At 66.3% G+C, this 111,304-nt stretch carries 110 protein-coding genes (2 of these 110 only partly in view); 53 read left to right on the top strand and 57 right to left on the bottom strand.

Annotated elements, in window-relative coordinates; translation table 11 throughout:
• Positions 1–33: the 3' portion of a hypothetical protein gene (locus ACF3ND_RS01045; protein ID WP_394063419.1), read on the top strand. 297 nt of this gene lie to the left of the window's left edge; 33 of the gene's 330 nt are visible here — the last part of the coding sequence; its start codon lies beyond the left edge, outside the window; the stop codon is at positions 31–33.
• 210 nt (positions 34–243) lie between these two features.
• Here ACF3ND_RS01045 and lipA read toward each other — a convergent pair whose 3' ends face one another.
• The gene (gene lipA, locus ACF3ND_RS01040; protein WP_394063417.1) at positions 244–1,248 is read right to left on the bottom strand and encodes a lipoyl synthase; all 1,005 of its coding nucleotides are present in this window, start codon (positions 1,246–1,248) and stop codon (positions 244–246) included.
• Between the two features lie 200 nt (positions 1,249–1,448).
• Here lipA and ACF3ND_RS01035 point away from each other — a divergent pair, with 200 nt between their 5' ends.
• On the top strand, positions 1,449–2,240 hold the full coding sequence (locus tag ACF3ND_RS01035) for an enoyl-CoA hydratase (protein ID WP_394063415.1): 792 nt from the start codon (positions 1,449–1,451) through the stop codon (positions 2,238–2,240).
• Here ACF3ND_RS01035 and lipB read toward each other — a convergent pair whose 3' ends face one another.
• The 5 genes from lipB to ACF3ND_RS01010 all read right to left on the bottom strand — a co-directional run bounded on the left by lipB (position 2,241) and on the right by ACF3ND_RS01010 (position 6,090).
• Positions 2,241–2,903, bottom strand: a complete 663-nt coding sequence (gene lipB / locus ACF3ND_RS01030; RefSeq protein WP_394063413.1) for a lipoyl(octanoyl) transferase LipB — start codon at positions 2,901–2,903, stop codon at positions 2,241–2,243.
• 17 nt (positions 2,904–2,920) lie between these two features.
• Positions 2,921–3,193, bottom strand: coding sequence for a DUF493 family protein (locus ACF3ND_RS01025; RefSeq protein WP_394063411.1), 273 nt, complete (start codon positions 3,191–3,193; stop codon positions 2,921–2,923).
• A complete protein-coding gene (locus ACF3ND_RS01020; protein ID WP_394063409.1) occupies positions 3,190–4,062 on the bottom strand; it encodes a D-amino acid aminotransferase in 873 nt (290 codons plus the stop codon). The genes ACF3ND_RS01025 and ACF3ND_RS01020 overlap by 4 nt, the downstream gene beginning before the upstream one ends.
• A gap of 24 nt (positions 4,063–4,086) precedes the next feature.
• Entirely contained in the window at positions 4,087–5,310 is a 1,224-nt protein-coding gene (locus ACF3ND_RS01015) for a D-alanyl-D-alanine carboxypeptidase family protein (RefSeq protein WP_394063407.1), read from the bottom strand.
• A 129-nt stretch (positions 5,311–5,439) separates the two neighbouring features.
• Positions 5,440–6,090, bottom strand: coding sequence for an alpha/beta hydrolase (locus ACF3ND_RS01010; RefSeq protein ID WP_394063405.1), 651 nt, complete (start codon positions 6,088–6,090; stop codon positions 5,440–5,442).
• 57 nt (positions 6,091–6,147) lie between these two features.
• On the opposite strand from ACF3ND_RS01010, the gene ACF3ND_RS01005 reads away from it, so the two are divergent.
• The 5 genes from ACF3ND_RS01005 (at position 6,148) to ACF3ND_RS00985 (ending at position 9,583) form a co-directional block, all read left to right on the top strand.
• Entirely contained in the window at positions 6,148–7,017 is an 870-nt protein-coding gene (locus tag ACF3ND_RS01005) for a biotin--[acetyl-CoA-carboxylase] ligase (RefSeq protein ID WP_394063403.1), read from the top strand.
• A 39-nt stretch (positions 7,018–7,056) separates the two neighbouring features.
• Complete coding sequence (locus tag ACF3ND_RS01000) at positions 7,057–7,896, top strand: type III pantothenate kinase (protein ID WP_394063401.1); 840 nt, start codon at positions 7,057–7,059, stop codon at positions 7,894–7,896.
• A gap of 197 nt (positions 7,897–8,093) precedes the next feature.
• The gene (locus tag ACF3ND_RS00995; RefSeq protein WP_394063399.1) at positions 8,094–8,270 is read left to right on the top strand and encodes a hypothetical protein; all 177 of its coding nucleotides are present in this window, start codon (positions 8,094–8,096) and stop codon (positions 8,268–8,270) included.
• Between the two features lie 18 nt (positions 8,271–8,288).
• Positions 8,289–9,119 (top strand): UTP--glucose-1-phosphate uridylyltransferase GalU, encoded by an 831-nt coding sequence (gene galU / locus ACF3ND_RS00990; RefSeq protein ID WP_394063397.1) that lies wholly within the window; start codon positions 8,289–8,291, stop codon positions 9,117–9,119.
• Positions 9,120–9,373: 254 nt separating this feature from the next.
• Positions 9,374–9,583, top strand: a complete 210-nt coding sequence (locus ACF3ND_RS00985) for a cold-shock protein (protein WP_026483779.1) — start codon at positions 9,374–9,376, stop codon at positions 9,581–9,583.
• Positions 9,584–9,715: 132 nt separating this feature from the next.
• On the opposite strand, the gene ACF3ND_RS00980 is transcribed toward ACF3ND_RS00985, so the two are convergent.
• Complete coding sequence (locus ACF3ND_RS00980; RefSeq protein WP_394063394.1) at positions 9,716–11,059, bottom strand: 3-deoxy-D-manno-octulosonic acid transferase; 1,344 nt, start codon at positions 11,057–11,059, stop codon at positions 9,716–9,718.
• A 134-nt stretch (positions 11,060–11,193) separates the two neighbouring features.
• Complete coding sequence (waaC, locus tag ACF3ND_RS00975; protein WP_394063392.1) at positions 11,194–12,198, bottom strand: lipopolysaccharide heptosyltransferase I; 1,005 nt, start codon at positions 12,196–12,198, stop codon at positions 11,194–11,196.
• A 122-nt stretch (positions 12,199–12,320) separates the two neighbouring features.
• Between waaC and ACF3ND_RS00970 the strand changes: the two genes are divergently transcribed.
• The 8 genes from ACF3ND_RS00970 (at position 12,321) to ACF3ND_RS00935 (ending at position 20,481) form a co-directional block, all read left to right on the top strand.
• The gene (locus tag ACF3ND_RS00970; protein WP_394063390.1) at positions 12,321–13,220 is read left to right on the top strand and encodes a LysR family transcriptional regulator; all 900 of its coding nucleotides are present in this window, start codon (positions 12,321–12,323) and stop codon (positions 13,218–13,220) included.
• A gap of 98 nt (positions 13,221–13,318) precedes the next feature.
• Positions 13,319–14,122, top strand: a complete 804-nt coding sequence (locus ACF3ND_RS00965; protein ID WP_394063388.1) for a putative hydro-lyase — start codon at positions 13,319–13,321, stop codon at positions 14,120–14,122.
• 113 nt (positions 14,123–14,235) lie between these two features.
• Positions 14,236–15,294: a TRAP transporter substrate-binding protein DctP gene (gene dctP / locus ACF3ND_RS00960; protein WP_394063386.1), complete on the top strand. Its 1,059-nt coding sequence runs from the start codon at positions 14,236–14,238 to the stop codon at positions 15,292–15,294.
• A 100-nt stretch (positions 15,295–15,394) separates the two neighbouring features.
• On the top strand, positions 15,395–16,015 hold the full coding sequence (locus ACF3ND_RS00955; protein WP_394063384.1) for a TRAP transporter small permease subunit: 621 nt from the start codon (positions 15,395–15,397) through the stop codon (positions 16,013–16,015).
• Positions 16,012–17,295 carry a TRAP transporter large permease gene (locus ACF3ND_RS00950; protein ID WP_394063382.1) on the top strand — a complete coding sequence of 428 codons (1,284 nt, stop codon included), beginning with the start codon at positions 16,012–16,014 and terminating at the stop codon, positions 17,293–17,295. The genes ACF3ND_RS00955 and ACF3ND_RS00950 overlap by 4 nt, the downstream gene beginning before the upstream one ends.
• A 34-nt stretch (positions 17,296–17,329) precedes the next feature.
• Positions 17,330–18,013 carry a DUF2848 domain-containing protein gene (locus ACF3ND_RS00945; RefSeq protein WP_394063380.1) on the top strand — a complete coding sequence of 228 codons (684 nt, stop codon included), beginning with the start codon at positions 17,330–17,332 and terminating at the stop codon, positions 18,011–18,013.
• Positions 18,014–18,118: 105 nt separating this feature from the next.
• The gene (locus tag ACF3ND_RS00940) at positions 18,119–19,474 is read left to right on the top strand and encodes an amidase (protein ID WP_394063378.1); all 1,356 of its coding nucleotides are present in this window, start codon (positions 18,119–18,121) and stop codon (positions 19,472–19,474) included.
• Positions 19,475–19,542: 68 nt separating this feature from the next.
• Positions 19,543–20,481 carry a DMT family transporter gene (locus ACF3ND_RS00935; protein ID WP_394063376.1) on the top strand — a complete coding sequence of 313 codons (939 nt, stop codon included), beginning with the start codon at positions 19,543–19,545 and terminating at the stop codon, positions 20,479–20,481.
• A gap of 4 nt (positions 20,482–20,485) precedes the next feature.
• Here the strand turns inward: ACF3ND_RS00935 and fmt are convergent, their stop codons facing one another.
• Positions 20,486–21,433: a methionyl-tRNA formyltransferase gene (fmt, locus tag ACF3ND_RS00930; protein WP_394063374.1), complete on the bottom strand. Its 948-nt coding sequence runs from the start codon at positions 21,431–21,433 to the stop codon at positions 20,486–20,488.
• Between the two features lie 6 nt (positions 21,434–21,439).
• The gene (gene def / locus ACF3ND_RS00925; protein ID WP_394063372.1) at positions 21,440–21,958 is read right to left on the bottom strand and encodes a peptide deformylase; all 519 of its coding nucleotides are present in this window, start codon (positions 21,956–21,958) and stop codon (positions 21,440–21,442) included.
• 165 nt (positions 21,959–22,123) lie between these two features.
• On the opposite strand from def, the gene dprA reads away from it, so the two are divergent.
• The 3 genes from dprA to ACF3ND_RS00910 all read left to right on the top strand — a co-directional run bounded on the left by dprA (position 22,124) and on the right by ACF3ND_RS00910 (position 24,722).
• The gene (gene dprA, locus ACF3ND_RS00920) at positions 22,124–23,263 is read left to right on the top strand and encodes a DNA-processing protein DprA (RefSeq protein ID WP_394063369.1); all 1,140 of its coding nucleotides are present in this window, start codon (positions 22,124–22,126) and stop codon (positions 23,261–23,263) included.
• A 74-nt stretch (positions 23,264–23,337) separates the two neighbouring features.
• Positions 23,338–24,255, top strand: a complete 918-nt coding sequence (locus ACF3ND_RS00915; protein ID WP_394063367.1) for a hydroxymethylglutaryl-CoA lyase — start codon at positions 23,338–23,340, stop codon at positions 24,253–24,255.
• Positions 24,255–24,722, top strand: a complete 468-nt coding sequence (locus ACF3ND_RS00910) for a hypothetical protein (RefSeq protein ID WP_394063365.1) — start codon at positions 24,255–24,257, stop codon at positions 24,720–24,722. Before ACF3ND_RS00915 ends, ACF3ND_RS00910 begins: the two co-directional genes overlap by 1 nt.
• A 120-nt stretch (positions 24,723–24,842) precedes the next feature.
• Here the strand turns inward: ACF3ND_RS00910 and ACF3ND_RS00905 are convergent, their stop codons facing one another.
• The 8 genes from ACF3ND_RS00905 to ACF3ND_RS00870 all read right to left on the bottom strand — a co-directional run bounded on the left by ACF3ND_RS00905 (position 24,843) and on the right by ACF3ND_RS00870 (position 34,333).
• Positions 24,843–25,859: an amino acid ABC transporter substrate-binding protein gene (locus ACF3ND_RS00905; RefSeq protein ID WP_394063363.1), complete on the bottom strand. Its 1,017-nt coding sequence runs from the start codon at positions 25,857–25,859 to the stop codon at positions 24,843–24,845.
• Positions 25,860–25,949: 90 nt separating this feature from the next.
• Positions 25,950–27,230 (bottom strand): phenylacetate--CoA ligase family protein, encoded by a 1,281-nt coding sequence (locus ACF3ND_RS00900; RefSeq protein ID WP_394063361.1) that lies wholly within the window; start codon positions 27,228–27,230, stop codon positions 25,950–25,952.
• A gap of 31 nt (positions 27,231–27,261) precedes the next feature.
• Positions 27,262–28,095, bottom strand: a complete 834-nt coding sequence (locus ACF3ND_RS00895) for an ABC transporter ATP-binding protein (RefSeq protein WP_394063359.1) — start codon at positions 28,093–28,095, stop codon at positions 27,262–27,264.
• A 49-nt stretch (positions 28,096–28,144) separates the two neighbouring features.
• A complete protein-coding gene (locus ACF3ND_RS00890) occupies positions 28,145–29,413 on the bottom strand; it encodes an ABC transporter substrate-binding protein (protein WP_394065874.1) in 1,269 nt (422 codons plus the stop codon).
• A gap of 133 nt (positions 29,414–29,546) precedes the next feature.
• The gene (locus ACF3ND_RS00885) at positions 29,547–30,611 is read right to left on the bottom strand and encodes a branched-chain amino acid ABC transporter permease (protein WP_394063357.1); all 1,065 of its coding nucleotides are present in this window, start codon (positions 30,609–30,611) and stop codon (positions 29,547–29,549) included.
• Between the two features lie 12 nt (positions 30,612–30,623).
• Positions 30,624–31,553 carry a branched-chain amino acid ABC transporter permease gene (locus ACF3ND_RS00880; RefSeq protein WP_394063355.1) on the bottom strand — a complete coding sequence of 310 codons (930 nt, stop codon included), beginning with the start codon at positions 31,551–31,553 and terminating at the stop codon, positions 30,624–30,626.
• A 12-nt stretch (positions 31,554–31,565) separates the two neighbouring features.
• Positions 31,566–32,366, bottom strand: coding sequence for an ABC transporter ATP-binding protein (locus ACF3ND_RS00875; RefSeq protein ID WP_394063353.1), 801 nt, complete (start codon positions 32,364–32,366; stop codon positions 31,566–31,568).
• Complete coding sequence (locus ACF3ND_RS00870; protein WP_394063351.1) at positions 32,366–34,333, bottom strand: AMP-dependent synthetase/ligase; 1,968 nt, start codon at positions 34,331–34,333, stop codon at positions 32,366–32,368. Before ACF3ND_RS00870 ends, ACF3ND_RS00875 begins: the two co-directional genes overlap by 1 nt.
• A gap of 175 nt (positions 34,334–34,508) precedes the next feature.
• On the opposite strand from ACF3ND_RS00870, the gene ACF3ND_RS00865 reads away from it, so the two are divergent.
• Positions 34,509–35,195 carry a Crp/Fnr family transcriptional regulator gene (locus tag ACF3ND_RS00865; protein ID WP_394063349.1) on the top strand — a complete coding sequence of 229 codons (687 nt, stop codon included), beginning with the start codon at positions 34,509–34,511 and terminating at the stop codon, positions 35,193–35,195.
• A 16-nt stretch (positions 35,196–35,211) separates the two neighbouring features.
• On the opposite strand, the gene ACF3ND_RS00860 is transcribed toward ACF3ND_RS00865, so the two are convergent.
• The gene (locus ACF3ND_RS00860; RefSeq protein WP_394063347.1) at positions 35,212–36,180 is read right to left on the bottom strand and encodes a Bug family tripartite tricarboxylate transporter substrate binding protein; all 969 of its coding nucleotides are present in this window, start codon (positions 36,178–36,180) and stop codon (positions 35,212–35,214) included.
• Positions 36,181–36,323: 143 nt separating this feature from the next.
• Complete coding sequence (locus ACF3ND_RS00855) at positions 36,324–37,028, bottom strand: YggS family pyridoxal phosphate-dependent enzyme (RefSeq protein WP_394063345.1); 705 nt, start codon at positions 37,026–37,028, stop codon at positions 36,324–36,326.
• 184 nt (positions 37,029–37,212) lie between these two features.
• Between ACF3ND_RS00855 and ACF3ND_RS00850 the strand changes: the two genes are divergently transcribed.
• From ACF3ND_RS00850 to ACF3ND_RS00825, 6 genes are all read left to right on the top strand, one after another.
• Positions 37,213–38,502 carry a Glu/Leu/Phe/Val dehydrogenase gene (locus tag ACF3ND_RS00850; RefSeq protein WP_394063343.1) on the top strand — a complete coding sequence of 430 codons (1,290 nt, stop codon included), beginning with the start codon at positions 37,213–37,215 and terminating at the stop codon, positions 38,500–38,502.
• Positions 38,503–38,655: 153 nt separating this feature from the next.
• Complete coding sequence (locus tag ACF3ND_RS00845; protein WP_394063341.1) at positions 38,656–39,435, top strand: ABC transporter ATP-binding protein; 780 nt, start codon at positions 38,656–38,658, stop codon at positions 39,433–39,435.
• A 91-nt stretch (positions 39,436–39,526) separates the two neighbouring features.
• A complete protein-coding gene (locus tag ACF3ND_RS00840) occupies positions 39,527–40,336 on the top strand; it encodes a transporter substrate-binding domain-containing protein (protein WP_394063339.1) in 810 nt (269 codons plus the stop codon).
• An 18-nt stretch (positions 40,337–40,354) separates the two neighbouring features.
• Positions 40,355–41,068 carry an ABC transporter permease gene (locus ACF3ND_RS00835; RefSeq protein ID WP_394063337.1) on the top strand — a complete coding sequence of 238 codons (714 nt, stop codon included), beginning with the start codon at positions 40,355–40,357 and terminating at the stop codon, positions 41,066–41,068.
• Complete coding sequence (locus ACF3ND_RS00830) at positions 41,065–41,748, top strand: ABC transporter permease (protein ID WP_394063335.1); 684 nt, start codon at positions 41,065–41,067, stop codon at positions 41,746–41,748. Before ACF3ND_RS00835 ends, ACF3ND_RS00830 begins: the two co-directional genes overlap by 4 nt.
• A 2-nt stretch (positions 41,749–41,750) precedes the next feature.
• A complete protein-coding gene (locus tag ACF3ND_RS00825; protein ID WP_394063333.1) occupies positions 41,751–42,755 on the top strand; it encodes an asparaginase in 1,005 nt (334 codons plus the stop codon).
• Here ACF3ND_RS00825 and ACF3ND_RS00820 read toward each other — a convergent pair.
• The 5 genes from ACF3ND_RS00820 to ACF3ND_RS00800 all read right to left on the bottom strand — a co-directional run bounded on the left by ACF3ND_RS00820 (position 42,752) and on the right by ACF3ND_RS00800 (position 49,107).
• Positions 42,752–43,720 (bottom strand): pseudouridine synthase, encoded by a 969-nt coding sequence (locus ACF3ND_RS00820; RefSeq protein WP_394063331.1) that lies wholly within the window; start codon positions 43,718–43,720, stop codon positions 42,752–42,754. The two genes, ACF3ND_RS00825 and ACF3ND_RS00820, sit on opposite strands and share 4 nt — an antisense overlap.
• Before the next feature lie 104 nt (positions 43,721–43,824).
• Positions 43,825–46,479, bottom strand: a complete 2,655-nt coding sequence (locus ACF3ND_RS00815; RefSeq protein WP_394063329.1) for a TRAP transporter permease — start codon at positions 46,477–46,479, stop codon at positions 43,825–43,827.
• 170 nt (positions 46,480–46,649) lie between these two features.
• On the bottom strand, positions 46,650–47,648 hold the full coding sequence (locus ACF3ND_RS00810; RefSeq protein ID WP_394063327.1) for a TAXI family TRAP transporter solute-binding subunit: 999 nt from the start codon (positions 47,646–47,648) through the stop codon (positions 46,650–46,652).
• 149 nt (positions 47,649–47,797) lie between these two features.
• On the bottom strand, positions 47,798–48,676 hold the full coding sequence (locus ACF3ND_RS00805; protein ID WP_394065873.1) for a MurR/RpiR family transcriptional regulator: 879 nt from the start codon (positions 48,674–48,676) through the stop codon (positions 47,798–47,800).
• A 155-nt stretch (positions 48,677–48,831) separates the two neighbouring features.
• Positions 48,832–49,107, bottom strand: coding sequence for an acylphosphatase (locus ACF3ND_RS00800; RefSeq protein ID WP_394063325.1), 276 nt, complete (start codon positions 49,105–49,107; stop codon positions 48,832–48,834).
• 89 nt (positions 49,108–49,196) lie between these two features.
• Between ACF3ND_RS00800 and ACF3ND_RS00795 the strand changes: the two genes are divergently transcribed.
• From ACF3ND_RS00795 to ACF3ND_RS00785, 3 genes are all read left to right on the top strand, one after another.
• The gene (locus tag ACF3ND_RS00795; protein WP_394063323.1) at positions 49,197–51,854 is read left to right on the top strand and encodes an EAL domain-containing protein; all 2,658 of its coding nucleotides are present in this window, start codon (positions 49,197–49,199) and stop codon (positions 51,852–51,854) included.
• Between the two features lie 506 nt (positions 51,855–52,360).
• Entirely contained in the window at positions 52,361–52,657 is a 297-nt protein-coding gene (locus ACF3ND_RS00790) for a type II toxin-antitoxin system RelE/ParE family toxin (RefSeq protein WP_394063321.1), read from the top strand.
• 9 nt (positions 52,658–52,666) lie between these two features.
• Positions 52,667–52,951 (top strand): HigA family addiction module antitoxin, encoded by a 285-nt coding sequence (locus ACF3ND_RS00785; protein ID WP_394063319.1) that lies wholly within the window; start codon positions 52,667–52,669, stop codon positions 52,949–52,951.
• 115 nt (positions 52,952–53,066) lie between these two features.
• On the opposite strand, the gene rmuC is transcribed toward ACF3ND_RS00785, so the two are convergent.
• On the bottom strand, positions 53,067–54,431 hold the full coding sequence (rmuC, locus tag ACF3ND_RS00780) for a DNA recombination protein RmuC (RefSeq protein WP_394063317.1): 1,365 nt from the start codon (positions 54,429–54,431) through the stop codon (positions 53,067–53,069).
• 188 nt (positions 54,432–54,619) lie between these two features.
• On the opposite strand from rmuC, the gene ACF3ND_RS00775 reads away from it, so the two are divergent.
• The 3 genes from ACF3ND_RS00775 (at position 54,620) to ACF3ND_RS00765 (ending at position 57,770) form a co-directional block, all read left to right on the top strand.
• On the top strand, positions 54,620–55,600 hold the full coding sequence (locus ACF3ND_RS00775; RefSeq protein WP_394063315.1) for a Bug family tripartite tricarboxylate transporter substrate binding protein: 981 nt from the start codon (positions 54,620–54,622) through the stop codon (positions 55,598–55,600).
• Between the two features lie 236 nt (positions 55,601–55,836).
• On the top strand, positions 55,837–56,640 hold the full coding sequence (gene dkgB / locus ACF3ND_RS00770) for a 2,5-didehydrogluconate reductase DkgB (RefSeq protein WP_394063313.1): 804 nt from the start codon (positions 55,837–55,839) through the stop codon (positions 56,638–56,640).
• Between the two features lie 119 nt (positions 56,641–56,759).
• Positions 56,760–57,770 (top strand): acyltransferase, encoded by a 1,011-nt coding sequence (locus tag ACF3ND_RS00765; RefSeq protein ID WP_394063312.1) that lies wholly within the window; start codon positions 56,760–56,762, stop codon positions 57,768–57,770.
• A gap of 12 nt (positions 57,771–57,782) precedes the next feature.
• Here ACF3ND_RS00765 and ACF3ND_RS00760 read toward each other — a convergent pair whose 3' ends face one another.
• Positions 57,783–59,030 (bottom strand): D-amino acid dehydrogenase, encoded by a 1,248-nt coding sequence (locus tag ACF3ND_RS00760; RefSeq protein WP_394063310.1) that lies wholly within the window; start codon positions 59,028–59,030, stop codon positions 57,783–57,785.
• Between the two features lie 98 nt (positions 59,031–59,128).
• Positions 59,129–60,022 (bottom strand): LysR family transcriptional regulator, encoded by an 894-nt coding sequence (locus tag ACF3ND_RS00755; protein ID WP_394065872.1) that lies wholly within the window; start codon positions 60,020–60,022, stop codon positions 59,129–59,131.
• 162 nt (positions 60,023–60,184) lie between these two features.
• On the opposite strand from ACF3ND_RS00755, the gene ACF3ND_RS00750 reads away from it, so the two are divergent.
• Both ACF3ND_RS00750 and ACF3ND_RS00745 read left to right on the top strand, forming a co-directional pair.
• Complete coding sequence (locus ACF3ND_RS00750; protein ID WP_394063308.1) at positions 60,185–60,853, top strand: GntR family transcriptional regulator; 669 nt, start codon at positions 60,185–60,187, stop codon at positions 60,851–60,853.
• Positions 60,854–61,010: 157 nt separating this feature from the next.
• Entirely contained in the window at positions 61,011–62,750 is a 1,740-nt protein-coding gene (locus ACF3ND_RS00745; RefSeq protein WP_394063306.1) for a methyl-accepting chemotaxis protein, read from the top strand.
• A gap of 138 nt (positions 62,751–62,888) precedes the next feature.
• Here the strand turns inward: ACF3ND_RS00745 and ACF3ND_RS00740 are convergent, their stop codons facing one another.
• The gene (locus tag ACF3ND_RS00740; RefSeq protein WP_394063304.1) at positions 62,889–63,845 is read right to left on the bottom strand and encodes a Bug family tripartite tricarboxylate transporter substrate binding protein; all 957 of its coding nucleotides are present in this window, start codon (positions 63,843–63,845) and stop codon (positions 62,889–62,891) included.
• 310 nt (positions 63,846–64,155) lie between these two features.
• Here ACF3ND_RS00740 and ACF3ND_RS00735 point away from each other — a divergent pair, with 310 nt between their 5' ends.
• Genes ACF3ND_RS00735 through ACF3ND_RS00725 form a run of 3 tightly spaced genes read left to right on the top strand, consistent with a single transcriptional unit; the run spans position 64,156 to position 67,258 of the window.
• Positions 64,156–65,775: an ATP-dependent acyl-CoA ligase gene (locus ACF3ND_RS00735; RefSeq protein WP_394063302.1), complete on the top strand. Its 1,620-nt coding sequence runs from the start codon at positions 64,156–64,158 to the stop codon at positions 65,773–65,775.
• Between the two features lie 14 nt (positions 65,776–65,789).
• Positions 65,790–66,953 carry a thiolase family protein gene (locus ACF3ND_RS00730; protein WP_394063300.1) on the top strand — a complete coding sequence of 388 codons (1,164 nt, stop codon included), beginning with the start codon at positions 65,790–65,792 and terminating at the stop codon, positions 66,951–66,953.
• The gene (locus tag ACF3ND_RS00725; protein ID WP_394063298.1) at positions 66,950–67,258 is read left to right on the top strand and encodes a zinc ribbon domain-containing protein; all 309 of its coding nucleotides are present in this window, start codon (positions 66,950–66,952) and stop codon (positions 67,256–67,258) included. Before ACF3ND_RS00730 ends, ACF3ND_RS00725 begins: the two co-directional genes overlap by 4 nt.
• Positions 67,259–67,617: 359 nt before the next feature.
• Here the strand turns inward: ACF3ND_RS00725 and ACF3ND_RS00720 are convergent, their stop codons facing one another.
• The 4 genes from ACF3ND_RS00720 to ACF3ND_RS00705 form a co-directional block, all read right to left on the bottom strand.
• A complete protein-coding gene (locus tag ACF3ND_RS00720; RefSeq protein WP_394063296.1) occupies positions 67,618–68,940 on the bottom strand; it encodes a TRAP transporter large permease subunit in 1,323 nt (440 codons plus the stop codon).
• A gap of 2 nt (positions 68,941–68,942) precedes the next feature.
• A complete protein-coding gene (locus tag ACF3ND_RS00715; protein WP_394063294.1) occupies positions 68,943–69,467 on the bottom strand; it encodes a TRAP transporter small permease in 525 nt (174 codons plus the stop codon).
• A gap of 126 nt (positions 69,468–69,593) precedes the next feature.
• Entirely contained in the window at positions 69,594–70,568 is a 975-nt protein-coding gene (dctP, locus tag ACF3ND_RS00710; protein ID WP_394063292.1) for a TRAP transporter substrate-binding protein DctP, read from the bottom strand.
• A gap of 71 nt (positions 70,569–70,639) precedes the next feature.
• Positions 70,640–70,780, bottom strand: a complete 141-nt coding sequence (locus tag ACF3ND_RS00705) for a hypothetical protein (protein WP_394063290.1) — start codon at positions 70,778–70,780, stop codon at positions 70,640–70,642.
• Here ACF3ND_RS00705 and ACF3ND_RS00700 point away from each other — a divergent pair.
• Entirely contained in the window at positions 70,779–71,462 is a 684-nt protein-coding gene (locus ACF3ND_RS00700; RefSeq protein WP_394063288.1) for an HAD family hydrolase, read from the top strand. The genes ACF3ND_RS00705 and ACF3ND_RS00700 overlap by 2 nt on opposite strands.
• A 27-nt stretch (positions 71,463–71,489) precedes the next feature.
• On the opposite strand, the gene ACF3ND_RS00695 is transcribed toward ACF3ND_RS00700, so the two are convergent.
• From ACF3ND_RS00695 to thpR, 12 genes are all read right to left on the bottom strand, one after another.
• A complete protein-coding gene (locus ACF3ND_RS00695; RefSeq protein WP_394063286.1) occupies positions 71,490–71,831 on the bottom strand; it encodes a hypothetical protein in 342 nt (113 codons plus the stop codon).
• 4 nt (positions 71,832–71,835) lie between these two features.
• A complete protein-coding gene (locus ACF3ND_RS00690; protein ID WP_394063284.1) occupies positions 71,836–72,471 on the bottom strand; it encodes an ABC-type transport auxiliary lipoprotein family protein in 636 nt (211 codons plus the stop codon).
• The gene (locus ACF3ND_RS00685) at positions 72,468–73,385 is read right to left on the bottom strand and encodes an MlaD family protein (protein ID WP_394063283.1); all 918 of its coding nucleotides are present in this window, start codon (positions 73,383–73,385) and stop codon (positions 72,468–72,470) included. The genes ACF3ND_RS00690 and ACF3ND_RS00685 overlap by 4 nt, the downstream gene beginning before the upstream one ends.
• A complete protein-coding gene (locus tag ACF3ND_RS00680; protein WP_394063281.1) occupies positions 73,385–74,182 on the bottom strand; it encodes an ABC transporter ATP-binding protein in 798 nt (265 codons plus the stop codon). The genes ACF3ND_RS00685 and ACF3ND_RS00680 overlap by 1 nt, the downstream gene beginning before the upstream one ends.
• Positions 74,176–75,297: an MlaE family lipid ABC transporter permease subunit gene (locus ACF3ND_RS00675; protein WP_394063279.1), complete on the bottom strand. Its 1,122-nt coding sequence runs from the start codon at positions 75,295–75,297 to the stop codon at positions 74,176–74,178. The genes ACF3ND_RS00680 and ACF3ND_RS00675 overlap by 7 nt, the downstream gene beginning before the upstream one ends.
• Positions 75,298–75,369: 72 nt before the next feature.
• Positions 75,370–76,194, bottom strand: coding sequence for a peptidylglycine monooxygenase (locus tag ACF3ND_RS00670; RefSeq protein WP_394063277.1), 825 nt, complete (start codon positions 76,192–76,194; stop codon positions 75,370–75,372).
• A 9-nt stretch (positions 76,195–76,203) separates the two neighbouring features.
• A complete protein-coding gene (locus tag ACF3ND_RS00665) occupies positions 76,204–77,499 on the bottom strand; it encodes a TRAP transporter large permease (RefSeq protein WP_394063275.1) in 1,296 nt (431 codons plus the stop codon).
• The gene (locus ACF3ND_RS00660) at positions 77,492–77,983 is read right to left on the bottom strand and encodes a TRAP transporter small permease (RefSeq protein WP_394063273.1); all 492 of its coding nucleotides are present in this window, start codon (positions 77,981–77,983) and stop codon (positions 77,492–77,494) included. Before ACF3ND_RS00660 ends, ACF3ND_RS00665 begins: the two co-directional genes overlap by 8 nt.
• Before the next feature lie 12 nt (positions 77,984–77,995).
• The gene (locus ACF3ND_RS00655; RefSeq protein ID WP_394063271.1) at positions 77,996–78,964 is read right to left on the bottom strand and encodes a TRAP transporter substrate-binding protein; all 969 of its coding nucleotides are present in this window, start codon (positions 78,962–78,964) and stop codon (positions 77,996–77,998) included.
• 38 nt (positions 78,965–79,002) lie between these two features.
• Positions 79,003–79,677 (bottom strand): hypothetical protein, encoded by a 675-nt coding sequence (locus ACF3ND_RS00650; RefSeq protein ID WP_394063269.1) that lies wholly within the window; start codon positions 79,675–79,677, stop codon positions 79,003–79,005.
• A gap of 212 nt (positions 79,678–79,889) precedes the next feature.
• Positions 79,890–80,828: a LysR family transcriptional regulator gene (locus ACF3ND_RS00645; protein ID WP_394063267.1), complete on the bottom strand. Its 939-nt coding sequence runs from the start codon at positions 80,826–80,828 to the stop codon at positions 79,890–79,892.
• Between the two features lie 46 nt (positions 80,829–80,874).
• A complete protein-coding gene (gene thpR / locus ACF3ND_RS00640; protein WP_394063265.1) occupies positions 80,875–81,474 on the bottom strand; it encodes an RNA 2',3'-cyclic phosphodiesterase in 600 nt (199 codons plus the stop codon).
• A 163-nt stretch (positions 81,475–81,637) separates the two neighbouring features.
• Here thpR and ACF3ND_RS00635 point away from each other — a divergent pair, with 163 nt between their 5' ends.
• Positions 81,638–81,886 carry a GlsB/YeaQ/YmgE family stress response membrane protein gene (locus ACF3ND_RS00635; protein WP_394063263.1) on the top strand — a complete coding sequence of 83 codons (249 nt, stop codon included), beginning with the start codon at positions 81,638–81,640 and terminating at the stop codon, positions 81,884–81,886.
• 75 nt (positions 81,887–81,961) lie between these two features.
• Here the strand turns inward: ACF3ND_RS00635 and ACF3ND_RS00630 are convergent, their stop codons facing one another.
• From ACF3ND_RS00630 to ACF3ND_RS00610, 5 genes are read right to left on the bottom strand one after another with little or no spacing between them, the layout of a single operon-like run.
• A complete protein-coding gene (locus ACF3ND_RS00630; RefSeq protein ID WP_394063261.1) occupies positions 81,962–83,398 on the bottom strand; it encodes a DUF3482 domain-containing protein in 1,437 nt (478 codons plus the stop codon).
• A complete protein-coding gene (locus tag ACF3ND_RS00625) occupies positions 83,395–84,801 on the bottom strand; it encodes a DUF2868 domain-containing protein (protein ID WP_394063259.1) in 1,407 nt (468 codons plus the stop codon). The genes ACF3ND_RS00630 and ACF3ND_RS00625 overlap by 4 nt, the downstream gene beginning before the upstream one ends.
• Before the next feature lie 15 nt (positions 84,802–84,816).
• Positions 84,817–85,314, bottom strand: coding sequence for a TPM domain-containing protein (locus ACF3ND_RS00620; protein WP_394063257.1), 498 nt, complete (start codon positions 85,312–85,314; stop codon positions 84,817–84,819).
• Between the two features lie 17 nt (positions 85,315–85,331).
• Positions 85,332–86,264, bottom strand: a complete 933-nt coding sequence (locus ACF3ND_RS00615; RefSeq protein ID WP_394063255.1) for a TPM domain-containing protein — start codon at positions 86,262–86,264, stop codon at positions 85,332–85,334.
• 20 nt (positions 86,265–86,284) lie between these two features.
• A complete protein-coding gene (locus ACF3ND_RS00610; protein WP_394063253.1) occupies positions 86,285–86,905 on the bottom strand; it encodes a LemA family protein in 621 nt (206 codons plus the stop codon).
• A 430-nt stretch (positions 86,906–87,335) separates the two neighbouring features.
• On the opposite strand from ACF3ND_RS00610, the gene ACF3ND_RS00605 reads away from it, so the two are divergent.
• The 4 genes from ACF3ND_RS00605 to ACF3ND_RS00590 all read left to right on the top strand — a co-directional run bounded on the left by ACF3ND_RS00605 (position 87,336) and on the right by ACF3ND_RS00590 (position 91,918).
• Positions 87,336–88,769, top strand: coding sequence for a DEAD/DEAH box helicase (locus ACF3ND_RS00605; protein WP_394063251.1), 1,434 nt, complete (start codon positions 87,336–87,338; stop codon positions 88,767–88,769).
• A gap of 65 nt (positions 88,770–88,834) precedes the next feature.
• Positions 88,835–89,461 carry a LysE family transporter gene (locus ACF3ND_RS00600; RefSeq protein WP_394063249.1) on the top strand — a complete coding sequence of 209 codons (627 nt, stop codon included), beginning with the start codon at positions 88,835–88,837 and terminating at the stop codon, positions 89,459–89,461.
• 105 nt (positions 89,462–89,566) lie between these two features.
• Positions 89,567–91,183: a peptide chain release factor 3 gene (locus ACF3ND_RS00595; RefSeq protein WP_394063247.1), complete on the top strand. Its 1,617-nt coding sequence runs from the start codon at positions 89,567–89,569 to the stop codon at positions 91,181–91,183.
• Between the two features lie 108 nt (positions 91,184–91,291).
• Complete coding sequence (locus ACF3ND_RS00590) at positions 91,292–91,918, top strand: hypothetical protein (protein WP_394063245.1); 627 nt, start codon at positions 91,292–91,294, stop codon at positions 91,916–91,918.
• Positions 91,919–91,981: 63 nt separating this feature from the next.
• On the opposite strand, the gene bfr is transcribed toward ACF3ND_RS00590, so the two are convergent.
• The 3 genes from bfr to rpoN form a co-directional block, all read right to left on the bottom strand.
• On the bottom strand, positions 91,982–92,461 hold the full coding sequence (gene bfr, locus ACF3ND_RS00585) for a bacterioferritin (protein ID WP_394063243.1): 480 nt from the start codon (positions 92,459–92,461) through the stop codon (positions 91,982–91,984).
• A gap of 279 nt (positions 92,462–92,740) precedes the next feature.
• The gene (locus ACF3ND_RS00580) at positions 92,741–93,028 is read right to left on the bottom strand and encodes a (2Fe-2S)-binding protein (RefSeq protein WP_394063241.1); all 288 of its coding nucleotides are present in this window, start codon (positions 93,026–93,028) and stop codon (positions 92,741–92,743) included.
• Positions 93,029–93,202: 174 nt separating this feature from the next.
• Entirely contained in the window at positions 93,203–94,585 is a 1,383-nt protein-coding gene (gene rpoN / locus ACF3ND_RS00575; protein ID WP_394063239.1) for an RNA polymerase factor sigma-54, read from the bottom strand.
• A 16-nt stretch (positions 94,586–94,601) separates the two neighbouring features.
• Between rpoN and ACF3ND_RS00570 the strand changes: the two genes are divergently transcribed.
• The 4 genes from ACF3ND_RS00570 to ACF3ND_RS00555 all read left to right on the top strand — a co-directional run bounded on the left by ACF3ND_RS00570 (position 94,602) and on the right by ACF3ND_RS00555 (position 98,574).
• A complete protein-coding gene (locus tag ACF3ND_RS00570; protein WP_394063237.1) occupies positions 94,602–95,156 on the top strand; it encodes a hypothetical protein in 555 nt (184 codons plus the stop codon).
• Positions 95,157–95,208: 52 nt separating this feature from the next.
• Positions 95,209–95,358, top strand: a complete 150-nt coding sequence (locus ACF3ND_RS00565; RefSeq protein ID WP_394063235.1) for a hypothetical protein — start codon at positions 95,209–95,211, stop codon at positions 95,356–95,358.
• 136 nt (positions 95,359–95,494) lie between these two features.
• Positions 95,495–97,189 (top strand): 2-isopropylmalate synthase, encoded by a 1,695-nt coding sequence (leuA, locus tag ACF3ND_RS00560; RefSeq protein WP_394065871.1) that lies wholly within the window; start codon positions 95,495–95,497, stop codon positions 97,187–97,189.
• Positions 97,190–97,455: 266 nt separating this feature from the next.
• Positions 97,456–98,574 carry a porin gene (locus tag ACF3ND_RS00555; RefSeq protein ID WP_394063233.1) on the top strand — a complete coding sequence of 373 codons (1,119 nt, stop codon included), beginning with the start codon at positions 97,456–97,458 and terminating at the stop codon, positions 98,572–98,574.
• Between the two features lie 50 nt (positions 98,575–98,624).
• On the opposite strand, the gene ACF3ND_RS00550 is transcribed toward ACF3ND_RS00555, so the two are convergent.
• A complete protein-coding gene (locus ACF3ND_RS00550) occupies positions 98,625–98,942 on the bottom strand; it encodes a hypothetical protein (protein ID WP_394063231.1) in 318 nt (105 codons plus the stop codon).
• An 85-nt stretch (positions 98,943–99,027) separates the two neighbouring features.
• A complete protein-coding gene (locus ACF3ND_RS00545; protein WP_394063229.1) occupies positions 99,028–99,375 on the bottom strand; it encodes a DUF1840 domain-containing protein in 348 nt (115 codons plus the stop codon).
• 97 nt (positions 99,376–99,472) lie between these two features.
• Here ACF3ND_RS00545 and ACF3ND_RS00540 point away from each other — a divergent pair, with 97 nt between their 5' ends.
• The 4 genes from ACF3ND_RS00540 to ACF3ND_RS00525 all read left to right on the top strand — a co-directional run bounded on the left by ACF3ND_RS00540 (position 99,473) and on the right by ACF3ND_RS00525 (position 106,140).
• Positions 99,473–103,006: a phospholipase effector Tle1 domain-containing protein gene (locus ACF3ND_RS00540; protein ID WP_394063227.1), complete on the top strand. Its 3,534-nt coding sequence runs from the start codon at positions 99,473–99,475 to the stop codon at positions 103,004–103,006.
• Between the two features lie 122 nt (positions 103,007–103,128).
• The gene (gene argS, locus ACF3ND_RS00535; protein ID WP_394063225.1) at positions 103,129–104,814 is read left to right on the top strand and encodes an arginine--tRNA ligase; all 1,686 of its coding nucleotides are present in this window, start codon (positions 103,129–103,131) and stop codon (positions 104,812–104,814) included.
• Between the two features lie 16 nt (positions 104,815–104,830).
• Positions 104,831–105,406, top strand: a complete 576-nt coding sequence (locus tag ACF3ND_RS00530) for an SPOR domain-containing protein (protein ID WP_394063223.1) — start codon at positions 104,831–104,833, stop codon at positions 105,404–105,406.
• A 92-nt stretch (positions 105,407–105,498) separates the two neighbouring features.
• Positions 105,499–106,140, top strand: a complete 642-nt coding sequence (locus ACF3ND_RS00525) for a thiol:disulfide interchange protein DsbA/DsbL (RefSeq protein ID WP_394063221.1) — start codon at positions 105,499–105,501, stop codon at positions 106,138–106,140.
• Positions 106,141–106,226: 86 nt separating this feature from the next.
• Here ACF3ND_RS00525 and metC read toward each other — a convergent pair whose 3' ends face one another.
• Both metC and ACF3ND_RS00515 read right to left on the bottom strand, forming a co-directional pair.
• Positions 106,227–107,423 carry a cystathionine beta-lyase gene (gene metC / locus ACF3ND_RS00520; RefSeq protein WP_394063219.1) on the bottom strand — a complete coding sequence of 399 codons (1,197 nt, stop codon included), beginning with the start codon at positions 107,421–107,423 and terminating at the stop codon, positions 106,227–106,229.
• A 96-nt stretch (positions 107,424–107,519) separates the two neighbouring features.
• Entirely contained in the window at positions 107,520–108,593 is a 1,074-nt protein-coding gene (locus ACF3ND_RS00515) for an MBL fold metallo-hydrolase (RefSeq protein ID WP_394063217.1), read from the bottom strand.
• A 317-nt stretch (positions 108,594–108,910) separates the two neighbouring features.
• Between ACF3ND_RS00515 and ACF3ND_RS00510 the strand changes: the two genes are divergently transcribed.
• The 3 genes from ACF3ND_RS00510 to aceK form a co-directional block, all read left to right on the top strand.
• A complete protein-coding gene (locus tag ACF3ND_RS00510; RefSeq protein WP_394063215.1) occupies positions 108,911–109,303 on the top strand; it encodes a MerR family DNA-binding transcriptional regulator in 393 nt (130 codons plus the stop codon).
• An 82-nt stretch (positions 109,304–109,385) separates the two neighbouring features.
• On the top strand, positions 109,386–110,564 hold the full coding sequence (locus tag ACF3ND_RS00505; RefSeq protein WP_394063213.1) for an isovaleryl-CoA dehydrogenase: 1,179 nt from the start codon (positions 109,386–109,388) through the stop codon (positions 110,562–110,564).
• Between the two features lie 7 nt (positions 110,565–110,571).
• Positions 110,572–111,304 carry the beginning of a bifunctional isocitrate dehydrogenase kinase/phosphatase gene (gene aceK / locus ACF3ND_RS00500; protein ID WP_394063211.1) on the top strand. It continues 1,142 nt past the right edge of the window, so the window shows 733 of its 1,875 coding nt (coding positions 1–733); its start codon is at positions 110,572–110,574; its stop codon lies beyond the right edge, outside the window.

The raw sequence follows: 111,304 nt of genomic DNA, 5'->3' as shown, positions 1-111,304 counted from the left end.
CTGTCGGCGCGCTGCCTGGCTGCCGGGAGCTGACGGCAGCCGGGGTCCGTCAAGCAAGCAGGCCCAACACTGCCTTGCCCTCTGCCCCATGCGCGGGCGCCTGAGAGCAGCGACGTTCCCGGTGGATGGCCCGCGGAGCCGACGGCCCAGCCTGCACAGCGGAACGGCCCCAAAAAAAAACCCGGCACATGAGCCGGGTTTTTTATGCGCCTTCCTGCGAGAAGGCCTATGCAGGAACAGGCATCAGGACTGCACGCCCGCGGCATGGGCCTGCTGGTCCGCATGGTAGGAGGACCGGACCATGGCGCCCACGGCGGCGTGGGTGAAGCCCATGGCGTAGGCTTCGCGTTCGAACATGGCGAACTCTTCCGGCGTGACGTAACGCATGACGGGCAGGTGGTGTCCCGAAGGCTGAAGATACTGGCCGATGGTCAGCATGTCCACATTGTGGGCGCGCATGTCGCGCATGACGTCCAGGATTTCCTCGTTGGTTTCGCCCAGGCCCACCATCAGGCCCGATTTGGTGGGCACTTCCGGATGCAGCTTCTTGAATTCCTGCAGCAGCTTGAGCGAGTGATGGTAATCCGAACCGGGACGGGCCTGCTTGTACAAGCGGGGCACGGTTTCCAGGTTGTGGTTCATGACGTCCGGGGGGCAGGCGTCCAGGATGCCCAGGGCGCGCTCCAGGCGGGCGCGGAAATCCGGCACCAGGACTTCGATGGTGGTCTTGGGCGAATGCTCGCGCACCTGGCGGATGCACTCCACGAAGTGGGCGGCGCCGCCGTCGCGCAGATCGTCCCGGTCCACGGAGGTGATCACCACGTAGGACAGCTTCATGGCGCCGATGGCCTTGGCCAGGTTGACCGGCTCGTCCTTGTCCAGGGGATCGGGACGGCCGTGGCCCACGTCGCAGAACGGGCAGCGGCGCGTGCACTTGTCGCCCATGATCATGAAGGTGGCCGTGCCCTTGCCGAAGCATTCGCCGATGTTGGGACAGGAAGCTTCTTCGCAGACCGAGAACAGCTTGTGCTCGCGCAGCGTTTCCTTGATCTCGTAGAAGCGGGAATTGGGGGCCGCCGCCTTGACGCGGATCCAGTCCGGCTTCTTCAGACGCTCCGCCTGGACGACCTTGATCGGAATGCGCGAGGTCTTGGCCTCGGCCTTCTGCTTCTGCGTCGCGTCGTACTCGACTGTGCGCGGACGGACGGTGGGTTTGTGTTCGACGGGGGTGTCTACAGGGGTGGTCATAGGCGTAAGGGTAGTAAACAGCGTGCTGCGCCGCGGTTGTGCCGCGAAGCGGTCATCGGTCGATTGTAGCCCCAAGCTTTACAAGCGCCTAGAAGCGGGGCCATAGTTTGCTCATAAGCCTCTTCAATATAAAGCTTGGCGCGTCAAAGCAGCAACGCTGCCGGGTAGAACCTGCGCATACTACAAGTACGGAGACTCGCATGCCCCATGAACAAAACACGGCCCCGGTGCATCTGCATCAGCAAGACGGGCTGGCCCGCATCACGCTGAACCGCCCCGCGCAGTACAACGCGCTGTCCGAAGAGGTGCTGGACGCCTTGCAGGACATCCTGAACACGCTGGCGCAGGACCGCGAGCTGCAATGCGTGATCCTGCAGGCCGAAGGCAAGGCGTTCTGCGCCGGTCATGACCTGAAGCAGATGCGCGCCCATCCTGATCACGACTACTACCTGGACCTGTTCCAGCGCTGCAGCCGCGTCATGCAGGGCGTGCTGAAGCTGCCGGTGCCGGTGATCGCCCGCGTGCAAGGCCTGGCGACCGCCGCCGGCTGCCAGCTCGTGGCAAGCTGCGACCTGGCCGTGGCCGCGCAGTCTGCGCGCTTCGCGGTCTCCGGCATCAATGTGGGCCTGTTCTGCTCAACGCCGGCCGTGGCGCTGTCGCGCTGCGTGCCGCCCAAGGCGGCCATGGAAATGCTGATGACCGGGGACTTCATCAGCGCACAGCGCGCCCAGGAACTGGGCCTGATCAATCATGCCGTGCCCGACGGTCAGCTGGACCAGGCCGTGCAGGACCTGGCGCAGCGCATCCTGGCCAAGAGCCCGGTGGCCGTGCGCGCCGGCAAGGCCATGTTCTACAAGCAGCGCAGCCTGCCCCTGGAACAGGCCTACGATTACGCCGGCCAGGTCATGGCCGGCAATATGATGAGCGAGGATGCCTGCGAAGGCATAGACGCCTTCATCGAAAAGCGGGCCGCCGTATTCACGGGCCGCTGATCAGGCCGCCATGGCGTGGATTCGCTGCGCCATGGCCTGCGACAGGTGCGCACAGAGGAACTGCGCCGCCTGCTCCAGCGTGATGTCCACCCCTTCCGAGCGCATGTCGGTGGTCTGCAGACCTTCGTAGCCGCAGGGATTGATGCCACCGAACGGCGCCAGGTCCATGGCAACGTTCAGGGCCAGGCCATGGTAGGAGCGGCCGTTGCGGATCTTGATGCCCAGCGCCGAGATCTTGGCCAGGCCCTCGCCCCCCTGGCGCAGCGGCACATAGACCCCCGGCGCGCCTGGCTTGCGGCAGGCGCCCGCCACGCCGAAATGCGTCAGGCAGGCAATGACGGCCTCTTCGAGCAGGTTCACGTATTCCTTGACGTACAGGCCGACGCGGCGCAAATCGAACAGGCAATACACCAGCAGTTGCCCGGGACCGTGGTACGTGACCTGTCCGCCCCGGTCCGTCTGCACCACGGGAATGCCGCCAGGGTTGAGCAGGTGCTCGGGCTTGCCCGCCTGCCCTTGCGTATAGACAGGCCTGTGCTCCACCAGCCAGATTTCATCGGGAGTATGGGGCTGGCGCTGTTCGGTGAAATCGCGCATGGCCTGCCAGACCGGACCGTAGTCGGCCGGGCTGGCAAGCCATTTGACCTGGGGAAAGTCGGACATGCTGGGCGCAGCTCCGCTTACAGGACGACGCGCACCAGATGATGCGCATGCAGGGCCCGGTACAGATTGTCCAGTTGTTCGCGCGAAGTGGCGCGCACGGTGAAGGTCAGGCCGGTGTAGTTGCCGGCCTTGCTGGGGCGCTGCTCGACGGTCGAGGCGTCGAAGTCGGGATCGAATTCCCGCACGATGGCCAGCAGCTCGTCCAGCAAGGTGTCGTGGGTCTGGCCCATGACCTTGATGGGAAAGTCGCTGGGGTATTCGATCAGGGATTCTTCAGGGGAAATAGTCATGCTTGCTCCACTGCCTGGATGGCCTTGTCGTAGCCTTCGCGCAGCTTGGCAAAGACCGGGCCGGGCCGTCCGTCTCCGACGGGACGGCCGTTGAACATAACGATGGGCAGCACCTCCTTGGTGGCCGCCGTCATCAGGATCTCGTCGGCGCCGTCGACTTCCTCGCGGGAAATCCGGCGCGCCTGGAACGGAATGCCGGCCTGCGCGGCCAGCTCTTCCATCAGGCCATAGCGTACACCTTCCAGGATCAGGTTGTTGCGCATGGGCGCCAGCAAGGTGCCCTCGCGCACGATCCAGATGTTGCAGGAGGCGCCTTCGGTCAGGAAGCCGTCGCGGAACTGGATGACTTCGTCCACGCCGGCCTGCACGGCCTGCTGCTTGGCCAGCACATTGCCCAGCAGCGACACCGACTTGATGTCGCAGTGCAGCCAGCGCACGTCCTCGATGGCAATGGCGGTCAGGCCGTTCTCGCGCTCGGCCTGCACGCGCTGGAAAGGCGAGACCATGATGAACACGCTGGGGGCCGCATCCTTGGGAAAGGCATGGTCGCGCTTGGCCACGCCGCGCGTGACCTGGATGTAGACCATGCAGTCGCCGCCGCGGCCCGATCGGGCCAGCATGTCCAGCACCAGCTTTTCCCATTCGCGGCGCGTGAAGGGATTGGCGATGCCGACCTTGGCCAGGCTGCGCTCCAGGCGATTCAGGTGCCCGTCCATACGGAAGGGCTTGCCATGGTAGGCCGGCACGACGTCGTAGATGCCGTCGCCATAGATGAAGCCGCGGTCCAGCACGGAGATCTTCGCCTCGCCCAGGCGCACGAAATCGCCGTTCAGGTAGACGATGCTGTCGGGATCAATACCAGGAATCATGGGTTCGGTCTCGCACGGGAAAACTTATTCGAACATCAGCAGCACTTTGTCGACCATGCGGCCGAAAAAGCCCGCCTCGGGCACGTCCTCGAGCACCACCAGCGGCTGCTCGGACAGGGTCTTGCCATCCAGGGACAGGGTCAGGGTGCCGACCTTGGCCCCCTTGCTCAGGGGCGCGACCAGCGGCTGGGTGTACTGGGCGACGGGCTTGATGTCGGCCGACTTGCCGCGCGGCACCGTCAGCCACAGCGGCTCGGCCGTACCCAGGCCCACGTTCTCCACCGCGCCTTCCCAGACGCGGGCGTTCACGGCAGGGTTGCCGGCGTCATAGAGCTTGACCGTCTCGAAGTTCTGGAAGCTCCAGTTCAGCAGCTTCAGGCTGTTCTCGGTACGGGCGGCGTCGCTGGCCGTGCCGACCACCACGGACACCACGCGGCGGCCGTCGCGCAAGGCGGTGGACACCAGGCAATAGCCGGCGGATTGGGTATGGCCGGTCTTCAGGCCGTCCACCGTGGTGTCCAGCCACAGCAGGCGGTTGCGGTTGGGCTGCTTGATGTTGTTGTAGGTGAATTCCTTCTGGCTGTAGTAGTGCAGGTACTGCGGAAAGCGCGACACCAGCGCGGCAGCCAGCGTGGCCAGGTCGCGCACCGAAGTCAGGTGCTCGGGATCGGGCAGGCCGGTGGAATTGACGAAGTGCGTGGCCTTCAGGCCCAGCTTGGCGGCCTGTTCGTTCATCAGCGCGGCAAAGGCCGATTCGCTGCCGGCCACGGCTTCGGCCAGGGCCACGGAGGCGTCGTTGCCCGACTGCACGATCACGCCCTGCAGCAGCTCGTCCACCGGCACCTGGGTGTTGACCTTGACGAACATGCGCGAGCCTTCGGTACGCCAGGCCTTTTCCGAGATGTTCACCGGCTGGTCCAGCTTCAGGCGGCCGGACTCCAGCGCGTCGAACACCAGGTAGGCGGTCATGAGCTTGGTCAGCGAGGCGGGCTCCACGCGCTCGTCTATGCCCTCGGCGGCGATCACCTGGCCGCTGTTCACATCCATGGAAAGCCAGGCGCGCGCCGTCAGGCCGGGGGCCGGCACGATGGACAGGTCGCCCGGCAGGGCAGCCGCACCGGCCGTCGCCGCGGCCGGCGCGACGGGTTGGGCCGCAGTCTGGGCCTGGGCCAGCAGGGGCAGCGACAGGGCGAGCGCCACCACGCAACGAGAGAGAATCGGAGAGACAAGTTTTTTTGCAGAGGTCATGGCTGGGAGAGATTGGAAGCCGCGAATGGGGCGGAAAGGGCCCATTATGGCAGAGCCCTACGGGGCTGTGAGCGCGCCCGGCCGCCTATCCGCAAAGGAAAACGCAACGATTTGAAAACAAAAGGCGGCTTAAGTTCCAAGCGAGGCAAGATGGCGATTGACCACGTCACGCAACTGGATGAGCTTGCCGTGGAAGAAATGCCCCGCTTCTGGGAGCACCACCATGGGCAACTGGTGCTCGCGGGCGAACTCCATGCCCTCGGCCAGGGGCACCACATCGTCCAGCTCGCCATGCACCAGCAAGGTGTCGGCCGCAGGCTGCACCTGGCGGAAACGGAAACGATTGACGGCGGTGCCGGTCAGCACCAGGGCCTGGGGCAGCGGCGCACCCGCTTCACGCAGGCTCGCATGCACTTGCGCGGCCACGGCGGTGCCGAAGGAAAAGCCCGCCAGCAGCCAGGGACCGTCCGTCCACTGGGGAAACCGGGCGCCGAACTGCTCGATCAATTGCAGCATGTCGGCGGTCTCGCCGCGACTCCGGTCGAATTCGCCGGCCGACAGCCCCACGCCGCGGAAATTGGGGCGCACCGCCAGCAGCCCCTGCTGGGTGGCGCAGCGCGACAAGGTAGTGACCACTTTATTGTCCCGCGCCCCGCCATGCAGGGGATGGGGATGCAGGATCAGTGCCCAGCCGCGCGGCTCGGCGGCAGGCCAGTCCAGAGCACAGTCGATGACCCCGGCAGCGCCGGAAAATTGAATCGTATCCACGCGTTCAGACATGTTCGGACCAAATATCAAATAAGATTATGCCAAGCCCATCCAGTGTACCGGATTGTCATGAACACCTCTTCTCAATTCGCCCTGCCCAGTCCCCGGGACATGATCGCCGAGCTGCGCGTCCGACTGCCGCATTTCAACCAGATCCGCTGGCTGGACTCCACCGAGTCCACCAACGCCGACCTGCTGAACCTGGCGCGCCAGGAGACCGGCCCGCGCGTGCGGCCCTGGCTGCTGGGCGCCCACTTGCAAAGCCGCGGTCGCGGCCGCGCCGGGCGCACCTGGCAGAACCGCGTCGGCGCCAATCTGATGTTTTCCTGCGCCTTCGACATCTTCCTGCCGGCGCGCCAGCTGCCCACGCTCTCGCCGCTGGCGGGCATGGCCGCCTGCGAGGCGCTGCGCCTGTGTCTGGAGCCGTCCCTGCGGCGCCGCCTGACCATGAAGTGGCCCAACGACGTGCTGTGGGACCAGGCCAAGCTGGCCGGCATTTTGGTCGAGGCCACGCGCGCCAGCGCCGCGCCCAGCTCCAGCGACCATCACGTCGTCATCATCGGCATCGGCATCAATCTGCAGGACGCCGTCGATCTCAGCCAGCGCACGCAACGCGCCGTAGCCGACTGGAGCGGCATCTCCGAGCACTCCGCGCAGGCCGCGCTGACCCGCTGCTCGGACATCGTCGCCAAGGTCGCCCAGTCCTGCTACCTGAGCCTGAACCACGTCACCGCCCAGGGCTTCGCCGACCTCCCCGACCGCTACGCCCAGGTGGACGCGCTGGCGGGACAGCACGTGCACATCATGGACAACGGCCAGATCCTGCACACCGGCATCGTCACCGGCATCAATGAATCGGGCCAGCTGCTGCTGCGCCATCCCGACAGGACGGAACGCGCCATCACCGTGGGCGAGGTTTCCGTGCGTCCCCAGCGCTGATCGCTATACTGGCGCTTTTCCCCAACCGACTGGCCCGGCATGACTTTGCTGATCGACTCCGGCAACACCCGCATCAAGCTGGGCTGGCGCCACCCTCTTAGCGGCGCGCGCGAAGCGGCGCCGGTTTCCCTGCACGCCGACCAGCTGGACCAACTGGCCGCCTGGCTGCAGGCAGGCCATGCGCCCTTGCAGGACATGCGCGGACACGGCGGCGGGGCGATCGGCGTCAATGTGGCGGGCCCGCTCGTGCAGGCCCAGATCGACGCCGCCGTGCAAAGCCTGGGCCTGGGCGCCGTGCGCTGGCTGCGCAGCGAAGCGCGCGCCTTCGGACTGTCCAACGGCTACGAGCAGCCCGGCCAGCTCGGCGCGGACCGCTGGGCGGCCCTGCTCGGACTGTGCGACCTGCTGAACGGCCAGGCCAGTCCGGCGCAGGCCGCCTTGCTGGTCAGCTTCGGCACGGCCACCACCGTCGATCTGCTCAGCCCCGTCCAGGACGGCGAGCGCCGCTTCCTGGGCGGCTCCATCCTGCCCGGCCCGAGCCTGATGCTGGCTTCGCTCAAGCAGAACACCGCCCAATTGCCCGAAGCCCACGGCCGCGTGGCCTCCTTTCCCACCAACACCATGGCCGCCATCAGCACCGGCATGGCCGCCGCCCAGGCCGGCGCCGTGCTGCGCCAGTGGGAACAGGGGCGCCGCCGCTTCGGAACGCCCCCGCTGGTCTTTCTGGCCGGCGGCGGCCGGGCCCTGATCCAGCACGAGCTGCATGACCAACTGCAAGACCACTGCCGGCTGCTGGGCGTGCGCACGCCTCCCATCCAGGAACTGGACACGCCCACACTGCACGGGCTGGCCCTGTATGCGGGCTTGCCCAGGGCATGACCCGGCTTGGCGGCCCGCAGGGGCCACCATGGGCCCGGACTCATCTCCAAGGGGACGGTTCTTGCCTTGGACGCTCCGGCGGCAAAAAAAAGCCATGGATTCCCACATCCGGATACGTAAAGCCTGATTAAACGGATGAACTTCCCGGCGCGACCCCTTACAATCGTCCGCTGAACTGTTTCTTTCCGGTGTCGGGGATGCGACTGCTTTTCATACTGATCCTGCTGGCGAATGTGGCCGTCCTGGCCTTTGGACAGGGCTTTTTTGGCACGCCTCCCAGCGAGCAGGGCCGAGAGCCCCGGCAATTCTCCCAACGCAACCAGGACGCGGTGAAACTGGGCGCGCCGCAGCATCCCGCCGTCCCCCGTTCCTGAACCACGATTGTCGAACCCATGAAACCTATTCGCAAAGCTGTCTTCCCTGTCGCCGGTCTGGGCACCCGCTTCCTTCCCGCCACCAAGGCCATGCCCAAGGAAATGCTGCCCATCGTCGACAAGCCGCTGATTCAATACGCCGTCGAAGAAGCCGTGGCGGCCGGGGTCACCGAACTGATCTTCGTGACGGGCCGCAACAAGCGCGCCATCGAAGACCACTTCGACAGCGCTCCCGAACTGGAGAAAGAACTGGAAGCCAAGAACAAGCTGGACATGCTGGAACAAGTGCGCCACGTCATCCCCAGCCACGTCAACTGCATCTACACCCGCCAGTCGCGCGCCCTGGGCCTGGGCCACGCCGTGCTGTGCGCCGCGCCCATCGTTGGCAACGAGCCCTTCCTGGTGCTGCTGGCCGACGACCTGATCGACGCCGCCACGCCCGTCTCGCGCCAGTTGGTCGAGGCCGCCCATCAGTACAATGGCAGCATCGTGGCCACGCAGAATGTGGCCCCCAGCGAAACGAACAAGTACGGCATCGTGGCCGGCGAAGCGCTCGATGCCAGCGCCACCCGCTTGAGCCGCATCGTGGAGAAACCCGCGCCTGAAGCGGCGCCCTCCACCCAGGCCGTCGTGGGCCGCTATGTGCTCGAACCGGAAATTTTCGACCACCTGCGCCGCACCCAGGCGGGCGTGGGCGGTGAAATTCAATTGACGGACGGAATCGCCAGCCTTTTGGAAAGTCGCGCTGTATATGCGTATCAATATGAAGGCACTCGTTACGACTGCGGTAGCAAGGCCGGTTTCTTTCATGCTACGCTTGAATTTGGTCGTAAATACCACGGACTTTAACGAGGGGCGCAGAGGGGTCCGTACCAATAACAAACCTTGTTCGTAATTGTTTATCCCTTGCTTGTGACAAACTGTGCAAAGGGCGATTTAGCTTGACTTACAGGCCATTTCACCCCTACGATTAGCGGTGCAGGATTTCAAGTTCGTCGAAGTTTGTTCAATACGGTATTGTTTCTAATACTCATTGCCCTGATTTTTACATCTTGACAATCTTTTTTGAGCAGATTGCTCGTCATTTTTAGGGAATGCAGGAAATGCAAACAGAAACCGGTATCGTAAAATGGTTCAATAACGAAAAAGGCTACGGCTTTATCTCCCCCGACAACGGTGGCAAAGATCTTTTCGTTCACCATTCCGACATCCTGGGCACGGGCTTCAAATCTCTGGAAGAAAACCAGCGCGTATCCTACGTGTCTGCCGAAGGCCAGAAAGGTCCCCAAGCCAAGAGCATCCAGAAGCTGTAATCCATACGGATTCTGATCTCAAGAAAGCCCGCGAAAGCGGGCTTTTCTTTTGGCCATGCAGCGCCCAGGAAAGGATTTATGTCGGATAACTGCGACAGATTGCCCTGTTCCTACGATAAATTGCTTATTTGCTTATGAGTCCGAGAGACGCGCAGCGCGGATCCCGGCCAGGCCCGAGAGCACGCGCACGACGGCGCCCTCGTGCATCTGCACCCAATGCAGGCCCGCATCCGACATCTTGTGGTGGCGCGCCGGCGCATCCACCAGCTCCACCGCCTGCTGCAAGGCTGCCGACGGCGTGGCGGCGCGCAGCGCAGCGCCCGCATGCAGGGCGTCCTGCACCGCCTGTTCGAAATTGCGCGTATGCGGCCCGACGATGACGGGCACCCCGATGGCGCTGGCCTCGATGAAATTCTGCCCTCCCAGCGGCTGGAAGCTGCCGGCCACGATGGCCACCCTGGCCAGCGCGTAATACCAGTACATCTCGCCCAGGGTGTCGCCCAGCAGCACGTCCACATCGCGGCAGGCCTGCACGGCCGAGGAGCTGGAGTCTCCCTGCATGAGCAAGGCGCTGCGGCGCACATGGCGCAGGCCCAGCTTGTCCAGATAGGCGGCCGCGTCGTCGAAACGTTGCGGGTGGCGCGGGATCAAGGCGAACAAGATGGGGCTGTGCAATTCATTGCCATGCTCGCGTTCGCGGCGCAGGTAATGCGCGATGGCATCGGCGAAGTCCATGTCCTCGGTCTCGCGCGTGCTGGCGATGACCACGATGCGCCGGCTCAGGTCGCTGGCAAAGCGCCGGCCTCGGGCAATCTTGTCCTGCGGCAGGTCCACATCGAACTTCAAGTTGCCCGAGACCCTGACGCCCTGTGCGCCCGCCTGCTCCAGACGCTGGGCGTCGGCCAGGCTCTGGGCGTACACCAGCCTGAAGGAACGGTAGGCCTCGCGCATCACCGAACCGGCGCGCAGGCTGGCGGCCAGCGCGTGCTCGGAAAAACGGGCGCTGGCCAGCATCATGGGCACGCCCTGGCGGCGCGCCGCGGCCAGCAGGTTGGGCCAGACCTCGCGCTCGATGATCACGCCGGCGCAGGGCCTGTAGTGAGCCAGGAAACGTCGCACGGAGCCGGGAAAGTCGTAAGGCAGCCATTGCTGGATGAGCCGTCCCTGCTCGATCTCGGCGGCGAAGGCCTTGGCGCCTTCCTCGCGGCCCGTGACGGTCATGTGGGTCAGCAGCACGGTTTCGCCCTGGTCCAGCAAGGCCCGGACCAGGGGATGGGCGGCGCGCGTTTCGCCCAGGCTGACGGCGTGCACCCAGACAGGCGCGCGCGGCGGCGCGGCCTGGTCCTTGTAATACCCGAAACGGGCGCCGGAGAGCACCTGCCAGTCTCCGCCGGCGCGGCGAGCGCGCAGGCCCATCCAGGCCATCAGGGCGGGGGCCAGCATGCGTATGGAAGCGGTATAGAAGAAGCGGTTCACCAGCCTAGCCTCAGCGCAGGATCAACGCACATTGTACGCATAAAGCCGCGGAGCAAAAACGCGAACTGCCGGGCAAGGCCGGCTGCGGGCCGTTCCGGCTCGAACGCGAACTGCCTGGATGGTGCCGGCAGGCGCTAGAGCGCCGGCGCGATCAGGGCCGGCGCATCATCGCCGACGCCCTGGCTGCCGAGCGCCTGGTCGATGGCGCACAACACGGTCTGCGCCGAAGGCTCATGGCCGCGCTCGCCCAGGCTGGCCGTATAGGCCGAGCCTTCCAGAGGCGTGCGCACCGGCGTGGAGGCCTTGTAGATGCCTATGGTGGGCCGTCCAAGGCCGGCGGACAGGTGCGTCAGCCCGCTGTCCAGCCCCACCATGATGCGGGCGCCCGCCAGTTGCAGGGCGACGGGCGTCAGGCCCATGCGCGGCAGCACGCAGGCATGCTCGCGCCCGGCGATCAGGTCCTGGGCCCGTTCAGTCTCCGCTGGACTGCCGGCCAGCAGGCGCAGCTCCAGACCTTCTCCCTGAAGCCGGTCGAAGACCTGCAGCCAGTTGGCCGGCGCCCAGAGTTTGTCGTCCCGGCTGGCCGAAGGCATGATGATGGCGTAGGGGGATTGCCCGGCCGGAGCCTGCTCGGCCAGGGCCTGCAGGCCGAAATCCGGCGCGCCCTCGAACTGATAGCCGAAGGCGGCCGCCGCCAGGCTGCGCTGGCGAAACACGGCCGGCTGCCAGAAGCCGACGCGATGGCGCACGTCGTAGAACAAAGAGGCCAGCGGCTCGCGCGCCGACTTCCAGTCCAGGCCGTGGCGGCGCCCATGCGTCTGGCGCACCAGCCAGATGGATTTCATCAGGGCCTGCATGTCCAGCACCACGTCGTAGCGGCGCGCGTCCAGGTGCGCGCGCAATGCCGCGCGTTCCTGGCGCGTCTGGGCGGACCACCACTGCTTGCGCCAGCGCCGGTGCGCCACGGGGATGGCCTCGTGCACGGCGCGGTGCCAGCGGGGGATCTCGGCGAAGCTTTCTTCGACCAGCCAGTCGATCTGTGCGCCTGGCACATGGCGTGCGATGTCCGAGATCGCTGGCAGCATATGGACCAGGTCTCCCAGGGAGGACGTACGCACAATGAGTATCTTGCAAGTCATGGCGGAATTATAGTGGCGGCGCATGAAAATCAAGCAGAAGCAGACAAATTTTTGCACTCCTTCCCAAAAGGGAGGCAGGTCCCTTAAGGCATAATAGAGAGAACCTCTCCTGGACCGAAAACATGATTGATTTCAAACAGATCGAAGCCTTCGTATGGGTTGCCGAGCTTGGCGGCTTTCGGGCCGCCGCGGAGAAGCTGAACACCACCCAGCCTTCCATCTCGCAGCGCATCGCCGGTCTGGAGGCCGCCCTGGAGGTCCGCGTGTTCGACCGGGGCGCGCGCGGCATCAAGCTCACCGACAAGGGCCAGGAACTGCTCTCCCATGCCCAGCGCATGCTGGACCTGCGCACCGAAATGCTGCGCGCCGCCAAGGAGCAGAACGCCATCCGCGGCGTGCTGCGCCTGGGCGTGGCCGAGACCATCGTGCAGACCTGGCTGCACAATCTGATCGATCACCTGCACCAGGAGTACCCGGCCCTGGTCATCGAAATCCATGTGGACACCACCAATGTGCTGCGCCAGCAACTGGCCGCCTTCCAGATCGACATGGCCATGATCGTGGGCGTGGGCCAGGACCCCAAGGAACACTGCCTGCGCCTGTGCGAATATCAACTGGGCTGGGTGGCCAGCCCCGCCCTGAAGCTCCACGGCCGGAAAATCAGCGTCTCCGACCTAGGGGTTTACCCTGTGATCACCTATCCGTCAGGCAGCGTTCCCTACCAGTCCACACGCGAAGCCCTGCTGCGCGCGGGGGTGAAATCGCCGCGTCTTTTCGGCAGCGCCTCGCTCAGCACCATCGTGCAGATGACGCGCCGCGCCATGGGTCCCAGCGTGCTGGCTCCGGCCGTCATAAAAGACGAGCTTTCCGAGGGAAAACTGCGGCTTTTGAAGGTTGACCAGCCCTTGCCGGCGATCGAGTTCTTCGCCTGCTGGATGGACTCCCCGGACAGTCATATTGCGCGTGCGGTGGCCACCCACGCGCAGCGCATCGCGCAGATATACGCAGAGACTGATAAGTAAAATTTATAACCTAATATTTGAACTTACAATTGGACAGGGATTGCCCCATCGGTTGCAATTCGTTGCTGTGATCAACCCCCTGCGTGCGAGTGGTCATCATGAACCTGGAACCCCTGCCAATACTGGCGCCCGAGGCCGAACAATGCCGCGAGCGCATCCGCAAAGAACTCCATACTGGTCCCACCGCCGGACTGGCGGCGGGCCATGTCCAGGCCAACCTCATGATTCTTCCCAAGGACTGGGCCGACGAGTTCCTGCTGTTCTGCCAGCGCAACCCTAAACCATGCCCCCTGCTGGCCGTAACCGAGCCTGGTCAGTATCAGGTGCCGTCCCTGGGTCGTTCCATCGATATACGCACTGACTTCCCCCGCTATCGGGTCTGGCGCGACGGACAACTCAGCGCCGAACCCCTCAATGTCCGCGACCTCTGGCGCGACGACCTGGTCTCCTTCCTGATCGGCTGCTCGTTCTCGTTCGAAGAGGCGCTCCTGGCGGACGGAATCGACGTGCGCCACATCAGCGCAGGCGTGAACGTACCCATGTACCGCAGCACGATCCAGACGCACGCAACCCGTCGTCTGGCCGGTCCTCTGGTGGTCTCCATGCGCCCCATGCGCGCCGCCGACGCCATTCGCGCTGTACAGATTACCTCCCGTTTTCCTTCGGTGCACGGCGCCCCGATCCACATCGGCGACCCTGCCCTCATCGGCATATCCGACATCAACCAGCCTGACTACGGCGACGCCGTGCAGATCAGGCCGGACGAGCTGCCCGTGTTCTGGGCCTGCGGCGTCACCCCGCAAGCCGTCGCGGCTCAGGCCAGACCGGAGTTCTGCATCACTCACGCCCCCGGGCACATGTTGATCACGGACCTCCTGAACACACGCCTGGCAGCGCTTTGATACTAGTTTGACCGGCTGATCCCGGTTCCCCTCGTGGTTTTATATTGCTGTTCTTCCCGTGTCTTACCGGCACATTCCAAGCATTGCAGCTAGACAGCTATTCGGAGCACATTATGAAAAAAATCGTGTTGACCTCCCTGGCCCTGGGCACCCTGGCCCTGGGTTCGGCAGCCCTGGCCCAGACCAGCGCCCAGGACCTGCCCAAGACCCAACTGAAAGTCGTGGGCGGCCTGAGCAACCTGACGGCCTACCAGAACACGGAACAACCCTTCTGGACCAAGACCATTCCTGAGCTGTCCGGCGGCCAGGTCACGGCCGACATCAAGGGTTTCAACGACATGGGCCTGAAGGGTCCTGAAATCATGCGCCTGATCGGTCAGGGCGTGATCCCCTTCGGCACCGCCACCCTGGCCTACTTCGCCAGCGACAACTCGATCAACGAGGCCATCGACCTGGCCGGCCTGGCTCCCGACATCGCCGTGGCCAAGAAGCTGACCGAAGCCTTCACGCCCGCCTACGAACAGTTCTACGAAAAGAACAACGTGAAGGTGCTGGGTTTTTCGACCTATCCCGCGCAGGTTCTGTTCTGCAACGGCAACTTCAACGGCCTGGCCGACCTGAAGGGCAAGAAAGTGCGCACCAGCAGCCGCACGCAGGCTGAATTCGTCCAGGCCCTGGGCGGCAACAGCGTGACCATTCCGTTCGGCGAAGTGGTTCCCGCCCTGCAGAACGGCGTGGTCGACTGCGCCATCACCGGCTCCATGTCCGGCTACTCGGCCAAGTGGTACGAAGTCAGCACCAACCTGTACAAGATGCCCATCAACTGGAACCAGCAGATCCACGCCGCCAACCTGAGCGCCTGGAAGAAACTGGATCCGAAGGTGCAGGAATTCCTGGCCAGCAACATCAAGGTCATGACCAACCAGATCTGGGATGCCGCCGCCAGGGAAACCCAGGAAGGCTACGACTGCAATACCGGCGCGGCCGCCTGCTCGCAGCCTGTGAAGGGCAAGATGAAGCTGGTCGAACCTACCGAGGCCGATCGCGAACTGCTCAAGAAGGTCATGAGCGAAACCGTGGTGCCCAAGTGGGCCGAGCGCAGCTCCGCCGACACCGTGGCCGCGTTCAACGCCAGCCTGAGCCCCATCCTGGGCTTCGAAGCCAAGAAGTAAGCTTGTAGTACCGTGACTGCCGGCCGCCGCCATCCGCGCGGCGGCCGGCGGCCTGCACCCCAGGCCCCCTCCCTCCCAGACCCTGTACGGGGTAGACACCATGGAAAATACCGAGAAATTCGCAACGCTGAACCGTTTGCTGTCCGGTGCCACGACCCTGTCGCGCATCGCCATCTGGTTCGCAGGCAGCCTGACGCTGCTCAGCGCCCTCTACATCACCGCCGACGTGCTGATGCGCAAGTTCAGCGGCACGTCCCTGGGCGGCTCGGACGAACTGTCCGGCTACGCCTTCGCCATCAGCATCTCCTGGGCCTTGTCGTTCGCGACCCTGCAGCGCGCCAACATCCGCATCGACGCCATCTACCAGCACCTGCCCGTGCGCGTGGCCGCCCTGCTGGACTGGATCGCCCTGGTGGCCCTGTCCGTCTTCATCGTCTACCTGACGCTGTACGCCACTGATGTGGCCGGCCTGTCCTGGACCAACCAGTCCACCGCCAACACCGCCATGGGCACGCCCCTGTGGATTCCCCAGTTCCTGTGGGTGGCCGGCCTGATCTGGCTGTGCGTGGTGCTGGCCCTGATGCTGCTGCGTTCCAGCCTGGCGCTGATCACCGGCGACATGGCCGCCATCCAGGCCCTGTGCGGCATCCGCAGCACGCAGGAAGAAGCCTCCGAAGAAGCCGAAGCCGGCAAACGCATGGTGCAAGGAGACGCCAAATGATTGCAACCGCACTGACTCTGCTGCTCGTCCTGATCGGGCTGAGCATTCCCGTGGGCGCCGCCCTGGGCGCCCTGGGCCTGATCCTGGACCCGCTGTTCTCCATGCTGCCGCTGACCGGCGCGCTGGGCGAAATCTCCTGGGGCACCAGCAATGAATTCCTGCTGGTGGCCATCCCGCTGTTCATCATGCTGGGCGAGATCCTGCTACGCTCGGGCATGGCCGAACGCATGTACAACGCCATGAGCCTGTGGCTGTCCTGGCTGCCCGGCGGCCTGATGCACGCCAACATCGGCGCCAGCGCGCTGTTCGCCGCCACCTCCGGCTCCAGCGTGGCCACCGCCGCCACCGTGGGCACCGTCGCCTTGCCGCAGATCAAGAAGCAAGGCTACAACGAGCCCCTGTTCCTGGGCAGCCTGGCCGCCGGCGGCACCCTGGGCATCCTGATCCCGCCTTCGATCAACCTGGTGATCTACGGCGTGCTGACCAACTCCTCCGTGCCCAAGCTGTACCTGGCCGGCATCATCCCCGGCCTGGGGATGGCCCTGCTGTTCATGCTGGCCATCGCGGCCGCCTGCATCGTCAAGCCCAAGTGGGGCGGCGCCAAGGTCAAGGCCTCCTGGGGCCAGCGCTTCGCCAGCCTGGTCCATCTGGTGCCGCCGCTGGGCATCTTCCTGCTGGTGGTCGGCTCCATCTACGCCGGCATCGCCACCCCCACCGAAGCCGCCGCGCTGGGCGTGGTGGGCGCGCTGATCCTGGCCGCCTTCTCCGGCCGCATGAGCTGGAACATGATGAAGGAAGTGCTGGAAGGCACCATGAAAGCCACCGCCATGATCATGCTGATCGTGATCGGTTCGGCCTTCCTGAACTTCGTCATGTCCGCCACGGGCCTGACCAACGCGCTGACCGAGTCCATCACCGGCCTGGGCGTCTCGCCCATGGTGATGCTGCTGATCATCGTGGTGTTCTACCTGGTGCTGGGCTGCTTCATGGAGACCCTGTCCATGATGATCACCACCATCCCCATCGTGGCACCCATCATGATCGCCCTGGGCTTTGACCCGATCTGGCTGGGCATCGTGATCATCATCCTGGTCGAAGTGGCCCTGATCACCCCGCCCGTCGGCTTGAATCTGTTCGTGGTCCAGAGCCTGCGCAAGAGCGGCAGCATGAACGACGTCATGATGGGCAGCCTGCCTTTCGTGATCATGCTGCTGGCCATGGTCGGCCTGCTGGCCCTCTTCCCGGATCTGGCCCTGTGGCTGCCCCGCCTGTTCGGCTGATCCAATACTGTCCTTTGATTAAACGAGTATCGCTATGCGTCTGACCTTTGAACTGGCCCAGGCCACCCACACTGAAATCGTCGAAGCCGACCTGCAGCACTGCATCGTGGCCGGCTGGGCCGGCCGCGACATGGCCGCCATCGAGCACCACATCGAAGAGCTGGCCGAGCTGGGCGTGCCCCGCCCAAGCTCCGTGCCCCTGTACTACCGCATCGCCGCCAACCAGATGGTGCAGGACGACACCATCCAGGTGGTGGGATCCGGTTCGTCCGGCGAATCCGAAGTCTTCGTGTTCAACCACCAGGGCCGCCTGCTGGTGAGCCTGGCCTCGGACCACACCGACCGCGTGCTGGAAGCCCACAGCGTGGCCCTGTCCAAGCAGATCTGCGCCAAGCCCGTGGCCCGCGAGGCCTGGCTGTTCAGCGACGTGGCCGACTACTGGGACGAGCTGGTGCTGCGCGCCTACATCCAGGAAGACGGCAAGGAAGTGCTGTACCAGGACGGCACGCTGGCCAGCCTGAAGAACCCGCTGGAACTGATCGAGGGCTGCTTCCAGTCCGCGACCATGCCCGCCGGCTACGGCATGACCTGCGGCACGGTGGCCGCCATCGGCGGCATCCGTCCCTCGACCCGCTTCACCATGGAGCTGTTCGATCCGCGCCGCCAGCGCAGCATCCGCCACACCTACGTGACGGACGTCCTGCCCGAAGTGGCCTAAACTGCCACCCGGAACCTGCTCACGGCCTCTACGGGCACTCAAGGCCCCTTGAAGACAGCGTGGGCAGGCTCCAAACGTTCAGCCCATCTATTTTTGCGAGTGATCATGCTAGCGACCATTACCGAACTGCAACGCGCCCTGGACCGGGGTGAAACCACCTCGGTCGCCCTGACCCGGCAAGCCCTGGACCGCATCCAGGACGAGAACGGCGAGGGAGCGGCCACTTTCATCGAGGTCTTTGCCGAACAGGCCCTGCAGGCCGCGCACGCATCGGACATACTGCGCGCGGCCGGACTGCGCCGCTCGCTGATCGAAGGCCTGCCCATGTCGGTCAAGAATCTGTTCGACATTGCCGGCTACGTCACCCTGGGAGGTTCGGCCGTCCTGAAGGACGCCGAACCGGCTGAACACAACGCCGTCATCGTGGACCGCCTGCTCAAGGCCGGCGCCATCCTGATCGGCTCGACCAACATGACCGAATTCGCCTTCTCCGGGCTGGGCATCAACCCTCATCACGGCACGCCCCGTTCGCCCTGGGACCGCGCCAATGCGCGCATCCCCGGCGGCTCGTCGTCGGGCGCCGGCGTGGCCGTGGCCGAAGGCATGTCGGTATTTTCCATCGGCACCGACACCGGCGGCTCCATTCGCATCCCCTCGGCCTTCAACGGCCTGACCGGCTTCAAGCCCACCGCCGAGCGCGTGCCCAGCGAAGGCACCATGCCGCTGTCGCGCAGCCTGGACTCCAACGGCCCGCTGGCCGCCTCCGTCGAGTGCTGCGCCATCGTGGATTCCGTCCTGACGGACCAGCCCTACGTGCCCGTGGCGGCTCCCGCCCTGGACACGCTGCGCCTGGCCGTACCGACCTCCTTCGTCTTCGACGGCATCGACCAGACGGTACGCGCCGCTTTTGATCGCGCCATCGCCCTGCTGCGCGAACATGGCGCGCAGGTCGAGGAAATCGACATCCCCGAGTTCGACCAGTTGCCGCACATCAACCGCAAGGGCGGCTTCGTCTGCGCCGAGGCCTGGTCCGTGCACCGCGAGCTGATCGAAAGCAAGGGCGACCAGTACGATCCGCGCGTGGCCTCGCGCATCCTGCGCGGCAAGGGCATAGACTGCGCCGACTACATCGAGCTGCTCGATACCCGCCAGGCCTGGATCGCCGCCGTGGAAAGCCGCCTGGAGCGCTTTGACGCCGTGCTGATGCCCACCGTGCCCGTGGTGGCGCCCCGCATCCAGGATCTGGTCGAGTCCGAGGACCTGTATTTCGCCAGCAACGGCCTGATCCTGCGCAATCCCACCCTGATCAATTTCCTGGACGGCTGCGCCCTGTCGCTGCCCTGCCATGCCAGCGGCGAAGCGCCCGTGGGCCTGATGGTGGCCGCGCCCGCCTACCACGACGAGCACCTGCTCGGAGTGGGCGCGGCGATCGAAAGGGTATTGCCACTGCGCGGCAAGTGATCTTGTAAAATTGATATATCCAAGGACGGTCGCCCAACCGTCCTCGTGCTTTGCGCCAGGAGCCCCTCATGAGCACGCCCAAGACCGAAGCCGGCAACCGGACGGTTCTCCCGCCCAGCGCCTTCCCGCTGGCAGGCGTGCTGATCCTCGTGCTGTCGTCCTGGGCCTTGTCGGGCCTGGACGCCAGCGGCAAATGGATCATGGGATTCGGCGTGCCGCTGCTGGTCATGTGCTGGTTCCGCTACGTGGTGCACCTGGGCCTGGTGCTGGCCCTGGTGCTGCCGGTCAAGGGGCGCCGCGTGCTGCGCAGCACGCGGCCCAAGGCGCAGATCCTGCGCGGCACGGTCATGATGCTGGCCACGTTTTCCTTTTTCTCGGCGCTGCGCTACCTGCCCCAGGCCGAGGCCACCGCCATCAATTTCCTGGCGCCCCTGCTGGTGCTGTCCGTGGCGCCCTGGCTGCTCAAGGAGCCGCCGCGCCTCAGCCGCTGGGTGGCCGCCGGCGTGGGATTCCTGGGCGTGCTCATCATCATTCGTCCGACCGGCGGCCTGCACCCCATGGGCGTGCTGTTCGGATTGATCACCGCCTGCATGTTCGCCACCCAGTTCATCGTCACGCGCCGCGTGGCCGTGGACGATGCCATGACCACGCTGATCTGGAGCGGCGCGGTGGGCAGCCTCTGCCTGACCATCGCGCTGCCCTTCATCCTGCCCGCCGCCCTGCCCGTGCTTCGGGAACTCACCGCCTTTCAATGGCTGATCCTGGTTTCCACGGGCTTCTGGGGCTGTCTGGGGCACCTGTTGCAGATCCAGGCCTACCAGCGCGCCTCGGCCTCCCTGCTGGCGCCATTCGTGTACCTGCAGATCGTGGCGGCCGCCGCGCTGGGCTGGATGATATGGGGACAGTTCCCCGACCTCTTCACCTGGATAGGCATCGCCGTGGTCTGCGCCAGCGGCATCGTGATCGGGGCCCTGGAATGGCGGCGCCAGGCCCGGCCCGGCGCCTGACGCGCTAGCTGGCGCGGGCCTGCCAGCCCTGCACGAAGGCGCTGACGGGCTGGCGCTTGCCGCCCGCCTTCTGGACTTCCAGCAAGCGCAGCACGCCCTGCCCGCAGGCCAGGTCTATGCCCTGCGCGCTCGCTGCCAGCACCTGGCCGGGCGCGGCCTGATGCGCCTGGGGCAGAACCTGGGCGCGCCACACCTTGATCGGCTGCTCCAGGCCGGGCAAGGCCAGCGTCGAACCGGGCGCCGGGTCGAAGGCGCGGATGCGGCGCTCCAGCACATCCGCCGGCAAGGACAGATCCAGGGCGGATTCGGCCTTGGACAGCTTGGCCGCGTAGGTGACGCCCTGCTCCGGCTGGGGAGTGGCCTGCAGCCGGCCTTCACGCAGTTCCTGCAAGGCCTGCAACAGGGCCTGGGCGCCCAACTCGGCCAGCTCGTCATGCAGCACGGCGGCGCTATGGTCGGCGCGTATGGGCAATTCGCGGCGCACCAGCATGTCGCCGGTGTCCAGACCTTCGTCCATCTGCATGATGGTGATGCCCGTGGCCGCGTCGCCGGCCTCGATGGCCCGTTGAATGGGCGCGGCCCCGCGCCAGCGCGGCAGCAGGCTGGCGTGTATGTTGAAACAGCCATGGCGCGGCAATCGCAGCGTCCAGGCGGGCAGGATCAGGCCATAGGCGGCCACGACCATCAGGTCCGGCTGGACATCCAGCAAGGCCTGGCGCGCCTGGGCGGCATCTTCCGGATGCTTGCCGTCCAGCCGCAGGCTGAGCGGCTGCAGCACGGGGATGTCGGCCTGCACGGCAGCCTGCTTGACCGGGCTGGGCGTGAGCCTCAGGCCGCGGCCCGAGGGGCGGTCCGGCTGGGTCAGGACGAGGGGGACATCAAAACCCTGCGCCAACAGGGCGTCCAGGGCGATGCGGGCGAACTCCGGCGTTCCGGCAAAGACGATACGCATGCGGAATCAGCCGGCCGCCTTCAGGGCTTCGCGCTGCTGCTTGCGCAGGCGGCTGCGGATGCGCTCGCGCTTGAGCACGGACAGGTATTCCACGAACACCTTGCCGTCCAGATGGTCCAGTTCGTGCTGCACGCACACGGCCAGCAGGCCCTCGGCCTCCATTTCGTATTCCTCGCCCTTTTCGTTCAGGGCCTTGAAACGAATGCGGGCCGAGCGCTCGACTTTGTCGTACACGCCGGGCACAGACAGGCAGCCTTCTTCGTAGACCTGCAGTTCCTCGCTCTTCCAGGTGATGACCGGATTGATCAGCACCAGCAGCTCGTTGCCTTCCTCGGAGACGTCGATGACCACGATGCGCTCGTGCACGTCCACCTGGGTGGCCGCCAGCCCCACGCCGGGCGCGTCGTACATGGTTTCGGCCATGTCCTTGACCAGCGTGCGGACGCGCTCGTCCACTTCCTGCACGGGCTTGGCCACCGTGTGCAGGCGCGGGTCAGGGAATTTGAGAATGGGAAGCAAAGCCATGGTACAAGTCCGAATAAAACCTATAAGTCTATATAATAAAACACTATTCAGGGCGGCAGCCGTTTCAGCCGGCCGGAACAAGGCCGTGGCGCGCATCCTTGTCCAGCCGGACTCCGCTGTCCTGCTCCCGGTCGGCAAACAATTTATTTCATGCCACACTGCCGCATGCCCCATCATTTTACATCGGAAGAACTGCGCGCCTGGCTGCGCCTGTCCCTGGAACCCGGCCTGGCGCCTGCCCAGGCGCGCCAGTTGCTGGCCGCGCTGGGCCTGCCGCAACAGATCTATCAAAGCTCCGCCAGCGCGCTGGCCCGCCACATCCCGGCCGACCTGGCCGCCCAGCTCGCCCAGGACGCCCCCGACGAACTGCAGGACGCCGTCGGCCAGGCCATGGCCTGGCTGGAGCACCCGCGCCACCACATCCTGACACTGGCCGACCCCGCCTACCCGGGCGGCCTGCTGGACCTGCACGACCCGCCCCTGCTGCTGTACGCCAATGGCGAACCGTCCATCCTGCGCCGTCCCGGACTGGCCGTGGTGGGCGCGCGCAGCGCCACCCAGTCGGGCCAGGAAACCGCCCGGGATTTCGCCGGCGCCCTGGCCGCGCAGGGCTGGTGCATCGTCAGCGGCCTGGCGGCGGGCATAGACCAGGCGGCGCACCAGGGCGCCCTGCAAGCCGGCCCGCAGGGCGCGGGCACCGTGGCCGTCATGGGTACGGGCATGGATCTGGTGTATCCCTCCGCCCACCGCGACCTGGCGCACCGCATCGCCGAACACGGCCTGCTGCTCAGCGAATTGCCGCTGGGCACCCGCGCCCTGCCCCATCATTTCCCGCGCCGCAACCGGCTGGTCGCCGCCCTGGCCAAGGGCGTGCTGGTGGTCGAGGCCGCCCGCCAGAGCGGCTCGCTGATCACGGCCCGCCTGGCGGGGGAACTGGGCCGCGAGGTCTTCGCCATTCCCGGCTCCATCCATTCGCCCCTGTCGCGCGGCTGCCATGCACTGATACGGCAAGGCGCCAAGCTGGTGGAGAGCGCGCAGGACATCCTGGACGAACTGAGCGCAGCCGCACCCGACCAGCCCGACCTCCCTGTCCGCGCCGCACAAGTCGCCGCGCACGCATCTTCCGTACCCGAGGAGCTGCGCCCCATACTGGAACGCATCGATTTCGCGCCCCTGTCGCCCGAGCAGCTGCTGCGCCGCACCGGCCTGCTGGCCACCGAGCTGCCGGCCGTGCTGGCCGAACTGGAGCTGGCCGGCTGCATCGAAGCCCTGCCCGACGGCCGCTTCCAACGCTTGAAACCTTAATGACCGGCGCGCGAGCGGTTATCATGGCGTCATAGTCGGCGGCCGCAAGGCCGCGCCTCTTTCCAGGAACCACCATGTCATACCCATCGCGCGTCAAGATCGTCGAGGTCGGCCCACGGGACGGCCTGCAGAACGAAAAGGAATTCATTCCCACCGCCGTCAAGGTCGAGCTGGTCGACCGGCTGGCACAGGCGGGCTTTGCCAATGTGGAAGCCACCTCGTTCGTGTCGCCCAAATGGGTGCCGCAGATGGCCGACGGCGCGCAAGTCATGCAAGCCATAGCGCGCCGCCCCGGAACGATCTATTCCGTGCTCACCCCCAATATGCGCGGCTTCGAAGGCGCCCTGGCGGCCCGCGCCGACGAGGTCGTGATCTTCGCCGCCGCCAGTGAAGCCTTTTCCCAGCGCAACATCAACTGCAGCGTGGACGAATCCCTGGAGCGCTTCGCCCCGGTCGCGCAGGCGGCCAAGCAGGCGGGCCTGCGCCTGCGCGGCTCCATCAGCTGTTCGCTGGGCTGCCCCTACGAAGGCGAGGTCGCCCCGGCCAACGTGCTCAAGGTGGCGCGCCGCCTGATCGAACTGGGCTGTGATGAGATCGACGTAGCCGACACCATAGGCGTGGGCACGGCCCGGCAGGTCTACGAGCTGATGCGCCTGGTGACCGAGCAGGTCGACCCGGCCCGCGTGTCGGGCCACTTCCACGACACCTACGGCCAGGCCATCGCCAATATCGCGGCCTCCCTGCAGGCGGGCATCCACATTTTCCACAGCTCGGTCGCGGGCCTGGGCGGCTGCCCCTACGCCAAGGGCGCCACCGGCAACGTCGCCACCGAGGACGTGCTCTACCTGATGCAGGGGCTGGGAATCGAGACCGGCGTGGACCTGGACGCGGTGGTGGACATAGGCCAGTGGATCTCCGGCCACCTGGGCCGCAAACCGGCCAGCCATGCCGGCAATGCGCTGGCGGCGCGCAAGAGGGCCGTCTCGTGCTGATGAACCAGCCCGCCTCCCAGAAGGACATCGATGCCCTGCTCAAGGACATTTCCCCCCTGCCCATCCAGGGCCGTTCCTGGCCGCGCTGGGTCGCCGCCACCGCCTGGCTGGTGCTGGCCCTGATCGGCGTGCGCATGGCCCTGGTGGCCGGCTCGCCCCAGGGCGCCAACATCAGCCCGCTGCTGGCCGGCAGCCTGGTGCTGCTGTTCACCGGCCTGATCGTGATCGCCTGGTACATGTGGCACGGCATCACCACCATAGATCGCGACGGCATACGCCAGAGCTGGATCATGAAGCGGCAGGTGCAGTGGCAGGACATCCACTTCGCCAAGTTCGTGCCGCTGTTCAACTCCAAGCGCCTGATCTGCTTCACCCGGCGCGGACGCCCCATCATCTTCCAGGGCGCCACGCCCGAACTGCAGGTGGCCTTTGCCAAGATCTCGCTGGTGCTCAGGCGCAGGAACTGAGCTTTTCCCGCTTGGCCCCAAAGGCCCTGCCCGTATTGCAATGCCCACGCAAACCGAACAAAAAAACGGCTCCCCGCAGGGAGCCGTTTGCCGTCGGCCATCAGGCTGGACGCATGCTGCTCAACGGATGGGCAGGCCGTAGATCAGGCCGCCGTTGGTCCACAGGGCGTTCAGGCCGCGCTCGATCTTCAGCGGGCTGCCCTTGCCCACGTTGCGCTCGAACGATTCGCCGTAGTTGCCGACCTGCTTGATGATGTTGTAGGCCCATTTTTCGTCCAGGCCCAGGTTCTTGCCCGCGCCGGGGGTGACGCCCAGCAGGCGCTGCACGTTGGGATTGGCGCTCTTGAGCTGTTCGTCCACATTGGCGCTGGTCACGCCCAGCTCCTCGGCATTGAAGGTGGCCTGCAGCGACCATTTCACGATGTTCAGCCAGGCGTCGTCGCCCTGGCGCACGAAGGGTCCCAGGGGCTCCTTGGAGATGATCTCGGGCAGCACCTGGTAGTCGTCGGGATTCTGCATCTTGGAGATGCGGATGGAAGCCAGGCCGGACGCATCCGTGGAAAACACGTCGCAGCGGCCCGCCACGAAGGCGTTGACCACTTCATTGAACTGCTCGATGACCACCGGCTTGTATTCGACCTTGTTGGCGCGGGCCCAGTCGGCCATGGTGTTCTCGTTGGAGGTGCCGGTCTGCATGCAGACCGTGGCGCCGTTCAGATCCTTGGCGCTGGACACGCCCAGCTTCCTGGACACCAGGAACCCCTGGCCGTCGTAGAAATTGATGCCGGCATGGATGGCGCCCACGGCCGTGTCGCGCTGCTGCGTCACCGTGGTGTTGCGCGCCAGCAGGTCGATCTCGCCGGACTGCAGCGCCGTGAAGCGCTGCTGGGAGTTCAGGGGCACGGCCTTGTACTTGCTGGCATCGCCCAGCGTGGCGGCGGCCACGGCGCGGCACACGTCGATGTCCAGGCCGGTCCAGTTGCCCTTGTCATCCGGAGCGGAAAAGCCGGCAAAACCCGTGGTCACGCCGCACAGAACATGGCCACGCTGCTTGACGGTGTCCAGGGTGGCGGCCTGGGCGGCCTGCGCGCCGGCCATCACGGCCAGGACGGCGGCGGAGTACTTCAGGAAGCGCATCGGTCTCTCCTCTTATGATGCTGGAACACATAATTTTCCTGCATATTACCGCAGCCCGATATAACCCTGTCGGCATAAATTCATTACCGTTTATTCGTAGGTACGCTGATCCTCGATGACTTTGCCGTCGCGCGGCAGCGTGTCCGGGGCCAGCAGCTCGACCTGGGCGCGCAGCTTGGTGATCTCCCGTATGGTGTCGGCCAGCGCCTGTTCCAGTCCCCGCGGCGCGCTCGCGCTCTCGGCCTGGAACACCATCTGGTCCTGGCCGGGCGCCCCGCGCACCACCAGCCGCGCCAGGCCCAGCTCCGGATGCCGGGCGCGTATCTGCTCCACCTGCGCCGGATGCACGAACATGCCGCGCACCTTGGTGGTCTGGTCGGCCCGCCCCATCCAGCCCCGGATGCGCTGATTGCTGCGTCCGCAAGGCGAAGTCCCGGGCATCAGGGCCGACAGGTCCCCGGTGCCGAAGCGCACCAGCGGATAGTCGGGATTGAAGGAAGTGATCACGACCTCGCCCACCTCGCCCGGCTCGACCGCGTGGCCGGTGCCCGGACGCACGATCTCCAGGATGAGGTCCTCGTTCAGGACCAGTCCTTCGCGCGCCGGGGTCTCGTAGGCGATCATGCCCAGATCCGCGCTGCCGTAGGCCTGGTAGCCGGCAATGCCCTGCCCGGCGAACCATTGCTGCAGCGAAGGCGGGTAGGCCTCGCCCGAGAACAGCGCCTTGCTCAGGCCGGGCAAGGCCACCTGCATGGCCTGGGCCTTCTCCAGGATGATCTTCAGGAAGCTGGGCGTGCCGGTGTAGCCGTTGGGCATCAGGTCGGCCATGGCCTGCACCTGCTGCTCGGTCTGCCCCACGCCGCCCGGAAACACCGTGCAGCCCAGGGCATGGCCCGCCGTCTCCATCATGGAGCCGGCCGGGGTGAAATGATAGGAAAAACAGTTGTAGATCAGCTCGTCGCGCCGGAACCCGGCCGCATACAGGGCGCGCGCAAAGCCCCAGTAATCGGGTCGCGCGCTTTCGGGCTCGTACATGGGGCCGGGCGAGGCGAACACCTTGCGCGCCCGCCCCCAGCCTATGCTGGAAAATCCGCCGAACACATACCGGGCATGTTCGGACGAGGGACCGCGCGAGCGGGCCTGTTCGCGCGACTTGAGCTGGGCCTGCAGCAGTTCGCTCTTGCGGATCACCGGGATGGCGGACAGGTCCTCCCGGCTGCGCATCGCCTCCACGTCCACGCCCTGCAACTGCACCGCGATGGCCGGCGCGCGCTCGCGCGCGGCCCGCAGCACCTGGGGCAGACGCGCCATCAGATGCTCCTCGCGCTGCTCGGGCGGCAAGGTCTCGCGTTCATCGTAGTACTCGCTCATATCCCCTCCAGCGGATGGACGTCGATCCACCCTAGGCCAGCCAGCGCTTGCGGCGCCGATAGAATTTGTTGTCCCGGAAGCTCTTGCGCTCGCCGTGCGAGACGCCCAGGTAGAACTCCTTCACGTCCTCGTTCTCGGCCAGCGCCTGGGACGGTCCGTCCATCATGACGCGGCCGTTTTCCAGGATGTAGCCGTAGTCCGCATATTTCAGCGCCACATTGGTGTTCTGCTCGGCCAGCAGGAAGCTGACCCGCTCGCGCTGGTTCAGGTCGCGCACGATCTCGAAGATCTCCTCCACGACCTGCGGCGCCAGCCCCATGGACGGTTCGTCCAGCAGGATCATGCCCGGATCGGCCATCAAGGCCCGGCCGATGGCGCACATCTGCTGCTCGCCCCCGGAGGTGTAGCCTGCCTGGCTCGTACGGCGCTGCTTGAGCCGGGGGAAGTACTGGTAGACCTTGTCCAGTTCGGCGCTCAGCTCGCCGCGCGACAGCGAGCGCGTATAGGCCCCGGTCAGCAGGTTCTCCTCGATGCTCAGGTGCGCGAAGCAGTGCCGCCCCTCCATGACCTGCACCACGCCGCGCTTGACCAGATCGGCGGGCGTCAGCTGCTCGATGCGCTCGCCGCGCAGCTCGATATGGCCCTTGGTGACATCGCCGCGCTCGGCGCGCAGCAGGTTGGACACGGCGCGCAAGGTGGTGGTCTTGCCGGCGCCGTTGGCCCCCAGCAGCGCCACGATATGCCCTTCCGGCACGCGCAGGGACACCCCCTTGAGCACCAGAATGACGTGGTTGTAAATCACTTCGATGCCATTGACGTCCAGCAGCACGGGCGCCTGCGTCCTCTGGCCTGCGGTTTCATTCATGATCATCCCCGCACAGGAAGCGCCCGGGGCCGCCCCCGGGCGCCTGGGTTCAACTCTCGCAGTTGCGAGGCGTGATCTTCTTCTCGGCCGCGTACTTGGCCGACATCTCCTTGACCAGCGGGTCGACGAACTTCTTGTCGGCCTGGTACCAGTCGGAGACGACCTCGAACTTGCTGCCGTTCCACTGCACGATGCGCGCCCAGTCATCCCCCATGTGGTTGCTGCACGAGGTCTTGACCGGCCGCATGATGCCTTCGAAGCCCAGCTCCTTCAGGCGCGCCTCGTCCAGGTTCAGGTTCTCGAAGCCCCAGCGCACCTGCTCGGGCGTCATGCGCTTGCCCTTGCCGAACTTCTCCTGGGCGGTGCGGATGGCCTCGACCTGCATCATGGAGATCATCATGCCGCGCGTGTGCGCCAGCGTGCCCACGTACTTGTCGCGGTTCTCCGCGCCCTTGCCCTGGGCGTGCATGGCCTTGACGGCCTCATGCACCGGGCCGTCTTCGGCGCTGTTGTGGATGGTGATGCCCTTGTAGCCCTTGGCCGCCGCGCCCAGGTCGGCCACGTCGCTCTCGGAGGCGGCCCACCAGATGCCGTAGATCTTGTCGCGCGGATAGCCCACCGCCTGGGCCTCGCGGATGGCCGTGGGCGTCATGATGCCCGCGCTCCAGAGCAGGATGAAGTCGGGCCGGTTCTTGCGCACCTGCAGCCAGGTGGACTTCTGCTCCACGCCGGGCGCGGTGACCGGATACAGCTCCAGCGTGAACCCTTCGGCCTTGGCGCGCGCCTGCAGCAGCGCGATGGGCTCCTTGCCATAGGGGGAATCGTGATAGATCAGGGCGATCTTCTGATCCTTGAGCTTGTCCTGTCCCACCTGCTTGGCGATGTCCTGGATCATGACGTCGGCCGCCGTCCAGTAGGTGCCCAGCAGCGGGAAGTTCCACTCGAACACGGCGCCGTTCACCGAATGCGACAGGCCGTAGCCCATGGTCTCGATGGGAATGCCGTCCACGAAGGCCTTGTCGGTCAGGGCGAAGGTGATGCCCGTGGACTGCGTGTCGAAGCCCGAGGCCCCGCCGCCCTTGCCCTTCATGCGCTCGTAGCACTCCACGCCGCGGTCGGTGGCGTAGGCGGTCTCGCACTCCTCGTACACCAGCTTGACGCCGTTGACCCCGCCGTCGCGCTCATTGACCAGCGCCAGGTAATCCAGCTTGCCGTCGGCCCAGGGGATGCCCAGGGGCGCGAAAGAGCCGGTGCGGTAGGTCAGCAGCGGAATGTACTGCTCTTCGGCCGCCAGGGCGGCCGTGCTCATGGTCAGCATCGCGGCGCAGGCGCTCAAGCCCAGCGCGGCGCGTTTCAGTCGTGTCGTCATCTCCTGGTCCTCCGATTAGTCCCATGTTTTGATACCCCGTCCTGACGGCGGGGCTGTTCTTGTCATGCACCACCTTCCTGCATCAATGGGGGAAAGGCCACAGGCGCAGCTTTTCCTTGCCAATACTCCAGAGCCGCGCCAGGCCGTGCGGCTCCACGATCAAAAAGAAGACGATCAGCGCGCCGAACACCATGTGCTCGATGTGCGAGGCCGTGTCCACGCCCAGCGACAGCCCGAACCAGTGCGGCACATTGGTCAGCAGCACGGGCAGCAGCACCATGAAGGCCGCGCCGAAGAAACTGCCCACGATGGAACCCAGCCCGCCGATGATCACGATGAACAGCAGCTGCAGCGAGCGGTTCAGGTCGAAGGCCAATGGCTCCCAGGAACCCAGGTGAATGTAGGCCCAAAGTGCGCCGGCCACGCCGATGAAGAAGGAGCTGACGGCAAAGGCGGTGAGCTTGGCGTACACCGGCCGTATGCCGATGACCTCGGCGGCCACGTCCATGTCGCGTATGGCCATCCATTGTCGCCCTATGGCCCCGCGCACCAGGTTCTTGGCCAGCAGCGCGAACACCACCACGAAGATCAGCACGAACAGATACTTCTGCGCCGGGGTCTGCACAGGCAGGCCGAAAGCGCTCAGGGCCGGCACCGACACGTTGCCCGAGGGCGAATAATTGGTGAAGAAGGCAATGCGCAGAAAGGCCCAGTCCACGAAGAACTGCGCGGCCAGCGTGGTGACGGCCAGGTACAGGCCGCGGATGCGCAGGCTGGGGATGCCGAAGACCACGCCCACCAGGGTGGCGAACACCCCGCCCAGCAGGATCTGCCCCACCAGCGGCACTTCGGGGATGCGCACGCCGAAGTTCCAGGCCGCGTACGCCCCCACCGCCATGAAGGCGCCCGAACCGATCGAGATCTGCCCGCAGTAGCCCACCAGGATGTTCAGGCCTATGGCGGCCAGCGACAGGATCAGGAACGGCGTCAGGATGGCCTGCAGGAAATAGTTGGACGCCAGCAGGGGCGCCAGCACGAAGGCGACGAGCAGCACGCCCAGCACCACGTAACGATCCTGGCGTATGGGGAAGATCTGCTGATCCGCCCGATAGCTGCTCTTGAACTGGCCGTTTTCGCGATAAATCATGTCGTTTCCACCTCAGACGCGATCGATAATCTTCTCGCCGAACAGGCCTTGCGGCCGGAACAGCAGGAACACCAGGGCCAGCACGTAGGCGAACCAGATCTCGATGCCGCCGCCCACGTAAGGCCCCAGGTAGACCTCGGACACTTTCTCTCCCACGCCGATGATCAGCCCGCCCACGATGGCGCCCGGAATGGAGGTCAGCCCGCCCAGGATCACCACCGGCAGGGCGCGCAGCGCCGCCGTGGACAGGGTGAACTGCACGCCGTACTTGGAGCCCCAGATCACGCCAGCCACCAGGGCCACCAGCCCGGCCACGGTCCAGACCACCACCCAGATGCGGTTGAGCGGGATGCCGATGGACTGCGCCGCCTGGTGGTCGTCGGCCACCGCGCGCAAGGCCCGGCCCACCCCGGTGTACTGGAAGAAGAACGCCAGCGCGGCCACCAGCAGGGCCGCCAGCACGGCCGAACTCAGGTCCTCCATGCTGACCAGCACGCCGCCCTCGAACAGCGACTCCAGGATGAAGATCGGATCCTTGGGCATGCCCACGTCGATGGAATAGACCGAGCTGCCGAAGAGGATCTGCCCCATGCCGTCCAGGAAATAGCTGATGCCTATGGTGGCCATGAGCAGCGTCGTGCCTTCCTGGTTGACCAGGTAGCGCAGCACCCAGCGCTCGATGAGCACGGCCAGCAGCCACATGAACAGGGCCGAGACGATGAAGGCCAGCACATTGCCCCACAGGCCCGGCTCCATGCCCAGCCATTGCGGTATCCACTGCGACAGGCGGGCCATCGCCAGCGCCGCCACCAGCACCATGGCGCCCTGGGCGAAGTTGAACACCCCGGAGGCCTTGAAGATCAGGACGAAGCCCAGGGCGACCAGGGCGTACAGCATCCCTATCATCAATCCGCCCAGCACGGTTTCCAGGAAAAATGCCATGATCGATTCCCCTCAGTGGCCGGCGCCCAGGTAGGCGCGGATGACGTCCGGATTCTGCCGCACCTCGTCGGGCGCGCCGTCGCCGATCTTCTTGCCGTAGTCCAGCACCACGACCCGGTCGGAGATGTCCATGACCACGCCCATGTCGTGCTCGATCAGCACGATGGTGGTGCCGTACTCCTCATTCACGTCCAGGATGAAGCGGCACATGTCCTGCTTTTCCTCGATGTTCATGCCCGCCATGGGCTCGTCCAGCAGCAGGATGCTGGGCTGCATGGCCAGTGCCCGGCCCAGGTCGACGCGCTTTTGCAGGCCGTAGGGCAGGCGGCCCACCGGCGTCTTGCGATAGGCCTGGATCTCCAGGAAATCGATGATGCCCTCCACGTATTCGCGGTTGCGGATTTCCTCGCGCTCGGCGCGGCCCAGCCGGAACGCCTGGGCCAGCACGCCGCTCTTCATGTGCAGGTTGCGGCCGGTCATGATGTTGTCCAGCACGCTCATGCCCTTGAACAGCGCCAGGTTCTGGAAGGTGCGGGCAATGCCCTGCTCGGCCGTATGGCGCGAATTCATGCGCGCATACACGCGGTCGCGCAGCACGATCTCGCCCTTTTGCGGCGCGTACACCCCGTTGATGACGTTCAGCATGGAGCTCTTGCCCGCGCCGTTGGGGCCGATGATGGAGCGGATCTCGTGTTCGCGTATGTCGAACGAGATGTCCGTCAGGGCCTTGACCCCGCCGAAGGCCAGGGAAATGTTCTTCAGGTCCAGCACCAACGGCCCGATGCGCCGTTCCTGCGTCTGCGCCTCATTCATCACATGCTCCTCCCGGCTGCGTCCGGCATGCGCTCGATGCGCAGGTCCGCCGCAATGCGGCCCGTGCGGCCGTCTTCGAATTTCACCTCGGTCTCCACGTACTGCTGGTCCAGACCCTTGAACAGGGCCTGCACCAGCACCTCGTACTTCTGCGCGATGAAGCCGCGCCGCACCTTGCGGGTGCGGGTCAATTCATCGTCGTCCGGATCCAGTTCCTTGTGCAGGATCAGGAACGCGCGTATGCAGGAGCCCGCCAGCTTGGGGTCGGCGGCCAGGTCCGCGTTGACCTGGGCGACGCAGTCGCGGATCAGGGCGTAGACCTCGGGCTTGGAAGCCAGGTCGGTGTAGCCCGCATAGGGCAGGTTGCGGCGTTCGGCCCAGTTGCCCACCGCCTCCAGGTCGATGTTGATGAAGGCGCAGACCTGATCCTGGCCGGCGCCGAAGGCCACGGCTTCCTTGATGAACGGGAAGAACTTGAGCTTGTTCTCGATGTACTTGGGCGCGAACAGCGAACCGTCGGCCAGCTTGCCGACGTCCTTGGCGCGGTCGATGATCTTCAGCTGGCCGTCGCCGTCCAGGTAGCCGGCGTCGCCCGTGTGGTACCAGCCGTCCTGCGTGAAGGACTCGGCGGTGGATTCCGGATTGCGGTAGTACTCCTTGAACAGGCCGGGACTGCGCACCTGGATCTCGCCATTGTCGGCCACGCGGATCTCCACGCCGCGCACGGGCGGGCCCACCGTATCGGCGCGCACCTGCCCGTCCTGCTGCACGCAGACGAACACGGAGGTCTCGGTGGAGCCGTACAACTGCTTCAGATTGATGCCGATGGAGCGGTAGAAGTCGAACAGGTCGGGTCCGATGGCCTCGCCCGCGGTATAGGCCACGCGCACCCGGCTCATGCCCAGGGCATTGCGCAAGGGGCCGTAGATCAGCACATTGCCCAGGGCGTAGCGCAGGCGGTCCCAGGCGCTCACATCGCGCGCTCCGTCCAGGATGCGCACGCCCACGCGGCGGGCCAGGTCCATGCAGCGCCGGTACAGGGCGCGCTTGATCGCGCCGGCGTCCTCCATGCGTATGGTCACCTGCGTCAGCAGGCCTTCCAGCACGCGCGGCGGGGCAAAATAGTAGGTCGGGCCGATGTCGTGCAGGTCGATGGACACGGTGCCCGGCGATTCGGGGTGGTTGACCGTGAAGCCGGTCACCAGGAACTGCGTGTAGGAGAACATGTTCTGCCCGATCCAGGCCGGCGGCAGGTAAGCCAGCACCTCTTCGCGATCGGTCAGCGACTCCATGTCCTGGATGGCCAGGGCGCGGTCGATCAGGGCGGCATGGGTCAGCACCACGCCCTTGGGCTTGCCGGTGGTGCCGGAGGTGTAGAACATGGCGGCCGTCTGGTCCGGACTCAGCGCCTGCCAGATGCGCCGCACGCTGTCGGGCGCATCGGCCAGCCCGGTGCGCCCCAGCTCCATCACGCGCTCGATGTCCTGCAACTGCGGCTGGCGATAGTTGCGCAGGCCGCGAGGATCGTCGTAGATCACGTGGCTCAGGTCCGGGCACTGGTCCCAGACTTCCAGCAGCTTGTCCACCTGCTCCTGGTCCTCGACCACCGCCACCCGGATGCCGGCGTCGCGCAGCACGTGCAGCATCTCCTGCGCCACAGCGTCCTGGTAGAGCGGCACCGGCACGGCGCCCAGCATCTGGGCGGCCATCATGGCCAGGTACAGGCGGGGCCGGTTTTCCCCGATCACGGCCACGTGCTGGCCGTCGCACACGCCCAGGCCGGCCAGGCCCGCGGCCAACTGCTCGGCCTGCTCGGCCACCTGCGTCCAGGTCCAGGTCTGCCAGATGCCCAGGTCCTTTTCGCGCATGGCGACCTTGCCGCCGCGCACCCGGGCATGATGATCTATCCACGCGGGAAAGGTGCCGGGAATGCCGGCCGCCTGCCCTTCATCCGTCCGAACAACCATGTCTCCTCCGAATTTTCCCGGCTTGTTATGGTCCAGGGGGCTGCTTATGATTGCCAGGGAAGACTTTCTCTATGTCAGTCTGCTGTTCGCATCCTGTTGTCAATCAAGGTATCGACTGCCTGTCCGCGCAACTGTCACGGACATGACATTCCACCTTTATCTAGGGTTAATCCTCATGCATGTTCTAGACGCCCTGCCCGAGCGCGCGGCCTGGTTCGGCCTGCTGGCTCCCGAGCTGCAGGAGCGCGTGCGGCGCGACACCCTGGTCACCCTGTACGAGGCCGGCGCCATCATCGAGCGCAAGGGCGAGCGCGCCACGGCCTGGCTGGGCGTGATGTCCGGCCTGATCAAGGTGTCCGTGGGCAATCCCGACGGCAAGATCGCCTCGCTGACCGGCGTGCCCGCCGGGGGCTGGATAGGCGAAGGCTCCCTGCTCAAGGACGAGGAACGCAAGTACGACGTGGTGGCCTTGCGCGCCAGCCAGGTCGCCCGGCTGCCGGCGCGCACCTTCAACGACCTGCTGGACCAGAGCATCGCTTTCAATCGCTACCTCCTGCATCAGCTCAACGAGCGCGTCGCGCAGTTCATCGGCAAGGCCGAATACGACCGTCTCTCCACTCCCGACGCCCGCGTGGCGCGCTGCCTGGCCGAGCTTTTCAACCCGCTGCTGTATCCCGGCAAGGGCCTGCGCCTGGACATCACCCAGGAGGAAATCGGCTACCTGGCCCGCGTCTCGCGCCAGCGCGCCAATCAGGCCTTGCGCCAACTGGAAAGCGAGGGCCTGCTGCTGATCGAATACGGCGCCGTCCAGGTGCTGGACCTGGACGCCCTGAAGCACTACGGGGACATCCAGACAGCCTGAGCCCGGCCCCGCGCCCCTAGTCCAGGCGGATGTCGGCGCGCCGGATCACCGCCGCCCATTCGGTGCGCTCGCGTTCGGCGAACTTGCGGAACTCGTCCGGCGACATGGGCATGGGCTCCACCCCCATGTCGCGGATGCGCCGCGACACGGCCGAGTCCTGCAAGGCCTGCATCAGGGCTTCGCTCATGCGCTGGCGCGCCTGGGCGTCCATGTCATGCGGGCCGACCATGCCCTGCCAGGCATAGGCGTGGAAATTCTTCACGCCCGCCTCGGCCATGGTGGGCACTTCGGGCAGCAGGTCGATGCGCTTGGGCGTGGCCACGGCCAGCACGCGCAGCTTGCCCGCCTTGATGTTGGACAGGGCGGCGGCCGAATCCACGAAGGACATGTCCACCTGGCGGCCCAGCAGGTCCTGGATCGCGGGCGCCGCGCCCTTGTAGGGCACGTGGACGATCTGCGTGTCGGTCAACTGCTTGAACATCTCCAGGGCCAGATGATGGGGCGAACCGCTGCCCGCCGACGAAGCGGTCAGCTTCTCAGGCTCGGCCCGGGCGGCCGCCAGCAGATCGTCCAGCGTCTTGTAGGGGGATTCCTGGGGCACCGCCAGCATCAGCGGAAAACGCGCCAGCCCGCCCACGTAGGTGAACTTGGCCGGATCGTATTGCAAGGAGCGGTACATGGACGCGTTGTAGGCCAGCGTGCCTGAATCGGCCGTACCCACCGTATAGCCGTCCGGCTTGGCGTTGGCCACGTAGGTCGCGCCGATGATGGTGGCCGCGCCCGGCTTGTTCTCCACGATCAGGCTCTGGCCCAGCGTGGTCTCAAGCTGTTTGGCCACCAGGCGGGCGATCACGTCCGAGCCGCCGCCGGCCGGATACGGCACCACCCACTGGACCGGCGACTGCGGCCAGTCCGCCGCCATGGCCGCGCCCGTCAAGCCGGCGCCCGCCAGCATCAGTCCTGCTCCGAAGATCTTCCAGCGCATGATGTCTCCTCAGTCTTTGTGCAAGGGCGCGCGCGGCGCCGCTTTTTCATGGTCGAGTCATTGCACCCCATTGGGGGGGGTGCGCCGGGACATTATGCGCCAGGGTTCGGGCGCGCGGCATTAGGAGCGATGCGGATACCGCCTCAGGCGTAATCGCGGGCGCCGAACAGGGCCGAGCCCACGCGCACCTCGGTGGAGCCTTCCTGGATGGCCAGCTCGAAGTCCCCGCTCATGCCCATGGACAGGCGCTGCACCTGTTCGTGGCCCAGTTCCTGGAGGCGGTCGCGCCACTGCCGCAACAGGCGGAAACAGGCCCGCACGGCCTGCGGATCCGGGCTGTTCACCGCCATGGTCATCAGGCCGCGCACCCGCAAGGTGTCCAGGGAGCGCAGCGCCTGCATGAAGGCCGGCAGGTCCTCGGGCGGCAGGCCGAACTTGCTTTCCTCCGGGGAAGTCTTGACCTGGATCAGCACGTCCAGGCTGCGCTGCTCGAGCCGCAGGCGCCGGTCCAGCTCCTGCGCCAGCGAGAGCCGGTCCAGGGACTGGACTTCCGCTGCCAGCCGGGCGGCGTCCTTGGCCTTGTTGGTCTGCAAATGGCCTATCATCACCCATTGCACGCCGCGGCCGGCCAGTTGCGCCTGCTTGTCGCGGATCTCCTGCAGCTTGTTCTCGCCCAGGCGGTGCAGCCCCAGGTCCAGGGCCTGGGCAAGCACGTCGGCCGGGAAGGTCTTGCTGACCGGCAGCAGAGCCACCGAACCGGGTGCGCGGCCAGACCGCCGGCAGGCCAGTTCAATACGCTCGCGCAATTGCGCCAGACGCACGCTCAAAAGATATTCGGGGGTGGACATCGAGGCACAGACAGCCAGATAAGCCGCGACCGGAGACGGCGAACACAAGACCGATCATTTCCGATAGCATACCCCTTGCAGCCGGCCCGCGTTAAGGCAGGCGGAACTTTCTTTCAACCTCTTGCACTGATTCACCCTACGTTAAACCTTCATTTTCCCGTTTTCCATCCTTATCGAGAAGCTCATGACAGACCGTCCCACTCATGCCCTGCCGTCTTATCTCAATCCCGACAACATCGGACCCTGGGGTATCTATCTCGAACAAGTGGAGCGGGTCACCCCCTACCTGGGCAAGCTGTCCAGGTGGGTGGAGACACTCAAGCGCCCCAAGCGCACCCTGATCGTGGACGTGCCCATCGAACTGGATGACGGCACCGTGGCCCACTTCGAGGGCTACCGCGTCCAGCACAACACCTCGCGCGGGCCCGGCAAGGGCGGCGTGCGCTACCACCAGGACGTCACCCTGTCCGAAGTCATGGCGCTGGCCGCCTGGATGTCCGTCAAGGCGGCGGCGGTCAACCTGCCCTTCGGCGGCGCCAAGGGCGGCATACGCATCGACCCGCGCAACTACTCGCAGGCGGAGCTGGAGCGCGTCACGCGCCGCTACACCAGCGAGATCGGGGTCATCATCGGCCCCAACAAGGACATTCCGGCCCCTGATGTGAACACCAACGCCCAGACCATGGCCTGGATGATGGACACGTATTCCATGAACATCGGCGGCACCTCCACCGGCGTGGTCACGGGCAAGCCCGTCTCGCTGGGCGGCAGCCTGGGGCGCGTGGAGGCCACCGGCCGGGGCGTGTTCACGGTGGGCTGCGAGGCCGCGCGCGACGCCGGCATAGACGTGAACGGTGCGCGCGTCATCGTGCAAGGCTTCGGCAACGTGGGCGGCACGGCCGCCCGCCTGTTCCAGGAAGCCGGCGCCAAGATACTGGCCGTACAGGACCATACCGGCACGGTCTACAACGCCAACGGCCTGGACGTGCTGGCCCTGCTCGATCACGTGGAGCAGAACAAGGGCGTGGCCGGCGCTCCCAACACCGAAGCCATCTCCGACGCGCAATTCTGGCACATCGAGACCGACCTGCTCATCCCTGCGGCCCTGGAAGGCCAGATCAACAAGGACAATGCGGAAGGCATCCGGGCGCGGATCATCATCGAGGGCGCCAACGGCCCGACCACGCCCGAGGCCGACGACATCCTCAACGACAAGGGCGTGGTCATCGTGCCCGACGTGGTGGCCAACGCCGGCGGGGTCACGGTGTCCTACTTCGAATGGGTGCAGGACTTCTCCAGCTTCTTCTGGACCGAGGACGAGATCAACGCGCGCCTGGGCCACATGATGCGCTCGGCCTACAACGCCATGGCGGCGGTGGCCAGGGAGCACAACGTCACCCTGCGCACGGCGGCCTTCATCGTGGGCTGCGCCCGCATCCTGGAGTCGCGCCAGGTGCGCGGCCTCTATCCTTGAGGCACAGTATTAAATGTCTATACTACTTTTTTAGCAAGGTGGGATAGACCCTGTACGGCCTGAAGACGGGGAAAGCGTTAAAATCGGGGTAATCACGACATGACACCCGTATGAAACGCTTTCCCCTTTCCATTCGACCGCAAGGAAGTGCCTGTGAGCCACACTGACACGAACGCGGCCGTCCAAGTACGCGACATCCACAAGCGCTTCGGCAGCAACGAGGTTCTCAAGGGCATTTCGCTCAGCGCTCATAAAGGCGACGTGCTGTCCATCATCGGTGCGTCCGGCTCAGGCAAAAGCACGCTGCTGCGCTGCGTCAACCACCTGGTCGTACCCGACCAGGGCGAAGTCCAGATCGGCGCCGACATCCTGCGCAGCCATCGCAACCGCAAGGGGATCTGCGTCAGCGACGATCCCCGCCTGCTGGAACAGGTGCGCGCCCGGCTGGGCATGGTCTTCCAGAATTTCAATCTGTGGTCGCACCGCACGGTGCTGCAGAACGTCACCGAAGGGCCTGTCCACGTCAAGCGCCGCCCCGCCCACGAAGCCGCCGACTACGCGCGCGAGCTGCTGGCCAAGGTAGGCCTGAGCAACAAGTGCGACGCCTATCCCGCCGAGCTCTCCGGCGGCCAGCAGCAGCGCGTGGCCATCGCCCGCGCCCTGGCCATGGACCCGGACGTGCTGCTGTTCGACGAACCCACCTCCGCCCTGGACCCCGAGATGGTCGGCGAGGTGCTGCGCGTCATCCGCCAGCTGGCCGAGGAAGGCCGCACCATGATCCTGGTCACCCACGAGATGAACTTCGCCCGCGAAGTCTCCAGCCAGACCGTCTTCATGCACAACGGCCTGGTCGAGGAATCCGGCCAGCCTCGGCAATTGTTCGATGCGCCCTGTTCGGAGCGCCTGCGTCAATTTTTGCAGCCCATGCAGTAAGATCACTGCTTCCTCAACACGACACCGGCTGGAACGGCGCCCCGGACACACGCGGCCCGCCGCCAGCCCATCTACAAAGGAGAGCCAGACCATGAAATTCATCAGCAAGACCCTGATCTGCGCCAGCCTGGCCCTGCTAGGCAGCCAGGCGGCCGTGGCCGACACCCTGAAGATCGGCACCGAAGGCGGCTACCCGCCATGGAGCATGGTGGACGCCGCCGGCAAGGTCACGGGCTTTGACGCCGATGTCGGCCAGGCCCTGTGCAAGCAGCTGGGCGCCGACTGCAAATTCGTGGTCCAGGCCTTCGACAGCCTGATCCCCTCGCTGGACGCCAAGCGTTTCGACCTGATCATCTCGGGCATGTCCTACACGCCCGAGCGCGCCAAGCGCATCAGCTTCAGCATCCCCTACGCCGTGGAAGACGCGATCTTCGTGCTGCCCAAGAAAAGCGAACTGGTCAACGCCGACAAGGAACAGACCATTTTCGACGGCCTGGCCGGCAAGACCATCGGCGTGCAGGGCGGCACCACGCACGGCGCCTACCTGAGCAAGATGGCCCCCAAGACCACGGTCAAGAACTACGACACGCTGGACCAGATGCAGATCGACCTGGACGCCGGCCGCCTGGACGGCACCTTCGCCGACCTGACCTCGCAGTCCAAGTTCCTGCACAAGGTGGGCGAGGAGAACTTCGCGCTGTCCAAGCTGGTGATCAAGGGCTCGTCCGACCCTGAAACGCTGGGCTACGGCATCGCCGTGGGCATTCACAAGGACAACGCCGAACTCAAGGCCAAGGTGGACGCCGCCCTGTGCAAGCTGATCGAAGACGGCACCATCAAGTCCTCCAGCGAGAAGTGGTTCGACATCGACATCTCCAACTACGAGATCTGCAAGAAATAAACCGAGAAGCACCACTTGATGCTAGACACCATTTTCAACGTGCTGCGCGAGGGCTGGGGCTGGATGTTCCTGCGCGGCGTGATGATGACGCTGGTCATATCCATTCTGGGCATGGCGCTGGGCGTGGTCATCGGCATAACGGGAGCCAGCATCAAGACCTCCGGCCCGCGCTGGCTGCGCGGGCTGGTCAGCCTGTACACCACAGTGGTGCGCAGCATCCCCGAGCTGCTCATCATTTACCTGCTGTTCTTCGGATCGGTCCAGGCCATGTCGGACCTGGCCGACCTGATGCGCTGGGAAGACGCCATGACGCGCTGGTTCCCGGCGTTGGTCGGCGTGCTGGCCATAGGCCTGATCGCCGGCTCCTATAGCGTGGAAGTCTTTCGCGGCGCCCTGCAGGCCATCCCCGAGGGCCAGATCGAAGCCGCCAAGGCCATCGGCATGCCGGCCTGGATGCGCCTGAAGCGCATCATCCTGCCCCAGATGTTCTGGTACGCCCTGCCCGGCGCCAACAACGTCTGGCAGACCGCCTTGAAGGACACCGCCCTGATCTCCCTGGTGGGACTGGTGGAGATCATGCGCGCGGCCACCCTGGGCGCGGCCAGCACCCGCGAACCCATGGCCATGTACCTGATCGCCGGGGTGCTGTATTTCCTGATCGGCGCGCTCAGCCAGGCGCTGTTCGTGCTGGCCGAACGCTACACCGGCAAAGGCATGAGGGCCCGGGCATGATAGACCTGGACCTGTTCACCACCACGCTGCAGACCCTGTTCAAGGGTTTTGGCCTGAGCGTCTACATCGGCCTGTGGGGCATCGTGCTGTCGCTGGCCGTGGGCCTGTCGCTGGCGCTGATGCGCCAATCGGGCAATCGCGCCCTGCAGGGCTTCGCCTTCGGCTACAGCACCCTTTTTCGCGGCACTCCCCTGCTGGTGCAGCTCTTTCTGCTGTATTACGGCGTGGGCACCCTGCCTTTCGTGCGCCATTCTCCCGCCCTGTGGTGGCTGTTCAGCGACGGCATGCGCTGCGCCATCCTGGCCATAGGCCTGAACAGCGGCGCCTACGTGGGCGAAGTATTCCGGGGCGGCTTCCAGGCCATCCCCACCGGCCAGATCGAAGCCGCCAAGGCCATCGGCATGTCGGCCTGGACGCGCTTTCGCCGCGTGGCCTTTCCGCTGGCCATACGCCAGGCCCTGCCCGCCTACAGCAACGAGATCGTGCTGGCCATCAAGGGCACCAGCCTGGCTTCCACCATCGCGGTGATGGACCTGACCGGCCACGCCAAGCGGCTGATGAACCAGAACTACGCCATCATTGAAACCTTCGTGATCGCGGGCCTGCTGTACCTGCTGATCAACTTCACCCTGCTGTCCGGCGTCCACCTGGTGGAACGCTGGCTGAAAGTACGCCGCTGACCATGACCGCCAAGCCCAGCGCGTCCCGTCCAAGACTGGCCCTGGTGGGCACGGGCGGCACCATCGCCGCCACCACGCAGTCCAGCACGGGCCTGACCGACTACGACATCACCGAAGGCGTGCACGCCCTGCTGCATGCCGTGCCCGAGATACAGGACCTGGCCGAGCTGGAATGCCATCAGATCTTCAATGTGGACAGCCGCGCCATGAGTTCGCTCATGTTGCTGGAGCTGTCCCGGAAACTCAATGAATTGCTGGCCCGCCCGGACCTGGACGGCGTGGTGCTGACCCACGGCACGGACACGCTGGAGGAAAGCGCCTTCTTCCTGCACCTGACGCTCAAGACCCGCAAGCCCGTGGTCCTGACCGCGGCCATGCGTCCGGCTTCGGCGCTGAGCGCGGACGGTCCGCTGAACCTGCACAACGCCGTGCTCGCGGCCTGCGCTCCCCAGGCGCAGGGCCAGGGCGTGCTGGTGCTGCTGAACGACCAGATCCACAGCGCCCGCTTCCTGAGCAAGCAGCACACCACCCAGACCAGCGCCTTCGGCTCGCCCGACGCCGGCCCCCTGGGCCTGGTCGCCGCCGGCCAGGCGCGCTTTGCCATGCGCTGCCTGCTGCCGCACACGCTGGACAGCCGCTTCGACGTACGCGGGCTGGCCGCGCTGCCCAGGGTGCAGGTCTTCTATGATCATCCGGACACGCTGGCCGAGCTGTACCGCAGCGCCGCCCAGAACGGCGTGCGCGGCATCGTGGTGGCGGCCACCGGCAACGGCAGCCTGACGCCCGGCGCCCTGGAAGGGGTCAGCCGCGCGCACCGCCTGGGCGTGGCCTGCGTGCGGGCCTCGCGCATCCATGCCGGCCCGGTTACCGACAGCGCCTACGACCAGGACCACCACACCATCGCCGCCCACTGGCTGCCTGCCCAGAAAGCGCGCATCCTGCTGATGCTGGGCCTGGCCGCGCAACTCGACGAAACCGAACTGCAGTACGTCTTCCAGACCTACTAGTTCCGATCGGCCCCGGCGGCAGGAAGAGCCGGCGCCATTTCGTCCCGGTCCAGGCGGCGTCGGCTGCTGAAGCAGCGCTCCTGCCCGCTGACCGGATCGATGAAGGCGATATGCCGCGCCAGCAATTGCAGAGGCTGATCGAAGTCGTCGGCCTCGCGCGGCGGCAGCAATTCGGGATAGAACACATCATTCAGGATGGGCGCGTCCAGGCTGCTCATGTGCAGGCGCAACTGATGCTTGCGCCCGCTGTGGGGCCGCAGCCGGTACAAGGCCAGGCGGCGGCCCTGTTCGTCGACCCAGTCGCGCTCGCGCACGATGTGCGTGAGGCTGTTGGGTTCGCCCTCCGCCTCGCGCATCACGAACAGGCCGGGCACTTCCTCCATGCGGCTGGCGTAGGTGCGGCCATCGGCCGGCAGATCCAGAAAAGGCGCGACGGCTTCATATTCCTTGTCCACGCGGCCCTGCTGGAACAGGGACTGGTAGGCGCCGCGCAAGGCCGGGTCGCGGCAGAACAGCAGAATGCCGGCCGTCTCCCTGTCCAGGCGGTGCAAGGGAGAGATGCCGTCCTCGCCGAAATGGCGGCGCACCCGCGTGAGCGCCGTCTCCAGCAGATAGCGTCCGCCTGGCGTGGTCGCCAGGAAATGCGGCTTGTCCACGGCGATCAGGCGCTCGTCGGCATGCAGGATGGGCATCTCGAAAGGCACGGGGCGCTCGTCCTCCACCATGCGGAAGTACCAGAGCCAGCGGTCGGGCTGATAATGCGAGCCGGACTGCTGCACGCGGCCTTCGCCGTCCAGAATGTCGCCGCGCGCCAGGCGCTCGCGCAGCAGCGCGGGGCTGACGTGGGGAAAGCGTTCCAGCAGGAAGTCATCCAGCGTGCGCCAGGGACCGCGCGGGCACCAGACCTTGCTGGGCGTCACGCCGTCGCGCGCCGGCACGGGCGGCCGGGCTTTGTTCACATTCATGTTTGGTCAAAACAAAGAAACGGCCCGCCGCGCTGGCGGGCCGGAGAATCCGTGCCGGATAGTTTACTACCGCAGCGGGCCCGAAGGCGGGCTGCGGCGCTCTATCACGCCGGGACGGCGGCCCGGTCCGCCGGGGCGCGACGCATGCGCACGCCCTGGCGCACCCACAGCCAGGCCAGGATCAGGAAGGCCGGGATGAAGACCCAGAACTCGGACGGCCGGTCCGGATTCGGCACCTTGACCTGCTGGATGTCCCAGCCCTGCTCCCATCCCGCGCGGCGCGCCGGGCTGCCGAAGGACACCGAGGCGATCTGGGCCGTGTCGCCGAAGGCCATGACCGTCAGGCCGGCCATGGACAGGCGCTTGGTGGCCGCCGCCAGGCCGGTGGCCGTGTCGCCTTCAGGCAGGCCGGGCACCGCCACGGCCACCGTCTTCTGCAGCTCCTCGCCTTCCAGGTTCATGCCGGCCAGTTGCACCACCAGGTTGGCGCCGGGCGGCAGTTGCTCGACGACCTGCATCAGCTCCGCGGGCGGTCGGTTCTGATATTTGCCCGCCATGTGATCCATGAACCAGTCGGGACGAAACAGCATGAATGTGGCCACCAACAGCAGCACGACTTCCGGCCAGGTGGCGCGAGTGCGGAACCAGCGCATGGTGGCCGCCGCGAACGCCATGGAAGCCACCGTGGCGCCCACCACCACCAGGATCAGCTCCCAGGTGCTGTGTATGCCGATCAGCAGCAGCATGGGGTTGAAGATGAACATGAAGGGCAGTACGGCCGTGCGCATGGCATAGGTCACGCCCTGGATGCCGGTCTTGATGGGGTCCTCGCCCGAGATGGCGGCCGCCGCGAAGGTGGCCAGGCCGACCGGCGGAGTGATGTCCGCCATGATGCCGTAATAGAACACGAACATGTGCACCGCGATCAGCGGGATCACCATGCCGCTTTGCGCACCCAGTTCCACCACCACGGGGGCCATCAGCGTGGCCATCAGGATGTAGTTGGCCGTGGTGGGCATGCCCAGCCCCAGCACCAGGCAGACCGCCGCCGTGAAGAACAGCATGGCCAGCACATTGCCCATGGAGACCAGTTCAACAAAGGCTGTCATGCGCAGGCCCAGGCCCGTCAGCGTGATGGCCCCCACGATCAGGCCGGCCGTGCCGCAGGCGATGCCTATGCCCACCATGTTGCGCGCGCCTTCCTGCAGGCCGACCACGGCTTCACGCAAACCCTTGCGGGCCGGCTCGGCCACGGACTGCTTGCGGAACCAGGCGATCAGCGGCCGCTGGGTGACCATCTGGAAAAGCATGGCCATCACCGCCCAGAAGGCGGACAAGCCGGCGGACATGACTTCCACCGTCAGGCACCAGACCAGGATGCCGATCGGGATCAGGAAATACAGGCCGGCCCGCACGGTGGGCCAGGGCTCGGGGCGCACCGGATTGGTCACGTTGATGTCGGTGGGCAGGTCGTCGTGGCGCGCCGCCACGCCCAGCAGGAACACGTACAGCACCAGCAGCAGGAACAGCAGGACCCAGATCGCCGCCTCGCCGGCCACCGCCTGCACGCCCACGCCTATCCAGTACACCAGGCCCATCACGATGAGCGTGCCGGCGATGCCCATGCCCCAGCCGGCCAGTTTCTGGCCCATGGTCCTGGTCGCGCCCGAACCCATCATGGGCTTGATGCCCAGCTTGAGCGCCTCCAGGTGCACGATGTAGAACAGGGCGATGTAGGAAATCACGGCCGGCAGCAAGGCGTGGCGGATGATGTCGGTGTAGGGAATGCCGACGTACTCGATCATCAGGAAGGCCGCCGCGCCCATCACCGGCGGCATGATCTGGCCGTTCACCGACGAGGCGGTTTCGATGGCGCCGGCGCGGATGCCGCCGTAACCCGCCTTTTTCATCAGCGGAATGGTGAAGATGCCGCCCGTGACCACGTTGGCCACCGACGAGGCCGACACGATGCCGTTCACCGCCGAGGACACCACGGCCACCTTGGCCGGTCCGCCGCGCAGGTGGCCCAGCAGGGCGAAGGACACCTGCATCATGTAATTGCCCGCGCCGCAGCGGTCCAGCAAAGAGCCCAGCAGCACGAAGATGAAGATGTAGGACACCGACACGCCCAGGGCCACGCCGTAGACGCCTTCGGTGGTCAGCCACATGTGCGAGACCAGGCGCTCCAGGGAAGCGCCGCGATGCGAGAGCGCATCGGGCAGCCAGGGGCCCAGGAAGATATAGGCGATGAAGATCACCGCGAGCACGGCCATGGGCGCGCCCAGCGAGCGGCGCGTGGCTTCCAGCAGCAGCACCAGGCCGGCGCTGGCCACCACCACGTCCATGGTAGTGGGAATGCCCGGCCGCATGGCCAGTTCCTTGTAGAAGAAGAACAGGTAGGAGCCGCAGAAGGCCGCGACCAGCGCCAGCAGCCAGTCGTGCGCCGGGATGCGGTCGCGGGCGGATTTCTTGCGCGCCGGATAAGCCAGGTAGGCCAGGAACATGGCGATGCCCAGGTGCAGGGCGCGCGCCTCGGTGTCATTGAAGATGCCCAGGTTCAGGGCGAAGGGTATGGGCGAGGCATACCAGAGCTGGAACAGGGACCAGCCCACGGCGGTCAGGAACAGGATCATGCCGGCGACGCCGGCCACGGAGCGGCCGCCCCGGTCCACATCGGCGACCAGCTGTTCCAGCTCGGCCGTCTCGTTCTGCGTCAGGGCCAGGTCGGGCCCTGCTTCTTGGTGTTCTTGTCGTGTCATCGCTTCGTCTCCAGGAAAGCCTGGCTCTTGATCCGGTCGGGCCGGACCGGCGCCCGCGGGCGCCCGATCAGGAAGACCGTCCGAAGGGACGGTCCTGGTTCAGGCAGGCCGCCGCAGCGGCCCGGCACGCCTGCCCCGACCGGCCTGAACCGGTCGGCGGCAACGCGGATTTACAGCAGCCCTTTTTCCTTGAAGTACTTCTCCGCGCCGGGATGCAGCGGAGCCGACAAGCCGTTCTTGACCATGTCTTCCTTCTTCAGATTGGCAAACGCCGGATGCAGACGCTTGAAGTCGTCGAAGTTGTCGAACACGGCCTTGACCACGGTGTAGACCGCTTCGTCCGGCACGTCTTCCGAGGTGACGAAGGTGGCCAGCACGCCGTAGGTCTGGGTATCGTCGGGATTGTTGGGGTACAGGCCGCCGGGGATGGTGGCCTTGGCGTAGTAGGGGTAGGTTTCCACCAGCTTGTCCACCGCCGCGCCGGTCAGCGGCACGAGCTTGGCGCCGCAGGACGTGGTGGGATCCTGGATGTTGGCCGAGGGGTGGCCCACGCCGTAGATGAAGCCGTCGATCTTGCCGTCGCACAGAGCCGGGCCGTGCTCGTCGGGGCGCAGCTCGGAAGCCAGCGAGAAGAAGCTGTTGTCCAGGCCCATGGCCTGCAGCAACTGGTCCATGGAGGCGCGGGTGCCCGAGCCGGGATTGCCCACATTGAAGCGCTTGCCCTTGAAGTCCTCGAACTTCTGGATATTGGCTTCCTTGCGCGACAGAACCGTGAAGGGCTCGGGGTGGATGGAGAAAACCGAACGAAGCTTCTTGAAGGCGCCCGCATCCTTGAACTGGCCTTCGCCGTTGTAGGCGTTGTAGCCCACGTCCGACTGCACCACGCCCAGGTCCAGCTCCTTGGCCTTGATGGTGTTCACATTGAACACCGAGCCGCCCGTGGATTCGACCGAGCAGCGCACGCCGTGATCGGAGCGGTCCTTGTTCACCAGCCGGCAGATGGCGCCGCCGGCCGCGTAGTACACGCCGGTCACTCCGCCCGTGCCGATGCTCACGAACTTCTGCTGCGCGCTGGCCGGCAGCGGGCTGGCCAGCATGGCGCACATGGCCGCGGCGGCGGTCAGCGCCAAGGACGTTTTCTTGCCTGTTTTTTTGAATACGTGACGCATCACTCTCTCTCCCTTTGGGGATGTCCCCGGTTTAATGGCCGGCACTCGGGCCGGTTTTCACTGTCTGGCGCCCGTCCTCTTGTGAAGGCGGGCCGCCGGAATGTCGCGTTCGGACCCCCAGGCGGGGTCCATGCAGAAGGCCGGCGCGCTCAAGCGCTGCCTGCCTCCCGCCAGTAGATCTGCTGGGCCTGGAGCATGGATTCCATGCGCGTCAGGCGCTGCACCACGGCATCGCCGCCCATGGCGGCGATGCGGGCCAGCAAATGCTCGGCCAAGGCTACCGGGCCGACCATGGAATGAAAAAAACTCGCGGGCTGGCGTTCGCCGGGCACCGCCTCGAACAGCAGCACGTGCCGCGCCCCCTGCGCGATCGGGGACAGCGCGCTGTCGGTCAGCGCCACCACCGTCACGCCGCGCTCCCGGGCCTGGCGCATGCTCTGCACCGCCGCGCGCACATAGGGCGCCTGGCTGATCACCACCAGCACGGACTGCCTGCCCAGGGCGCCCTCCAGTTCCAGGATGACGTCGGCCGAACGGTTGAGCAGCACGCCGCTGCCGCGCATGAGCTGGTAGGCGTAATGCATCTGGAACGCACAGCCGAAGCTCGACCCCATTCCCAGAAACCCCACCTTGCGCGACTCCAGCAGGCATTGTGCCGCCGCGTCCAGCGCCGGCACCGGATTGAGCCGCAGCACCGACTCCAGGGCGGACTCCTGCTGATGGCGCAAGGCCAGGGTCTGGCGCGGATTCTCCCGCCCGCCCTGCAGGCCGCGCGCCCGGCTGGCCATGCTGCCCGTGCCGTTGTGCAAGGCCTGCTGGAACGGCGCCCGGAAGCTGTCGTAGCTGTCGTAGCCCGCGGCCCGCGCCAGGCGCAGCATGGTCGCCGGCGCCAGGGACAGGGCTTGCGCCTGCTTGCGCATCGACCACAGGCCGACTTCAACCGGATGCTGCTCCACCCAATGGGCGGCGCGGCGCAGTTCGGGAGTCAGCTCGGGCAAGGCGCGCTGCAGCCGGGCCAGGGGTTCCATTGCGTCCACCACAGGTCTCCTGGAACAGGATAAAACGCATGTTAACCTGAACAAGGACTGAAAAAACAAATGTTTTCTCAGGGTTTGCCCGCAGATAAACGCAGCAAAATCAATGCTTAATATTTAAAATATCCAGCCAAGATCCGGGGAAGCGGTCAGCGGATCTGGAAGCTCCCGTATTGCTTGTCCGAATAAGACCGCTGCAGATCCACCTGTTCCACCACGGCCAGATCGGGCCCGCGGTGCAGCCAACTGACCATACGGTCCAGCCGGTCAGGGTCGCCCTGCAGCACCAGCTCCACGGAGCCGTCCGCCGCGTTGCTGACCCAGCCGTTCACCCCATACAGATGCGCATGCCGCACGGCGGCCGCCCTGAAGCCCACGCCCTGCACCTTGCCCCTGACCCGAACGTCCAATGTTTCCTGACTCACGATGTCTTGCTCCTGCAATTTGATTCCGGGATGCGGGCGCCGCTGCCCCGCGTCCTGATATTCAGTTAATCTAGACGCACCATTGTTGCATGTCCGCCCTACTCCCTGATTGCCTGTTTTCCGGCCCTTTCATCATGAATCTGCCCCGCCTTCTTCATCTTGCGCTGCGCCGGGCGACTTACGCGCTGGGTGGGTCGGTGATCGCCCTGCTGGCGCCGCTGGCCATGCCGGGGGCGGCGCAGGCCCAGCCCACGCTGGTACGGGTGGGCGTCTACGACAATCCGCCCAAGCTGTTCCTGAACGGCCAGGCCAGGCCCGCGGGCATCCTGGGAGAGCTGCTGCTGGAGATCGCGCGGCGCCAGGGCTGGACCATAGAAACCGTCCAGTGCGAATGGCAGCAATGCCTCAATGCCCTGCAAAGCGGCCTGGTCGACCTGGTGCCGGGCGTGGCCCACGACCGCATGCGCGAAGCGCTCTACAGTTTCCACGCCACGCCGGCGCTGGAGGACTGGTCGCAGATATTCACGGCCAACGACACCCTGATCCGGGCCATCAACGACCTGAAAGGCAAGCGCATCGCGGTCATGGCCGGCACCTTGCAACTGACCCAGTTGAACGCCATCCTGGAGAACCTGGACCTGCAAGCCCAGATCGTCACGGCCTCCTCGCAGGCCGACGCGCTGGAGCTGGTGCGCCGTGATCAGGCCGACGCCGCCGTGGTGGGCCATCTCTTCGGCCTGCGCTACGCCGGCGACTACGGCCTGAAGAACACCGCCATCCGCTTCGAGCCCACCAGTTCCTACTACGTCACCGCCAAGGGCCACCATCCCGAACTGCTGGCCGCCATCGACGCACAGCTCAAGCAATGGCAGGACAAGGCCGATACCTTCTACACCGACACACTGAGCCAATGGGGCATACGGCTGATCGAGAAGCCGCCCAAGCCCTGGATCATGCCCTCGCTGACGATCCTGGCCGCGCTGCTGGCGGTCGCCCTGCTGACGCTCTACCTGATGCGCGGCGGTCTGCGCCGCCAGCGCCAGAAACTGGTGCGGACCGAGCACCGCATGCACACCGTACTGGATGCGATCGACGCCTATGTCTTCATCAAGGACAGCCATTTCCGTTACCTGTACGCCAACCGCAAGATGTGCGAGGACCTGAACTACACCGCCCAGAGCATCGTGGGCAAGACCGACCAGGACCTGTACGCCAACAAGCAAACCATCAACGAATTCCGCCGCAACGACGAGCAGGTGCTCTACAGCGGGGAGCGGGTAGCCGCCGAAGAAATCGTCCGCGACCGCAAGGGCGAGGTGCGGGCCACGTTCTTCTCCGTCAAGATGCCCGTGCGGGATCCGGACACGCAGCAAATGGTGCTGTACGGGATCTCCACGAACATCTCGGCCCTGAAGGCCACGCAGTCGGAGAACTACCGCCTGGCCTTCTACGACCCGCTGACCGAACTGCCCAACCGCCGCCTGCTGCTGCAACGACTGGAACAGCATCTGCTGACCGTGGAACCCTGCCAGAAACCCAGCGCCCTGTACTTCCTGGACCTGGACCGCTTCAAGCACATCAACGACGCGCGCGGCCACGCCATCGGCGATTCGCTGCTGCGCCTGGTGGCGCGCCGCCTCTCGCTGCTGATCGATGCGCAGGACATCGTGGCGCGCCTGGGCGGCGACGAGTTCGTCATCCTGAAGATGCTGCGGCCGGGCTCCCTGGACCAATGCCGGCAACAGGCGCTGGACTTTGCCGAACAATTGCGCGCGCGCCTGGAAGAGCCTTACATCATCGAAGGCCATTCCTATCTGAGCAGCAGCAGCATCGGCCTGGCGCTGATCACCGACAAGACCCTGAGCGCCGAAGAACTGATGCGCCAGGCCGATACGGCCATGTACCGCTCCAAGGAAAGCGGCCGCAACCAGATCACCTTGTACGAACCGGGCATGCAGGAAGCTCTGGAAGAGCATCTGACGCTGCTGCACGACCTGAGCTTTGCCATAGGCTCGGACCAACTGCGCCTGTTCGTGCAATCACAGTACGACAAGCTGGGGCGCATCAGCGGCGCGGAAGTGCTGCTGCGCTGGCACCACCCCACGCGCGGCGTCCTGACGCCCAACCTGTTCATTCCCCTGGCGGAGAGCTCCGACCTGATCACGCCCCTGGGAGACTGGATCATGGCCGCGGTCTGCGACCTGCTGCTGCAGACCCAGCCGGCCGCCTTTCCCATCTCCCTCAACGTCAGCCCCATCCAGTTCCGCCGTCCCGACTTCGCCGCCCGCACCCGCCAGATCCTGGAGAGCAGCGGCGCGCCCGCCCACCGCCTGATCTTCGAGATCACCGAAGGCGTGCTGATGGAGGACTTCGTCTCGGCCAGCACCATGATGCGCGAACTGACCGGCCTGGGCATACGCTTTTCCATGGACGACTTCGGCACCGGCTACTCCAACCTGGCGGCCATCAGCCGCCTGCCGCTGTACGAGCTGAAGATAGACCGCAGCCTGATCATGGGCGTGCCCCTTGAACAAGACGCCAACGCCATCGTGCGCACCGTCCTGGCCATGGCTCGCCAACTGCGCCTGCACGTGGTGGCCGAAGGCATCGAGAACGAGCAGCAGAAAGCCTTCCTGCTGCGCCGCGGCTGCCACGCCCTGCAAGGCTACCTGCTCAGCCCGCCGCAACCCATCGAACAATGGGTGGAGGTCGTGCGCCAGGAACACGCCCGAAATCTGTTGCCCTGACCGCTCATTCCCCGCTTGCGCGGGGAAGACAGACGACGATTACAGTGCCTTTTGCAGCACCACGGTTCATCCCCGCTTGCGCGGGGAACACTCGAGCGTGTCGCGCGTCGTCTTGCCCAGGGCCGGTTCATCCCCGCTTGCGCGGGGAACACTCCAAACAAGCCTCACGAATTTGTCTTCGTTTGCTCAACAAGGAGTTTTCAGCGGTATCAAGCCCGCACATGTCTTTGGAAGCCAGCACATTAATTATTTTCCACAGTGAGCCAGACCAATTCTCAACAAACGGCCAAAACATACGATTCACTCTACGAGACTGATGATTTCTATGTCCCAATGAAATTGGTCAGGCTGGATACGAATGAGATACTCTGCATACCAGTGGGACAGCGTCTCTTTGCCTTGGAGCCCAACTCAGCCACGTCCGCCTGAGCTCTGCATCAATCTGCATCACCCAAGCCAAGCAGTAAGCCATTGCTCGACGTATAGCGATACTATACACTACACAAATGATTAAAAGCTTCCGACACAAGGGGCTTCAAGCCTTCTTCGAGACTGGCTCCAAAGCAGGCATCCAAGCCAAGCATGCCGTACGGCTGCAAATTCAGCTAACTGCGCTGCATGCGGCAGTCCAGCCCGAGGACATGAACGCCCCGGGATGGAAGCTTCTTAAGCTGGCGGGGCAAAACCCCAAAGGCCAACCAGTCGATGGCCACTGGGCGATATCCGTCAACGGCAACTGGCGGCTGACCTTCTACTTCGAAGACGAGCACGCCATTCTGGTGGACTATCAGGACTATCACTAGGAGAACACCATGCGTATGAACAACCCTGCACACCCCGGTCTCGTCTTGCGCGAGTACCTGGGTGAACTAAGCGTCACCGAAGCCGCTTCCCGGCTGGGGGTCACCCGCGCCGCGCTGTCCCGAATTCTGAACGGCTCGGCCGGCATCTCGGCAGACATGGCTCTACGCCTTAAAGACGCCTTGGGCACCAGCGCCGAAATGTGGCTGTCCATGCAGTCTCATTACGACCTCTGGCAGGCTGAACACAAAAAGCGTCCCGTTGTTCGGCCCTTTCGAGAACCAGCGCACGCCTGAACAACTTGTCGACATCGGCCCGCGCCAAGCGCACTGCCGATGATGTCAAACGAGTCATCCCCGCACGCGCGGGGAACACATATACCGCAGCAATAGCTCCTGCTATCGCGTAGATTTATAACGCGGCATTCCGCCCTTCCTGCCCGGCCTCCTCGCGCAAAACCCAGTCCAGCCGTTCATGCTCGATGTCCCCGTGCCAAGGCTCGATGGCTGGCGGATTGCGGTTGGCTCGGGCGGAGAGTTCGGCGAAGCGGCTGACCTTGCCGTACAGGCCCTGCTGGCCGGCCAGGGCCGTGACGGTGCTGTTGTAGTGCTTGCCCGCCTGGCCCAGGGTCTCGCCCAGCTTCTTCAGGCGCTCGGCGAGCAGGGAGACCTGGTTGTAGATCTCGCCGGCGCGCTGGCTCAGTTCGTGCGCCTGTTCGTTGCTGCGCACCATCATCCACACATTGGCCACGGTGCGCAGGATGGGCAGCAGCGTGGTGTGCGAGACCATCAGCACGTTCTTGGACAGGCCGTAGTCGAACAGCCCGTGGTGCTGCTGCAGGGCCTGCATGTAGGCGGCCTCCACGGGCACGTACATGAAGACGAAGCCGGGGCTGCCCAGGCCCGGCAGGGCGCTGTAGTCCTTGGCGGACAGGTCGTCGATGTGATTGCGCAGGGCCTGGACGTGGGCCTGCAGGCTCTGCTGGCGCTCGGCCTCGGACTCGGCGCGCACGGCGCGGTCGTAGTCCACCAGCGAGACCTTGCAGTCGAGCACCAGATGCTTGTCCTGCGGCAGATGGATCACGAAGTCCGGGTAGCGCAGGCGCCCCTGCTCGTCACGCGCCTGCCATTGGGTGTCGAAGTGCACGCCGCGCACCAGGCCCGCCACCTCCAGCGTCTTTTCCAGCTGCGTCTCGCCCCAGTTGCCGGTGGTCTTCTTGTCGCCCTTGAGGGCGACCGCCAGCGAATGGGCCTCCGCGCTCATGCGCAGCCCCATCTCCTGCATGCGCTGCAGCTCCGCGCCCAGCGCGGCCTGGCCTTTGACGGATTCGTCATGCACCTGATTGACGCGCAACTGGAAGCTCGCCAGTTGCTCGCGGAACGGCCGCAACATCTCGTCCAGGGTGCGCTGGCTGTCCTGGCGCAGGGTTTGCCCCTTGGCTTCCAGGATCTGCTGCGCCAGGGATTCGAACTGCAGCCGCATCTGCTCGCGGCTGCTGTCCAGGTCGTCCCGTATGGCCTGGTTGCGGGCCTGTTGCGCACGCAGGTCCGCATCACGACGGATCAACTCCTTCTCCAGGTCCGCCGCCCTGTCCCTGGCCTGCTCGGACAGATCGCGCGTCGCGGCCAGCTCCCGCTCCAGGCGCGCCCGCTCATCCTCCAGGGCGTACAGCGCGGGCGCCGCCATGCGGCCGCGCACCCAGGCGCCCAGCAGGCCGCCCAGCGCCAGCGCAGCCAGCACCGCCACGACCCATATGCCATCGAATTCAACATTCATCCGTCATGCTCCCAGACTGCATTCTGCTGCCATCATACCGAGGCTCGTCGGCCGCGACTTTTAGCTTTATAAACATATTATTTAAACGTATAAGATCAAACGGTTATATGGCGTCGCGTCATGATAAATTAATTGCGTAAAACGCCGCCGCGTCAGCGGGCGGCACGCCTTTTTTCTGTGGATCCATCATGTCATTTTCCCTGCGCGCCCTGCTGGGCACCCTGGCCTTGGGCCTGGCTTTCAATTCCATGGCCGCCGCCGACTGGCCGCCCGCCGGCAAGGCAGTACAGATTATCGTACCCGCACCCGCCGGCGGCGGCACGGGCGATTCCATCGCTCGCCTGATCGCCGAAGGGCTGGCCAAGGAGCTGAACGGCAATTTCGTCATCGACAACCACGGCGGGGCCAACGGCAACATCGGCGCCGGCATCGCGGCGGCGGCCAAGCCCGACGGCTCCAAGCTGCTGTTCTCCTGGGCCGGCACGCTGGCCGTCAGCCCGGCCCTGTACCAGAAGCTGCAGTTCGATCCGCAGAAGAGCTTCGACATGATAGGCCTGGTGGCCGAAGTGCCCAACATCCTGGTCGTCAGCCCCAACCTGCCCGTGGACTCGGTGAAGTCCTTCGCGGACTACGTCAAGCAGCATCCCGGCCAGGTGAACTTCGGCTCCACCGGCAACGGCAGCTCCATGCATCTGGCCGGCGAGCTGTTCATGGCCCAGACCGGCACCAACATGCTGCACATCCCCTACAGCGCCCCGGGCCAGGCCACCACCAACCTGATCACCGGCGAGATCCAGGCCATGTTCCAACTGATTCCCGGCATCGTCGGCCAGGTCAAGGCCGGTCAGGTCAAGGCGCTGGCCGTGACCTCCGCCACGCGCGCGGCCACGCTGCCCGACGTGCCCACCACGGTGGAGCAAGGCTACCCCGAATTGCTGTCCTCCACCTGGTTCGCCCTGCTGGCGCCCAAAGGCACGCCGCCCGAAATCATCGCCAGCGCCAACCAGGCCCTGAACAAGGTCCTGGCCCAGCCCGACGTCAAGGATAAGCTGGCCAATCTGGGCGCCACCACTCTGGGCGGCACCCCCGCCCAGGCGGACGCCCTGCTGGATAGCGAACTGAAGAAATGGGCCAAGATCGTGGAAGACGCCGGCATCTCGGTGCAATAGGCGCCATCGCCCTCATCAAACCGGCCGCTCTTGCGGCCGGTTTTTTTCGCCCTGCCCAGGCTCGCAGGAGGTCGGGAGCATAAGATTATTGACTGAAAATCAAATGTATTTGGCGAAACCTAGGCTTAATCCGCAAAGATTAAACAGGCAAACTGTAATCCATCGATAAGTGATCCAGGGCGGCGGGCCCGCTCCGGGTTCCGCTTCCACCTTAGACTTGATAACAGGAGCCTTGCATGAGCATCCCTTCTTTTGGCGTCGGCACCTTCCGCCTGACCGGCCAGACCGTGATCGATTCGGTCCTCAACGCGCTGGACCTGGGCTATCGCGCCGTCGACACGGCGCAGATCTACGGCAATGAGGCCGACGTGGGCCAGGCCATCGCCCAGAGCGGCGTAGCGCGCTCCGACTTGTTCGTGACCACCAAGGTCTGGACCGACAACTACGCGAAATCCAGGCTCGTACCCAGCCTGCGCGAAAGCCTGGAAAAATTGCGCACCGACTACGTGGACCTGACGCTGATCCACTGGCCCGCCCCCGGCAACGGCGTCGAGCTGTCCGAATACATGGAAGCGCTGGCCGAGGCCAAGGCCCTGGGCCTGACCCGCCAGATCGGCATCTCCAACTTCAATATCGAACTGACGAAGCAGGCCATCTCCGCGGTCGGCAAAAGCGAGCTCGCCACCAACCAGATCGAGCTGAGCCCCTACCTGCAGAATGCCAAGCTGACGGCTTTCCTCCAGGAGCAAGGCATCGCCGTGACCTCCTACATGACCCTGGCCTACGGCAAAGTGCTCAAGGATCCCGTCCTGGCGCAGATCGCGCAAAAGCACCAGGCCACGGTGGCGCAAGTGGCGCTGGCCTGGGCGCTGCAGCTGGGCTATGCGGTGATCCCGTCCTCGACCAAGCGCGAGAACCTGGCCAGCAACCTGCTGGCCCGCGACCTGAAGCTCGATGCCCAGGACATGGCGCAGATCGCCGCGCTGGAGCGCAACAGCCGCGAAGTCGATCCCGAGGGCCTGGCCCCCGCGTGGGACTGAGTGCCGCCGCGCCCGGACACATCCGGTCAAATCTGGACGCCAAATCCCGTATTCGCGGGACAAACCGGAAACGTTTGGCCGTTAGGATGAAGTGGTCCGACAAGCACAGGCTCTGCCCCATGAACTGGATCACCAACACCCGCATCGTCGCCATATTTTCCGTCGTCTGGCTGCACATCGCCGCCTACGCGGTGCTGAACGCCGAGCTGGGCAGTCCCGACTGGTGGAGCGGCAATCTGTACGACGCCGCCACCCGCTGGTGCGTGCCGGTCTTCGTCATGGTCAGCGGCGCCCTGCTGCTGGAGCCCCGGCCCGAAGAAAGCATGAGCCGTTTCTACCGCAAGCGCGCCGCGCGCATCCTGGCGCCGCTCTTGTTCTGGACGGCCTTCTACCTGCTGTGGACCGCCTTCAAGCAGCACTGGTGGACGCCGCAGGCCGAGCCCTATCCCTACCTGCAACGCCTGCTGGAGGGCCGGCCCTATTTCCACCTGTGGTTTCTGTACATGATCGTGTTCCTGTATCTGTTCACGCCCTTTCTGCGGCGTCTGGTGCAGGCCTGCCGGCTGCGGCACCTGGCCGCCCTCACGGCGGCGGCTTTCGCCCTGTCGGCCCTCAGCACGCTCAGCAGCGCGGACCTGAAGACCAATTCCACGCCGTTCTTCACCTGGTTCCTGTCCTACCTGCCTTACTTCCTGCTGGGCTACCTCGTGCGCAAGGCGCCGCTGGCCGTGCCGCGCTGGCTGAGCCTGGCCGTGCTCGTGGCCTCCATCGCCGGCACGGCCTGGGGCTGCTACGCCCTGGCCACGCGGCACGACCTGCAGACCGGGGCGTATTTCTACGACTACCTGAGCATCACGGTCATACCCATGTCCCTGGCGCTGATCCTGCTGCTGCGCGATTGGGAACAGCCCTTGATCAGCCCCGCGGTCAGCCGCCACCTGGCCGAACTGACGCTGGGCGTGTACCTCATCCATCCCTGGCTGATCGACCTGATGTACCGCTACCTGTTCACGGCGCTGGATTTCAACGCCATCTGGTCCATTCCCGTGCTGGCGGCCGGCATATATGCCGCCTCGCTGGCCCTGGCCGCCCTGTTCCGGGCCACGCCCGGCCTGCGGGCGGCGGTCTAAGGCGGGCCGGCCTCAGGGCCGGAAAGGCGCGTCGTCGATGGGCGCGGCCTCGCCGAGCATGCGCGCCGCCAGCAGCGCGGCGCTGCCGCAGGCCAGGGTGAAACCCAGGGCCCCATGCCCGGCATTGATCCACAATCTTCCCGCCAGCCTGCTGGCCCCTATGACCGGCTTTCCCGAAGGCGTGGCCGGGCGCAGACCCGCCCAGGTCTGCGCCTGCTCCAGAGGCAGGCCGGGAAACAGTTCGTTCACCTGCTGCTTGAACCCGGCCATGCGCGCAGGCGGAATGTCCAGGCCGCCGAATCCGATGTCCACCATGGCGGCCATGCGCAGCACCTCGCCCAGGCGAGCATAGACGATGCGCCGCTCGTAATCGGTCACGCTGATCGCAGGCACAGGCTGGGTCAGGCCGGTCAGCGGCAGGCTCAGACTGTAGCCCTTGAGCGGATAGATCAGGGGCCGTCCGCCCAACTGGCGCAGCAAGGGCACCGTTCCCATGCCGCCGGCCACCACGAACTGATCCGCCTCCAGTTCTCCCTGCGGCGTAAGCACGGCGCGCACGTCGTGCCCTTCGCGCACGAAGCCGCGCACAGGCTGATTCAGCAACAGGCTATAGTCCGCATCGCCCTGCAGACGAGCGTGCAAGGCTTCGCAGAACAGCCGGGTGTCGCCCGCCTCTTCGCTGGGCGTGTAGATGGCGCCCTTCAGGCGGGAACCCAGGGCCTGCAGAGACGGCTCCAGCGCCAGCACCTCGTCCGCCTCCAGCACCTGCTGCGAAGAACCCAGCTCCGCCTGCAGCCGCGCCTGCTCGCGCGCATGCTCGAAAGGACCGGCGCTGCGAAACACGATCAGCTTGCCGTTGGCCTGGTGGGCGAATTCCAGGCCGAAGCGGGCCTGCCAGTCGTGCAGCACGTCGCGACTCAGGTAGGACAGGGTCAGCATCTGCGCCGTGGACTGGCGCACCACGTCGCCCCGGCACAACTGCAGAAACTGGGCCAGCCAACGCCACTGCTGCGGATCCAGCGCGGGCCGGAAGCGCAGCGGCGAGTCTTTCTTCAGCAGCCAGCGCGGCAAGTCCTTGAAGACGCCCGGATCGGCCAGCGGCGCCACATAGCTGTAGCTGAGCTGGCCGCCGTTGGCAAAGCTGGTGCCGCCGGCCACCTGCGCCCCGGCCTCCAGCACCGTGACGCACACCCCCTTCCGGCGCAACATGAAAGCCGTGCTCATGCCGATGACGCCGGCGCCGATGATACAAACGTGCATGCAGAGTACTCCCGATAACTGGACCGTATTCTGCGTGCCCGGCGCGGCGCGGGCCAATGAAAAAACACCGCGCTCCATAACCCAGGGTTATGGAACGGCTACGCTGCTTCCTCTGGAAAGCGGCACTCCAGCAAGGCCTGGCGTATGTGATCCAGCACGACCTGGCGCGAGCCCGAACCCGCGTCGTCCTGCACGGTCAGCACGCTGACGGGCACGTCCAGGGCTTGCGGCAGGCGATGCAGGCGCAGGCCCGGACGCTGCATGGCGCGCGCCGTGACCAGGTCCACCAACGCCTCGCCTGCTCCCTGCAGTACCAGCGAACAAGCCACGTAATGCGTCTGCACCCGCATGACCGGCGCGAAATCGGGCACGTGGGATTCCAGCAGGCGCTCCACCATGGCGCCCATCGGATCATGCGCATCCAGGGCGATGAAGGAGCGTTGCGCCATGTCCTCCCAGGTACGCAGGGCGGGCGCCTCGGGCGGGGCGACATGCACCAGCTGCGTCGCGGCCAGCACCTGGCGCTGCACGCCCGGGTGCTCGCCCTGGTCGAAGGTGACGACCATGTCCAGATCGCGGGTTTCCAGAGCCTGCAGGAGCTCGCCGCTGTGGTGCGTGCGCAGCTCGAAGCTCATGGCCGGATGGGCCTGGCGGCAGCGGCCCACCGCCACGGGCAGCAGCTCCAGGCCGAAGGCGGGGCTGCTGCCGATGCGCCACAAGCCCTGATGATGAAAGCGCAGATTGCGCGCCAGCCGGCCCACGTCGCCCAGCTCCTGGTGCAGGCGCGCCACGTGCGGGGCCAGGATGCCCGCCTCGCGGGTCGGCACCAGGCGGCCGCGCACGCGATCGAACAGGCGAAAGCCCAGCTGCATTTCCGCCGTGGCCAGCAGCTTGCTGGCGGCCGGCTGGGAGATGTGCAGCAGGCGCGCCGCCTCCGTCAGGGTCCCGCCCCGGCAGATCGCATCGAAGATTTCCACATGCCGCCAGCGCACCGGGCAGCCCTCCTGTTCCATTGTTCATGGCGCCCGCCGGGTACTCATCCGGGACGGGCCCGCCAGCGCTAGCATAAAACGGATCGGCCCGACGCGCTTCCTTGTTATCCTATAGCCCGTCGTCATCTTCTCTTTTTCCGCGCGCCTTGCGCCGCTGCATTCATGGCTGCTTCCCCTTACAAGAAACGCGAACCCAATATCCGCGAACAGGTCTACGGCATGCTGCGCCAGGACATCGCCCTGGGCAAGATCGGCTTTGACGTGCGGCTGGTGGACAACGAAATCGCCTCCAGCCTGAATGTCTCGCGCATGCCCGTGCGCGAAGCCCTGCTGCAGCTCAAGAACGAGGGCATGCTGGACAGCACCTCGCGCGGCTTCGTGCTCAAGGTCTACACCCCGCAGGACATCGAGGACATCTTCTCCGTGCGCCTGCTGCTGGAGCCGGCCGCCGCCCGCTTCGCCTGCCAGAACCAGAGCGCCATGGGTCTGCTGGCCATGGAACACGCCGTGGCGCGCATCGAGGCCACCCACCAGCAGGGCGATCCGCTGGACAACATCCAGGCCAACTGGTCCTTTCGCAGCGCCTGGATCAACATGGTGCCCAACAAGCAACTGGTGGACACCATGGAGCGCCTGCACGACCGCGCCGACCAGGCCCGCATCGCCTGCCTGCAGGACGCGGACTTCCGCCTGGGCACCCTGCAGCGCGCCCAGGGCATCTGCCAGGCTTTCCGCCAGCGCCAGGCAGACGAGGCGGCCGCGCTGATCCACGAGAACCTGCTGATCTGCAGCGCCGCCTACTGCGTGAAACAGGCCGAGCTGCTGGCCTGATGAAAACCCCAATAAGGCCGGACTAAAGCCCTAAAAACCGATGTCGTAACCGTATCCGCCTTGCAGCGAGAATCCTAGGCAAACGCAGCAGGGCAGCCCCTTCCAACGGCCCGATGTCATGCATCCGGCCATCTTGATACGACAAAAAAGGCGCACCATGTCCTTCCTCAATAATTTGCGCCTGCGCCAGAAACTGATGGTTCTGGCAGGCTTGCTCCTGGTCGTCATCGGCATCCTGGCCGTGACGCAATGGAACGTCAATCAGGCCACCGGCGCTGTAGCACAGGCCTATCAGCAACGCTATGCCTCCTACATGCTGGCCAACGAACTGCGCCACAACTCCGACGACCTTACCCGGCTGGTCCGCACCTATGTGAGCACGGGCGATGAACGCTGGGAAAAGCAATACAAGGAGGTCGTCGACATCCGCGCCGGCAAGCTGCCCCGCCCGGCCGGCTACGAAGGCATCTACTGGGATTTCCGCGCCGCCGACATTGCGGTGCCCGGCCAGAGCGGTCCGGCCGTGGCGCTGCTGGACATGATGCGGCAGGCCGGCTTTTCCGATGCCGAAATGGCCAAGCTCAGCGAGGCCGCCGACAAATCGACCGCCCTGGCCCAGACTGAAATGCAGGCCATGAACCTGGTCAAGGGTCTGGCGCCCGACGGCACGGGCGGCTTCGTCAAGGGGGAACCCGACCTGGACAAGGCGCGCGAACTGGTCAACAACGCCGACTATCACCGCACCAAGGCCAGGATCATGGAACCCGTGAGCGCCTTCTTCCAGTTGCTGGACGCCCGCACCAGCGGCGCCATCGCGGCCGCGCAAGATGCCGCGGCGCGCTGGGTCATGATCCAGCTGATCAGCGGCGCCGCCGCGCTGGGCCTGTTCTTCATGATGCTGTGGAGCATGTTCAGCAGCGTGATCGCCTCCATGCGCCAGGCGGTGCAAGTGGCCGACGACGTGGCGCGGGGCGACCTGACGAACCAGATCGTCGCCAGCGGCCGCGACGAGGTGGCGCAGCTCATGAGCGCCCTGGGACGCATGCAATCCAGCCTGGTGGAGGTCGTCTCCACGGTGCGCCAGGGCAGCGATTCGGTGGCGGCCGCCAGCTCCCAGATCGCCCAGGGCAACCACGACCTGAGCGCGCGTACCGCAAGCCAGGCCAGCGCGCTGGAAGAGACGGCCGCGTCCATGGAGGAACTGTCCGCCACCGTCAGGCAGAACGCCGACAACGCGCACCAGGCCAACCAGCTTGCCATGAACGCCAGTACCGTGGCCGAGCAAGGCGGCAGCGTGGTGGCCGAAGTGGTGGACACCATGAAAGGCATCAATGCGTCGAGCCAGAAGATTGCCGACATCATCAGCGTCATCGACGGCATCGCGTTCCAGACCAACATCCTGGCATTGAACGCGGCGGTGGAAGCCGCCCGCGCTGGCGAACAAGGCAAGGGTTTCGCCGTCGTGGCCGGCGAAGTGCGTTCCCTCGCCCAGCGCAGCGCCCAGGCCGCCAAGGAGATCAAGGACTTGATCACCGCCAGCGTCGAGCGCGTGGGCCAGGGCGCCCAGCTGGTGGACAAGGCGGGCGAGACCATGACGCATGTGGTGGCCTCGATCCGCCGCGTCACCGACATCATGGGCGAGATCAGCGCCGCCAGCAGCGAGCAGAGCACTGGCGTCAGCCAGATAGGCGAAGCCGTCGCGCAAATGGATGGGGTCACCCAGCAGAACGCCGCGCTGGTCGAGGAAATGGCGGCCGCCGCCGGCAGCCTCAAGAGCCAGGCGCAGAATCTGGTGCAGGCCGTGGCGGTATTCAAGCTCCAGGCTGGGCGCGGCGCCAGGTCCATGCCGGCGGCATTGACGGCCAGCAGTCACGCCAGGCAAACAAGCCCCGTGTAACGACAAGCCCATGCCGCGCTCAGCCTTGAGGGTAGAGCGCGGCCCTCCTGCCTGCGCTCAACAAGCCGCCCGGCGGATTCAGGACGGGACCCAATAAAAAAGGCCGGCTAAAGCCGGCCTTTCTTCACTGCAGCTTGATCAGTCCAGGGTGATGTTCAAGGACTGGATCATGGGGCCCATGGCTTTGGCGTCATGCTCGATCAGCTCGGAAAACTCCTGCGGAGTCGAGGGCTGGATCTCGATGCCGAACTCCACGAACTTCTTGACCACTTCGGGCTCCTTGAGCACGGCCGTCAGTTGCTCGGTCAGGCGCGAGACGTCGTCGGCGGGCGTGCCGGCCTTGGCGGAAATGCCCCACCAGATCGTGAAGGCCACATTGGGGATGCCGCTCTCGGCAATGGTGGGCACATTGGGGCGCAGCGGGCTGCGCTCGGTTGTGGCGGCGGCGATGGCGCGCAGGCGTCCGTCTTCCAGGAAGCCGCGGCTGCCGGTCAGCACGTCGAAGATGAAATCGATCTGGCCGCTGACGGCATCGATCAGAGCCGGGCCGGCGCCCTTGTACGGCACGTGCACCAGGCGCGCGCCCGTTTCCTTGCGCAGCATCTCGCCCAGCAGATGGGTGCCGGTGCCCATGCCGGGCGAACCGTAGGTGAGTTCCTGCTGCTTGCCGGCCGCAACCAGGTCCTGCACGTTCTTGTAGGGGCTGTCCTTGTTCACCAGCAGGAACACAGGGGCCTTGGCGGCCAGGGTCATGGGCACCAGGTCGGTGGCCACGTTGTAGTTCAGGCGCTTGTACAGGTGGCGGTTCAGCGAATAAGCGCCGCTGTCGGCCAGGAACAGCACCGTGCCCATGGCGGCCGGATTGGCGTTCTTGACCACGTTCATGGCCACCTGGGCGCCGGCGCCCGGACGGTTCTCCACGATCACCTTCTGGCCGAAGCGCGTGCCCATCTCCTGGGAGATCACGCGCGCCAGCTGATCGGCGGCGCCGCCTGGCGGATAGGGCACCACCAGGGTCACGTTCTTGTCCTGGGCATGGGCCTGGGCGCCCAGCATCACTGCGCAGCAGGTTGCGAATTTAAGCCACAACTTCATAGTTCATCCCCGGAGCCCGTCTGGGCTCGTTCAAGGTCATTGTCATGTCCGCTTGCGCGGACGCACTCGCAGGCCAGGCTCCCCTTGGGGTTGCGCAACGCCTGTCTCCTCCACCCCATGGCCGATTTCTTCCGGACGGCGCAGCGACGATGTGCCCCGCCTTGCCGCGCTCTGAACTCCGGGTTTTTCCGGCTGAGGAAATGAATTTGAAAATAATATATTGCAGTATACTGTTTGTCCGGTATTAGTGATTCCACCCATATAAATCGGCTCGCCGCCTCCGTTTCACGCGGCCGCCGGGAGACAAACCATGCAAGCCCATTCGATTCCCGCTTCCCAACTGCCGCTGTATTCCTTGCCCGCCGCCCAGCGCACCGTGCCGGCGCTGCTGCGCCTGCGAGCCGAACGCATGGGCGATGCGCCGCTGTTCTCGGATCGCCGCAGCAGCTACACCGGCGCGCAGACCCTGCAGGCGGCCGCCGCCAGCGCCAGCCGTCTGGCCGCCGCCGGCATCCGGCGCGGGGACCGCGTGGCCCTGCTGTGCACCAACCGCCGCGAATTCCTGGACATGGTGCTGGGCTGCGGCTGGCTGGGCGCCATCGTGGTGCCCATCAATACCGCCTCGCGCGGCGCGCAGCTGCAGCATATCCTGAGCAACAGCGGCGCCACGCTGCTGGTGGTGGAGACCGACCTGACGCCGCTGCTGGCCGAAGTCGACCTGGGCGCCACCGCCGTGGCGCAGGCCTGGCTGATCCCCGGCGAAGAGGCCGCCCAGCCGCTGGACGTGCCCGCCTGCGAACTGCCCGCGCCCGGCGACTATTGCGAACCGGCCGACATTGCTCCTGGCGACACCCTGGCCATCCTGTACACCTCGGGCACCTCCGGCCCGTCCAAAGGCGTGCAGTGTCCGCATGCCCAGTTCTACTGGTGGGGCATCTACACGGCCAGCAAGCTGGGCATGCGGCCTGACGACGTGCTCTACACCTGCCTGCCCATGTTCCACACCAATGCGCTCAACACCTTCTTCCAGGCCCTGGTGAGCGACGCCTGCATGGTGGCGGACCGCCGTTTCTCGGCCAGCCGCTTCTTCGACGCCCTGCACGAGACCGGCGCCACCATCACCTACCTGCTGGGCGCCATGGTGCCCATCCTGCTGTCCAAGCCGGTCACGCCTGCTGAAAAACTGCACAAGACGCGCATCGCCCTGGGTCCCGGCGTGCCCGAGCAGTTCCACACCCAATTCCTGGAACGCTGCGGCATGCGCCTGCTGGACGGCTTCGGTTCCACCGAGACCAACTACGTGATGGGGCGCGGCATCGAGGAACAGCGCAACGGCTACATGGGCCGCCTGTCCGACGGCTTCCAGGCCCGCGTCGTGGACGAGAACGACAATGAACTGCCCGACGGCCAGGTGGGCGAGCTGCTGCTGCGCGCCGACGAGCCCTATGCCTTCGCCCTGGGCTATTACGGCATGCCTGAAAAGACCGTGGAGACCTGGAAGAACCTGTGGTTCCACACCGGCGACCGGGTGGTGCGCGACGCCGACGGCTATTACCGCTTCGTGGACCGCCTGAAGGACATGATCCGGCGCCGCGGCGAGAACATTTCTTCCTTCGAGGTCGAAGAGGCGCTGTCCAGCCATCCGGCCGTGCAGACGGTGGCCGTCTACGCCGCCAAGTCGGAGCTGGCCGAGGACGAGGTCATGGCCATGATTGTGCTGCGGCCCGATGCGCAGGTAAGCTGTGAAGAGCTGCTGGGCCATTGCGAGCGCACCCTGCCGTATTTCGCCGTGCCCCGCTTCATCGAATTCACCGACCGCCTGCCGACCACCGAGAACGGCAAGATCCAGAAGTTCGCACTGCGCGACCGCGGCGTGGGTCCGGCCACCTGGGACAGGGAGAAAGCCGGCTACCAGGTCCGCCGCCGCTGATTCGGGAGCCCTGCATGACAAGCCAATTCGATCTGGGCAATGTGCGCCTGCTGGGCGCCACGGAAGTCGGCTACACGCGGCGCGGCCAGCGCAGCACGTCCGAGCTGCTGGCCCTGGCTTTCCGCCAGGCGCTCGAGGAAGCCGGCCTGCGCGCCAGCGACATAGACGGACTGGGCGTGGCTTCCTTCACGCACGGCCCGGACCGGGCCATAGACCTGGCCTGGAAGCTGGGCCTGCAGCCGCGCTGGATCATGGACGACAGCAATGGCGGGGCCAGCGGCCTGAACATCCTGCAGCACGCCATGCGCGCGGTGCAGGCGGGCGACGCCCGCGCCATCGCCATCGTGGCCGGCGACCACTTCGAGCCCGAGGACTTCCGCCGCCTGGTGGAGAACTACAACCAGACCACGCGCGACCACCTGCGCCCGCTGGGCGCGGGCAGCCCCAACCAGGTGTTCGCCATGCTCACGGCCGCGCAGATGCGCGCGCTTGGCCTGGAGCGCGCCGACTACGGCGCCCTGGTCATGCGCCAGCGCCAGTGGGCGGCGCTGAATCCGCAAGCCGTCTACCGCTCGCCCATGAGCCTGGACGACTACCTGAACGCGCCGGACGTGTCCTGGCCGCTGGGCCGGCTGGACTGCGTGCCCGTGGTGGACGGCGCCAACGCCCTCATCGTGACGCGCCAGGATCATCCGGCCGCGCAAGGGCGGCCCGCCATCACGGTGCGCGCGCTGCGCGGCCTGCACAATATCGACGACCAGCAGGGCGACGGCCTGAGCACGGGCCTGGCGCGCCTGGCGCCGGACCTGTGGCCGCAAAGCGGCCTGAGCCCGGCGGACATGGACGTGGTCAGCATCTACGACGACTACCCGGTGATGGTGCTGGCGCAATTGCAGGACCTGGGCTTTTTCCAGGCGCAGGACGCCAAGCGCTTCATCCATGAGGACATCGCCGCCGGCCGCCTGGCCCTGAACACGTCCGGCGGCCAATTGTCGGCCGGCCAGGCGGGAGCGGCCTGCAGCCTGCACGGCCTGGTGGAGGTCATGCGCCAGCTGGGCGGCCAGGCGGGCGAGCGCCAGGTGCCGCAGGCCCGCTTCGGCCTGGTGACCGGCTACGGCATGGTCGAGTACCGCTACGGCATGTGTTCCACCGCCCTGATCCTGGAGTCCTTGTCATGAGTCCCACTGTTTTCCGCTGCCTGGGCTGCGAACATCGCGTTTTTCCCGCCCGCCACCTGTGCCCGCGCTGCCACGGCGCCGACTTCCAGCCCGAGCCCTGCGATTCGGGCACGGTGCAGGAGCTGACCCACAGCCTGCAGCGCGGCCCCGAGGGCCAGGCCGACATATTGCTGCTGGCCACCATCGCCAGCGCGGCCGGTCCCATGCTGATCGCCCGCCTGCACGACACCCACATCCAGCGCGGCGACACCGTGCGGCTGGTGATGCGGGAGGGCGGGATTCATGCGGAGCCTGTGCAGGGATAAATCCGCTTTTCCCAGGCAGATGGAATATGGCTTGATGCAAAACTCCGACAAGCGAGCTGTTCGATTGCCAGGGATGGGCTTTGTGAAGACGCCGTCCAGGAGCCTGAGGGGCCAGCCTGGGCTGACGGCTTGCCGGTGCTGCGCACAGGTGCCCTGGCCGCGGGCGAGTCAGGGCCCTCGCCGCAGGCCGGCTGCAGGGACAGGGGCTATTCAAGAAAACCACGCCATTCCCTGCTTCAACTAAATGGCGTGCCGCGCCCGCATCCCCTGCCATAAAGCAAAAAAGCCTCCCCGAAGGGAGGCCTTTCCGCTTTCCAGCGAACTGCGGACGCCCGGAGACCGGGCGTCCGGCAGTCGCATCACCCGATCAGGCCGGGCAGGCCCAGGGCGATCCAGGGGATGAACAGCACCAGGGCCAGCACGCCGATCTCGATGACCAGGAAGGGCACGGCCGCGCTGTAGATCTGCGGCAGGCGGATGGAGGGTGGAGCCACGCTTTGCATCACGATCAGCAGCAGGCCGAAGGGCGGAGTCAACAGGCCGATCTCCAGCGCGATCAGGATCATCACGCCCAGCCAGACCGTGTCCACGCCGGCGGCCAGGGCCAGGGGCATGAAGAAAGGCAGCGCGATCATCATCATGGAGATCTGGTCCAGCACCATGCCCATCACCAGCAGCACCAGCAACATGCAGACCACCAGCACGAAGGGCGAGAGGTTGTAGTCCTTGATCATGCCCAGGAAACCCGCACTGGCGCCCGAGAAGCTCAGCAGTTGCGCAAAAGTCGTGGAGGCGGCCAGGATGAACAGGATCACCACGGACACCTTGGCGGTCTCGATCAGGCTCTTCCACAGCGCCTTCATGGTCAAGGCGCGGTAGGCGATGGTGGCCAGCACGGAGGCCAGCACGCCGATGGCGGCCGATTCCGTGGGCGAAGCCCAGCCGGCCAGCATGGAGCCGACCACGGCGACGAAGATGCCCAGCAGCGGCACCACGTTCAGCACGAAAGGCTTCCACAGCGCCCAGCCCTTCAGGCGCGTCTGCGCATCATCTTCGCTCATGGGCGCGTCCTGCGGACGCAGGCGGCTGCGCACCACCACGTAGGCCAGGAAGCCCAGAGCCATCAGCATGCCGGGCAGGATGCCGCCGATCAGCAGGCGCTCGATGGAGATGCCGGCCAGGCTGCCCAGCATCACGGCCAGGGCCGACGGCGGGATCAGCATGGCGATGCCGCCCACCGCCATGATGGGCCCCATGGCCATGGTGGGGTGGTAGCCGCGGCGCAGCATCTCGGGCAGCATCACCCCGCCCATCATGGCGGTATTGGCGATGGACGAGCCCGACAGCGTGGCGAAGGTCGTGCCGCCCAGGATGCTGACGATGGACAGCTTGCCGGGCACGCGCGAGATCATGCGCTCGATCGAATCAATGGCCTTGAAGGCCAGACCCGTATGGAAAAGCACCTCGCCCATCAGCACGAACAAGGGGATGGGCGTCAGCGAGAAGCTGCCTATCGACGCGGTCGTGTTGCGCGCCCACTGGGCCAGGCCGGCGGCCTCGCCCAGGAACAGCCAGGCGCCCAGCAGATTGACCGACAGGAAGGCGAACACCACCGGCGTGCCGATGGCCATCAGCAGGAAAAGCGATCCCAGCATCAGGATCAATGCCATTTGCCATTCCATGATCAGGCTCCTTGCGTGGCGGGGGTAGACAGCAGGCGGCGCAGGAACTCCAGCGCCAGCATGGCCGCGCCGAACAGCAGCGGCAGGTTCAGCCACCACTCCGGAAACACCAGCGCCTTGAACACCATGGCGCCCTGTTCATGAGCGTCCAGCGCCACGGCCGCGCATTGCCAGGCCAGCACGGCGCTGACCGCCAGGCCCAGCAGATTGGAGACCAGGTCCAGAGCGCGCTGCGCCCCCTGGGGCAAGGTGTTGAACAGCACGTCGATGCGGATGTGCCCGCCCAGGTACAGCACCCAGGGCGCTGCCACGAAGGTGGCGATGATAAGCATGTACTCGGTGATCTCCACGCTGGTGGAGAGCACGTCATAGCCCAGGTTGCGCAGCACCACGTCGGCGCAGACCAGCAGGCTCATCAGCCCGAAGGTCAGGGCCGCCACGGCGCCGCAGGCATGCATCAGAAGCGCGTAGGGACGGCCCCACGCCGGATTGGAAGGCGCGCCTTCCGGAGAGGTTGCAGCAGACATGTCGTCTTCTCCGCAGAACAAGGTGAATGACAGGACCGGAATGGGCCGGCCGGATGTGCGCCATCAAAAAGTGGACACTGCACCCAGGGCGCAATGTCCACATTCAGGCCGCTTGAAACGATTCCGTCAGGGCTGGTAGCCGCCGAACAGCTCGCGCAGCTGCGCGGCATACTTGGGGCTGGATTTGTCGATGCCCGCCCAGCCGGCCTCGTAGGCCTTGGTGCGCAGGGCGCGCGCCACTTCAGGCTCCAGCACCAGGGGCTGCACGCCGGCTTTTTCCGTGGCCGCCTTCTCGTCGATCGCCATCTGGTGCTCGGTGACGTTCTGGGACTCCATCCACTCGATCTGCTTGCGCATGAAGGCCTTCTGCTCGTCGTCCAGCTTTTCCCAGCTCTTCTGGTTCATGAAAAAGCCCACTTCCACGTTGTAGAAGCCCGGCTCGACGCGGTACTTGGTCTTTTCATGCCAGCCCATTTCCATCACGCCCACCGAAGGCCAGCCATAGCCGTCCACCACGCCGCGCTCCAGGGCGGTGTAGACCTCGCCCGGCGGAATCTGCAGGGGCGTGGCGCCGATCTCGCGGAAGAACGCCAGGTAGACCGGCACGCCGCGCAGCTTGAAGCCGGACAGGTCGGCCGAGGTCACGGGCTTGTTGGTGTAGATGTGGTACTGCAGGCCGTCGGTCGTGCGGGCCAGCCAGGTGATGTTGGCCTTCTCGCGGTGAATCTTGTCCATCAACTCGTAGCCGCCGTTCCGGCGCAGCTCGCTCATGGGCTTTTCCGTCAGCGTCAGGGCCAGCGCCTCGGGCACCAGGTTGGCGTGGAACACGGCCGTGGTGTTGGCGAAATCCACCACGCCGGCGCGCAGGGCGTTGCCCACTTCGAACGGCGGAATCGCTTCCGGGCCGCCGATCACGTTGATCTGCACCAGGCCCTTGCCCTCGGCGTTGACCTTGTCCACGAACTGCTTGAAGCGCTTGGTGAAGAAGGTGTCCATGGTAAAGACCGACACCGCCTTCAGCGTGACTTCAGCCGCCTGGGCGCCGGCCATCCCCATCGCCAGCAGCAGGGCTGCCGCCACTCGAGTCGTTTTGGTAATCATGACGGATATCCCCGAAGAAAGATTTCTTATGAGCATTTATTTTAGAAATGAATATATGAATACTCAATTATTTAAGACTTGGGGTTTTCACTTAGGAAAATATGCAACATTGCCTGCAGCCCCTTGTTTTTGCTGCTGAAATACGCTTGCCCCTCCTCCTGCTGTATCATCTGATACTTCCCCCGGTTTCTGGATGCAAAGGTTTCACCCATGACGTTCTCCGCTGTGCTCTTCGATTGCGACGGCGTGCTGGTCGACAGCGAACCCATCACGGTCCGCGTGCTGCGCGACATGCTGGAGGAAGAAGGCTGGGTGATGAGCTACGACCAGTGCTACGACTGGTTCATCGGCAAGGCCCTGCCGGACGAGCTGCCCGTGGTGCGCGAGATGACGGGCAAGGACCTGGACATGGAATGGGTCATGGCCTTCCGGATGCGCCGCAACCATGCCCTGTCCGGCGAGGTCATGCCCATCCCCGGCGTCAAGGCGGCCATCGAAGCCATCCTGCGCGAGAAACCCGGCATGATCGCCTGCGCCTCGGGCGCCGACCGCGCCAAGCTCACCCTGCAGCTGGGGCAGACCGGCCTGAGCGACTATTTCGGAAGCCACGTCTACAGCGGCGCCGAGACTGCGCGCAACAAGCCCTACCCGGACGTCTACCTGGCAGCGGCGAGGGGACTGGGCGTGGACCCGGCCCGCTGCGTGGTGGTGGAGGACAGCGTCACCGGCGCCACGGCCGGCATGGCGGCCGGCGCCACCGTGCTGGGCTACTGCCCCGTGGCCGGACGCGAAGAAGAAATGCGGCTGGCGGGCGTGCGCCAGACCTTCCGCCGCATGGACGAACTGCCCGCCCTGATCGCCCGCCTGGAAAAAGAAAACGCCGCCCAATGCTGAGGCGGCGCCTTCCAAGCCGGACCCGGCTCAGTCTTCCAGGTGGAAGGCGTGCAGCACCCGATGCAGGACCGGGGCGATGATCAGGCCGAACGTGGCGGCCAGCACCAGGCTGACGTAGGCCCCGTAGAACGCGAAGAACAACTTGCCGGCCACGGTCTCGGGCAGGATCAGGGGGCCGATGCCGCCCGCAATCATGGCGGCGTTCAGGGCCGCATCGTGCCAGTGCACGTTCTCCTCCAGCCAGACATGGCCCAGTGCCCCCAGCAGCAAGGAAAGGGCCACGAAAAGAACGCCGAACGCGGCGTGCACCAGCAGGCGCAGGACGAAGCGCCGCCAACTGATCAGGGGCTGATTGCGCGACTCGTACATGGCCTCAACGCAGCCCCGTCCTGACCGGAATCGAACCCAGCCATTGGCTTATCTCCAGGGCCAGCGCGTCGCCGGCCCGGCCGAAGGCCTGCACGACCTGCGGCACCGCCGTACCGCCCACGGGCTCTTCGAGCGTGAAGCGCCGCGTCTGCAGCAGGACGCCGTTGCGCTGGTCGCGCAGATTGGCGTCGAACTGGATGCGCACGCGCGGCGCGCCCTGCACATAAGCCACCTGGAACGCATTCAGCGATCCGCTCAGCTCCCAATCGGCCACCAGGGCGTCGCTGTCCAGCGCCACGGCGCGGAACTGCCCGGCGTCGCGCAAGGCCCCGGCCAGGCGATTGCGCAGCAGGGTGGGCGCATCGTCGCTCCAGCGCACGCCCTGGTAGGCGCTGAGCTGGTTGCCGTCGGGCAGCACGATGATGCGCGGGCTGGCCAGCGCGCGGTCCGCATAGGGGCGGTCCACCTGCAGGATGAGCGCCTGACGGGCCGGGTCGGACGGCTGGGCCGCCAGCGCGGCGGCGGGCAACTGGTAATACGTCAGCGACTCGGGCGCGGGCAGCACGGAGCAGGCCGTCAGCAGGGCGGCGCCGCCCAGGATGGCGCCCAGCGCCAGACGGCGCGCAACAACGGAAATCATGGCGTGAACTCCTGTAGTTTGTCGCGGCCCAGCAGATAGCCGGCCGGGTTGTCCTCCAGTCGGGAAGTGACCGCGCGCAGGCCCGCCAGGGCCTGGCGCAGCTCGCGCAGGGTCGGCTCGATCTCGGTCAGGCCCTGCGCGCCGCGCCCGACGGCCGCCGCGTTGTCCCGCACCAGCTTGTCCAGGCTTTGCGTGGCCCGGCTGAAATCGTCCATGGATTTCTGGATGGCGTTCATGGCCTGGGCGCCCTGACGGTCCACCAGCCCCTGGGTGGACTTGAGCAGCGCGGCGGCCTGCTCGCTGGCGGCCGACAGCTTGCCGATCAGCTCGGGCACGCCTTCGCCGGCCTGCGACAGCTGGCCCATCAGCTTCTCCAGTTGCTGCAGGCTGGCGGAAATGGATTGGGAGTTCTCGGCCGACAGGAAATGGTTGGCATTGTCCAGCAGGCTGGAAATCTTGCTCATCAGCTCTTCGCCGCCCGCCATCAATTGGGCCAGAGGCGAGGGCGAGGCCACGATCACGGGCAGCTTGCCGTCCGTGGCCGGCAACAAGGGGCTGTTGGGCGTGCCGCCGCTCAGTTCGATGACGGACTGCCCGGTGATGCCGGCCAGCGCCAGGCGGGCGCGGGTGTCTTCGTGGATGGGGATGGCCGCCTGGATGGTGATGCGGGCGCGCACGCGCTGCAGGTCATCGGGATCCAGCCGCAGCGAGCGCACCTCGCCCACGCGCAGGCCATTGTACTGCACCGCGCTGCCGCGCGACAGGCCCCGCACGCCTTCCAGGAAGACGATTTCGTAGTCGCGGGTCTCGGCGTCCCGGCCGGCCTTGGCCAGCCAGAGTGAAAACAGCACCGCGGCCGTGGCGACCAGCAGCGTAAAGACCCCGATCAATACATGATGGGCGCGAGGTTCCATTAAGAATGCTCCTGACGTCGGCTTTGGGCCTGCTGGGCGGCCCTCCCCCGCGGACCCTGGAAATACTCCCGGATCCAGGCGTTATCGACTTGTTCGACACGGCTGAGCGTGTCGTTGACCAGCACGCGCTTTTCCGCCAGCACGGCGACCCGGTCGCAGATGGTGTAGAGCGTGTCCAGGTCGTGCGTGACCAGAAAGACGGTCAGACCCAGCGCGTCGCGCAGGGTCAGGATGAGCTGATCGAAATCTCCCGCGCCGATCGGGTCCAGGCCGGCGGTGGGCTCGTCCAGGAAGAGGATTTCCGGATCCAGGGCCAGGGCGCGGGCCAGGGCGGCGCGCTTGATCATGCCGCCCGACAGCTCGGACGGATACTTGCCGGCGGCATTGGCCGGCAGGCCCGCCAGCGCCATCTTCATGGCGGCGATATGCTCGGCCTGCGGCCGGGACAGGCCGATGTGCTCGATCAGCGGCATGGCGACGTTCTCCACCACGGTCAGGGAGGAAAACAGCGCGCCCTGCTGGAAGAGCACGCCCAGGCGGCGCTCCAGGCGCGAGCGGTCGTCGGAGGACAGCGCGCCGATCTCCTGGTCGAAGATGCGCACCGTGCCGCCGGAGGGCGGGCGCAGGCCCAGGATGGAGCGCAGCAGCACCGACTTGCCGGTGCCCGAGCCGCCCACCACCCCGACGATCTCGCCCGGATACACGTCCATGTCCAGGTGCTCGTGCACGACGTGGTCGCCGAAGCGGTTGCTCAGGTCGCGCACCTGGATGATGGGCTTGCGCTGCGCCTCTACCATCCCATCTCCATGAAGAACAGGGCGGCCAGGGCGTCGATCAGGATCACGATGAAGATGGAGTGCACCACCGCGGAGGTCGTGTGCTCGCCCACGGACTGGGCGCTGCCGCTGACCTTGAAGCCCTCCTGGCAGCCGATGACGGCGATCAGGAAGGCGAACACCGGGGCCTTGGCGATGCCCAGGATGAAATGCCGCAGCTCGATGTCCTGGCTGAAGATGTTCAGGAACATGGTGGGCGAGATGTCCAGCGTCAGCGCGCACACCAGGGCCCCGCCGAAGATGCCCGCCATCATGCCGATGAAGGTCAGGATGGGCAGCGCCAGCAGCATGGCCAGCACGCGCGGGATGACCAGGATCAGCATGGGGTTGAGCCCCTGGGCGCGCAGCGCGTCGATTTCCTCGTTGGCCTTCATGGAGCCGATCTGCGCCGTGAAGGCGCTGGCGGTGCGGCCCGCCATCAGGATGGCGGTCAGTAGCACGGCGAATTCGCGCAGGAAGGAAAAGCCCACCAGGTTGACGGTGTAGATCGTGGCCCCGAAATCGGCCAGGACGGTCGCGCCCAGGAAGGCGATCACCGCCCCGACCAGAAAGGTCAGCAGGGCCACGATGGGCACGGCGTTGAAGGCGGTTTCCTCCAGCTGCGCCACGATGGAGGTGACGCGCCACTGGCTGGGCCGCAGCACATTGAAGAACAGGGTTTCCAGGGTCAGCCCGATGAAGCCCAGCAGGTCGCGCGCCTGGCGAAAGAAGCGTTCCGTGGACAGGCCCACGCGCTCGAGCAGGTCGGTGAGCAGCCAGTGACGCGGCGGCGGAGCGGGCGTCTCGGTGCGGCTCATCGCCCGGGCCACGGTCTGCAGCAATTGGCGGCGTTCCTCGGACAGCCCCTGCGCGCCGGCCAGGGCGGCCTCGATGCGCTCGGCGCCCAGCCATTCGCACAACACCTGCGCGCCCGCGGTATCCAGGGTCTTGAGCCCGCTGAAGTCGAGCACCTGCGCGGCGGCCGCCTGCTTCAGGCTGACCTGCAGGGCATCGTAGTGGCGCAAGGTCCAGTCGCCCAGCAACTGAAGCCGGCCGGAGCCTTCGGAGCGGAGATACGCTGGCGAGGATGTCGTCATGAGGCGTAGTCTAACGGAATTGGTCCCGCCTGACATCGCCCGCTGCGCATCCGCGGCGCGCGGCGCGCGCGATCAGTCCGGGCGCAATCGCGTCAGGCAGTCGGGCAGCATTTCGGCCACATGGATGCAGCCGTCGACGCCGGCCGCCAGGCCATGCCCGTAGACGCCCTGGATGCGGCAACGGCCGATCAGTCGCCCGTCCTGCGCCGAGAAACGCGACAGGCTGGCCGTCTGGTCGCTGACCAGGACATCGCCCTGCGGCAGGACGGCCACCGCCATGGGCTTGTGCACGGGACGCAGCTCGCCCAGGTAGCGGCCCTGGCCGTCCAGGCGCTGGACGCGATGATTCTCCCGGTCGGCCACCAGCACCGTGCCGTCCGCCGCGCGCGCCAGCATGTGCGGCGTGCTGAACTGCAAGGGGCCATCCCCGGGCTCGCCCATGGCGCCCAGCCAGCGGCGTCCGGCATCGAAGCGGTGCACCACGGTATTGCCGTAACCGTCGCTGACCCACACGCCGCCGTCCGGCCACTCCAGCGCATGAGTGGGATGATTGAACGGCTCCTGCCAGCGCGGCCGGCCCGGCTCGCCCAGCCGCCACTGCTCGCCCCCGTTCCCGTCCAACGCCAGGACCTGATGACCGTCCAGGTCCGCCACCAGCGCGCCGCCCCCCGGCCGGGCGCTGATGTGATGAGGGCACAGCAGATCCGCCAGCAGCCATTGCGCAGCCAGGCGCCCCTCGGGCTCCAGCACGATGATCGAGGCGGGCCGGCGCAGCAGGGCGGCGATGCGCCCGTCGGCCAGCACCGCCACGCTGCAGATGCTGCCCAGGTCGGCCTGCGCCCAGTTCCGCTCCACCCGGTAGCGTTGCGCGCCCAGCGCCACGTAAGCCGTCTGCATGTCGTCTCCTTACATCGCGTTGGGCAGGACCATGACGATCTGCGGGAATATCGTCACGATCACCGTGGCCAGCACCAGCACCAGGAAGAAGGGGAAGGCCATGCGCACCAGTTCGAACAGATTGCGGCCGGTGATGCCCTGGATCACGAACAGGTTGAAGCCGATGGGCGGGGTGATCTGCGCCATCTCCACCGTCAGGATCAGGTAGATGCCGAACCAGATCGGGTCTATGCCGGCCGCCAGCACCGCGGGCAGCAGCACGGAGGTGGTCAGGACCACGATGGAGATGCCGTCCAGGAAAGCGCCCAGGATGATGAAGAACACCGTCAGCACCGCGATCAGGGCATACTGGCTCAGGCCCAGCGAGCCTATCCAGGCCGCCAGATTGGCGGGCAGGCCGGTGAAGCTCATGGCGCTGGTCAGATAGGCCGCGCCGATCAGGATGAAGGAGATCATGCAGGAGGTGCGCGCCGCGCCCAGCAGGCTGGCCGAGAAGGTGGCCCAGTTCAGCGAGCGGCCGAAGGCGGCGATGACCAGCGAACCGATCACGCCCAGCACGGCCGCTTCGGTCGCGGTGGCAATGCCGCCGTAGATCGAGCCGATGACCGCCACGATCAGCAGCACCACCGGCAGCAGCAGACGCAGGCGGCGGATCTTCTCGCCCAGGCTGATCTGCTCGGTGACCGGCGGCACGCGGTCGGGATGGCGCAGCGACCAGAACGCGATATAGGCCGAGAACAGGCACATCAGCATGATGCCCGGCAGCACGCCGGCCACGAACAGCCGGATGATGGACACTTGCGCGGCCACGGCATAGACGATCATCACGATGGACGGCGGGATCAGCAGGCCCAGCGTGCCGGCGCCGGCCAGCGAGCCTATGCTGATGCTGTCGTCGTAGCCGCGCGCCTTGAGCTCCGGCAGGGAGATGCGGCCTATGGTGGCCGCCGTCGCCGCCGACGAGCCGCTGACCGCGGCGAAGATGCCGCAGCCCAGCGTGTTGACGTGCACCAGCCGGCCCGGCAGGCGCTGCACCCAGGGCCCAAGGCCGCTGAACATGTCCTCCGCCAGCCGGGTCCGGTACAGGATCTCGCCCATCCAGATGAAGAGCGGCAGGGCGGTCAAGGCCCAGCTCGCCGAGGAGTCCCAGGCCTTGGTGGCGAAAATGATGCCGGCCGGCGCATCGGCGAACAGCACGATGGACAGGACGCCGCAGGCCACCAGCACCAGCGCCACCCACACCCCCATCGCCAGCAGCGCGATCAGGGCCACGAAAAGCACGATTGCTTGCGATAGATCAGCCATGTTCGGTGGCCTCCAGTTCCTGGCCCTGCACGGTGCGCAGCAGGCGCCGCAGCAGCATCAGGGTCAGCAGCCCCAGGCCTATGGGCATGCCCACCTGGGGAATCCACAGCGGCACGGCCAGCATGCCCTGCGACACTTCCTTGTAGAGGAAGGATTCATAGACGAAAAATGCGGTCTCCCAGGTACACCAGGCCGACAGGGCCAGGCCGATCAGGGTCGCCAGCACTTCGTAGGGACGGTGCAGGCGCTGCGGCATGACCTGCAGCAGCAGCGAGACGCGGATGTGGTCGCCGCGCAGCATGGCGTAGGGCAGCGCCAGGAAGATGGACGCCGACATGCACCAGGCCGCGAAGTCGTCCGAGGCCGGGATCTGCATGGAAAACAGCCGCGCCACGATCTGCGCCGTCACCACCACTCCGATCAGGCAGAGAAAGAGCGCGGCGAGCGCGCCGCACAGCCTGGCCAAACGTTCCAACCAGATCATGGCGGCGCCCCGTCAAGGTTGGCGATAGGTGTCGAGCAGCTTCTGGCCGTCCGCGCCCGCCTTGGCCAGCCACTCCTGCGTCATGGTCTCGCCGATCTTGTGCAGTTCGCCCGCCAGCTTCTCGGGCAGCTTGCCCACCACCATGCCCTTGTCGGCCATGGTCTGGGTCAGCTTGGCGGTCTGCTCGCGGGACATGGCCCAGCCGCGCTCCTCGGCGCGCCGGCCCGCTTCCAGCACGGCCTTCTGCGCCTCTTCGGGCAGGCGCTGGAAGACGCGCTTGTTGACGATCACGAAGCTCTGCGGGATGAAGACCTGCGCGTCGTAGTAGTACTTCACGTAGTCCCAGGCCTGCGAGTCCACGCCGGTCGCCGGCGAGGTCAGCATGGCGTCGATCACGCCGGTGGAAAAAGCCTGCGGCACTTCGGGCGTCTGCACGGTGGTCGGCACCGCGCCCATCAGGGACGCCAGGCGGCTGGTCGCGGGGCTGTAGGCGCGAAAGCGCACGCCCTGCAGGTCGGAGAGCTGCTGGACCGGCTGCTTGGTGTAGATGCCCTGGGGCGGCCAGGGCGATCCATAGACCAGCACGATGCCCTGCTTGTCCAGGCGCTCGGCCAGCATGGGCCGCGTGGCCTTCCAGAGCTTCTCGGACTGGTCGAAGGACGAGGCCAGGAAGGGCACGCTGTCCACTTCGAACAGCGGATCTTCGTTGCCGATGGCCGCCACCAGCATCTCGCCGGCCTGCACCACGCCCTGCTGCACGCCGCGCTTGACCTCGGGGCGCTTGAGCAGGACGGAGTTGGACTGCACGTTGATGTTCAGCTCGCCGTTGGTGGCCTTCTTGACGTCGGCGGCGAATTCACGGGCGTTCTGGGTCAGGAAATTACCGTCCGGCTGCTCGGTGGACATGTTCCAGCTGGTAGCCGCCTGGGCGGCGCCGGCCAGCGCCAGCACGCAGGCCGCGGAAAGCATTTTTTTGATCATGGTGTAAGCCTCTCTCGTGAATTGACGTGATGGCCGCCTCAGGCGCGGCCCGCCTTCAGATCCGCCGAACGCAGATCCCACAACAAGGAAAACTCGGACAGATCGTCCGCGGCCAGGCCGCACTCGCGCTGCAGGCGTTCGGCCAGCGCGCGGGCGCCCGCGACCGTGGTCAGGTCCGCCAGCAGGTAGGCGTCCAGCGTGCGCCGGGCCGGATCCTCCGATGGCAGGGGCGTGGACAGCTCGGGATCGGGCGTCAGCACGCGCAGGGCCAGCAGGCCGTCCACCTCCCGCAGCCAGCCGGCGCTGCGCTCGGCCGCCTGCCGGGCCGCCGGCCCGCCGGACAGGCGCGCCAGCAGCAGCACGCCGCCCGTGCCCTCGCCGCCCAGCAGCGAAACGGCCATGACGCGCCGCTGCGTATTGCTCATGCGGCCGAAATTGGCGATGGACCAGGGCGTCTGATGCTCGAAGGCCTGTCGGTAGGGCGCGCTGGTGAACACGTCCAGCGATCGAGTACGGTACACGGCCAGGTACTTGCGCCCCGCACCCTGGCGCACATAGCGGCGCGACCAGTCAAAGCCTTCGATGGCGGCGCGCTCGGCCATGTGCTCGCGGTCGTACCACTGGTTGAAGTCGTCTTCGAACTCCGGCGCGATGTCGGTCCAGATGAACAGCTCCCCCGGCGCGCCACGATCGGTACGTAAAACGGCAGACACGTCAAACTCCTCCCGGAATCAATGCGTTGGTGCGTATCCTGGATACACTCTGATGCAGATTCTGGAACGGCTGAGGATCAGGCTCCAACGGTTTTTTTCGGCGCGTTCCGATAGCAAAAAGCGATCACTGCCACAAAGCGGCATATCACCTGGATTGCCGCCGCGCGGACCCTGCACGCCGCCAGGGCGCGCAGGGGGAAAACCCTCAAGCCTCAGATGGCGAAGGCGCGCGTGTCGGGCGGCGGCGTCGCGTCGCTGGGATGCTCGGCGGCGAACTGGTGCATCCGATCCAGGGCGACGCCGATCACGGCCTCGGCGGTGCGCGTCAGGGGATCGGGACGCCAGCTGGCCACCAGGCGCAGGTCCGGCAGCGTATGCTCGCACTCCACTTCCTGGTAATGGCCGCTGGCGATCTGCGCCCCCACGGCGGCCACGGGCAGCGTCCCCACGCAGGGCTGGGCGTCGATCAACTGCGTGCTGGCGGCAATCGAGGACACATAGTGGATATGGCCCCGCTCCACGTGCTGCTGCTCCAGCAGCTGCACCAGCGCCAGGTGCGGCTGCGAGCCGCGCGGAAAGGTCACCACCGGCCAGCGCCGGACCAGCTCCTGCAAGCTGCTGCGCGGGGGGATGACGCCTCCGGCCACGCAGACCCAGCCCATGCGCATGGAACCCATGGGCAGGTTGCGAATGCCGTCGCCCATGATGGGATCGGTCTGCAGCGCCACATCGATGATGCCGCGCTTGAGCAGATCGTGCAGGCGCAGCGTGGACTCGGCCGTCAGCTCGATCTCCAGCTCCGGGTACAAGGCGTGCAGCTCGCGTATCAGCGCCTTGAACCAGGTATGCACAATGGATTCGACCACGCCCAGCCGCACCCGTCCGCGCAGGCTGCGCGGGCCCGCCAGGGCTTCCCGCAGGCCCTGCTCCACGCCCAGGATCTGTTCGGCGTACTGCATCAAGGTGCGTCCCGCGGGCGTCAGGCGGACCTCGCGGTTGCCGCGCTCGAACAACTGCTGCTGCAGTTCGCTCTCCAGGGCGGCGATGCGCCCCGATACCGCCGCCTGGGTCAGGTGCTGCTTGTTCGCGGCGGCCCGGAAACTGCCCAGGCGGGCGATCCAGGTAAAAGTCTCCAGAAACCGGATATTCATGTCCAGCCTTGTCTGCGGCCGGTGAGCCGGCCTGTTCTATTGGCGTTCAAGCCCGCATCATACCGCGCCCCAGGCAGGCCGCCAGGTGATACCGGCTGCGATCGTTTTCCGGAACGGAGACGATCAGGCCCGCGCCGGCGGGCGCGAAGCTCTGGCGCGGCAAGGGCTGCTCCCGCGTATCGACGCCATCCAGGCGGGCATGGCGCAGCAGGGAGATATGCGGCCTGAAGCGCCGCTCCGTGCGCTCCCAGCCCAGCGCCTGCAGGCGCGCCCAGATGTCCTCGTGCCAGCTCTGCAGAACCGACAGCGCCTGCCGCTGCGAGTCGTCCGGCCCGGCCCAGACCACCCTGGGCTTCTGGAACACGCCCTGCACGCTCAGCTCGAACGCCACCTGGGGCGCGGTCCAGTCCGGCAACTGCGCAGCCAGCGCCTGCAGGGCCGGCACGGGACTGTTGCCCAGAAAAGCCAGCGTCAGGTGGAAATGCTCGGGCTGCATCATGCGCCCGCCATATATGCCGTGCGCCCGCCGCGCCTGCTCTTGCAGGTAGCGCCGGGCGGCCTGGTCCGGCCACAGGCCTATGAAGGCCCGCAGGGGGCGGGCCGGGTCGCAGTCGCTCAGGTTCAGCACGGGCAGGGGGATGTTCATGGCACACACTATACGCCAGACGGCGCGGGCCGCTCATTAACAAAATCTGACGTTTTCACCACGGTCCTCAAGCCCAAACGCTGGACGCCGGAAAACTTCAAACCTAAGATAGAGCAGCGGTCTGACCCCATGACCGGCGAACGAACTGACAAGGAGTAGCGCGATGGGCATCATCTCCATGATCATTGTTGGCTTTATTGTGGGTTTGCTGGCGCGGGCCATCATGCCCGGCGACCAGAAGATGGGCTGGATCCTGACCACCATCCTGGGTATCGTGGGCGCCTTTGTGGCCGGCTACCTGGGACAGGCGCTGGGCTGGTACCAGCCGGGCGAAGGAGCGGGCTGGATAGGCTCCATCGTAGGCGCCATCATCGTCTTGTTCATCTACGGACTGATCGCCAAGCGCTCCTGACCAAGGCTCCCTGACCAAGTAGAGAAGAACCGCCTGACACCCGCGTGCAGGCGGTTTTTTCGTGGGCGCAAAGCGCTATTGCGGCCGCGCCGCGGCGGGCCGCTCGCGCGCGCCCAGAAGACGCTCGGCCAACTGGCGCACGCAGGCCTCGCGCCGGGCGTCGGGTGAATAGTCGTCCCGCAGGGCCGACCATTGCGGATGGATGCGCGCCAGGCGCAGTTCTTCCGGCAAGGCCTGGGCGCGCCAGGCGTTCAGCTCGCGCTGCAGGGGCTGGTCGAAATCCTCCGCATCGATCTCGCCCAGGCGTATGGGCGTCTGGGCGGCATGGCCGCGCCGCTCCAGGGCGGCGATCAGGCTCAATTGGCGCACCGCCAGCAGGCGCAGGACAGCGTCGTCCACGCTCAGCTCGGTTTCGCCGCGCAATTTGCCCAGCAGGCGTCGGCCCCATTTGTCCGCTCCCTGCCACAAGCCGCCGGCCAGGGCGCCCAGCGCCATGCCGGCGCCCAGGCTCAGTCCGCCGGTGAACGCGTCCAGCGTGGCGCCCGCCACGGCGCCGGCCGCCACGCCCTTGCCCAGCTGCACCCCGAATTCCTTCAAGGCCTGCGGATCGAACAGATCCATGCCCCAGCGCTCGCCATCGAAATGCAGCAGGTCGGCCACCAGGTCCTGACGGCTGAAGCTGTAGCGCTTGAGCAGGGCCTGCACGCTCTTGGCCTCGCGCTCCACCACGCGTTCGCGCAATTGGCCGCCGGCCCGCTCCATGGACTCCGGATCCGGTTCGCTGCTGATGCGCCAGGCCGCCACGTCCACCAGCAGCTCGGCCAGCAGGCGCAGGGCGTCGCGGCGGCGCAGTCCGGCCTGGCGGGCCAGGTCCGTCTTCAGGCGGTGCAGCACGTCCGCATGGGTTTCCAGCAGCAGGGCCAGCTTTTCGTAGAGCAGCGCCTCGCCATCGAGCGCGGGCGCCACGGTATCGAACTCGGCCAGCGCATGCAGGCCCAGACGAGCCAGCGCGACGCGCCACTCCTGCACGCGCGCCTGGGGACTGCGCACGAAGTTCAGCACGGGCAGCAGCGGCCGGCCGCTGTAGGCCAGCAAGGTAAGTTCATCCTTGTGCTTGCTCAGCACCGGATCGCGCGCATCCACCACGTACAGGCCGGCGTCGCAGGCCTGCAGCTTGCGCAGCACGCGGGCTTCCTGTTCGAAACGCCCCTGCGCGGCAGGCGACTCCAGGAAGCGGCGGATGCGCTCGGGTCCGTCGATGCGCTCGCCCGGCTTGTTCAACTGGTCCATGAAGTCCAGCAAAGCCATGCTGTCCTCCAGGCCGGGGGTGTCGAAAAGCTCGACCAGCGCCTCGTCGTCCACGGTCAGCCGCGCGCCTTCCACGTGCCGGGTCGTGCCCGGGCTGTTGCGCACTTGCCCGAAACCCGTGTCGCGCGTCAGGGTGCGCAGCAAGGATGTCTTGCCGGTGTTGGTATGTCCCACCACCGCCAGGCTCAAGGCCGCCTGACTCATGGCGTTTCCTCCTTCACGGCCGGGGGCCATTGGTCATGAATCTGCGCCGGCGCGAAGCCGGCGGCGTCCAGGCGCTCATGCCAGCTGCGGCGGCGTTCCTGGCTGGTCGGCTCGGCGCCGCCGTCGATCAGGATCACATCGGCCTGACGGGCCAGTTGAGCCCATTCGACCAGGGTGGCGACGATGCCGCGATCCGGCGTCTGCCCCGCCTCGCACACCATCAGCAGGCGGCGCGGCATGGCGGCGTGCAGCCGGCCCAGGATGGCCAGGCGCTCGGCGCGCGAATCCACGCGGCCCAGGTCCTGCATGTCCGGCTGCAGGAAGGGCGGCGGCCAGGCCTGCTCGGGCGCCAGCTCCAACCCCACCACGCAGACGGCGTCCGCCGGCAGGTCGGCCTGGGCCGCGCCCTGGATCCGGGCCACGGTATCGGGCGAGGCCAGCACGTCCACGCCGGTGTGTTCGCTGGCCGGCATCAGGCGCGGCCGCAGTTCCGCCAGGCCCGGCAGGCTGTCGTCCAGCCGCAGGGAAGCGCTGCGGCGCGCCCACTGCCAAAGGCTCCAGCCCAAGGCCAGCACGCGCGGCGCCAGCCCGTAGACCACCAGGGCGCCCAACAGCCAACCCGACCATTGCGCCTGAGCCTGGGCGTCCAGCACATGCAGTCCGTCGCTGATGCGTATGGTCTGCGCATCGGGCATGGCAAATCCCAGCAGGGACGGCAGGGCGCCGATGCGCTCGGTCAGCCAGACGAAGGCGTCGGGCGTCAAGAGCGTGGTTTCCCAATTGAACTGATAACGGCGCGAAGCCAGAAGGAACAGCAGCGAACCCAGGGCCGAGCCCAGCGCCAGAATCCACAATCCGTGGCTGATCATGCCGAACAGCCAAGGCTGGCTGCGCTGACGCGCCAGCACGGCGACGAAGGCGCGCGGCACCAGGCTCGCCTCGCCCTTGACCATGCGCCGGCTGAGCCACAGCCATGCGTCTCCCGCCCAACTGCCGCCGCCCGCGCCTTTGCCCGACCAGAACAGGCTGAGCAGCCAGAACAGCAGCGTCAGCAAATGCAGGCCCAGCAGGGCGCCCAGCGCCAGCAATACATTGACCGGACGGCTGCCGTCGCCCAGGGCGCCGGCGGCCGCGCCCGCGCCGGCCGCGATCGCCAGCACCGCCATCAAGGCCAGCAGCCAGCGCGCGACCTGCCACCACCGCTTCCAGGCCTGCAGCAGGCCGTCGCGGCTGGCCAGGGCGAAGGCCCGCCGCCAGACGCGCTGCGCGAAGGGGCCTCCGGCCGCCCGGGCGCGGCGCGATTCAGCGATATCGTCGACCGGCCCCCAGAGCGTCTCGCGCAGGCGCACGGCTTCGATCAGCGTCTGCTGCTGCCAGCGGCCGGCGGAGTCGGGCGTGTCCATGGCGCTCGTCGCCCGTTACAGGAGCACTGGCTCGTCGGGCAGCGCATTGCCGGGCGCCGCGCCGTCGGAGCGTGCCGGCGCGCCCTGCTGCAGCACCTGTTCGATCGAGGCCACCGCCGTCAGCAGCCCGGACAGGTACTCGCGAGCCGCCAGATCCTGCTGCAATTGCCGGCAGATCCGTTCCCATTGGGCCGGTTCGGCTTTGATGCCGCGGTCGGCGATGATGTGGATGCGGCGCTGGTCCAGGGCCAGGTACAGCAGCACGCCGCTGTTCTGAGGCGTATCCCAGACGCGCAAGCGTCCAAAAACCTCCAGGGCGCGCTGGGCGCTGTCGGCCTCGTGGGAAGGCAGCACGGCCTCGATGGCCACCACCAGCTCGCCGCTGTGATTCTGTTCGCTCTTGCGGATCTGCTCGGCCAGGTGGGCCAGCACTTCGGCGTTGAAATGGCGGCGACGCAGCCACTGGCCTTCCACCGAAGCCCAGCCCGTCAGATTCTTCCAGGTATTGCTCATGATTCCTCCCCGGCGGCCTACCAGCTTCCGGAGGCGCCGCCTCCGCCGCTGCTGCCGCCGCCACCGCCTCCACCACCGCCGAAGCCGCCGAAACCACCGCCGCCGCCTCCGCCGCCAAAACCGCCGCCCGAGCCATAGCCGCCCAGGCCGCCGATGACGCCGCCGCGCCGCGAGGCCCGGCCGGAGCTGGACTTGCCGCCCGCCCCGAACAGCCGCCCTATCATGCTGAGCACGGCGCCCGCGACGGCCGCGATCAGGGCCAGCGCTATGCTGCCCGAGACCACCAGCGTGAACACCCCGGCCGCGAAAGCGGCGAACAGGGGCGAGGCGAAGAACACGATGGCGCCCACCGCCAGCAAGGGCTCCCAGAACACGCCTTCCTCGCCGGAAGAGGTGACCGGCGGCGTCTTGGGCGGCGGCGGCAGGTCCTCGCCGTTCACCAGCCCGACCAGGCTGTCGGCAGCCGCCTGTATGCCGCCGTAGAAGTCGCCTTCGCGAAAGCGCGGCGTCATCTGTTCGCGGATGATGCGCCCGGACTGCAGGTCGGTGACGGCGCCTTCCAGGCCGTAGCCGGTCTGGATGCGCATGCGTCTGTCATCCTTGGCCACCAGCAGCAGGATGCCGTCGTCCACCTTCTTGCGGCCGATCTTCCAGACGTCGAACACGCGCAGCGCGTACTGCTCGATGGTTTCCTCGCCCGTGGTGGGCACCATCAGGATGACCACCTGCGCGCCCTTGTCCTGCTCCAGCGTCTTCAGTTGCTGGTCCAGGCGGGACTTCTGCTCCGCGGTCAGCGTGCCGGTGGTGTCCGTCACCCAGCCCGCGATGGGGGGAATGGGCTCGGGCTTGGCCTGCGCGCCCGCCCAGGGCCACAGCAGGGCCAGCAGCAGGGCGGCCAGCGCCAGCGCACTCTCCAGGCCGCGGCGGCGCGCGCAATCAATCATGTTCATGATGGCGCCTCCAACGCTGATCAACGGGCGGCCGGAGCGGGCGTGGCGGGCAGGTCGAACTTGACCTCGGGGTCACGCGTGATCTCGCTCTGGCGGTCCACCCCGTAGTTCTCCTTGACCTTGTAGCCGAAGATCTTGGCCGTGATCACGGTCGGGAACTGGCGGATGAACAGGTTGTATTCCTGGATGGCCTGCACGTAGCGGCCGCGCTCGGTGGCGATGCGGTTCTCCGTTCCCTCCAGTTGCGTCATCAGATCGCGGAACAGACCGTCGCTCTTGAGCTGCGGGTAGTTCTCCGACACCGCGATCAGGCGCGACAAGGCCGAGGACAGCTGGTTCTGCGCTTCCTGGAAGCGCGCCATGACCTCCGGATTATCCACGTCGTCCACCTTGATCTGGATGCTGCCGACCTTGGCGCGCGCCTCGGTGACCTGCGTGAGCACGGCGCGCTCGTTGACCATGTAGGCATTGACGGCGCTGACCAGCTTGGGCACGAGTTCGGCGCGCCGCTCGTACTGGTTCAGAGTCTGCGACCAGGCGGCCTTGACCTGCTCGTCCAGGCGCTGGATCTCGTTATAGCCACAGCCGGACAGAAGCGCGGCCAACCCGGTGATGAATACCCATCGAATCCAACGTGTCATGATTTTCTTCCTGCGAAAACAAGCAGATGAACAACAAAAGAAAGTGACGGCCCCGTCCTGCCGCGACGTCGCGACGCCGCGCCGGACGGGCTGACAGCGCCAAGCGTAAACCGCCCCCCGCGGCAGGACAAGTGCATGGGCGGCCGCACTTGACAATTCCTGTCACTGGCGCCGCCCCGCCATTTGCGCCAAGCCCAGGCCCGACTGTGGTTTTTTCACGGAACCGAATAAGGCGGAACAGGGCGGTCAATGAGGATTTTTACTGATTTCACGGTATAATGGCTGATTGCGCAGCGCACCAATCACTGCGCCACTTGCAGCAGGCGGCGTTCTTGCCCCTGCCGTGGCATCGTCGCCATAAACCTCAAATACGTTAGCCTGGATTGGTAGGGCCCCGAAGAGGGCTTTTGGGCTGGTCACTGGAAAATTCTTGGACTCTCAAATCACCTTTGCCTCCCTCGGGTTGGCAGAACCCCTATTGCGTGCCGTAACTGACGCAGGCTACGTACATCCCACCCCCATTCAGGCCCAGGCCATCCCCAAGGTCATCGAAGGCGGAGACCTGCTGGCCGCCGCCCAGACCGGCACCGGCAAGACCGCCGGCTTCACCCTGCCCATCCTGCACCGCCTGCTGAACAATCCCCTGCAGAGCCGCAAGCCCGGCCGTCCCCGCGCCCTGATCCTGGCCCCCACGCGCGAACTGGCCGCCCAGGTCGAGGAATCCGTGCGCCTGTACAGCCAGCACACCCGCCTGCGTTCGCTGGTCATCTTCGGCGGCGTCAACATCAACCCGCAGTTCAACGCCCTGCGCAAGCCGCTGGACATCCTGGTGGCCACGCCCGGCCGCCTGCTGGACCACGTGCGCCAGCGCACCGTGGACCTGACCGGCGTCGAGATCCTGGTCCTGGACGAAGCCGACCGCATGCTGGACATGGGCTTCATCCGCGACATCCGCAAGATCCTGAGCCTGATGCCCGTCGAACGCCAGACCCTGCTGTTCTCGGCCACCTTCTCGGACGAGATCCGCGATCTGGCCCGCGGTTCGCTGAACGACCCGGACGAAGTGGCCGTCGCCGCCCGCAACACCACCAACGAGCTGATCACCCAGCAGGTCATCCTGGCCGACCAGTCCCACAAGCGCGATCTGCTCAGCCACATCATCCGCGAAAGCGGCTGGAACCAGGTGCTGGTATTCTGCCGCACCAAGCACGGCGCCAACCGCCTGGCCGAAAAACTGTCCAAGGACGGCATGGCCGCCGAGGCCCTGCACGGCAACAAGAGCCAGGCGGCCCGCACCCGCGCGCTGGCCGGCTTCAAGAACGGCAAGGTGGTGGTGCTGGTGGCCACCGACATCGCCGCCCGCGGCCTGGACATCGACCAGTTGCCCTACGTGGTCAACTTCGAGCTGCCCAACGTGCCTGAAGACTACGTGCACCGCATCGGCCGCACCGGCCGCGCCGGCAGCGAGGGCGTCGCCCTGTCGCTGGTGGACCGCACCGAGATGCGCCTGCTCAAGCAGATCGAGCGCCTGACCCGCAACACCATCGAGCGCATCGTGGTGGAAGGCTGGACGCCACCATCGCGCCAGGCCATCGAAGAAGCCGGCGACAACGAGGAAACCTACGCCGAGCGCCGCTTCAACAATGCGCCCGCCCCGCGCGCGCATGCTCCGCGCCGCTCCGGCCAGGGCCGGCCCGGCGAAGGCCGCGGCAGCGCGGACACCCGTCCCCGCCGTCCCGGCAACGACAGCCGTCCACGCCGCAACGGCGCGCCCGCCCAGGGTCGTCCCGCCCAGGGCCGCCAGGAAGGGCGCGGCCAGGGCCGCGGCAACGGCGGTCGCGGCGCGCAGCACGCCAAGGCCTGATCCCTCATCAGGCGCATCGCCTGCCTGGGGCGGGCGATGCGCCCGCCTCTGGATGGAACGACATCATGGCACTGAGCACCTGGCTCGCCTTCTTCGCGGCTTCCTGGGTCATCTCCTTCTCGCCCGGACCGGGCGCCATCTCCTCCATGTCCTCGGGGCTGAAGTACGGCTTCCGGCGCGGCTACTGGATGGCCATAGGCCTGAACATCGGCATCATGATCCAGGTGCTGATCATCAGCCTGGGACTGGGCCAGGTGCTGGCCCGCTCCGAACTGGCCTTCAACATCATCAAATGGCTGGGCGCGGCCTACCTGATCTACCTGGGCTGGAAGCAGCTGCGCACCGACGCCATGCCGGTCGAGGTCGCCGGGCAGGAGCCCAGCGACTTCCGCATCCGCGACCTGCTGCTGCGCGGCTGCCTGATCAACATCACCAACCCCAAGGGCACGGTCTTCCTGCTGGCCATCATGCCGCAGTTCCTGGACCTGGGCCGGCCGCTGCCGCTGCAGTACCTGCTGATCGCCCTGACGCTTTGCTTCACGGACCTGGTGGCCATGGGCTGCTACACCTCGCTGGCCGCCCGCATGCTCCGCATGCTGCGCCAGGCGCGCCACATACGGCTGCTGAACCGCGTCTTCGGCTCGCTGTTCATCCTGGCCGGCACCGTGCTGGCGGGCGTCTCGCGCCACTGAGGCCGATCGACGCCGACGGGCGCGGCTTGCCCCGCGCCCGCCCTTTACGGATAATTCGCTACTGTTTTCCATGCGCCGACCGCGGCGCCGCCACAAGGATTTTCAATGTCGTCCGGTGACATACGCTCTGAAGTCAAGAAACGCCGCACTTTCGCCATCATCTCCCACCCCGACGCGGGCAAGACCACGCTGACTGAAAAACTGCTGCTGTTCGCGGGCGCGATCCAGATCGCCGGCAGCGTGAAGGCGCGCAAGGCCAGTCGCCACGCCTCGTCGGACTGGATGGAGATCGAAAAGCAGCGCGGCATTTCGGTGGCTTCGTCCGTGATGCAGATGGAGTACCGCGACTGCGTAATCAACCTGCTCGACACCCCCGGCCACCAGGACTTCTCGGAAGACACCTACCGCGTGCTGACCGCCGTGGACGCCGCCCTGATGGTGATCGACGCGGCCAACGGCGTGGAGCCGCAGACCATCCGCCTGCTGCAGGTCTGCCGCGCGCGCAACACCCCCATCATCACCTTCGTCAACAAGCTGGACCGCGAAGTGCAGGAGCCGCTGGACCTGCTGTCGGAAATCGAATCGCACCTGGGCATGGAAGCCGTGCCCTTTTCCTGGCCCATCGGCATGGCGCGCCGCTTCGGCGGCGTATTCAACCTGCGCAAGGACCACATGCGCGTCTTCAAGCCCGGCCAGGAGCGCCACGGCGACGACGACGAACTGATCCCCGGCCTGGACAACCCGGTCATCGCCCAGCGCTTTGGCGAGGCCTTCGAAAAAGCCCGCGAGGAGATCGAGCTGATCTCCGAAGCCTCGCCCGTCTTCGACCACCAGGCCTTCCTGGACGGCCGCCAGACACCGGTCTTCTTCGGATCGGCCATCAACAACTTCGGCGTGCAGGAAGTGCTGGACGCCTTGGTGGAGCTGGCGCCCGCTCCCGGCCCGCGCACGGCCCTGCAGCGTGAAGTGCAGCCGGACGAGCCCAAGTTCAGCGGCGTGGTCTTCAAGGTGCAGGCCAATATGGACCCGGCCCACCGCGACCGCGTGGCCTTCGTGCGCGTGAGCTCCGGCCACTTCAAGCGCGGCATGAAGCTGAAGGTGTCGCGCACCGGCAAGGAAATCCGCCCCAACAACGTGGTGTCCTTCCTGTCCCAGCGCCGCGAACTGCTGGACGACGCCTTCGCCGGCGACATCATCGGCGTGCCCAACCATGGCGTGCTGCAGCTGGGCGACGTGCTGACCGAAGGCGAAAACCTGCAATTCACCGGCCTGCCGTTCTTCGCCCCCGAACTCTTCCAGTCCATCGAGGTCAAAGATCCTTTGCGCACCAAGCAGTTGCGCACCGGCCTGACCCAACTGGGCGAAGAGGGCGCCATCCAGGTGTTCCGTCCGCACATGGCCGGCGGCATGATGCTGCTGGGCGCCGTGGGCCAGCTGCAGTTCGAAGTGGTGGCCCACCGCCTCAAGACCGAATACGGCGTGGACGCCCGCCTGTCTTCCAGCCGCTTCAACCTGGCCCGCTGGGTGACCGCCAAGGATCCCAAGGACATGAAGAAATTCATCGAGACCAACGCAGGCAACATCGCCTACGATGTGGTCGAGGCAACCGCCTTCCTGGCTTCTTCGCCGGCGCAGTTGCGCGTGGCCCAGGAACTCAATCCCGGCATCGAGTTCCATGCCTTGCGCGAGCACGGCGGACACGTCTTCGGCGACGCCGTCTAATTCTGTCACAAGAGCGGGGCCGACATTTCGCTACAATGTCGGCTCCATTTCATCAATTTCGCGCATCCCGAAAGCGGATTGCCCACTGACTAGACCGAGAAATAGCCTATGCCCTGGCGTTTTATCATTGCTGTCTTGCTGCTGGCTGCAGGAGCCTCGGTATGGGGCGGACTGGAACTGGGGAACTGGCTGATTGCGCACGGGCCCGAAAAGTCCATGGTGGTGGCCACGGCGGATCCGGACGACCTGCCCACGCTGGATGCGGACGGCAAGCCCTTCACCGCGCAGCCGCCGCAGCCCCTGCCGGACGGCCGCCTGGGGGTGCCCCAGCCCGGAACGCCCGTGGCCTGGGAAATCAATACCGAATCCCTGGAAGACGAAAAGCCGCCGATCGCGCTGGCCACCACCTCCATTTCCCTGGAAGAAGCCATCCAGATCGCCATGAGCGAGCAGAACCGCGAGCTGCAGGGCATCGCCACCGTCAACAACCTGGGCGGCCAGCAGCCCATCCAGCCCGTGGACATCGGCACGCCGCCGCCTCCGCCGCCGCAGAACGTGCAGGTGGGCGGCGCCAACGGCGGGGCCTGGCAGGCCCAGCTGCAGCAGGAACTGAACGCCTGCAGCTCCAAGGGTTTTTTCGAGCGCCCCAGTTGCTCCTGGGAGGCCCGCAACAAGTACTGCGGCCCCAACAATGCCTGGGGCCGGGTGCCCGGCTGTCCCGACAAAGCCTTCTAGGCCGCTTGCGGCCCGCATGAAAAAAGCGCCCCGAGGGGCGCTTTTTCTTTGGAGCCGCGCGGCTTATTCGCCGTGCTCGCCCATCTGCGACTGCAGGTAGTTCTGCAGGCCGACCTTGTTGATCAGCTCGATCTGGGTCTCCAGCCAGTCGATGTGCTCTTCGGTGTCGTCCAGGATCTTCAGGAACAGGTCGCGGGACACGTAGTCGCGTGCGGATTCACAGTATTCGATGGCCTCGACCACGGTCTCGCGGGCGGCCTTCTCCAGCTTCAGATCGCAGCCCAGCAGCTCGGGCACGTTCTCGCCGATCATGATCTTGTGCATGTCCTGCAGATTGGGCAGGCCGTCCAGCATGAAGATGCGCTCGATCAGCATGTCGGCGTGCTTCATTTCCCCGATGGACTCGTCATACTCGTGCTTGCCCAGCTTGTTGAAGCCCCAATGGTTCAGCATGCGGGCATGCAGGAAATACTGGTTGATGGCCGTGAGTTCGTTCTTCAGTTGCTTGTTCAGGTGTTGAACCACCACTTTATCGCCAAACATGTTCTTCTCCTGTGAATCTGGCGGCGCCTGCCCCAACAGGACGCCGGACTCCCGCAACGCGGGGCCGGGCCGGTTTCGGAGCGAACACGAAATCCGGCCCCTGGCTTTGGGGGGTGAAAGCCACAGACTACCATGCACAGGGGAATTGCGGCGCAAAAGAGGACAGTCCCGCTGCCCGATCCGTTGCGGATTTGGGTTAATAGCAGGACTAACGAAACTCATTCCCACTACCGGAGCCGGTGCGGGACGGTTCGGGGCCGGCCAGTCACCGGAGCCGCGTCAGGCGCGGCAGACGATGCGTTCGAAGGCTGGCTCGGCGATGTGGTTGTCGTTGGCGGCGTCCTCGACCCGGGCGGCCCCGGCCGGGGCGATCATGACCTGGTTGGCGTAGCGCCCGCCCGGCAGGTAATCCTGGGCCGTATCCGCACAACAACCGCAGCAGGACGCAACCCCCAGCTGACCCTGCAGGTCCGCCAGGCTGGCAGCGCCGCCTTGCACAGCTTCCTGTACTTGACGCTCGGTGATGGCATTACATATGCAAATATACATGAGAACAATTATCATCAAGAATATTGAAAAGATCAATAGTCATTCTCATTTAGTTCACATTTTCTGTTCCGTCTCCCTATGAGAGCCCTTTCGACACCCGGCATAAGCAGCAGAAAGCGCGTCAATCCTGCAACAAATGGCCCATCAGCAAACAAACGCCTTCTCGATTTCTCCTAATTCCCCTCTCTATTTCTACGCACCCGCCGCCGCCCGCATCTTGCGCTGCGAAGCCGTGGCCAGGCCTTCGGCCTCGCGGTACTTGGCCACGGTGCGCCGGGCCACGTTCAGGCCCCGGGCCTGCAGCTGATCGGTGATCTGCTGGTCGGACAGGGGCTTGGCAGGCGACTCGGCGCGTATCATCTGGACGATCAGGGCGCGCACCGCCGCGGCGGAGGTATCGTTGCGGCCGTCCGCGCTGTTCAGGCCCACGCTGAAGAACTGCTTGAGCTCCATGACGCCGTGTGGGGTCTGGAGATACTTCTGGCGCGTGGCGCGCGAGATGGTCGATTCATGCAGGTCCAGCTCGGCCGCCAGGTCGGCCAGCTGCATGGGGCGCAGGCCGGCGGCGCCCCGGATGAAGAAGTCCTGCTGCATACGCACGATGGCCTGGGCCACGCGCAGGATGGTGGCGAAGCGGCTGTGCACGCTGCGCAGCAGGCCCGCCGCCTTCTGGCGCTCGGCCAGCAGCGCGGGATGCGCCTCGATGTCGCAGCCCGGCATGGACGCCAGCTGCAGGCGCGGCACCGCCAGGGGATTGAGCACCGCCTCCCAGCGGTCCCCGACGCGCTTGAGCAGGACGTCGGGCACCACATAGGCGGACACATTCTGGGTCCAGCCGCGTCCCGGCTTGGGATCCAGCTTCAGGATCACGTGATGGGCACGCTCCACCAGCTCGGCGGCGAACAGGCCCGCGGTGCGCTGGCGCAACTGATTGGGCGAAGCCAGGCTGGCCACATGCTCGCGCGCCAGATGGCGGGCGCAGCGCAGCAGGTCCGGCTCCAGGCGGCCCGCCGACTGCATCAGCTGCAGATCCAGGCATTCGGCCAGGTCGCGCGCTCCCACTCCGGCCGGCTCCAGCGACTGCACGCGGGCCAGGGCGCAACGCAGCTCCTCGGCCTGCACCTCCAGCTCGGCCGGCAGCCAGGCCAGAACCTCGTCCAGGGAGCAGGGCAGGTAGCCGTTGTCGTCCAGCTCGTCGATCAGCAGTTGCGCCAGCGCCAGCTCGCGCGGGGCCAGGCGCAGCAGGCCGAGCTGCTGGCGCAGGTGCGCCCCCAGGTCCTGGGGGGCGCGCGTCTCGGGAACCCAGTCCTCGTCCTCGTCGCCGCCGCGAAAGTTGGAAAAATCCAACGCCGCCCACGACTGATCCGCCTCGTCCCGCCCATCGTCGGAAGACGGCCCGGCAACGTCCGCCTGCGGGTCCAGTCGCTCCAGCAGCGGGTTCTCCAGCAGGGCCTGGGCCAGCTCCTGTTCCAGTTCCGCCCCCGACAGCTGCAGCACTTTAATAGACTGTTGCAATTGCGGCGTCAAAGCCAGCGTCTGCTGCTGGCGCAAATCTAGTGACTGACGCGTAAGCATAGGTACAATCGTTTCCATGAAAACCGACAATGCCCAGATCCCTACCCCGAGTGACAGCCAGACGCTGCGCAACACTCTGTTCAAGCTCTGCGCCACGGCCACCATCATCTGCGCCGTGATCATCGTCGCCGTCGCCATCGTCTGGTGGGACCTGCTCAATCGTCTGATCAGCTTCGGGCGCGGACTGGACTATTCCGGCCTGCAGGCCCTGAGCATCCAGAACCTGGCCCTGATCAAGCAATACAACCCCTTCTTCTGGTGGACGGTGGTTGGCATCATTTCCCTTATTATTGCCTATCTTTTACATGGCTTCGTGCAGGCCGTCATGCGCCGCAACCGGCAGCGCATCGTGGACGAAGCCACCATCGCGCACCTGGCCCGCAACCTGAGCCGGCCCGCGCGCGACGTCATCCTGTGGGCCTGGCCCGACCAGCGCAACCCCATCACTGTCGGTGATTTGCAACGCGCCCACGCCGAAATGCGTTCGGGCCGATACTCGAAGATGCAACTGGCCCAGCAGCAGAACCTGCTCCTGCAGACCGACTACGAGCGCAGCGAGCCCCAGGTCTGAGAACCTCTTCCGGCGCTTGCCTTGTTGCTCTTTTTGTGTTTGACTTACGGACATGGACCACGCACGCACATCCTTCAACGCATTCCAGGGCTTCAGCCGCGCCGCTGAACGGTCCCTGCATGCCGTGCGTCCCGGCCGCCGTCCGGCCGCCCTGTCCCGCCTGTTCTCCCTGCTACTACTAGCGTCCGGTTGCCGGGCCTAGCGTCCCGTGGCAGTTCGGCAGCCAGATTCAGCCACATCTACGTCATTTGCGCCGCCACCGGCCTACGTACATGCTGAACCGCTGGTGACGGCAAGAAGTAAAAAACACTTTTTGTCCGACAGGTATCCCCATGGCAATGCTGAAAAACCCCTCCCAGAAGTATCGTCCGTTCGTCGCGTTCGACCGCGATTTCTCGGAACGCACCTGGCCGTCCAAGCGCATCACCCAGGCTCCGATCTGGATGAGCACGGACCTGCGCGACGGTAACCAGTCCCTGATCGAACCCATGAGCGTGGCCCGCAAGCTGCGCTTCTTCGAACAGCTGGTCAAGATCGGCTTCAAGGAAATCGAGGTCGGTTTTCCATCGGCATCGCAGACCGACTTCGATTTCGTTCGCAAGCTGATCGACGAGAAGCGCATCCCCGAGGACGTCACCATCATCGTGCTGACCCAGTCCCGCGAAGACCTGATCAAGCGCACCGTGGAAGCGGCCGCCGGCGCCAAGCAGGCCATCATCCACCTGTACAACGCCTGCGCCCCGGCCTTTCGCAAGATCGTCTTCAACCTGAGCAAGGACGAAATCAAGAATATCGCCCTGACCGGCACGCGCCTGGTCAAGCAGGAGGTGGCCAAATACCCCCAGACCTCTTGGCGCTATGAATACTCGCCTGAAGTCTTCAGCACCACAGAGCCCGAATTCGCGCTGGAAGTCTGCAACGCCGTGGTCCAGGCCTGGGAGCCGACCGCCGACAAGCCCGTCATCCTGAACCTGCCCGCCACCATCGAGGCCACCACGCCCAATATGTATGCGGACCAGATCGAATGGATGCACAACAACCTGCAGCAGCGCGACCGCATCGTGCTGAGCGTGCACCCCCACAATGACCGCGGCACGGCCGTGGCCGCCGCCGAGCTGGCCGTGATGGCCGGCGCGGACCGCATCGAGGGCTGCCTGTTCGGCAGCGGCGAGCGCACCGGCAACGTCTGCCTGGTCACCCTGGCGCTGAACCTCTACACCCAGGGCGTGGATCCCGAACTGGACTTCTCCGACATCGACGAAGTGCGCCGCACCGCCGAGTACTGCAACCAGCTGCCCGTGCACCCGCGCCACCCCTATGCCGGCGACCTGGTCTTCACGGCCTTCTCCGGCTCGCACCAGGACGCCATCAAGAAAGGCTTCGCACAGCAGAAGTCCGACGAGCCCTGGGAAGTGCCCTACCTGCCCATCGACCCGGCCGACCTGGGCCGCAGCTACGACGCCGTGATCCGCGTCAACAGCCAGTCCGGCAAGGGCGGCGTGTCCTACCTGCTGGAGCAGGAACACGGCCTGGTGCTGCCGCGCCGCATGCAGATCGAGTTCAGCCGCGCCATCCAGCGCGTGACGGACTCCACCGGCAAGGAAGTCACGCCCGCCGACGTGTACGGCATCTTCGCCGCCGAGTACCTGGACTGCAAGAAGCACTGGAAGCTGCTCAATCACCGCATCGTCAGCCAGCCGCATGCCGACAGCGGCCAGCAGTTCACCATCGAGGTGGACATCGAGCAGGACGGCAAGGTGCGCAGCCTGAGCGGCTCGGGCGAGGGCGCCATCTCGGCCTTCGTGAACGCGCTGGACCTGTCCATCAAGATCATGGACTACAACGAGCACGCCATCGGCTCGGGCGCCGAGACCCGCGCCGCCTCCTACGTGGAGATGCGCATCGGCGACAGCCCCTCGGGCTTTGGCGTGGGCATACACCCCGACATCGTCACGGCCTCCTTCCTGGCCATCCTGAGCGCTGTCAACCGCCACATCATCGCCCAGGCCGAGCAGGAAGCCGCCACGGCCTGACCCTTTTCACGGATGCCGGGCGGCGATCCCGCCCAGTATCCGGTCCGGCCCATTCCCGCCGGGCCCAAGGCTTCGCATCGCGGCCCGCTTACCCGCGCCGCCGCAGGACACCCGCCCACGAGGCGGGTTTTTCATTGGCGGGAAGCACTCACGAAGCGGCGCGGCGGGGCGACAAGCGCCGCGGGCACCGTCTTCACTGTCATGCGGCTGTAGCACCGGCTTCCTACACTGCGGGTTCCGATCAAGTCCCAAAGAGGATACCAACCGTGAAGACCTCCCTGCGCATCGCGGCGGCCGGCGCATGCCTGTCCGCTCTCTCCCCCTCCTTTCCCGTCATGGCGGCCAATGCCGCATCGGTTCAGCTCTACGGGCTGATCGACACCGGCATGGAATTCATCAATCACGCCCCTGGCGGCGGCACCCATGCCGGCTTCGGCTCGGGCAACTGGTACGGCTCACGCTGGGGCCTGCGCGGCGCCGAAGACCTGGGCAGCGGCCTCAAGACCGTGTACGCCCTGGAAAGCGGTTTTGACATCGCCACCGGCAACTCCCTGCAAGGCAAGCGCCTGTTCGGACGCCAGGCCTATGTAGGCCTGTCCGACCGAAGCTGGGGAGAACTGACCCTGGGCCGCCACAACACGCTGATGATCGACTGGATGAGCAAGTTCAATCCGTACAACAACTCCAGCTTTGGGGGCAAGAATCTCGACCCCGCATTTTCGGACCGGATGGACAACTCCATCAAATACACAACGAAGCTCGGCGCCGTCACCCTGGGCGCGTACTACAGCTTCGGGTGGAACAACGAACAGAGCTGGGACGACGCGAACCGCGGCCGCATGCTGGGCCTGGGCCTGCAATACAAGGCCGACGGCCTGACCGCCGCCGTGCTGTACCACAGCAAGCGCGCCGACGCCCCCAAGGCCGGCGCCAACAGCAGCGACAACCGCGAAGACCGCGTCCTGACGGGCGTCTCGTACCAGGCCGCGGACTTCACGTTCTACGGCGGCTACCGCTGGCTCGACCAGCACCTGACGACCCGCTCCTACATCAGCCACCTGTTCTGGGCCGGCCTGACCTACCGCCCCGCCGGGAATACGCGCCTGTCCGCTGCGGTCTACCACCAGCGCGGCACCACCTGCGACAACATGAACCTCGTCTCGTGCCCGTCCGTGCAGCAGGCCGGCCGCGACCAACGCCCCTCGCTGATCACCCTGGGCGCGGAATACGACCTCTCGAAACGCACCTCGCTCTATGGCCTGGCCTCCTACGCGATCAACAACCACGGCTCGTCCGTGAGCGTGCGCGGCGGCAAGTTCGGGGCCAACATCGAGCCGGGCCGCAACCAGCTCGGCGGCGCGGTCGGCATCGTCCACCGTTTCTGATCCCGGGGCGGACCGAGGCCGCAAGCCGCGACCGGGCCGCGCGCCCCGACCTAGAAGGTGACCGCCAGCCCCGGCAGGTCCACCGTGACGCGCGTGGACTGCAACGCCTGCAGGCAGTGGCGGGCGAACTCCTGGGCGCGGTCCTGGTCCTGGGACAGCACGTCATGGCCCAGGGCGTCGGCCACGCCCATGATCTTGTCCAGCAGCAGGACCTTGCCGCTGGGGCGCAGCGGCTCGCAGCCCAGACGTTCCCAGGTCTGGTCCAGCCAGTCCCGCGAGGCCGCGCTGGCCTGCGCATCGGGCTGCACCGAGGTGACCAGCTCCAGTTGCTGGCGCGGGTTGAAAATCACGAGAACGATGGCGCGCATGCAAGGCCTCCGCGGGAAATGGGATGTGGTTGCAGCTTAAGCAAAGACGGCCCGCCGGAATGTCGGCGGGCCGACAATCCGCCTCTCACCAGGAACTGTCGGCGGGTTCCCACAAAACCGGGTCGCCGCTCTTGTGCGCCTGGCGCAGCATGTCCAGGAGCGGAAAGGCGCGCTGCTTGAAGCTGACCGCCTGGGAGATGGGATGGTCGGGCTCGCGGTCTTCGTCGTCATGGGGCGCATGTTCGTTTTCCCTGTCCTGCCCCACGGCGTGTTCTATGCCCTGTATGGCCGCGGGCAGCTGTTCCGCCGTGAACACGCCGCGCTCGGGCAAGCCTTCAGGGTAGGAGCGTCCTGCCGCCCGGAGAATAGGCATGGCATGTTCAGCAAACATCAGGACATCGGCCGCGGCCTTGCTTTTGAATACGACTAGCATACGGTTTCTCCTTATGGATCTTTGTGCTTCCCAGGCTGTTTTCGGGCTGCACACATCACCAAGATAGCAGGGATTGCCTTCTTGTGGAGAGTCCCTCATGTCTGCCGCACGTCTACGATGGTTCATCTTCCTGCCGGCCCTGCTTCCCGCGGCGGCCTGGCCGCAGGCAGGGCGAACCTGCTCCCTGCCGCCGACCGCGCCGTCCTGCGCGCCCGCCGCCGAACTGGCCGGCGAGCCGGAACCCGCGCCCGACCTGGGCCTGCTCAACCCCGTGGACCTGCTCACCGGACGCAAGCAGCAAAGCGACACCGACCTGCCTGCGAGCCGGGCCTGGCCATTGCTGCAACTGCAACGGCACATGAACGGCGACACGCCCAATCCCACCCCCACGCTGGGGCCGACCGGCTGGGCGCTGAACTACGACCTGCAGGTGCGCAGCCAGGGCGCCGCGCTGCACCTGCCCGACGGCCGCCGCCTGACCCTGTCTCCTCCAGCCCGGCCCGAAGCCGGAGGCTGGCGCTGGCAGGGCGCCGACGGCCTGATGCTGCACTTCAATGAACAGGGCTGGCTGACCCGCCTGCGCACCTCCGCGCGCCGCTGGCTGCACATCGAACGCCTGCCGGCCGACCGCCCCGACGCTCATGCCGTGCGCCAGGTCCGCAATCACCTGGGCCAGGTCCTGCGGCTGGACTGGCAGGCGGACCGGCAGGCGCTGGCCGTCCAGACGCCCGCCGGCCTGTTCCGCTGGCGCATGACGGGACAAGGAGGGCGGCCCTGGCTGGCCAGCGTGTCCCGGCCTGACGGCCTCATGCGCCTCTACCACGCCGCTCCCGCGCCCTGGAGCCGGCGGCTGGGCGGCGTCAGCCTGCAAGCCCCCGGGCAGCCCGCGCACCGACTGCAGCAATGGGATTACGACGAACAAGGCAGGGTGCGGCGCATCGTCTCGCACGCCCTGGACCAGGAATGGACCGCAAGCCATGAACCGGGCCTCAGCCTCTGGACCCAGGGCCAGGAGCAGCACCGGTTCGCGCACAGCCTGATCCAGGGCCAGGCGCGCCTGGGCAGCCTGGAAAGCCGCTGGTGCAACGGCTGCCCCGCCTACCGGACCGTCTGGCGGCACGATGCGCAAGGCCGATGGCTGCAGGCAGGCCCGTGGCATGCGCAGCGGCGCGCCGACGGCTCCATCCGGCGCGTGCGGCAAGCCGACGGCGGGTGGGGGCCGATGACGCTGGACCTGGACGAGCGCGGCCGGCTGCAAGGCTGGGACACGCTTCTGACCGGTCCGCAGACGCGGCGCTGGAACACGGACGGGACGCTGGCCGAAGTCCGCCATGCGGGCGCGGACGGACTGCTCATGCAGCATGACGCCTCCGGGCGTCTGGCCAGCCTGCATCACCGCCGCGGGCAGGAAAGCGAGCTGACCCGCCTGCGCTGGCAGGGACACGGCCTGCTGCGCATCGAACATCCCGAAGAGACGCAGCGGCTGAAACTGCGCGCCGGACTGCTGCGCGAACGCCGCCTGGAGCGGCGCCACAGCCCCGGCCAAGCCTGGACGGAGCGCTTCGACTACGACGATAGCCAGCGGCTGGTCCGGCACCACCTGCCCGAAGGCGGCCGGCTGGACTACCGCTGGGACGCGCAAGGCCGCCTCGCCGCCCTGGACTGGACCGACGCCCAGGGCCGCCTGCACAGCGTCGTGCAGGCGCGCAACCCCGGCTATGCCTGGGGCAACGGCCTGCACCTGATCAGCCGCGCCGACGCAACCCGGCACAGCGTGGACCTGATGCTGCTGCGTCCGGACGGCAGCCCGGTCTGGACCAGCGCGCGTCGCCTGGATGCGCAGGGCCGGGTCAGGGCGGAACGCCACCACTACGCGGCGCTGGGACAGGAACGGACCTGGAGGCTGGACTATGACGGGGCGGGCCGTCTGGCCGCCTATCGCCAGGAAGGGGAGCAGGACGTCCATTGGCTGGCCTGGGAGGGCACGGGCGCCCTGCGCGCCCGCCATCCCCTGCCCGCGCCGGCCATGGTCCGCGCCCCCGACGGCCTGCCGACCCGCGTGGGAGAACTGGACCTGGACTACGGACCCAGCCGGCGACTGCGCGGGGTGCGCTCGCCGGCCGGAATCCTGGTCCAGTACCGCCACGACGCTTTCGGTCAGCGCATCCTGCGCATCCAGGGCGATCGGCAGCGCGCCTTCTTCCACCACGGCCAGCAGTTGCTGGCCGAGCTGGACCTGCCGGCCACGGCGCAACGCATCGTGTCGCGCCGCTACCTGTACGCGGGACTGACCCCGGTGGGCCTGATCATCTACGACGAGCACGGACAGGGCCGCCTGCACTATCTGCACAGCGACCTGATGGGCGCGGTCCGCCTGGCCACCGACGAACAAGGCCGGACCGTCTGGGCGGCCGACCTCGATCCCCTGGGTCAGGCCCGCATCCTGCTCGAGGAACTGGAACTGCACCTGCGCCTGCCGGGCCAGTACGCGGACCCCGCCACGGGCTGGCACGACAATCTGCTGCGCACCTATTCGCCGCGCCACGGCCACTACCTGGAGCCCGATCCCCTGGGGCCATGGCCCGGCTCGCAAGCCCTGGGCTATGCGGGCCAGCAGCCCCTGCGGCGCGTGGATCCGCTGGGCCTGCTGCTGTTCGCCTTCGACGGCACCCGCCAGAGCCGCGTCACCCGCAGCAATGTCTGGAAGCTGGCCCAACTGTACCGGGAGGGCGCGGCGCATTACCACGACGGACCGGGCAACCCGCACTCCCTGGACGCGGATGCGCTGACCGCCTGGCGGGCCGGCCGCATCCTGCAAACCCAGTGGACGCGCCTGCTGGACAGCCTGCAGCAGGCCGGCCCCGGCCCGGCCGCCACGCCCGTGGACCTGCTGGGCTTTTCCCGCGGAGCGGCGTTGGCGCGCGATTTCGCCAACCGCATCCTGGATCACACCCAGGCGGGCTGGTTCCTGCTGGACGACCCGCTGCGCGGCCGCATCCGCGCCTGCATCACGCCGCGCTTCCTGGGCCTGTTCGACACGGTGGCGCAGTTCGGCCTGTCGGGCACGCACAACTCGCGCTACCGCCTGGGCGTGCCCGAAGCCTGGCAATGGGTGGCGCACGCCGTCTCCCTGCACGAGCACCGCCACCTGTTTCCCCTGAGCGCCCTGGCCCAGGCCATGAACGTGGTGGAGATGCCCTTTATCGGCGCGCACAGCGACATAGGCGGCGGCGTGCTGCCCGCCGACCCCGCGCCGCAGCCCGGCGACCTGGACAAGGTGGCGCTGGCCTGGATGCACTGGCAGGCCAGGGCGGCGGGCCTGACCCTGGCGCAGCTTCCCCTGACCGATCTCTCCGTGGCCCACCCCATCCTGCACGACATGCGCCCGGCCTGGCAGCGCAGCATCCAGAACGGCGACCGCCAGGTCAACTACCACGGCCATGGCCGGGACCACGCCTACCAGGAGCAGCACCCCAAGCTGGGCGCGGCCATGCGCCGCTCGGTGCAGGCCCTGATCCGTCGCCACGAGGATTGGCGCAGCCGCGAGGGCCACGACGCCGGGGTCGTGGACATGAAGGCGTATGACGCGTGGCTCAAGGATCACCTGGGCTGGGACCGAGAGGCCTATTGAAAGGAATTTGCCCGCAAATCACGCTATCATGTAGGACTGTCCGGCGGGGCATTGTCGCGCCCGCCATCCGGGGCATGCCGCATGCGCCCGGCTTGTTTCCATATCGACCCAGAACATTTTCTATGCTTCCTGAGCAACAGTCCCAGTTAATCGCCCGCCTGCAGGCGGCCGTCAGCGCCATCCTGCCGCAGGCCCAGCCCACCATCACGCTCGAGCGGCCCAAAGTGGCCGCCCACGGCGATGTGGCCTGCAACGTCGCCATGCAGCTGGCCAAGCCCGCCGGCCGCAACCCCCGCGAACTGGCTCAGGAGATCGTCAACACCCTGCTGGCCGACCCGGCCGCCACGGCCCTCATCGCCAGCGCCGAGATCGCCGGCCCCGGCTTCATCAACTTCCGGCTGTCCGCCGCCACCCAGCAGGCCGTGCTGCACGCCATCGGCGAGCAGGGCGAGCGCTACGGCCACGTGGCCCCGCGCCAGGAAAAGCTGATGGTGGAATTCGTATCCGCCAATCCCACCGGCCCGCTGCACGTGGGCCACGCCCGCCAGGCCGCGCTGGGCGATTCGCTGTGCCGCGTCTTCAGCGCCCAGGGCTATGACGTCACCCGCGAGTTCTACTACAACGACGCGGGCAACCAGATCGACAACCTGACCATCAGCGTGCAGGCGCGTGCGCGCGGCATCGCGCCCGACTCCGAACAGTTCCCCGCCGACGGCTACAAGGGCGACTACATCCTGGACATCGCCCGCGACTACCTGGCCGGCGCCACCGTGCAGGCGGCCGACGGCCAGTCCGTGACCGCCAGCGGCGACCTGGACAACACCGAGGACATCCGCCGCTTCGCCGTGGCCTACCTGCGCCGCGAACAGGACCTGGACCTGCAGGCCTTCGGCCTGAAGTTCGACAATTTCTTCCTGGAAAGCTCGCTCTACACCTCCGGCCGCGTGGAAAAGACCGTGCAGGCCCTGATCGAGGCCGGCCACACCTACGAGCAGGACGGCGCGCTGTGGCTGCGCACCACGGAGCTGGGCACCGGCGACGACAAGGACCGCGTGATGCGCAAGTCCGAAGGCGGCTACACCTATTTCGTGCCCGACGTGGCCTACCACGTGGCCAAGTGGGAGCGCGGCTTTCATCACGCCATCAACATCCAGGGCACGGATCACCACGGCACCATCGCGCGCGTGCGCGCCGGGCTGCAGGGCCTGAATCTGGGCATCCCCAAGGATTTCCCCGCCTACATCCTGCACAAGATGGTCAAGGTGGTGCGCAACGGCCAGGAAGTGAAGATATCCAAGCGCGCCGGCAGCTACGTCACCCTGCGCGACCTGATCGAATGGGTGGGCCAGGACGCCGTGCGCTTCTTCTTGATCCAGCGCCGCGCCGACTCCGAATTCGTCTTCGACATCGACCTGGCCCTGTCCAAGAGCGAAGAGAACCCCGTCTACTACATCCAGTACGCCCACGCCCGCATCTGCTCGGTGCTGAACCAGTCGGCCGAACTGCTCTCGCAAGTGCCCCAGGCGGACGTCGCGCCCCTGACCGCCCCCAGCGAGATCGCCCTGCTGCAGCGCCTGGCCGAATACCCGGCCGTGCTGGCCCAGGCCGCCCGCGAACTGGCCCCCCACCACATCGCCTTCTGGCTGCGCGACTGCGCTTCGGACTTCCATACCTGGTACAACGCCGAACGCGTGCTGGTGGACGACACGGCCCTGCGCCTGGCCCGCCTGCGTCTGGCCCAGTCCTGCGCCCAGGTCATCCGCAACGGTCTGGACCTGCTGGGCGTGTCCGCCCCTGAACGCATGTAAACCTCCATAGGCAGATATGGCACGAGCACGCAAGAAGTCCTCCGGTTCTGGCGGCACCTACACCGGCATACTGATAGGCCTGATCCTGGGCCTGGGCGCCGCCGTGGCAGTGGCCCTGTTCGTCACCAAGGTGCCCATGCCCTTCGTGGACAAGGCCAGCCGGGAGGCGCCCACCGTGGCCCTGCCCGAAGGACGCGACCTGCTGGACCCGAACCGGGGCCTTTACGGTTCGGACTCCTCCAATGTTCCGCCGCCCGCCGTGGAAAACATTCCGGGCCTGACCCTGCCCAGCCTGCCCGCGCCGCCTGCAGGCCAGGCCAAGACTACGGCAGCGCCCGCGCCCAGCAAGCCGCCCAGCACCACCACGACCTACTATCTGCAGGCCGGCGCCTTCCGCAACAATGCCGACGCCGAGGCCATGAAGGCGCGCCTGCTCATGCTCGGCTTCAATGCATCGGTGCAGAGCGCCCAGGTCAACGGTGGGACCGTCAACCGCGTGCGCATGGGCCCCTTCAAGGGCATAGACGAAATGAACCGGGCCCGCAGCCGCCTGGCCGAGGAAAAGATCGACACCTCGGTCGTGCGTCCCTAGGCTGGAATACCGTTCACCCTGAGGCCCGGTTTGAACTTTCCCGCCATCGGGCTGGTCATAGAGAACACCTTCCCATTTAAGGAAACCGATTCATGAAGCTGAACGCACTGTTTGTACGAGTCCTGACCGGCGCCAGCCTGGTCGCCGGCGCGAGTCTGCTGCCCGCCACCGCCGCGCTGGCCCAGCAGGCCGGCCAGGGTTACGTCACCCTGACTCCCGCCCAGCCCTCCGACACCGCCGGCAAGACTGAAGTGCTGGAGTTCTTTGCCTACAGCTGCCCGCACTGCGCCATCCTGGAACCCAAGCTGCAAGCCTGGGCCAAGACCCTGCCCGCCGATGTCGCGCTGCGCCCCGTACCCGTAGCCTTCAACGCCGGCATGGGCGACCTGCAAAAGCTGTACTACACCCTGGAAGCCATGGATCGCCTGGACCTGCACCCCAAGGTCTTCGAAGCCATCCATCAGCAGCGCGAGCGCCTGTTCGACGCCAAGACCATCACCGAATGGGTCGCCAAGCAGGGCGTGGACAAGGCCAAGTTCGAACAGACCTTCAATTCCTTCGGCGTGCAGACCAAGGCCAACAAGGCCAACGAACTGGCCCGCAACTACCAGATCGACGGCACCCCCAGCCTGGCCGTGGGCGGCAAATACGTGACCTCGCCCGCGCTGGCCAACGGCTACGACGAAAGCATCACCAAGGCGCAGGAACTGCTGAAGCTGGCCAAGAAAGGCTGATCGGCAATCGCGCTGGACAAGGAAAACCCCGCCAAGGCGGGGTTTTTTTCATGTCACGCCGTGCTGAACGCCTCTGGCGGCACCCTTCACCCCCGCGCCGCCTTGTCCAGAGCCTGGGCCAGGTCGGCGCACAGGTCCTGCGCAGACTCCAGGCCGATGTGCAGGCGCACCAGGGCGTCCTCGGTCTGCGGCCAATAGCTGTGGCCGCGCAATAGGCCGGGGTCCACCAGCTGCACCAGGCTCTCAAAGCCGCCCCAGGAAAAACCGATGCCGAACAAAGTCAGAGCATCGACGAAGACGCGCGCCTGTGCCTGCGTCAGGCGCAACTGCACGGACAGCAAGCCGTTGGAACCGGTGCAGTCGCGCTGCCACAGGGCGTGGCCGGGGTCCTGCGGCCAGGCGGGGTGATAGATCCGTGTCACCTCCGGTCGGACGGCCAGGAATTCACACACCTTGAGCGCGTTGGCGGCGCTTTCGCGCATGCGGATGGGCAGGGTGCGCACGCCGCGCAGGGCCAGCCAGACGTCGTCGGCGCTGATGGAAAAACCCAGGGCGTAATGGTTGTCGTGCAGCCGCTTGTTCAGGGCCGGCTCGGCCGACATGACCGCGCCCAGCATCAGGTCCGAGTGGCCCGCCACGTACTTGGTGCCGGCCACGATGGACATGTCAAAGCCCAGCTCCAGCGGACGGTAGATGTAGCCCGAGCCCCAGGTGTTGTCCGTGACCAGCAGCAAGTCGTGGCGGCGGCCGAATTGCGCCAAGGCCGGCATGTCCAGCATCTGCATCAGCAGCGAGCCGGGCGATTCCACGTAGAGCATGCGCGTGTTGGGCTGCACGTGACGCTCCAGATCCTCGAGACTGGCCGCGCAGAACGTGACCTGGATGCCCAGGCGGCGCAGCACGGTCTTCTCCAGGTAGCGCACCGGGCCATAGGCGCTGTCGGCGACCAGCACATGGTCGCCCGTGTCCAGCAGGCTCAACAAGCCCAGGCTGATGGCCGCCATGCCCGAGGGCGCGAGCAGGGCCTGGGTGGCGGACTCCAGCTGGCAGAACACGGATTCCAGGGCGGCGTGGGTGTCCATGCCGGAGCGCCCGTAGGTGATCGAACGCTGAGCCGGATCCGCCTTGGCGGCCTGGGCGCGGTCCAGCGCATCCAGGTTGCGAAAGCGCACCGTGCTGGTGCGCATGACGGGCACGGCTACCGGCGCCGACTCCGTGCGTGCATCGAAGGGCGCAAGCCCGGTGTGTTGCAGGGTGGTATCCAGGGCGTGATCAGAACTCATGGTGCGCAAGGGAAGTCAGTGGCGGGAAAGGCTATACGCTACCACAGCCTGGCGGCGGCCATCCGGAAGACCGCCCCATAAGCGCCATACCTGTTGCTATATGCGCTCGAAACGCAGCACGCCGTCCTCGCCCTCGAGGCGGCGCAGCCGGCCGTCGAAATACAGGGCGTGCAGGTGGGCGATGGCCTCGCCCATGGCGAACGTCATCTGATGGGAGTCCAGCTTGCGGTGGAACAGCACAGGCAGGATGTCGGCCGCGCTGCTGGGCCGGACGCAGGCTTGCAGGACATCCTCCAGGCGCGCGGCGTGATGCTCCTGCTGCTGGCGGATGCGCTCGTGCATGCCCCGGAAAGGCTTGCCGTGCGAGGGCAGCACCAGGGTGTCGGGCGCCAGTTCCTGGTAGGAATCCAGCGATTGCAGATACAGCGGCAGGGGATTGGCCAGGGGCTCGGTATCGAACACGCTCACATTGGTGGAGATGCGCGGCAGCAGCATGTCGCCGGAGATCAGCACCCGCAGGTCGGGGCTGTACAGCGACATATGTTCGGGCGCATGGCCGTAGCCCACGATCAGGCGCCAGGGCCGGCCGGCAATCGTCACCGCCTGGCCGTCGAGCAGGCGCACGAAGCGCTCCGGCACCGAAGGCACCATGGACGGGTAGTAGTCGCCGCGGCTGCGGATCTGGGCGCGCGCCTGCTCGTCCTGCAGGCCGTGCCGCACGAAATGCGCTTCGGCCGCCACGCCGTTGGGGCCGCCGGCTTCCCCCGCGGGCTGGCTGGCCGCGCCGGACCACAGGCGCGCCACGGCGTAGTCCGTCATGCTCATCCACAGCGGCGCGTTCCAGCGTCGGCACAGCCAGTCCGCCAGGCCCACGTGATCGGGGTGCATGTGCGTGACGATCACGCGCAGCACCGGCAGACCCTGCAGCTCGTGCTCGAATACCTGTTCCCACAGCTCGCGCACCTGCGCGCGGGCTATGCCCGTGTCCACGACGGTCCAGCCCGGCCGGCCATCGATCTCATCGCGCAGCAGCCACAGGTTGATGTGGTCCAGGGCGAAGGGCAGGGGCATGCGCAGCCAGCGCACGCCCGGGGCCACTTCCAGGCTGCGTCCCGGTTCGGGCAGGGCGTCCGCCCAGGGATAGACGAGTTTCTGTTCGTTGGGATTCATGCTTGCTCCAAAAAAATGCCCCCACGCTGCGCAGGCTGATCGCCTGCTTGCTGCCCCCCAAGGGGGTGATTTTTGCCTTGGGGCGGCCCGGCGGCAAAAAATGCCCCACGCTGCGCAGGCCGAAGGCCTGCTTGCTGTCCACCTCGCGGCTTGCATGCCGCTCGGATTCGCCAGGCGCGGAACAGTCCTCAAGGACTGTCCCCCGTCCGGGGTCATCCCCAAAGGGGGTGCTTTTTGCCTTGGGCGGTCCGGCGCTATGGTGAACGCGTGAGCTCTATGGCATGATAGTTTACGTTAACGTAAACCGCATAAGAAAAATGACGACTACCACCTGGACGATATCCGATCTGGCGCATGAGTTCGCCGTCACTCCCCGGACCCTGCGCTTCTACGAGGACCAGGGCATCCTGAGCCCGCTGCGCCAGGGCAACCAGCGCATCTACCAGGCGCGCGACCGCACCCGCCTGAAGCTGGCGCTGCGCGGCAAGCGCCTGGGCCTGCAGCTGTCGGAAATCCTGACGCTGATCAATATGTACGAATCCCCGATGGACACATCCGCGCAGCTCAAGCATTATGAAGCGGTGCTGGAGGAGCATCGCCTGCGGCTGGAGCGCCAGCGCCAGGACATCGACCAGACCCTGCAGGAGATCCAGGACCAGCTCCAGCTGTGCCGCTCCCTGCTGGATCAGCGCGACGCCCCTTTCCGCTAAGGGAAAACCCAACTATATTACGTTTACGTAAACGTAATATAAATGAGATTCTGAACACGCACCCCCTTTTCTGGAGAGCTTCATGAGTCTGCCCGGCCTGAATTTCGACCTTGGTTCCGATCTGGACATGCTGCGCGACACCGTCGCCGATTTTTCCCGGTCCGAAATCGCCCCCTTGGCCGCTGAGCTCGACCGCGACGACCAGTTTCCCATGCACCTGTGGAAGAAATTCGGCGACATGGGCCTGCTGGGCATGACGGTCAGCGAAGAATACGGCGGCACGGACATGGGCTACCTGGCCCACATGATCGCCATGGAGGAAATTTCCCGGGCCAGCGCCTCGGTCGCCCTGTCCTACGGGGCCCACTCCAATCTGTGCGTGAACCAGATCAACCGCAACGGCACCGAAGCCCAGAAGCGCAAGTACCTGCCCGGCCTGATCAGCGGCGAGCAGGTCGGCGCCCTGGCCATGAGCGAGCCCGGCGCCGGCTCGGACGTGGTGGGCATGAAGCTGCGCGCCGACAAGAAGGGCGACCGCTATGTGCTGAACGGCTCCAAGATGTGGATCACCAACGGCCCGGACGCCGACACGCTGGTGGTGTACGCCAAGACCGACCCCCAGGCCGGCGCGCGCGGCATCACCGCCTTCCTGATCGAAAAAGGCTTTCCGGGATTTTCCGTGGCGCAGAAGCTGGACAAGCTGGGCATGCGCGGCAGCCACACCGGCGAGCTGGTCTTCCAGGACTGCGACGTGCCCGAGGAGAACGTGCTCGGCCAGCTCAACGGCGGGGTCAAGGTGCTGATGTCCGGTCTGGACTACGAGCGCGCCGTGCTGGCGGGCGGGCCGCTGGGCATCATGCAGGCCGTCATGGATGTGGTGATCCCCTACGTGCACGACCGCAAGCAGTTCGGCCAGGCCATCGGCGAATTCCAGCTGATCCAGGGCAAGCTGGCCGACATGTACACCACCCTGCAGGCCAGCCGCGCCCTGTGCTATGCCGTGGGCAAGAACCTGGACCGGCTGGGCGCCGGACACGTGCGCTCGGTGCGCAAGGACTGCGCCGCCGCCATTCTGTACAGCGCCGAAAAGGCCACCTGGATGGCCGGCGAAGGCATCCAGATCCTGGGCGGCAACGGTTACATCAACGAATTTCCCACCGGCCGACTGTGGCGCGACGCCAAGCTGTACGAGATCGGCGCGGGCACCAGCGAAATCCGGCGCATGCTGATCGGCCGCGAGCTGTTCGCCGAGACCGCCTGACGCCATCATGTGCAGCACCGACTTCGGCGAGACTACCGTCATCACCCCGGTCGCCAGGCCGGGCCTGACGCCGCAGGAAGTGGCGCAGGCCATGCTGGACGGTTTCAACCGGCATTACGCCCTGTTCCGCTACAGCGCGCAGCGCGCCAAATCGCTGTACGAATCGGGCGACTGGCATGGCATCCAGCAGCTCGCGCGCGAGCGCATCGAATACTACGCCACGCGGGTGCGCGAATGCGCCGCCATGCTGAGCCAGGCCCTGCGCCTGCGTCCGGCCGGACCGGCCGGCGACGGGCAGCTGGACGAGGAGCAGCAGCAATTCTGGCTGCAGGCCAAGAGCGAGTTCGTGCGCCTGCTCTCCGGGCACCGCCAGCCCGAATGCGCCGAGACCTTCTTCAATTCCGTGTCCTGCCGCGTGCTGCACCGGCACTACTTCCGCAACGAATTCATCTTCGTGCGTCCGGCCGTGGCCACCGATTACCTGGACGGCGCGCTGCCTTCCTACCGCGTCTATTACCCGGTCCAGGAAGGCCTGGAGGATTGCCTGACCCACATGCTGGCCGATTTCGGCCTGGCCGCGCCCTTCGAGAACCTGCCCGCCGACGTGCGCACGCTGGCGCGCATGGCGCTGCGCCAGTTGTGCCGGCGCCTGCCGCGCGGCCACGGGCCGCGCATCGGCTCGGATTGCCAGATCCAGGTCCTGAACTCCCTGTTCTTCCGCAACAAGGGCGCCTATGTGG

This window comes from Alcaligenes sp. WGS1538 (assembly GCF_043187505.1).
Taxonomy (GTDB): Bacteria; Pseudomonadota; Gammaproteobacteria; order Burkholderiales; family Burkholderiaceae_B; genus Alcaligenes.
Note: the sequence above shows the minus strand (reverse complement) of the source record. Positions and strands in the feature narration are given on the sequence as shown.

Bases quoted from the DNA above. Each gene is read 5' to 3' on its own strand.
- lipA (WP_394063417.1), bottom strand. From the start codon at position 1,248: ATGACCACCCCTGTAGACACCCCCGTCGAACACAAACCCACCGTCCGT.
- ACF3ND_RS01035 (WP_394063415.1), top strand. From the start codon at position 1,449: ATGCCCCATGAACAAAACACGGCCCCGGTGCATCTGCATCAGCAAGAC.
- lipB (WP_394063413.1), bottom strand. From the start codon at position 2,903: ATGTCCGACTTTCCCCAGGTCAAATGGCTTGCCAGCCCGGCCGACTAC.
- ACF3ND_RS01025 (WP_394063411.1), bottom strand. From the start codon at position 3,193: ATGACTATTTCCCCTGAAGAATCCCTGATCGAATACCCCAGCGACTTT.
- ACF3ND_RS01020 (WP_394063409.1), bottom strand. From the start codon at position 4,062: ATGATTCCTGGTATTGATCCCGACAGCATCGTCTACCTGAACGGCGAT.
- ACF3ND_RS01015 (WP_394063407.1), bottom strand. From the start codon at position 5,310: ATGACCTCTGCAAAAAAACTTGTCTCTCCGATTCTCTCTCGTTGCGTG.
- ACF3ND_RS01010 (WP_394063405.1), bottom strand. From the start codon at position 6,090: ATGTCTGAACGCGTGGATACGATTCAATTTTCCGGCGCTGCCGGGGTC.
- ACF3ND_RS01005 (WP_394063403.1), top strand. From the start codon at position 6,148: ATGAACACCTCTTCTCAATTCGCCCTGCCCAGTCCCCGGGACATGATC.
- ACF3ND_RS01000 (WP_394063401.1), top strand. From the start codon at position 7,057: ATGACTTTGCTGATCGACTCCGGCAACACCCGCATCAAGCTGGGCTGG.
- ACF3ND_RS00995 (WP_394063399.1), top strand. From the start codon at position 8,094: ATGCGACTGCTTTTCATACTGATCCTGCTGGCGAATGTGGCCGTCCTG.
- galU (WP_394063397.1), top strand. From the start codon at position 8,289: ATGAAACCTATTCGCAAAGCTGTCTTCCCTGTCGCCGGTCTGGGCACC.
- ACF3ND_RS00985 (WP_026483779.1), top strand. From the start codon at position 9,374: ATGCAAACAGAAACCGGTATCGTAAAATGGTTCAATAACGAAAAAGGC.
- waaC (WP_394063392.1), bottom strand. From the start codon at position 12,198: ATGACTTGCAAGATACTCATTGTGCGTACGTCCTCCCTGGGAGACCTG.
- ACF3ND_RS00970 (WP_394063390.1), top strand. From the start codon at position 12,321: ATGATTGATTTCAAACAGATCGAAGCCTTCGTATGGGTTGCCGAGCTT.
- ACF3ND_RS00965 (WP_394063388.1), top strand. From the start codon at position 13,319: ATGAACCTGGAACCCCTGCCAATACTGGCGCCCGAGGCCGAACAATGC.
- dctP (WP_394063386.1), top strand. From the start codon at position 14,236: ATGAAAAAAATCGTGTTGACCTCCCTGGCCCTGGGCACCCTGGCCCTG.
- ACF3ND_RS00955 (WP_394063384.1), top strand. From the start codon at position 15,395: ATGGAAAATACCGAGAAATTCGCAACGCTGAACCGTTTGCTGTCCGGT.
- ACF3ND_RS00950 (WP_394063382.1), top strand. From the start codon at position 16,012: ATGATTGCAACCGCACTGACTCTGCTGCTCGTCCTGATCGGGCTGAGC.
- ACF3ND_RS00945 (WP_394063380.1), top strand. From the start codon at position 17,330: ATGCGTCTGACCTTTGAACTGGCCCAGGCCACCCACACTGAAATCGTC.
- ACF3ND_RS00940 (WP_394063378.1), top strand. From the start codon at position 18,119: ATGCTAGCGACCATTACCGAACTGCAACGCGCCCTGGACCGGGGTGAA.
- ACF3ND_RS00935 (WP_394063376.1), top strand. From the start codon at position 19,543: ATGAGCACGCCCAAGACCGAAGCCGGCAACCGGACGGTTCTCCCGCCC.
- fmt (WP_394063374.1), bottom strand. From the start codon at position 21,433: ATGCGTATCGTCTTTGCCGGAACGCCGGAGTTCGCCCGCATCGCCCTG.
- def (WP_394063372.1), bottom strand. From the start codon at position 21,958: ATGGCTTTGCTTCCCATTCTCAAATTCCCTGACCCGCGCCTGCACACG.
- dprA (WP_394063369.1), top strand. From the start codon at position 22,124: ATGCCCCATCATTTTACATCGGAAGAACTGCGCGCCTGGCTGCGCCTG.
- ACF3ND_RS00915 (WP_394063367.1), top strand. From the start codon at position 23,338: ATGTCATACCCATCGCGCGTCAAGATCGTCGAGGTCGGCCCACGGGAC.
- ACF3ND_RS00910 (WP_394063365.1), top strand. From the start codon at position 24,255: ATGAACCAGCCCGCCTCCCAGAAGGACATCGATGCCCTGCTCAAGGAC.
- ACF3ND_RS00905 (WP_394063363.1), bottom strand. From the start codon at position 25,859: ATGCGCTTCCTGAAGTACTCCGCCGCCGTCCTGGCCGTGATGGCCGGC.
- ACF3ND_RS00900 (WP_394063361.1), bottom strand. From the start codon at position 27,230: ATGAGCGAGTACTACGATGAACGCGAGACCTTGCCGCCCGAGCAGCGC.
- ACF3ND_RS00895 (WP_394063359.1), bottom strand. From the start codon at position 28,095: ATGAATGAAACCGCAGGCCAGAGGACGCAGGCGCCCGTGCTGCTGGAC.
- ACF3ND_RS00890 (WP_394065874.1), bottom strand. From the start codon at position 29,413: ATGCTGACCATGAGCACGGCCGCCCTGGCGGCCGAAGAGCAGTACATT.
- ACF3ND_RS00885 (WP_394063357.1), bottom strand. From the start codon at position 30,611: ATGATTTATCGCGAAAACGGCCAGTTCAAGAGCAGCTATCGGGCGGAT.
- ACF3ND_RS00880 (WP_394063355.1), bottom strand. From the start codon at position 31,553: ATGGCATTTTTCCTGGAAACCGTGCTGGGCGGATTGATGATAGGGATG.
- ACF3ND_RS00875 (WP_394063353.1), bottom strand. From the start codon at position 32,366: ATGAATGAGGCGCAGACGCAGGAACGGCGCATCGGGCCGTTGGTGCTG.
- ACF3ND_RS00870 (WP_394063351.1), bottom strand. From the start codon at position 34,333: ATGGTTGTTCGGACGGATGAAGGGCAGGCGGCCGGCATTCCCGGCACC.
- ACF3ND_RS00865 (WP_394063349.1), top strand. From the start codon at position 34,509: ATGCATGTTCTAGACGCCCTGCCCGAGCGCGCGGCCTGGTTCGGCCTG.
- ACF3ND_RS00860 (WP_394063347.1), bottom strand. From the start codon at position 36,180: ATGCGCTGGAAGATCTTCGGAGCAGGACTGATGCTGGCGGGCGCCGGC.
- ACF3ND_RS00855 (WP_394063345.1), bottom strand. From the start codon at position 37,028: ATGTCCACCCCCGAATATCTTTTGAGCGTGCGTCTGGCGCAATTGCGC.
- ACF3ND_RS00850 (WP_394063343.1), top strand. From the start codon at position 37,213: ATGACAGACCGTCCCACTCATGCCCTGCCGTCTTATCTCAATCCCGAC.
- ACF3ND_RS00840 (WP_394063339.1), top strand. From the start codon at position 39,527: ATGAAATTCATCAGCAAGACCCTGATCTGCGCCAGCCTGGCCCTGCTA.
- ACF3ND_RS00835 (WP_394063337.1), top strand. From the start codon at position 40,355: ATGCTAGACACCATTTTCAACGTGCTGCGCGAGGGCTGGGGCTGGATG.
- ACF3ND_RS00830 (WP_394063335.1), top strand. From the start codon at position 41,065: ATGATAGACCTGGACCTGTTCACCACCACGCTGCAGACCCTGTTCAAG.
- ACF3ND_RS00825 (WP_394063333.1), top strand. From the start codon at position 41,751: ATGACCGCCAAGCCCAGCGCGTCCCGTCCAAGACTGGCCCTGGTGGGC.
- ACF3ND_RS00820 (WP_394063331.1), bottom strand. From the start codon at position 43,720: ATGAATGTGAACAAAGCCCGGCCGCCCGTGCCGGCGCGCGACGGCGTG.
- ACF3ND_RS00815 (WP_394063329.1), bottom strand. From the start codon at position 46,479: ATGACACGACAAGAACACCAAGAAGCAGGGCCCGACCTGGCCCTGACG.
- ACF3ND_RS00810 (WP_394063327.1), bottom strand. From the start codon at position 47,648: ATGCGTCACGTATTCAAAAAAACAGGCAAGAAAACGTCCTTGGCGCTG.
- ACF3ND_RS00805 (WP_394065873.1), bottom strand. From the start codon at position 48,676: ATGGAACCCCTGGCCCGGCTGCAGCGCGCCTTGCCCGAGCTGACTCCC.
- ACF3ND_RS00795 (WP_394063323.1), top strand. From the start codon at position 49,197: ATGTCCGCCCTACTCCCTGATTGCCTGTTTTCCGGCCCTTTCATCATG.
- ACF3ND_RS00790 (WP_394063321.1), top strand. From the start codon at position 52,361: ATGATTAAAAGCTTCCGACACAAGGGGCTTCAAGCCTTCTTCGAGACT.
- ACF3ND_RS00785 (WP_394063319.1), top strand. From the start codon at position 52,667: ATGCGTATGAACAACCCTGCACACCCCGGTCTCGTCTTGCGCGAGTAC.
- rmuC (WP_394063317.1), bottom strand. From the start codon at position 54,431: ATGAATGTTGAATTCGATGGCATATGGGTCGTGGCGGTGCTGGCTGCG.
- ACF3ND_RS00775 (WP_394063315.1), top strand. From the start codon at position 54,620: ATGTCATTTTCCCTGCGCGCCCTGCTGGGCACCCTGGCCTTGGGCCTG.
- dkgB (WP_394063313.1), top strand. From the start codon at position 55,837: ATGAGCATCCCTTCTTTTGGCGTCGGCACCTTCCGCCTGACCGGCCAG.
- ACF3ND_RS00765 (WP_394063312.1), top strand. From the start codon at position 56,760: ATGAACTGGATCACCAACACCCGCATCGTCGCCATATTTTCCGTCGTC.
- ACF3ND_RS00760 (WP_394063310.1), bottom strand. From the start codon at position 59,030: ATGCACGTTTGTATCATCGGCGCCGGCGTCATCGGCATGAGCACGGCT.
- ACF3ND_RS00750 (WP_394063308.1), top strand. From the start codon at position 60,185: ATGGCTGCTTCCCCTTACAAGAAACGCGAACCCAATATCCGCGAACAG.
- ACF3ND_RS00745 (WP_394063306.1), top strand. From the start codon at position 61,011: ATGTCCTTCCTCAATAATTTGCGCCTGCGCCAGAAACTGATGGTTCTG.
- ACF3ND_RS00740 (WP_394063304.1), bottom strand. From the start codon at position 63,845: ATGAAGTTGTGGCTTAAATTCGCAACCTGCTGCGCAGTGATGCTGGGC.
- ACF3ND_RS00735 (WP_394063302.1), top strand. From the start codon at position 64,156: ATGCAAGCCCATTCGATTCCCGCTTCCCAACTGCCGCTGTATTCCTTG.
- ACF3ND_RS00730 (WP_394063300.1), top strand. From the start codon at position 65,790: ATGACAAGCCAATTCGATCTGGGCAATGTGCGCCTGCTGGGCGCCACG.
- ACF3ND_RS00725 (WP_394063298.1), top strand. From the start codon at position 66,950: ATGAGTCCCACTGTTTTCCGCTGCCTGGGCTGCGAACATCGCGTTTTT.
- ACF3ND_RS00720 (WP_394063296.1), bottom strand. From the start codon at position 68,940: ATGGAATGGCAAATGGCATTGATCCTGATGCTGGGATCGCTTTTCCTG.
- ACF3ND_RS00715 (WP_394063294.1), bottom strand. From the start codon at position 69,467: ATGTCTGCTGCAACCTCTCCGGAAGGCGCGCCTTCCAATCCGGCGTGG.
- dctP (WP_394063292.1), bottom strand. From the start codon at position 70,568: ATGATTACCAAAACGACTCGAGTGGCGGCAGCCCTGCTGCTGGCGATG.
- ACF3ND_RS00700 (WP_394063288.1), top strand. From the start codon at position 70,779: ATGACGTTCTCCGCTGTGCTCTTCGATTGCGACGGCGTGCTGGTCGAC.
- ACF3ND_RS00705 (WP_394063290.1), bottom strand. From the start codon at position 70,780: ATGGGTGAAACCTTTGCATCCAGAAACCGGGGGAAGTATCAGATGATA.
- ACF3ND_RS00695 (WP_394063286.1), bottom strand. From the start codon at position 71,831: ATGTACGAGTCGCGCAATCAGCCCCTGATCAGTTGGCGGCGCTTCGTC.
- ACF3ND_RS00690 (WP_394063284.1), bottom strand. From the start codon at position 72,471: ATGATTTCCGTTGTTGCGCGCCGTCTGGCGCTGGGCGCCATCCTGGGC.
- ACF3ND_RS00685 (WP_394063283.1), bottom strand. From the start codon at position 73,385: ATGGAACCTCGCGCCCATCATGTATTGATCGGGGTCTTTACGCTGCTG.
- ACF3ND_RS00680 (WP_394063281.1), bottom strand. From the start codon at position 74,182: ATGGTAGAGGCGCAGCGCAAGCCCATCATCCAGGTGCGCGACCTGAGC.
- ACF3ND_RS00675 (WP_394063279.1), bottom strand. From the start codon at position 75,297: ATGACGACATCCTCGCCAGCGTATCTCCGCTCCGAAGGCTCCGGCCGG.
- ACF3ND_RS00670 (WP_394063277.1), bottom strand. From the start codon at position 76,194: ATGCAGACGGCTTACGTGGCGCTGGGCGCGCAACGCTACCGGGTGGAG.
- ACF3ND_RS00665 (WP_394063275.1), bottom strand. From the start codon at position 77,499: ATGGCTGATCTATCGCAAGCAATCGTGCTTTTCGTGGCCCTGATCGCG.
- ACF3ND_RS00660 (WP_394063273.1), bottom strand. From the start codon at position 77,983: ATGATCTGGTTGGAACGTTTGGCCAGGCTGTGCGGCGCGCTCGCCGCG.
- ACF3ND_RS00655 (WP_394063271.1), bottom strand. From the start codon at position 78,964: ATGATCAAAAAAATGCTTTCCGCGGCCTGCGTGCTGGCGCTGGCCGGC.
- ACF3ND_RS00645 (WP_394063267.1), bottom strand. From the start codon at position 80,828: ATGAATATCCGGTTTCTGGAGACTTTTACCTGGATCGCCCGCCTGGGC.
- thpR (WP_394063265.1), bottom strand. From the start codon at position 81,474: ATGAACATCCCCCTGCCCGTGCTGAACCTGAGCGACTGCGACCCGGCC.
- ACF3ND_RS00635 (WP_394063263.1), top strand. From the start codon at position 81,638: ATGGGCATCATCTCCATGATCATTGTTGGCTTTATTGTGGGTTTGCTG.
- ACF3ND_RS00630 (WP_394063261.1), bottom strand. From the start codon at position 83,398: ATGAGTCAGGCGGCCTTGAGCCTGGCGGTGGTGGGACATACCAACACC.
- ACF3ND_RS00625 (WP_394063259.1), bottom strand. From the start codon at position 84,801: ATGGACACGCCCGACTCCGCCGGCCGCTGGCAGCAGCAGACGCTGATC.
- ACF3ND_RS00620 (WP_394063257.1), bottom strand. From the start codon at position 85,314: ATGAGCAATACCTGGAAGAATCTGACGGGCTGGGCTTCGGTGGAAGGC.
- ACF3ND_RS00615 (WP_394063255.1), bottom strand. From the start codon at position 86,264: ATGAACATGATTGATTGCGCGCGCCGCCGCGGCCTGGAGAGTGCGCTG.
- ACF3ND_RS00610 (WP_394063253.1), bottom strand. From the start codon at position 86,905: ATGACACGTTGGATTCGATGGGTATTCATCACCGGGTTGGCCGCGCTT.
- ACF3ND_RS00600 (WP_394063249.1), top strand. From the start codon at position 88,835: ATGGCACTGAGCACCTGGCTCGCCTTCTTCGCGGCTTCCTGGGTCATC.
- ACF3ND_RS00595 (WP_394063247.1), top strand. From the start codon at position 89,567: ATGTCGTCCGGTGACATACGCTCTGAAGTCAAGAAACGCCGCACTTTC.
- ACF3ND_RS00590 (WP_394063245.1), top strand. From the start codon at position 91,292: ATGCCCTGGCGTTTTATCATTGCTGTCTTGCTGCTGGCTGCAGGAGCC.
- bfr (WP_394063243.1), bottom strand. From the start codon at position 92,461: ATGTTTGGCGATAAAGTGGTGGTTCAACACCTGAACAAGCAACTGAAG.
- rpoN (WP_394063239.1), bottom strand. From the start codon at position 94,585: ATGCTTACGCGTCAGTCACTAGATTTGCGCCAGCAGCAGACGCTGGCT.
- ACF3ND_RS00570 (WP_394063237.1), top strand. From the start codon at position 94,602: ATGAAAACCGACAATGCCCAGATCCCTACCCCGAGTGACAGCCAGACG.
- ACF3ND_RS00565 (WP_394063235.1), top strand. From the start codon at position 95,209: ATGGACCACGCACGCACATCCTTCAACGCATTCCAGGGCTTCAGCCGC.
- leuA (WP_394065871.1), top strand. From the start codon at position 95,495: ATGCTGAAAAACCCCTCCCAGAAGTATCGTCCGTTCGTCGCGTTCGAC.
- ACF3ND_RS00550 (WP_394063231.1), bottom strand. From the start codon at position 98,942: ATGCGCGCCATCGTTCTCGTGATTTTCAACCCGCGCCAGCAACTGGAG.
- ACF3ND_RS00545 (WP_394063229.1), bottom strand. From the start codon at position 99,375: ATGCTAGTCGTATTCAAAAGCAAGGCCGCGGCCGATGTCCTGATGTTT.
- ACF3ND_RS00540 (WP_394063227.1), top strand. From the start codon at position 99,473: ATGTCTGCCGCACGTCTACGATGGTTCATCTTCCTGCCGGCCCTGCTT.
- argS (WP_394063225.1), top strand. From the start codon at position 103,129: ATGCTTCCTGAGCAACAGTCCCAGTTAATCGCCCGCCTGCAGGCGGCC.
- ACF3ND_RS00530 (WP_394063223.1), top strand. From the start codon at position 104,831: ATGGCACGAGCACGCAAGAAGTCCTCCGGTTCTGGCGGCACCTACACC.
- ACF3ND_RS00525 (WP_394063221.1), top strand. From the start codon at position 105,499: ATGAAGCTGAACGCACTGTTTGTACGAGTCCTGACCGGCGCCAGCCTG.
- metC (WP_394063219.1), bottom strand. From the start codon at position 107,423: ATGAGTTCTGATCACGCCCTGGATACCACCCTGCAACACACCGGGCTT.
- ACF3ND_RS00515 (WP_394063217.1), bottom strand. From the start codon at position 108,593: ATGAATCCCAACGAACAGAAACTCGTCTATCCCTGGGCGGACGCCCTG.
- ACF3ND_RS00510 (WP_394063215.1), top strand. From the start codon at position 108,911: ATGACGACTACCACCTGGACGATATCCGATCTGGCGCATGAGTTCGCC.
- ACF3ND_RS00505 (WP_394063213.1), top strand. From the start codon at position 109,386: ATGAGTCTGCCCGGCCTGAATTTCGACCTTGGTTCCGATCTGGACATG.